This is a genomic window from Leifsonia psychrotolerans (assembly GCF_013410665.1).
Taxonomy (GTDB): Bacteria; Actinomycetota; Actinomycetes; order Actinomycetales; family Microbacteriaceae; genus Cryobacterium; species Cryobacterium psychrotolerans_A.
Genome location: NZ_JACCFM010000001.1, coordinates 2,645,446 through 2,755,566, shown reverse-complemented (window position 1 = coordinate 2,755,566; position 110,121 = coordinate 2,645,446). Strand labels below are relative to the sequence as shown.

Genomic DNA, 110,121 nt, shown 5'->3' with positions numbered 1-110,121 from the left:
GTACTGCAGCAACTCGAACTCCTTGTACGTGAGCGCGGCGGCCTCGCTGTCGAGAATCACGCGCTTGCGAGAAATGTCGATTACCACGCCGCCCGGCGCGCGATCGGGGTCGTCGGTCTCGGAGCGGTGCTTGGCCAGCGCCGACGGGTCCTGGAGAGCGAGTCGAACGACGTCGACGTCGCGCCCGCCGGCGCCGGCCGGAGCCAGTGCCACGGCGGCATAGGTTTCGGACGATGGCGCGAGGTCGGCCGTGAGCAGCTTGATTGCCTCAACGATGCGGTGCAGGCTCGTTCCGGCCGCGGCGGCCTTCGCCTCGTCGATGCCGACGTAGAACACGAAGCCGCGGGCCTCGGTGCCCTCGGGCACTGCACGGATGCGCGGGGCCGGGGCTGGCTTCGGTGCCGGCGCAAGGCTGAGCTCGGGGCGGTGGGCGTGTGCGGAGCGGGCGGTGTCGATGAGTGCAAGTGACATGAGTGATCCTTCTGGCGTGATGATGCGGTGAACCCGACGCTCAGGAGGCGTCTGAAGGGTTCGACAAAATGTGGCCCGTTGGGGCCCGGTACGGCGATATGAATCCGCCGGGGAATTCAGCAGGCTTGGAAAGCGACAGTGAATGCGGCGATCAGTGCGTCAGATGCACATTCGACAACACGCGACAGCGCCCGTGCCGGGCATCATCATGCCGGCAGTCCCAGAAGCCTCGACGGAGGTCAGGGGGTGTGCGTTCGTCGTCATAACTGCGAGTAAAGCGGAGTGTGACGAGATGTGTCAATTCGGGTGTGTCGCGTGACGCGCTGTGACGCGAATCAGGTGCGCGTAGAGCCTGCGCGATCGGAGCATCCGTCGTGAATCGCGCTTCTGTCAAATAATCCGTGAGAGAAAGGGGGTCTATCAAAGTTTCGTGAAGTTTGGAGGGAAGTGGGTGGCATCCCTCGAAGTTCCTGCGTGCCGCGGCTGGCGGCATCCGTTTTCAGGGGAGCCCGCTGTCCCGCGATTCGGATAACCAGCCGAAGCGCCGCGTGTCGTTCGACGGGGACGCGGCGTGTCGCGCCATTCTCCGAATCGCGGGACAGAGAAGGGGCAGCGAGAGAAGGGGCAGCGACAGAAGGGGCGAATGTGAAAGCGCGAAAGCCGGCCCTGACCAGAAGGTCAGCGGCCGGCTTTCGCAGAAACAGTGTGGAGTTAGACCAGGCCGTAGAGGCGGTCGCCCGCGTCACCCAGCCCGGGAACGATGTAGCCGAGTTCGTTGAGCTTCTCGTCGACGGCACCCAGCACGATGTTCACATCGCGGCCGGCCAGGGCCTTCTCGACGGCGGCGAGGCCCTCCGGGGCGGCCAGAATGCAGATGGCTGTCACGTCAACCGCACCGCGGTCGAACAGGAACTCAATGGCGGCAATCAGCGAACCACCGGTAGCCAGCATGGGGTCAAGCACGAAGCACTGACGGTCGGACAGGTCGTCGGGCAGGCGCTCGGCGTAGGTGGTGGGCTCGAGCGTCTCTTCGTTGCGAGCCATGCCGAGAAAACCGACCTCGGCCGACGGCAGCAACTTGACCATGCCCTCGAGCATGCCGAGACCCGCCCGCAGAATCGGCACAATGAGCGGCTTAGGATCGCTGATCTTCACACCCTTCGCGAGGGCGACAGGGGTCTGCACCGTGACGTCTTCAACCCGCACGCCGCGCGTTCCCTCATAGGCGAGAAGCGTCATCAGCTCTTCGACGAGGGCGCGGAACATGGGGGAGGAGGTGTTCTTGTCGCGGAGCACCGTGAGCTTGTGAGTGATGAGCGGGTGGTCGGCAACGTGGACTCGCATAGGGTCAATACTACGAGTTGAGAGGGCATCAGGTGAGCGCGTTGGAAAAACCGCAGGGGAGTCGCCATGGCGACTGGATGCGACTGGCCCTTGTCGAGGCCGAGGCCGCACTGCGCAGCGACGATGTGCCGGTCGGCGCCGTCATCCTCGACACGGACGGACAGGTGATCGGCCGCGGCCGTAATGAGCGCGAATTACACCAGGACCCCACCGCTCACGCCGAGATCGTCGCGATTCGTGAGGCCGCAGCGGCCACGGGCGACTGGCATTTGACCGGATGCACCCTCGTCGTCACCCTGGAACCCTGCGTCATGTGCGCGGGGGCGATACTTGCCGCTCGGCTGCCGACGGTCGTGTTCGGGGCGTGGGACGAGAAGGCAGGGGCATCCGGTTCGGTCTATGACGTCTTGCGCGATCGCCGATTGAACCATCGGGTCGAGGTCTTCGCGGGGGTCGAGGAAGAGATCTGCGGGGCACTGCTCAGGGTTTTCTTTGAAAACCCAGCCCGTCGAGCCATTCGCTGAAGAGAGCGCGTGAGGCGATCTGCATCGCCGCCGAGAATCTCTCCCGCTCGGCACGCAACACGGCGGGTTCGAGAGCGTCGCCCTCGGCCAGCGCCAGGTTCAGCCACTCCTCGTGCATTGTCGCAGTCAGCTCGGGATGGAACTGCACGGCCAGGGCCCAGTTATCGATCCCGAACGCTTCATTCGCGTACGCCGGCGAACTGGCCAATCGGGTTACGCCGGCCGGCAACTCGAAGGTGTCGCCGTGCCACTGCATCACAGGCACGCCCACAATATGGCGCAGCGGTCCGTCGGCGCCGGCCGCCGTCGGCGTGACAGCACGAAAGCCGACCTCGATGGTGGGCCCTCGAAAGACGGCTGCGCCAAGCGCGCTGGCCAGAAGTTGCGCGCCCAGGCAGATGCCCACGACGGGCCGCTCTGCGGCGAGGCGGCGCTGCAGCAGCGTGACCTCATGCACAAGCGACGGATGCTTCTCGGTTTCGTAGACGCCCATATCGCCGCCGAGCACGACCAGCAGGTCGGCTGCGGTGGCATTGAGGGCGTCCAGATCGGCCGCCGGGCTCTCGACGTAGTCCACGTCGAATCCGTAGTCGCGCAGTACCGGCTCGAGGTTACCGAGGTGCACCTGCGGCTCATGCCGCAGAACCACCGCGGTGCGGGTCATTCGAGGCCCTTGATCACGATCGCGTCGGTGGGCGGGGCCGCGGCCGCCGGGTCCACGTAGATGTCGGGTTCGATGTAGATCACACGCGCCAACGGCACGGCCGAGCGAATCCGCGCTTCGACCTGGTTGATGCTCAGGGCCACGTCCGCGAAGCGGCTGCTGCCGTCGAAGGCGAGTTTCGCGGCGACCATGAGCTCGTCGGGGCCGAGGTAGAGAGTCTTCAGATGAATGATCCGCTTGGTCTCAGGGCCGGCGAGGATCGCAGCTTCGATGGCATCGAGGTCCGCTGTGCTGGCCCCTTCACCGACGAGCAGGCTCTTCGTCTCGATGCCGAGAATGACGGCGACCAGAACGAGAAGCGCTCCGATGGCAATGGTGCCGAGGGCATCCCACAGCGGGTTGCCGGTGATGACCGTGAGGCTGACGCCGAGCAGCGCGAAGACGAGGCCGATGAGCGCCGCGACGTCTTCAAGCAGCACGACAGGGAGCTCGGGGGCCTTTGCGCGGCGCACGAACTGCACCCAGGTCTGGCCGTTGCGCAAGGGGTTCGACTCCTTGATCGCGGTGCGCAGCGAGAATGACTCGAGCCCGATCGCAATGACCAAGACGAGAAGCGGCAACCAGGCGTTCGTAAGCTCGTGCGGGTGCTGCAGCTTCGCGAAGCCTTCGTAGAGCGAAAACACCCCGCCGATCGAGAAGAGAATGATCGAGACGACGAACGCGTAGACGTAGCGTTCACGGCCGTAGCCGAACGGATGCTCGAGATCGGCACGCTTCTTGGCCTTCCTTCCGCCGAGCAACAGCAGCAGCTGATTGCCGGAGTCGGCAGTCGAGTGAACGGCCTCGGCCAGCATCGAGGACGATCCCGATAGGGCCCAGGCCACGAACTTTGTCAGGGCGATGCCGAGATTGGCCGCGAATGCCGCCAGAATTGCTTTGTTCCCACCCGATGCGCTCATGCTGCAATCCTAGATTGTGCGCCCGGTGCACAATGCCTGCCTGTGGGGCGTGCCTGGCCATCGCACCAGGTTGCCCCTGGTGTGTTGCGGTGCTGAAAGTACACTGGGAGCATGACTTCTGCCCCCGTGACACTGCCCACAATCGCCTTTCTGGGGGCCGGTTCGATGGCGCGAGCGATTCTGGCCGGGCTGCTGGCACCGGGCGTGAGCGTGGAGGGTGGCATCCGGGTCACCAATCGCAGCGCCGAGAAGGCCGGCGATTTTGACGACTCTGATCGGGTCACCGCCTGGGCGACCGAGATCGAACCCGAGGCGAACCGGCTGGCCGTGGCCGGTGCCCGCATAGTGGTCGTCGCAGTGAAGCCGGCCATGGTTCCGGCGCTGCTGACCGAGATCGCCGACGCCCTCGCACCCGGAACGCTCGTCGTGAGCGTGGCGGCGGGCGTCACCATCGCCACGTTCGAAGCGTTACTGCCCGAGTCGGTGTCGGTGATCCGCTCGATGCCAAACACTCCGGCCGTCGTCGGCAAGGCCGTCACCGGAGTGAGCGCCGGCACCCGCTCGACGGACACCGATCTCGCTCTGGCCGTGGAGCTCTTCGAAACGGTCGGAACGGTACTCGTGGTGCCCGAGAACAAGCTTGACGCTCTCAGCACGATCTCCGGCTCCGGCCCGGCCTATGTGTTCTACCTAATCGAACAATTCACGCGCACTGCCATCGACAAGGGTTTCACCGCCGCCGAGGCCGCGACCCTGGTCGAAGGCACGTTCCTGGGCGCGAGCACTCTGCTGGAGGCATCCGATCAGGGTCCGGCCGAGTTACGCCGTCAGGTGACCAGCCCGAACGGCACCACCGAGCGCGCGATCGAGGAGTTCGAGAAGATCGACCTGAAGGGCATCTTCGACACAGCCACGGATGCCGCACTCGCGCGGGCTCGCGAGTTGGCCGCTGCCGGGTAACGATGCGTCGCCCAGCGGGAACAATAGCGGTCGGGATCGCCCTGGCCGTCTTCGCGCTGCTCCTGGCCAGCTGCACGGTCGGCGGCAGCGACGTGCCCTCCGCGTCGGCGTCGCCGCCTGCGACGGGGGTCCCCTCGCCACAGGCGCAGGAACCTGCCGAATCACTCGGCACCCCCGGCGCGGCCGGATGTGCGCCGGCCTCACCGCAGCGCACCGACACGGTCAGCGGATTCCCCGAGGTGCAGGGCACTGCGAATCCGGGCAACACGCTTTATGGGCTGATCATGGGCGACACTCCGTTGCGCGCGAGTAACACCACGACCAAATTTGTCTGGCGAATCACCGGAACCGGCGATGTGACGGTGAGCGTGAAACGTCCGGACGGGTCCGCCGGACAGCTCGTCTGGGGACCGGAATCGCACGATGACAGCACCTATCTTCGCCCGGGCGACGAGTGGGGCACCGGCGTGATTCTGAATGTTGCCGGATGCTGGGAGTTCGTCGTGCGGCACGGTGCAGCCCAGGCATCCGTCTATCTGCTGGTCACGCCGCCCGCGGCACCAGCGCCGAAAGCGACGCCGGCACCGGTTCCTACTTCAAGCGGTTAGGAGCCGAGCGACGCAAACCGTTCGATGTCGCCCTCGGTGCCCGAGACGATGATCAGGTCGTGGTTCGAGACCACGGTCTCGGCCGTCGCGTAGGTGAACGGCTTGCCGGGGCTTTTCACGCCCACGACCGTCACACGGTGCTTGGTGCGCACGCCGGATTCGGTGAGGTTCATGCCACGGATTGCCTTCGGCGGGTACATCTTTACCAGGGCGAAGTCGTCATCGAACTCGATGAAGTCGAGCATGCGCCCGGATACCAGGTGGGCGACGCGCTCGCCGGCCTCGGCCTCGGGATAGATCACGTGGTTGGCGCCGATGCGCTCGAGGATCTTGCCATGCGACTGCGAGATCGCCTTCGCCCAGATCTGCGGCACCTTGAGGTCGACCAGGTTCGCGACGATCAGCACGCTGGCCTCGACCGACGAGCCGACAGCGCAGACGGCGATGGAGAAGTCTTGGGCGCCGATCTGACGCAGTGCGTCGATCGACTTGGCGTCGGCTTGAACGGCGTGAGTGACCCTCTCAGACCACTTCTGGACGAGAGCGTCGCTGGAGTCGACCACGAGAACCTCGCGGCCGAGGCGGTCGAGCTTGCCGGCCGTTGCCGCGCCGAATCGGCCGAGGCCGATCACGAGAACGGGGGCATCATGCTTGATTCGATCAACCAACGATGGGCCTCTCTTCCGGACGTTTGAAAAGCTGCCTGCTCTGGCTGGCTGCCAAAGCGGCGGCGAGTGTCACTGTACCAACTCGACCCATGAACATTGTGGCGGCGAGCACATAGACGCCCTCCGGCGGCAAATCTTGGGTGAGACCGGTTGAGAGCCCGCAGGTGGCAAAGGCAGAGATCACGTCGAAAAGCACCATGTCGAGCGAGGCCTTGGAGACCTGCAGAAGCACGATCGACGAGACGGCCACGGTCGTGGCCCCCCAGAGCACCACGCTCACCGCCAGACGCAGAATGTCGCGGGGGATGCGGCGGCCAAATGCCTCCATGCTCTCGCGGCCACGGGCCTCGGCGAAAGCGGCGAAAAACAGTACGGCCAGGGTGGTCACCTTGATTCCGCCGGCCGTCGAGGCCGATCCGCCCCCGATGAACATGAGCATGCCGCTGACGAGCAGGCTGGAGCCATGCAGATCGCCGATATTGATCGTGGCGAAGCCGCCCGACCGTGTCATCACCGACATGAAGAGCGATTGGAAGACGGTGTCGCCCACATTGAGCGAGCCGAAAGTCTTCGGATTGTCGAATTCGAGAAGAATGTAGAGCATCATTCCGGCGAACATCAGAATGATCGTCGTGACCAGCGTGATCTTCACGTGTACTGACCAGCGGCGAGGCTTGCGCCAGCCGCGGGCGAAGGCGTAGATCACCGGAAAGCCCAGACTGCCGAGGAAGACACCGACCATGAGGGCGCCGAGAAACCAATAGTCATTCGCGAACGCGCTCAGCCCGGCTTCGTTGGGGTTGAATCCGGTGTTGGTGAACGCCATTGCCGAGTAATAGAGGCTGTGCCACAGTGCTTCTCCGGCGGGTACACCGTCGATCAGCATCCGGGGGAAGAGCAGTGCGGCCACGGCCGCCTCGATCACAAAAGCGCTGATTGCGACGGTGAGCAACAGGTTGCCGACCTCGCCGAGGCGCACAGCTTGGCCCTCGTTGACAGGCCCGACGTGGATGCGCGAGGGGTTGGTGTCGCTGGCAGCCATCAGTTTCGCGCGTAACCCCAGGCGGCGTGAAATGGCCATGCCCATGATTGACGCCAGGGTCAACACGCCCACGCCGCCGATATTCACGCCCACGTACACCAGAACGTTTCCGAACGGGGACCACTGGGTGGCCATGTCAACGGTGCTCAAGCCGGTGACACAGATCACCGACACCGCGGTAAAGAGGGCGTCGTGCAGCGCCGTCACCGTTCCGGTGGACGAGGCGATCGGCAGTGAAAACAGAAGGGTGAAGACCAAGATCAACGCGGTGAAGACCAAAATCGCGAAGCGCGAGGGTGAGTTACGCGCGATGCCGTCGATGAAATCGCGAATGCGTACGTACCAATTCACATGCGGCTTCGGGAATCTAGAGGCGGCGGCAGTGCTGTGCATTCAGCCCCCTTCTCTCGGCTCCGACACGACTTGTCATGGTACTCCTGATCGGGAATGAGTAGCCTGGTGCAATGGCAGACATTTTTGACGTTGTGGCGGACTCGACCCGACGAGACATTCTGCATATTCTCCTGCAGCGATATAACCAGTCGAGTGATGCCGCAGAATTGAGTGTTTCTGACATTGTCAGTTCACTCGGACTCAGCCAGCCGACGGTCTCGAAGCACCTCAAGGTGCTGCGCGAGGCGGGCTTGGTTGGTGTGCGCGAGGAGGGGCAGCACCGCTATTACCACCTGGACTATTCACCGCTTGAGGTGATTGAAGACTGGCTGATCCCATTCCTCAGCGTCGATTTCGACCCGACCATCGATCAGGCCCTCGCCGCGGACGAGGCGGGCCTGAAAGTCGAGCAGCGGGCATTTGCCGCCGCGCTCGGCAAGGCGTTCGCCGACACCTCGTTCCAGATGACGCATGTCGTGAAAGACGCGACATCCAAAAAAAGGCGCAAGAACGACGAGAGAGCCTGACCGGGTCGCAAATTATGCTGCGATTACGTGCCTGTCAGACGGTGTGCGTAGGCGCCACCCCATTCTTCGGTTAGAATAAGGTTTTCGTGCCAGTCGTGATTTCAGCGATTCAACCAAATCTTGTGAGGTCTTGTGGGTTCTGTAATTAAGAAGCGACGCAAGCGCATGGCGAAGAAGAAGCACCGTAAGTTGCTTCGTAAGACTCGCCACCAGCGTCGCAACAAGAAGTAGACGGTTTAGATCGTTTGCTGGCGTGAGCGCTAGACCCCTGGGTCTAGCGCTTTTTGCTTGCCCAATGGTCTCAGCGGGCGGTGCGTGCGGCGCGTGCCGCGGCCTTGATGCTGGCCGTCTTCAACCGCATCACGGGCCAATCGCGAGCCTCCGCGTAACGGCCGAGCGTGGCATCCGGGTTCACGACCACCGGGTTCCCGACCAGATTCAGCAACGGAATGTCGTTGTGCGAATCGGAGTAGGCCCAACAATCCGCGAGATCGACACCGCTCGCTTCGGCTCGAACCTGCGCCGCGTGAGCCTTCTGCTCGCCGTGCATCACCGAGCCGATCAAAGCGCCGGTGAACACGCCCTCGACCGACTCGAGAACCGTGCCGAGCGCACCGGTGAAGCCGAGCCGCTCGGCGATGACGTCGGCGACTTCTTGCGCGGTGGCCGAGATCAGCCAGACTTCGCGGCCGGTCGCCAGATGCTTCTGGGCGACCTCGACGGTCTCGGGCCAGAGCCGTTGGGTGAGTCGGGTGTCGAAAATCTCATGGCTGAGCCGAATCAATTCGTCCCGGCGATGGCCGACGACGATCTCCAGCGCGCGCTCGCGCACACTGTCGAGGTGCGCCCGGTTCTCGCCCACAGCGACGAACCGCGCTTGCTTCCAGCCGAACGAGAGAATGTCGCGCAGAGTGATGAATTGGCGCCGCCACGCGCCGACGCCCACGTAATACAAGCTCGCACCGCGCATCAACGTGTTGTCGACGTCGAAGAACGCGATGGCGGGAGGGCGAGCAGCAGCAGACATGTGGAAATGAGTCTATTGGCAGAGGGGCCTTTAGAGTTGGAGGATGTCTACAGCACTTCTCACCTTGATCGGCAAGCCCGGTTGCCACCTCTGCGACGACGCCCGCGACGTGATTGTCAGCGTCATGGAAAAGGTCGCGGCAGAACCGCAGGCGCCTGAGATGGTGCTTGAAGAACGTTCGATTCTCGATGACGACGAGCTGATGGAGCGCTACGTTGAAGAGATCCCGGTCTTGCTGATCAACGGCAAGGTCCACAACTATTGGCGCATCGACCCCCTGCGGTTGCGTGCGGCCCTGATGGAGATTCGATGACCATTCGCCACATCGTGTCGTGGCAGCTCGCCGCGACCGACCCCGTCGAGCAGGCCGAGCATGCCGCGGGCATCCGTGCGCGTCTGCACGCTCTCGTCGGCGTCATCGACGGTATTCGCGCGTTGTCCGTGGGAACGGATGTCGCCGGTGGCGGCAACTGGCATGTCGTGCTGGTCGCGGATTTTGACGACCTCGATGCGGTGAACCGTTACCAGGTGCACCCGGCGCACACGGCGGCCGGCGCCTACATTCGGTCGGTCGTCGCGGCCCGGTCGTGCGTCGACGTCGAGCTCTAACCCGCGTCCGTTCGAGTCCCGAGTCCCCCGGGTCCCGTGTCTGGTGTGTCCCGCGGCCCTAAGTTCCCTGGGTCCCGTGTCCGGCGTGCCCGGTGGCCCCGTGTTTCGTGTCGGGCGTGCCCCGAGCCCTGCGTGTCCCGCCTTTTCCCGCGAGTGAGCAGTTGTTGTTGCTTCGCGACGCGTGAGTACCCAACAACTGCTCACTCGCGGAAGGAGATCGGGCGGGGGCGTGGGAGCTCAGTCGACCTTCGTCAGCCCGGTGATCGACATCGATGACGACTGACCGTTCTGGCAGGTCTGGTAAAGCAAGTCGTAGCCGCGCGGCAGATCCGCCGTCGTCGCCGTCGACTGGTTGAGCATCGCGAGGATGCCGTCGACCCGATACGTCCCGGAGTGCAAGCCGGTCAGTTCGATGAGGGTTCCGGCCTTGGAGGGAAAGTCGCGGCCGCCGCAACTCCAGTGCTCGGCGATCGTGGGGATACCGTAGCGTTCGGTCAGGTCGACCGAGCCGATGCAGGCATCCAATTCGGGATACCAGCCGGCGGCGGCGACATTGTTCGTGTAGCGAAGGCGCTTCTGCTCGGCCTCCCACGCGGCAACGGCCTCGGTCAGTGCACGCATCGGCACAGCCAGCGTCGACGTGACGGCGGGCAGCGTCGCGGCATCGTCGAGCATGAAGGTCGCGAGCACTGACGCGCTGTGGCGCATCGGGAACCCCGCAAGCAGAACGCCGGATTGCGGCCGGTTCTTCGCAGCCGCCGCGGATGCCGCAATATCGTCCTCGACGGCACCGACACGTCGATCTGCTGTCACGATCGCGTCGGCGAGTCGGGTGCGTGGCATTTCATCGAGAACCCGCCCAGCGCTCGTCTGGAGCAGGGTCTGCGCGTCGGCCAGCGTCGACCGTGCGGCGTCGACCAAGGGAGCAGCCGTGGACTGCTTGACGGCGAGGGATTCCCGTGCGGCGTCGTAGTCGCCCTGCGCCGTGAAGTGGAGCGCGGGAACCATCACCGCCACTGCGGCGATGAGCACAGCGCCGAGGGTCAGCCCGAGGCGAACTCGCCGTCTGGTGACCGGAATGGGGGTGTGTGGTGTCGCGAGGTCCGAGGGTGGTGTCGCAGACATCTCGCTCCCCTCATCAGTCCGAGCCTGGCCGACGCGGCGAAAACTCTCCTTGCCATCTGCGGATGGCGGAGGCCAACTGGCGCCTGCGCCGTTGACGCGCTCACCACTCTACTGGCCGGGTTGCGTCCCCCTGAGGATGTATGTAGATGTCCCCTATACCTCGGCCGGACGCAGCACACGGCCCGGGCCGTTGGTGGCCGGGCCGTGAGCGTCGTCTGTGTCCGTGCGGTGATCTAGGAGGTGGCGCCTCGACGACGAAGGAGGAGAAGGCCGGCGCCGCATCCCAGAAGCAGCAGCAGGGCTGTGGCGGGTGTGCTGATGTCGATTCCCGTCGAGGCGAGCCCGGCTACCGCGGTGCCGGAACCCGGAGTGCTGATGCCAGGGCCCGACGGGCCGTTACCGGAACCCGGAGTGCCCGCAGGAGTACTGATGGCAACGATCGTGATGTCGGCCCAGCCGATCAGGGTTCCGTCGGCGGCGACCACGGCGAGGCGGTGGGCGCCAGCAGCAGCGGATGCCGGAATCGTCACGTTCACGGTTCCGGCCCCACTTACGATGCGCCGGGCCAGGTGCACGGGCTCGGAGTGCAACCACACGTCGACGCTCCCGCCGGCGGATGCCGCACCAACTGCCACGATGATCGGGGCTCCCGGGTGCGCGGTTGCCGGCGCGGTGATGAACCCGCGCGTCGCATCCGTGAGCGACGCCGTCGGTACGGGCTTGGCCGGACCCGCGGGCGGGTCCACGGGCGTGGGCGGATCAGTCGGGTCGGTCGTCGTCGGGGAGCACGCGATTGTTCCTTCACGCAGCGCGTGGCTCGCGGTGTTGTTGTCGTCAGACCAGAAGACGGGCTTCAGGCCATCGACACAGAGCTTCTGGGGGGCGAGAGCGAACCCTTCGTTGTTGATATTCGGCATGCCGGACGGGCGCTCATAGACCGTCGTCACGGCGAAATGACCGGCCCGCTCGCCCGTTTGCGCCACCTGGAGCAGAGAGCTGCGGCCGTCGCAGGTGTCGTCACAGGCCGCCCAGAGTGCCGAGCGCTCTGCATCGAATTCAAGGTCCATCACGCCACTGAAGCCGCTGGAGATGGTTGCAACGCGGTGGTAGTCGCCCGATACCTGGTCAAGGGCATAGGCGTAGACGGTGCCATTCGCTTCGAGACCGACGACGAAGAGCCCGGTGCCGTGATTTGGGTAGTCAGCCGGCCTGTAGACCGTGGCGGAGCTTTCATCGACGAACCCCTGAGCGACGAGAAAACTGTCGGGGACCCAGGCGATGGCCTCGAGTCCGCTGTTGGGGGCCACGGGCGGTAGATCGGCGACGAGGTTCCATTCGATCGTCGCCGAGAGGGTGGCGGCTGAGCCTGTGACGTCGTAGCGCAGCACCGAGGGCCGGCTCACTTTGCTTACATCATTGTTGCGCTCTGACGAGATGAAGACTCCTCCGGCCGGTCCGGCATCCGTCAGTGCGATGCCCTCGGCATCGACATCACCGGTGCCGTCGGCATAGTGAAGTGGCTTGCCGGATGCCCACCCATCAGTTGAGACGGCGGCCCAGGTCGCGCCGTTCCAGGCGAGCTGGTACATCGTTCCGACGCCGTTCTTAGAAGCCCAGATCGTGCCAGGCGCTGCAGTGCCGGATGGCTGGTAGGCAAGCCCGCTGAGGTTGGTACCGAAGAATCCTGCCGCGTCGACGGCGCTGATCGCGGTGCCGCCCGGCCAGGGTAAGGCAGAGGGGCCGCCGGTGCCCGGTTCCGTGCTGCCGTCCGGCACGACGCAGTCGTTGGCGGCACCCTTGGTAGGTGTTTTTGTAGTCACGAACTCGCCAGTGCCGTCGGGGCAGCGGCCGTAGGTGGTCGTCGCGTGGGCGGTCCAGCTGTAGGTGTCGATCAGAGTGACGCCGTCGGCGGTGAAGAGTCGGGCCGAGTCGGCGGCGCCGAGTCCGTACGCGACGTCGACGTCGAGTGCGAGAAAGCCACCTGCCGGGATCGTGGTAGCCGCAGGAACGACGAAGCTGTGCGTGTCATCGTTGTCTTTGAGAACCAGGCCCGAGACATCCGCTGGAGCCGAAGCGGTGTTGACCAACTCGATCCAGTCGCCGGGTGCACCGCCGCTTGACTCGACCTCGTTGATGCGCACGCCGCTCGGGGCGTCGGCCATGGCCATGGCCGGGCTGAGGGTGGCGGCTACTGGCACGAGAACGGCCAGAGATGTGAGAAGGGCGGTGGCGGGACCGCGCCAGGTCTTTCGCATTCGGATGCCTTTCGAAGCAGGTCGATCGCCCGCGGTGGGCACGGTTCAACACTGGAGGCCGCGCTGAAACCTGCGGTGAACGGGAGCGAAACGTTCGAAACTTCTCGCGAGTGAGCAGTTGTTGTTGCTTCACGACGCGTGAGACCCCAACAACTGCTCACTCGCGGGAACGGGAACGGGAACGGGAACGGGAACGGGAAAGAGTGGGGTCGTTGATTCAGGGCAGCGACGGGCGCTGGGCCAACACGCGGCGCACCCTGCGCAGAAAATCGGCCGTGTCGGTGAAGACATCGTCAGCGACCACCCGCATGTACTTCCAATTTGCAGCCTCGAAGCGCTCTCGACGACGGATGTCGCGGCGAAACTGTTCCTCGCTGACGCGGTGGCCGTCACCCTCGTAATCGAACGCCATGCGCCGCTCGAGATAGGCCAGATCCGGCTTCCCCAGCCGCTCACCGGCATCGTAAATCGGCACGTTCACGACGGGTTCGGGGAGGCCGGCATCGACAAGAAGCAGCCGCAACCAGGTTTCGGGTCGCGAGTCCACGCCCATCCGCACGCGGGGAAGGGCCTCTCGGAGCTTCTTTGCTCCACGTTTGCCGGCGTAGCGACGCACTCCCTCGTGCAGTTGTTCGAGAGTCGCGAGCGGCGGATTTCGTCCATTGTCCACGACTTCGCCCGACACCAGATAGTCGGCAGCAGCGACCAGATCATAGAGTCCGAGTTGAGGCGCGAGCTGGCACCAGGTCGAAACCGGGTCTGTGAGGGTGAAGGCGTCGACGAGCCGAAACGAAGACTCGACGGCGGCGTGGCGATGCCCGACAACGCCGATAACGCGCGGTGATTGAGCGGCCTCACTCACCGTGACATGCACTGTGGTTTCGTAGAGGAAGCGCGGCGGAAGCGGCATTCGGTAGAGGCGGGCGGCCGTCGAATGGCTAAATGCCTGACCACGCATCATTCGCGCCCGGTAGGCGAAGCAGCGACCGGTCAGTGTCGCAAGATCGAGACCAACCGTGCGCACTCCGCGTGAGGGTTTCTGGAAGTCTGCGCCGCGCATCCGCTCAGGCGTGAGGATGCCGGTCGGCACATCGGCGGTGCAAAACGCCGTGCCCACCAGCGCCTCGGGAATCCTACTTCGTCGTCGCACGCCGATAGTGTGGCGCGGTCCGGCGTCGTGGCGTCGACCTTATCCACAACCCGGTACTCGCGGGAAAAACTAGGTGCGGGGGGAAGGCGCGCGGGAAAAGGCGCGGGCGCGGGCCGGACGGCGGTTCGCGGGAAAAGGCGCGAGCGGGGGAAGGCGAGCGAGCGCGGGGAAGCTCGCGGGCCGAAGTCTACGGAAGCAGGCGCGTCGGGCCGCGGAACAGGTAGGTGACCTCGCGGATCGACGTCTGGTGCAGCATGAGCATCAGCACGCGGGCCAGGCCCATGCCGAAACCACCGTGCGACGGGGCGCCGTAACGGAAGAAGTCGAGGTAGAACTCGAGCTCCTCCTGCTCCATCCCCTTGTCTTTCATCTGCTCGATCAGCACGTCGACACGGTGCTCGCGCTGCGCGCCGGTCGAGATCTCGGTGCCGTTGAAGATGAGGTCGTAGCTGTTCGTGAGGCTTGAATCACCCTCGTGGCGCATGTGGTAAAACGGGCGGATGCTGGAGGCGTAGTCGGTGAGGAAGACGAACTCGTGTCCGTAGGTCTCTTTGACGTAGGCCGCGATCTGGCGTTCGCCCTCGGGATCCATGTCGTCGTCGTCGCGCGGCACCTCGTAGCCGCGCTCCTTGACGATCTGCTTGGCCTCGGCCAGCGGGATGCGGGGGAACGGCGTGGTGGGAACGGCGATCTCGACGTCGAACAGGGCCTTGATCTCATCGCCATGCTTGGCTTTGACCGCGGTGAAACCGGCGACCATGAGGTCTTCGTGCAGTTTCATGACGTCTTCGTGGCTGTCGATCCAGCTGATCTCGGAGTCGATGCTGGTGAACTCGGTGGCGTGGCGGCTCGTGAACGAGGGGTCAGCGCGGAATGCCGGGCCCACCTCGAAGATCTTGCCGAAACCGGCCGACTGGGCCATCTGCTTGAAGAACTGAGGGCTCTGCGCGAGGTACGCCTTGGTGTCGAAGTACTCGACCTCGAACAATTCGGCACGCGACTCGCTGGCCGAGGCCATGAGCTTCGGGGTGTGCAGTTCGATGAAGTCGTTGTCGATCCAGTACGTGCGCAGGGCGTGCTCAAACGTGGTCTGGATGCGGAAGATCAAGTTCTGCTTCGGGTTGCGCAGGTCGAGGAAGCGCCAGTCCATGCGCTTGTCGAGGCTGGAATCCGGCGCGATGGGCGTCTCGGGGATCGCGTGCGAGAGCACCTCGATGCTCGCGAGCTTGACCTCGATACCGCCGAGCTTCACGCGCTCGTCATGCTTGAGTTCACCGGTGATGGTGATGAAGCTGCCCTGCGAGAGGCCGGAGATCGTGGTGGCCGGTTCATCGGCGACGACGACGCCATCGGCATCCGTCGTGCGAGGGTTCACCAGCTGCACAGCGCCGGATTCGTCGCGAAGCACGACGAACTGCACCTTCTTCTGGTCACGCACGGTGTCGACCCATCCGGACACGGTTACGGGCCCGTCTTCCAGGGCGGCCAGGTTCTTAATCAATACGCGCTCAGTCACAGAGTCAGTTTAGCTGCACCGCTCTCGGCAAACTCGCGGCTCTACGCTACGTAGACTGGGGGCGTGGTAGCTAGCAAGGTGCATCTCGTGCGTCACGGAGAGGTATTTAATCCCGAACGCGTGCTTTATGGACGGTTGCCGAACTTCCGTCTCTCCGACCTCGGCGTGCAGATGGCCCAGGCCGCGGCCGCCGAGGTACTCGCCAGCGGGCGCCCCGTGAGCCGGCTGATCGCCTCCCCGTTGCAGCGCGCCCAAGAATCGGCTCAGCCGTTCGCCGATGCATTTCAAATGTCGATCGACACCGACGAGCGCATCATCGAGCCCACGAATCATTTTGAAGGTACGCGGATGCGCGGCCCGGGTGGCGCGCTTCGCCAGCCGCGCAACTGGCCCTACCTCATCAATCCGTTCCGTCCCAGCTGGGGTGAGCCGTTCAAGGATGTGGTCGACCGCATGCTGGCCGCCATCGACGATGCCTGGGTATCAGTCGAAGACGGCGACGTCGTGTTGGTAAGCCACCAACTGCCGATTTGGATGGTGCACCGCGCGCTTGCCGGCGAAAGCCTGGCCCACGATCCGCGCCAGCGTCGCTGCGACCTGTCGAGCATCACCACGTTCGAGCGGCACGATGGCCGTTTCGTCGAGACGTCGTATTCGAACCCGGCCGCACCGCTGCAGACCGGCGCAACGGATGTGGGAGCGGTATGACAACCCGTCGTCGACTCGGCCCAGCCGTCTTCGCCTCGGGGCTGGTCGCGCTCGCTCTGATTCTGACCGGCTGCGCGTCGGACCCGCTGGCCGAGCAATATCGAGAAGGCAGTAACAAGGGATACATCGCCGGAGACGGCAGCGTCACCGAAATTGCAGAAGCAAACCGTTCCAACCCGGTCAGCTTCGAGGGTGTCACCGAACACGGCAAGACCGTGACGAGCGCCGACTACGCGGGCCAGGTCATCGTCGTGAATTTCTGGTACGCCGGATGCGCCCCCTGCCGGGCCGAGGCGCCCGATCTGCAGAAATTGAACGACGAGTTCGAGGGAGCCGGTGCGAGCTTCCTGGGCGTCAACGTGCGCGACCAGGCGGCCAACGCGATCGCTTTCAATGAGACCTACTCGGTGACCTACCCCTCGGTGATGGATGTCGACGGTGGCAGCATGCAGCTCGCCTTCAGCGGCAGCATCCCGCCCAATGCCGTGCCGACCACCCTTGTGGTCGACGGCCAGGGACGCGTCGCCGCACGTATTCTGGGCCAGGTCTCCTCGCCGTCGATCCTTGAGACCCTCATTCGCGACACGATCGCAGAGGGCAAGTAGGCGTGGGTAATCCGTTCGGTGAAATCGTCTTCAGCGGACAGTTGTACCTGGCGATCCCCGTCGCGATTCTGGCCGGACTCGTTTCGTTCGCGTCACCCTGCATCCTGCCGCTAGTCCCCGGCTATCTGGCCTACATCGGTGGATTCACCGATGGTAGCTCCCGTGCCAAGCCCGGTGATCGCACCGGGCAGCGCCGCCTGCTGCTCGGAGTCGCCCTGTTCATTGCGGGGTTTGCACTGGTCTTCGTGCTCACCGGCGTGGTCTTCGGCTTCGCAGGATTCTGGCTCAATCAGTACCGCGAGTTGATCACTCGCATCGCCGGGGCCGTCGTGATTCTGATGGGCCTCGTCTTTGTAGGCCAGTTCGGCTTCGCCCAGCGCACCATGAAATCGACCTGGCGGCCGAAGATGGGCCTGGCCGGTGCACCGGTTCTCGGCGCGGTTTTCGCCATCGGTTGGACGCCATGCACAGGCCCGACGCTCACCGCCATCAACTCGCTCAGCCTGACCAGTGGTTCGCCCTGGCAGGGCGGACTGCTCGCCCTGTTCTACGCGCTCGGCCTCGGCATTCCATTCCTCTTGATTGCGCTCGGCCTCGGTTGGATGACCGGAGCGGTCGCATTCCTGAAGCGGCATATTCGCGCGGTTAACCTCGTCGGCGGTATTTTTCTCATTGTCATTGGTGTGCTCATGGTGAGCGGCGTGTGGAATGCCTGGCTCCTCGACCTGCAAGGGGTGATTGGCGGCTATGTCCCGGCCATCTGACCATTTCGATTCGAAGCCGGCTGACGTCGGCGACAACATCACTCAGCCCAAACTCGGCTTCGTGGGCTGGCTGCGCTGGTTCTGGCGCCAGCTGACAAGCATGCGCACGGCACTGTTCCTGCTGCTCCTGCTCGCAATTGCGGCCGTGCCCGGCTCGCTCGTGCCGCAGCGGAGTTCCGACCCGAACGGCGTGACGCAGTACTTTCGCGACAACCCCGACCTGGCACCGGCACTCGACAAGATTCAGGCATTCGACGTCTATTCGTCCGCCTGGTTCTCGGCTATCTACCTGCTGCTGTTCATCTCGCTGATCGGCTGTGTCATCCCGCGCACGAAGCACCATCTGCTGGCGCTGCGGGCCAAGCCGCCGAAGACTCCGGTGCGGCTGAATCGTTTGGCCGGCTTCACCACGCGTCGGGCACCGGTGGGAACGGATGCCTCGGCCGCCATCGACTCCGCCAGCGCGCTCCTGAAATCCAGCGGTTACCGCGTCGCCCGATTCGAGAGTGTCGGCGAGAAGTCGGTGTCGGCCGAACGCGGCTACCTGCGGGAGACCGGCAACCTGGTCTTCCACTCGGCTCTCGTCGGCATCCTGATTACCGTCGGCTTCGGCAGCGGGTTCGGCTTCAGCGGGCAGCGCGTGCTCGTCGAGGGTCAAACCTTCGTGAACACCGTGAGTTCCTTCGACTCGTTCAACCCGGGGCGGTTCTTCGACGACACCAGCCTCGAGCCGTTCAAGCTCACGCTTGACGACTTCCAGGTGAAGTACGAACAGAAGGTCGACACGAAGTCGTTCGGTATGCCGCTCGACTTCACCGCGAATGTCTCGGTCACCGACCGTGGGCAGGAGCCTCGACCGGGCGAAGTCAAGGTCAATCACCCCTTGCGCACGGGCGGCACCGACATCTACCTGCTCGGCAACGGCTACGCGCCAACGATCACCGTGAAGGATCCCGCTGGCGCCGTCGTCTTCACCGACTCGATCCCGTTCCTTCCGCAGGATGCCAACCTCACATCGGTGGGTGTGGTCAAGGTTCCCGACGGGCTGGCCGAGCAGCTTGGCATGATCGGTTTCTTCTACCCGACGCAGGATACGACGGCCTCCGGCGCGTACTACTCGTCCTTCCCCGACCTTCAATACCCGATGCTCACCCTCAACGTGTACAAGGGCGACCTCGGTATCAACGACGGCGTGCCGACATCCGTCTACGCCCTCGACACCGACAAGCTCACGCAGCTCACCGGCGGTAAGACGGGCGTCGACTCGATCGAGCTGAAGCCGGGCGAGTCGCAGGAGCTGCCGAACGGTTTGGGTTCGGTCACGTTCGACAATCAGAGCCCGGATGCCGCCGTGGGCGACTTCTCCGGCACCGTGCTGCGGTTTGCGTCATTCGACATTCACCGTGACCCGACCCAGGGTTGGGTGCTGCTCTTCGCCGTGCTCGTGTTGCTCGGCCTGTTGACCTCGCTCTTCGTGCCGCGTCGTCGGGTGTGGGTCAAGGCGATCACGAACGATGACGGATCGGTGCGCCTCGAGTACGCCGGACTGGCCCGCGGCGAGGATCCGACGTTGGAGAGCGCGGTTTCGAGCATCGCCGATAAGCACGCAGCTCAGCTTCCCGTCACAGAAGACCTCGCCCCCAACCCCAATCAGACTTAGGCTTACAACCGTGAATCTCAACGATCTCTCAATTCTCAGTCTCTACTCGGCCATGGCCGTGTACGCGTTGGCCTTCATCGCCTTCGCGGTCGACCTGGCACGGCGCTCGTCCGCGGTGGGTGCAGCCGAAGTAGCCGCAGCCTCGACGGCGGATGCCAGGGCATCCGCTCAAGGGTCGGCGGGCGGCACAGCGACGCTCACCAAGCTCAGCGCCCGCATGTCGAACGACGCGGCGACGCCGTACGGCCGGTCGAAGAGCCTGCGCATCGGCGTCTCGCTCACCGTTTTGGCCTGGGTATTGCACCTGGTGGCCGACGTGTTGCGTGGAATCGCCGCCGGACGGGTGCCGTGGGCGAACATGTACGAGTTCGCGATGACGGGCACGCTCGTGATCATGACGGTGTTCCTCATCGTGATCACCCGGGTCGACCTTCGGTTCCTCGGAACGTTCGTCACCGGACTCGTGTTGGTGCTTCTCGGGGTCGCCGCACTGAACTTCTACGTTGAGGTCGCGCCGCTGCCACCGGCATTGCAGTCGTTCTGGCTGGTCATCCACGTGTTCGTCGCCACACTCGGCACGGGCTTCTTCGCGCTCGGCTTCGCGCTGTCGGCGGTGCAGTTGCTGCAGTTCCGCCGTGAGGGTCTCTTAGCTGAGGGCAAGGCGATGCGGCTCAAGTTCCTCGCCACGCTGCCGTCGGCAGTTACGCTCGAGAACCTGGCCTACCGCATCAACATCATCGGCTTCATTCTGTGGACCTTCACCCTGATGGCCGGTTCGGTCTGGGCGGAAGCCGCCTGGGGCCGGTACTGGGGCTGGGACACCAAGGAAGTCTGGACCTTCATCATCTGGGTCATCTATGCCGGGTACATTCACGCTCGAGCGACCCGCGGATGGCGTGGTTCACGCTCCGCCTGGCTGGCCATTATCGGCTTCTCGGCCGTGATGTTCAACTTCGGCATCGTGAACGTGTTCTTTAAGGGCTTGCACGCGTACTCGGGTCTTTAGACGGCGGCTTGCGGGGTCTCGACAGGCTCGACCAGCGGGCATCCGTGGGTCACCCGTTGGTCGAGCGTCCCACTCGTTGATCGAGCGTCCCACTCGTTGATCGAGCGTCCCACTCGTTGATCGAGCGTCCCACCCGTTGATCGAGCGTGTCGAGATCTCGTGCTGAGTCTCGAGTACGGCTTGCGGGGTCTCGACAGGCTCGACCAGCGGGCATCCGTGGGTCACCCGTTGGTCGAGCGTCCCACTCGTTGATCGAGCGTGTCGAGATCTCGTGCTGAGTCTCGAGTACGGCTTGCGGGGTCTCGACAGGCTCGACCAGCGGGCATCCGTGGGTCAGTCGGCGACGACCTCATAGACGCGCGCCAGGCGCTCCAGCCACCAGTCGCGGCGCTGTGGTGAGGCCGCATACCGGTCGAGCAACGCGGCATCCGGCTCCACGCGGCGCACCGGGATCGATCCACCGGCTGGTCGAAGCGGCTCGGATGTGACATCCGCTGCGAGCAGAGACGCCGTGCCGAGCCCGCAATCAAACTCCAGCTCCGGCAGCGCGGCCGCGAGATAGGCGCCCATCGCAATGCCAACCGACGTGTCGAGGGCGCTCGAGACAACGACGGGCAGCCCGGTCTGCGCGCTGACCGACAGCGCCGCACGGATGCCGCCCTGCGGTTGCGCTTTCAGCACCAGGATGTCGGCGGCGCCGGCCCGGGCGACGGCCAGCGGGTCGTCGCTGCGGCGCACACTCTCGTCGGCGGCAATCGGCACTCCGAGGTAGTGGGTGCGGCGCCGAATCTCGGCGAGTTCGTCGATGCTCATGCAGGGCTGCTCGACATACTCGAGATCGAACTCGGCCAGGGCGTGGATGGCATGTTCGGCCTCGTCGAGGTTCCAGAGCCCATTGGCATCGACGCGCACCCGGCCGGCTGGCCCGAGGGCTGCGCGTACGGCCCGCACGCGTGCCACGTCATCCGCCAGCGTGTCGCCGGGACCGGCCACCTTGACCTTGGCGGTGCGGCAGCCGGGGAAGCGGGCCAGCACGCTGGCGACGGCGTCGGGCGTGACAGCCGGCACAGTGGCGTTGACCGGGATGCGCTCACGCACGGTCGGCGGCGTCGGGGACCAGCCGAATTCGAGTGCAGCCCACAGCCAGGTGGCGGCCTCAGCGTCGTCGTATTCCACGAACGGCGAGAACTCGCTCCAGCCTTCCGGGCCACGCAGAAGCAGTGCTTCACGCGAATCAATTCCACGGAAGCGGGTTACCAGTGGCAACGACACCACGCGTGCGGTGCCCAACAGTTCATCGAGGTGCGGCAGCATGCGTCCAGTCTGGCACCCAGCCGCCCGATCGGTCGGAGGTCGAGCAAACGGCGGCCGAGCAAACGGCGGCCGAGCAAACGGCGGCCGATCAGGCGACGTCGGTCAGTCGGAGTCGATGAAGACGGCATCGTCGTCGGCCGCGTCGTCGTCGACGTCGGAACTTACGCGCGTGCTGACGACGGCAATCGGAATGCCGGTGCTGATCAAGAGAAAGGCGCCCTCGAACCGTCCACCACCACGATTGACCGGCAACCAGTAGGGGGTGTGCGCCGACATGGCGGCGGTGATCTCCTGCTGAATCGATTCCGCAGTTCGGCCGCCGAGGGAGTATTCGCTGCCGCCGTAGACGATGTCGACCCTGTTCATGTCATTCCTCATCCCTTGGGATCATTGGTGAGGTTGGGTGGCTCCGGAACGATCTGCAGGCCGGCCGATGAATTAGCGGTCGTCATCAGAGCGTCGATCCAGCCCCGGTTCAGTGAGGGCGCGCGACCGCCGAAATATTTGAACGTCAGCGCGATGCCGGGGTGAATCCAAATCGCGCTTCGCCCGTCGCCGGACTTGGGATCGTCACGCCAGCTGAAATAGAACGCTTCCCCGCGCCGGAGCTTGGCTCCGATGACGACCTGAATATGGGCTAACACGCGGTCGTCAAAGTCTGCCGTCAGCATCGAGTTATAGGTCAGTTTTCCCACAGCGCCACTCCAGACAGTCGGGTAGCTGAGACCATACGCCGTTGAGCGGATGCCTGGGAAGAGCTGCGCGGGGTACAGAGGGGTGACCGTGTTCATAATGTGACATAGTTTCATTAGTCGCGAAGGTAGCGCTCCAGGCGTGGAACGTGAAGCATGGCCAAGGCGCGCTTTTCGATCTGACGTACTCGTTCGCGGGTGACGCCCTCGACGAGTGCGATTTGGTCGAGCGTGTGGGGTTCGTCGCCGTCAAGTCCGAACCTGGCGCGCAGGATCGATCGCTCGCGGGGCGGAAGCGCCTCAAGGTAGAACAAGATGTCGGCTGCCCGCAGGGTGATTGTGGCGTATTCATCGGGTTGGGGCAGGTCATCATCAATGATCAACTCGGCGATGTCGCCGACGCCGTCGCCAACCGGCGAATGCAGTGAGATCGGCTCGTTGTCGTAGAGCAGCAGGCGGGCAACGTCGCTGGCCGACATCTGAGCCACGTCGGCAATCTCGCGTTCGGTGGGTTCCCGGTCGAGTGAGCCGGTGAGGTCGCGACGGATGCGTTTGATCTTGTTAAGCTTTTCGGCCGTGTGCACCGGGATGCGGATCATGCGCGACTTGTCTGCCATGCCGCGGTGGATGGCCTGGCGGATCCACCACGTGGCATACGTCGAGAACTTGTAGCCGGTCATGAAGTCGTATTTCTCGACGGCGCGCACCAGGCCGATGTTTCCGTCTTGCACCAGATCCATGATCGGTACGCCGCGGCCCGAATAGTGTTTCGCGATGCTCACCACGAGCCGCAGATTGGACTCGATGAAGTCATTCTTTGCTCGGTGCCCGTCATGGGCGAGTGTGGCGAGCTCCCTCGCTTCTTCGGGGGTCGCCTCACCTTTACTCAGCCGTTCATCGGCGAAGAGGCCCACTTCGATGCGCCGGGCCAGGTCGACCTCTTCCTCGGCGTTCAACAGATGCCCCTTGCCAATCAGACGCAGATAGTCGCCAAAAGCGTCGGTTGACGCTCGGGAGTAATGCGAACTGGCGGGGTAGGCGGCGCGCGTCGCCGCGGGCGACGCCGGCACCGTGGTCGTTGTCACTGACGAGGCCAAGGTGCGGCGTGGGGAGTGCGCGTTGGGAATATCAACGGTTGTCCCCGAATGCTGATCCGACTTCACGATATCGCGCAAGGCTGCCTCCCGAAATTGACCGGATACTAAGTACAGTCCCGCCTCGTTAGTGCGGCAAGGGGCTTGACGCGGCCCCCAAAAGGGTGCGTTATATCGTCGATTGAGCGCGCGAGCGGTTCATAGCCGCGAACGACGCGGGGGGAGACGCGTAGGCTGGCGGAATGACCGAACAGGTTTCTGAGCTCTTTGACCCGACCAGCTGGCAGAACGTTGCAGGCTTCGACGCCCTCACCGATGTCACGTACCATCACGACCTCTCGGGGCGGGTGGCACGCATCGCCTTCAACCGGCCGGAGGTGCGCAACGCTTTTCGCCCGCGCACGGTCGACGAACTGCATGCGGCGCTCGAACATGCTCGAACTAACCCGCGCATCGGGGTGGTTCTGCTGACCGGAAACGGGCCGAGTCCGAAAGATGGCGGCTGGGCGTTCTGCTCGGGCGGTGACCAGCGCATCCGGGGCCGTGACGGGTACAAATATGAGGGCGACGATGCTCACGGGGCTCCGGCACCGACGGCCTTGGGCCGCCTGCATATTCTGGAGGTTCAACGCCTGATTCGGTTCATGCCCAAGGTCGTGATCGCCGTGATTCCCGGCTGGGCAGCCGGAGGCGGCCATTCGCTCCACGTGGTCTGCGACCTCAGCATCGCCAGCGCCGAACACGCAAAATTCAAGCAGACGGATGCCGACGTTGGCTCATTCGACGCAGGCTACGGCAGCGCATACTTCGCGCGTCAGATCGGGCAGAAGTTCGCCCGTGAGGTGTTTTTCCTCGCTCGTGAGTACTCGGCGCAGCGCGCCTATGAGATGGGTGCAGTGAATGCGGTTGTGCCACATGCCCAGCTGGAAGAGAAGGCCCTCGAGTGGGCCTACGACATCCTGACCAAGTCGCCCACGGCCATCCGTATGCTCAAGTTTGCGTTCAACGCGGTCGACGACGGGCTGGTCGGCCAGCAAGTGTTCGCCGGTGAGGCGACCCGGTTGGCCTACGGCACCGACGAGGCCGTCGAAGGTCGCGACTCCTTCCTTGAAAAACGGGATCCCGACTGGGGCCCGTATCCCTGGCAGTACTGACCCGTTGGCGAACCCGCCGATGGCTTATTCCGGACCTCGACCCCTCGCGAACGAGCAGTTGTTGTTGCTTCCGCCGGCCCGAGGCAACAACAACTGCTCGTTCGCGGGACTGGTGGGCGGCTCGGGGCGAGCGTCATGAGCCGTGCTCTCGTGACAGTGTCGGCCACGCAACCGGTCGACGTTCTCGCGGCTCTCCGGGCGGCGCTCTCCGGCGATGGTCCTGCGGTGCTCCCGGTACCGGGCACGTCGGGTACGCCGGGCACGTCGGGTACGCCGGGCACGTCGGGTACGCCGGGCACGTCGGGCTCGTTGGGAACGCCAGATGCGTCGGGCACGCCGGATGCGCCGGGCGAGAGCGGCCGCGTTCCGCAGTCGGTGGCGGTCGTGATCGAGACGTCGGGGTCGACGGCCGAACCCAAGCGCGTCATGCTCAGCACCGACGCCCTGCTGTCGGGGGCTGCGGCCACGAGTGCGGCGCTCGGCGGCGACGGGCAGTGGCTGTTGGCGGTTCCGGCTCACTATGTGGCTGGAGTGCAGGTTCTCGTGCGCTCGATCGCCGCCCATACCACGCCGATCATTCTGCCCAGCGGGCACTTCGACCCCGAGGTGTTCGCCGACTACGCCGAATTGCTCACCGAGCCCCGGCTCTACACCTCTCTGGTTCCCGTGCAATTCGCTCGCCTTCTCGAGGCGGCCGACGTCAGCCCACGGGTGCTGGCCGTCGTTCGCCGCTTCAGCGCGATCCTCGTCGGCGGCCAGGCCATCCGGCCCGAGCTCGTCGCGCGCGCGGCCGAGCTCGATCTGAATCTGGTGCGCACCTACGGTTCGTCCGAAACCGCCGGCGGCTGCGTCTACAACGGAGTGCCGATCGGTGACACGCGCGTGCGCATCGTCGGCGGCGAACTCGAACTGTCGGGCTCGGTGCTCGCACAGGGCTATTGGAACGACGTCAAGCGCACCCGGGAGCGGTTCGTCGATGAGCACGGCGTGCGCTGGTATCGCACAGGGGACCTCGGCGAGGTGGATGCCGCAGGTGCGGTGCGCGTGCTCGGCCGCGCCGACAACGTGATCATCTCCGGCGGCGAGAAAGTCTCGCTCGATGCCGTCGAACGGGTGCTGCGCGCACTGCCCGGATGCGGTGACGCCGTCGTGCTCGCCGCATCCGATTCCGAATGGGGGCAGGTGCCGGTGGTCGTCGCGGCGGGAGGGAACGGCGAGCAGGCCGACATCCGTCGCACCCAGATTCGGTTGGAGCAGATTCGGCAGGCTGTGGGCACGGCGCTCGGCAAGGCTGCGCGGCCGGCTCGGCTGGTGATCGTACCGGTGATCCCGCTGCTGGCATCGGGCAAACCCGACAGGCAGTCGCTCATCGAGCTGGTGCGCGGAGAGTCCCACGCATCCGGCCGCTAACATAAGTGCGTGGCACACGGATCACGGCCGAAACGGCCGAACACTCAGCAGAACATGTCGAACAAGCGCACCGGCACGTCGGGCAACCCGGCACGTCGGCACACGGGAGTGAGTAAGAACCCGGCGCACGTGAAGCCGGCGACGCTGGGCGACTGGGTCAGCGGGGCGCGCCTGCGCACGCTGCCCCTGGCCATCGCGCCCGTCGCGATCGGTACCGGAGCCGCCGTTGTGGCCAGCGGGCCCGGAATCTTCCACCCGGTGCGGGCCGTGCTCGCCCTGCTGGTGGCACTGTTTCTGCAGATCGCCGTGAACTACGCGAACGACTACTCGGACGGCATCCGGGGCACCGACGCATTCCGCGTGGGCCCGGCTCGGCTCACCGGCTCGGGGGCGGCAAAACCGGCAACCGTGCTGAAGGTTGCCCTGGTCTTCTTCGGCCTCGCCGCCGTCGCCGGCCTCACCCTCGTGATTCTGAGCCAGCACTGGTGGCTGCTCGCGGTCGGCGCCGTTGCCATCCTTGCCGCCTGGTTCTACACCGGCGGCAAGAAGCCCTACGGCTATTCCGGGCTCGGCGAACTGTTCGTCTTCGTCTTCTTCGGACTGGTGGCCACCCTCGGAACCACCTATGTGCAGGTGGGCACGATCAACACCGAGAGCTGGCTCGGCGCCGTCGGAATCGGCCTCATCTCGTGTGCCGTGCTGATGGTGAACAACATCCGCGACATCGCAACCGACGCGGCCGCGGGCAAACGCACCCTCGCCGTGCGACTGGGCAACCGAGCCGCGCGCGTGGCCTACTGCGTGTTCCTGCTGGTGCCGTTCGTGATCGTCGGGTTCTTCACACTCTTCTACCCGTTGGCATTCTTCACGTTCTTTATGCTGCTGTTGGCACTGCCCGCCGTGTTGATCACGGTGACCGCGAAGACCTCACGCGAGCTGATTCTGGCGCTGAAGCTCACGAGCTTCGCCGGTCTCGGCTACGGGCTGCTACTCGGGCTTGCGTTCGCCCTCTGACGCCTGTGAGATGGTCGCGGTCGTTGAAACGGATGCCGCGTCCTCAGCCGCAGCGAGGTCGATTGCGGCGTCCTCGCTTGCAGCGTCGTCACTGATCGGCTCTTTCTCGGGGTGTCGGGCAGCGTAGAGGTCGCTCGACATGGCATTGCGGGACCTGCGCAGGAAGATGTACGACAGGCACAGCCCGATCAGCGCGGCGAGAAGGGCGGACAGCCACCACTCGACCCGCAGCGCGAGCAGGATGGCGAGCGGTACGGCAAACAGCACGATGCGCAGCACGGAGTAGTAAACCCAAACGGGGACAGCCTTCATGCCTCCAGTTTAGGTTGCCCGGCTGAACAAGCGGTCACCGTACTCCCACCCGACCGGCCTAGACTCGGGGTATGGCACGCGTCTGGTTCCTTCTCGGTTTGATGGTCGTCGTATTGACCGTCTATACGCTCGTGGATGCCGCGATGCTGCAGCGCGAGAGAATTCGCGGCCTGCCGCGGTGGGCATGGATTCTCGTGATCCTCATCATCCCGGTGATCGGCCCGTTCTTGTGGCTTAGCGTCGGGCGCGGTCGCCGTTCGGCCTCGGCCGGGCGGGGAACGCGTTCACTCGCCCCCGACGACGATCCCGACTTTCTCAAGGGCCTCGACGTGAAGGCCACGCAGGAGCAACGCATCCGCCAGCTGGAGCAAGAGCTCGCTGACCTCGACAAGCCCGACCCGCACGGTAACGGCGGAAAGCCCACGCGACCCGGAACCGCCGGCACAAGCGGAGCCGCCGGATCGGCCACCGCCGACGGATCGGCCGGTGTGCCACCCAAGAACAACGACACGGGCGACGGCGAGACGCCCGGCCGCCGCGACGCCTGAGCGTTGCGGTGAGCGAACCGACACCAGGCACGAGCCCGGCCACGACGTTCAGCGTCGCGCTGCTCGGCGAGTTCGTGCGCGCGGGGGTACGCGATCTCGTCCTCAGCCCGGGCTCTCGTTCGCAAGCGTTGGCGCTGGCTGCGGCTGAGTTGGAGCGCATCGGCCTGCTTCGTCTGCACGTGCGCATCGACGAACGCGGGGCCGGGTTTCTCGCGCTCGGCCTGGCGGTCGAGTCAGGCCGTGCGGTTCTGCTCGTCACGACATCGGGAACCGCCGTGGCCAATCTGCACCCCGCTGTGTTGGAGGCGCACCACTCGGGCGTGCCACTGATTGTGCTGGCGGCCGACCGACCCGAAGAGATGCGTGGCATTGGCTCCAACCAGACCACCGACCAGCCCGGACTGTTCGGCAGTTCGACACGTCTGATGCGTGACGTGCCGGCACCGGTCGCGGCTGAGCTGACGGATGCCGGCGCGCACGCTGAGTCGGTCGCGGCGCTGGTGCAGAGTGCGTGTGACGCGGCAACCGGGCGGGTCAGCCTGAACCCGGGGCCGGTGCACCTGAATCTGGCCTTCCGAGAGCCGCTGTCATCGGCCCTCGTGCTTGAGGAGGCGGCCGTCGCCCCCTCGGCCGTCGCCCCCGCCCCCGTCGGCCCCGCCACCGTTGCGATCGATTCGGCTGCGGCGTCCGCATCCTCGCCACCACTCCTCCTTGGTCCCGGCCTGCGCACCGTCGTTGTCGCCGGCCACGGGGCAGGGGCCGCTGCCGAGGAATTCGCCCGTTCGGTCGGCTGGCCGCTCCTAGCGGAGGTGTCGAGTGGCGCGCGATTCGGCCCGAATCTGGTCGTGGCCTATCGTGAGCTGCTGCAGAGCGATGACTTCGGAGCGCTCGTCGAGCGCGTCGTCGTCTTCGGCCACCCCACGCTCAGCCGTGAGGTTCCGGCGCTGATCCAGCGCGAGGGCGTCGAGACGATCGTCGTGTCGCCGGCCGGCACGGAGTGGTACAACCCGGGCCATCGCGTGACTCAGTTCGCGCGTGCGATCGCGGCGGACGAGGCATCCGTCGCCGTCGTGGGCACCCCGGCGGCGCGCGAATGGCTCGGACGCTGGGTGATGACCAGCCGGAGTTTCGTGCGGGAACAGGCCGCGCAGAACGACACCCCCCTGAGTGAGCGCGGAATCACGCGCGCCGAACTTGCTGCCCTGCGGGCGCCGGTGACCCGCGAGATGCTGGTGGATGCCGTGTGGCGCGCGTCCTGGCCGCATGACCGTCTGGTCTTCGGAGCCTCACGCCTGATCAGGGAGGCCGACCGCCGGGTGACGGGCAAGAAGATTCAGGTGCACGCCAACCGGGGGCTTGCGGGCATCGACGGCACGATCGCAACGGCGCTCGGTATTGCGCTCGCCAGCCAGGGCGGGACCGAGGAGCCTCGCTCGACCGGAACGACTCGGTTGCTGCTGGGCGATCTGGCGTTTCTGCACGACGTCGGGTCGCTGCTCATCCCACCCGGTGAGCATCAGCCGCGAATTCAGATTGTGGTCGGCAATGATGGCGGCGGCAGCATCTTCGACGGCCTCGAAGTGGCCGACACCGCGCCGGCATCGAGCCTGGACCGGGTGCTGTTCACCCCGCAGCAGGTGGATTTGTCCGCGCTCGCCGCTGCTTACGGCTGGGCCTATTCCCGCGCGGCCACCCGCAGCGACCTCGAGCGTGAGCTCACGACGCCGCCGGCGAACCCCAGCATCCTCGAGGTACCGCTCGCGCGCTAAATCGCGAGTGCGAACGCGCGCGCGATGAGCACCATCGTCACGACGAAGCCGCAGGCGTAGTTCAGCCAGAGGAATCGCCGCCAGCCGGCGTTGGCCTCCGCGGAGCGCTCGTCGCTGACCCGGCGCCAGGGGAAGGCCGTCAGAATGTACGGCACCGCCAGCACGGCGAAAATCGGCCCCGGCCACGGAGTGACAAGCATCAGGGCGCCGGCGGCGGCCCAGAGCGACAGTGACAGACGCACGGTCGGTGAGGCGCCGAGTACCGTGGCGATCGAGCCGATTCCGGCCTCACGATCGGGTCCGACATCCTGCACGGCGCCAAACGCATGGCTTGCCGTGCCCCAGAAGAAAAAGGCGACAAGCACGGCGATCAGGGCCGGGGTGAACGTCGCGCCGGTGAGCACGAGACCGAACACGGCCGGGCTGACGAAGTGGATGCTCGAGGTAATTGAATCGAGAAAGGGCACCTCTTTGAAGCGCAGGCCGGGCGCGGAATAGGCGACAACGGCAAACAGGCTGAGTGCCAACACGAGCCATGCCCACGGCGATGAGTCACGGCCCAGCACGATCAGTGCGACGAGGAACGGTGCGGATGTGACCACCCCCGCGATCACGACGGTGCGATGCACGCGGGGGTCGAGCAGGGCGCCCTCCACTCCGCCCTTTCGAGGATTGCGCAGATCTGATTCGTAATCAAAGACATCGTTGATGCCGTACATCAGCAGGTTGTAGGGGATCAGAAAGAACAGGGTGCCGACGATGAGCAGGGCATCGACGCGGCCCGTCGTCAAGAGGCACGCCGCGGCGAACGGATATGCCGTGTTGATCCAGCTGAGCGGCCGTGACGAGAGCAACACCTGGCGGGTCGTCGCCCAGGGTCCGGAAGCCGGGCCGGCCTTGATCTCACTCATCACGGCCTCCAAACAATCCCCAGAGTGCGGGCAGCAGCAGTGCGGCTCCGAGCGGATAAGCGAAGTCTTCGATCGGAGCCAGGCCAATCAGGATGCCGAGATGATGGGCCGGGTCATAGCTGAACAACCCGACGGCGATCATGACCGTGTCGAAGACGGCAGTCAGCACGAAGACGACGATGAGAGCGATCCCGGAGGCGATCACAACGCGCCGGTCCAGGCGACGCAGGCCCACCGCGATCAGCCAGGCGGCGAGAGCGACGGTGAGGAACACCAGGTTCACGAGCAGATAGGTCATTGGCGTGGCCTGCTCCCGATGAGACGCACGAGCCCGATCAGGTTCATGGTGAGGTAGCAGAGGAAGGTGAGAAAGAAGAGTTCTTCGACCGGGAGCTCGGGTGCGAGCAGCAACCCGGTCAGCAGCTGCGTCTCACCGCGGTAGAAGATGCCCAGCCGAATTCCGAACAGATCCCAGACGAGAAAGAAGACAACGCCGAGACCGAGCACGAGGGTGGCCCGCACCGGCTGCCGCCAGAAGAAGAGCCGAAACCGCCAATCGAGAAGCACCATCGCGCCGAGCGACACGACGAGGATGAGCAGGTAGAGGAATCCCATCAGCGCTCCGGCAACGGGGTGGTACTCACGTCTCCGCGAATGCGCTTGAGGAGGATCTCGGCGCTGATCAGGCACATGGGTAGTCCGATGCCGGGGATGGTGCTTCCGCCCGCATAGTAGAGGCCGGTGATCCGCTTGGACATGTTCGAGCCGCGAAAGAATGCGCTCTGACGCAGCGTGTGAGCCGGTCCCAGCGCGCCACCCTTCCACGAGTTGAGGTCGTCGGCGAAGTTGGCCGGACCGACGGTGCGACGAACCAGAATGCGCTCGGTGAGATCCGGAATTCCGGACCAGTCGGCGAGTTGTGCAATGGCGCGGTCGGCGATTGCCTCGACAGCAGGCGAACCGCCGCCGTCAATTCCGCCATGACCCAAACCGGGGTCGGCCGGCACCGGCACAAGCAGAAACAGGTTCGAACAGCCTTCGGGAGCGACTGTCGAGTCGGTCGCGCTGGGCATGCAGACATAGAACGAGGCAGGGTCGGGCACCGAGGGGTGTGCGCCGAAGATGCGGCCGAAATTGTCATCCCAGTCGGTGGTGAAGAACAGGGTGTGGTGGGCCAGGGGAGGGAGTTCGCCCTGCACACCGAGCATCACGAGCACGGCGCCGGGGCCGGAGATGCGGCCCTTCCACCAGCGTTCTGGATAGGTGCGCAGGGGTTCGTCGACAAGTTCGGTCTCGGTGTGGTGCAGGTCAGCACCGGAGACAACGATGTCGGCGGGCAGCTCAACCGTCGCGCCCTGTGCGTTCTGGTAACGCACTCCCGAGATCGCGGGTTTCTTGCGTGACGTCGGCCGAGTGAGGATCTTGGTCACCCGGGCATCAGAAATGACAGTGACGCCTTCGGCAGCGGCCAGCGCCGCAATGCGCTCGATCACCGTGCCGAAACCACCCTGCGGGTAGAGAACGCCGTCGGCGAGGTCAAGGTGGCTCATCAGGTGGTACAGCGCCGGTGTTTGCGCCGGAGATGAACCGAGAAAGACCGCGGGGTAGCCGAGCACTTGGCGCAACCGCGGGTCTCGCACATACCCTGCCGCGAACCGGTCTAGCGGTTGCAGAAGCAGTCGACCCAGCCGGGCGGCCCGGCCGAGGATTTCCCGCACCAGAAAAGGGCGCACGGCAGTGAAGCTCGAATAGAGGAAGCGGTCGACCGAGGTGCGGTAGGTGTCTTCGGCGGAGTCGAGATAGCGGCCGAGGGCGGCTCCGGCTCCGGGCTCGACGGCTTCGAATACGGCTTCGTTGCGCTTTCTATCGCTCGCGATGTCGAGTGGTTCGCCGCCGGCTTCAAAGTAGACCCGGTAGCCCGGATCGAGCCGAGTCAGAGTGAGCTCCGTGGCGGCACTGCGCCCGAAGAGCCGAAAGAAGTGCTCGAAGACCTCGGGCATCAGATACCACGACGGTCCGGTGTCGAAACGGAAACCGTCGGCCTCCCACACGCCAACTCGTCCGCCCAGCGTGCTTCTGGCTTCGAGGAGGGTGACCTCGTGTCCTTCGCGTGCGAGAAGTGCGGCGCTGGCCAGACCTGCAATCCCCCCGCCGATCACAACGGTGCGGGGGTGGAGTGGTGCAGCGCTCATCGGCTTCGTACCCCGCGGTCAAGCAGCACTCCGACGGCGAGCATCAGCTTCTCCCGATCTGGCACGCGTACCCGCGTCGAGACAAGAAGGTCGGCCGGTGTGGCGCGGAGTTTGTGAGAGAGCCGAGCGAAGAGGTCGCGAGCGGCACGCACCGCCGCGCGGCAGCCGCGGGGCAGCAGGGGCAACGCGAGGGAGGCGGCGGCCAGGTCATCGTCGATGTCGTCGAGCAGTCGGATTTTGTCAGCCTCGCTGATCGTCTTCGGGTCGATGCCGGGAAAGTAACTACGGCCGAGGGAGTCGTAATCGTTGGCGAGGTCGCGCAGAAAGTTGATCTTCTGGAAGGCAGCGCCAAGGCGACGTGCTCCGTTCTCGAGGTCGTGGGCTTCGGCCGGATCAGGGGTCAGTCCGGTCAAGAAGGAACGGAGGCACATCAGCCCGATGACTTCCGCCGAACCGTAGATGTAGGTCTCCAATTCGCCGGGACTGAGTGGAGTGGGATCAAGGTCGCGGCGCATTGACGCGAAGAACGCGGTGATCAGAGCCACCTCGATTCCGGTTGACCGCGCGGTCAGGGCGAAGGCGTGAACGATAAGATTGGTGCTGTAACCGCGTTGCATCGCTCGCACGGTCTCGACTTCGAGCTCGTCGAGCAGTTCGCGTTGGCCCGCGAGGCTGACGCCGGCGCCGGCAGCTGCGCCATCGACGAGTTCGTCAGCGACGCGCACAAGCGCGTAGATCGAGCGCACATCGGTACGCATGCGGGGTTCGAGCAGACGCGCCGCCAGGCCGAACGAGGTCGAATAGTGCTGGATGATCGTGGCGGCGCTGGCCAGTGCCGTTGCGTCGTAGTCGGCGGCCGAGCTGCTCACCGGTTCCAGCGCGCTCATCGGCGGCGCTCCGTTGCGAGGGCGACCAAGTCGGTGAGGATGGTGCGCACCGCTTCGGGCAACGCGGGGGTGTCGAGAGCGCCAACGGCTCGGGACACGTGGTCGCGGATGAGGTCTTCTGTCGCGTGCAGTGCCCCGCAATCGCGCAAATGTTCGCGCACGAGGTCGGCTTGGGCGTCAGTCAGAGCGGGTGAGCCGAGAAGTGGGTCAATCTCCGGCCACGCCGCGGTCGTGCGCGCGAAAGCGATCAACGTGGTCTGCTTGCCCTCGCGCAGGTCGGAGGCTGTGCTCTTTCCGGTGACTGCTGCATCACCGAATACGCCGAGAAGATCATCCGTGAGCTGGAAGGCGATACCGATCAGCCGCCCAAACTGACCGAGCGCGTCGAGTGCCTCCGGCGAGGCTCCGGCGACGATCGCCCCGGCCTGCAGGGGCGCTTCGAACGAGTAGACGGCGGTCTTCAGCTCGAGAGTGGAAAGAACCTGCTCGATCGTGGCTGCTTGACCCACCGTGTTCGTCACATCTGCCAGCTCGCCCGCCGCCGAAACGAAGACCGAACGATCGATGAGGTCGAGGAGTTGCGTGCGAGCGCCGACGTCGACGGGCAACGTGGCGATCGCTCGGTGCGCTTCGCTGAGCGCCAGATCGCCGGCCAGGATTGCAGCCGTCGTCGCCCACACGCTCGATTGGTCCTCGCTGGCTCCCAACTCGCGGGCTCGGCGCTGGAATGTTCCGGCGATGTTCGGCAGGCCGCGCCGAGTGAGATCGCGATCGATCACGTCGTCATGGATTGTGAATGCGGTGTGCAGCAGTTCGAAACTGACGGCGACCGGCATCGCCAGCGCGAGATCTTGCCCTCCGAAGCCGGCGTAGGCGGCAAGGACAAGTGCCGGGCGCACGCGTTTTCCGCCGGAGCTCGCCTGTGCCAGTGCGTCCCAGAGTGCGACGTAGTGCTCGCCGTAGTCGCTGGCGCGCAGGCGGGAAGCCGCGAAGTAGCGCTGGAGTTCGGTCTCGACGCCGGTTGAGATGAGCTCAGGCACGGAATTCCTCCAACTCGGGGAGCTGCAGCGCCATCCAGGGGCTGAACGCCCACGGTGTGGCGCCGACTGCGGTGCGCAGATCGGACGGGTCGACCCAGGTGAAATCCGCCACCTCGCTGGGGTTGGCTGCCGGTTCGAGCGTCGTCGTCGCCCGATAGACCGGGCAGAACTCGTTCTCGACGATTCCTGAACTATCGACGGCCCGGTAGCGGAACTCGGGGAGAGCGACGTCGAGGGTGTCGAGGCTGAGACCGAGTTCGAAGTCGGCCCGACGGTGCACGGCTGTGGCGAGCGGTTCGTCGGGGAGCGGGTGGCCGCAGAACGAATTGGTCCAAACGCCTGGCCAGGTGAGCTTGGTGAGCGCTCGTCGCGTGATCAGAACCTGCCCCTGACGGTTGAAAACGTAGCACGAGAAGGCGAGGTGCAGGGGCGTGTCTGCGCCATGAACGGTTCGCTTGGGGGCCGTGCCGATTGAGCGGCCGTGCTCGTCGAGGAGCACGACGCTTTCCTCCTCGATAGTGCTCAACTGCATCTCCGACCTCCCTGGTTCGCTTCCCGCGAGAAAATAGCTAACCTGGCTAGCTACTTCCACGTTAGCATGGTCAAATGGCCGAGCGGAAAAACCATGAAGCGACGTCGTCGTACTGGTACGACGATGATGCTGATGACGTTACGCGAGCCATTCTGGTGCTGCAAGCCCTGCGTCGCTTCAAGGCAGCCGATTCAGCCATGCGGCACCGCACCCAGGCTGAGATGGACATGAACGAGACTGACCTGCTCGCGCTGCGGCACCTGATCGCGGCGGAAGCCCGCGGCCACGAGGTTGGGCCGAAGGAATTGAGCGAGGTCCTGCGAATCACAACGGCGGCGACGGCGAAGCTGCTCGCACGGCTCGTGCACTCCGGTCATATCCGACGTGAGGTGCACCCCACCGACCGTCGCGCCCAACGGCTCTATGCCACCCGCAACGCTCACCAGGAGGTGCGCAAGACGCTGGGGGATATGCATGAACGTATGATCGCTGTCGCGCAGGACTTCTCGGCCGAGCAGCAGCGCGCCATCATCGACTTTCTCGACGCCATGAGCACGTCCATGCACACACCCGCCGAGGAATCGAAAGCGGCCAGGCACTCGCTGGCCACCCGACATCCGGCAGCGCACTGAGAGTCCGCTCTGGTGCAGCGTTACCGCTGCGCGGCAGAATGACGTGCAACGAAAGGTGCACCGTGGCGAAAAGTAGCGAGACATTCTGGACCGAGGACCCCGCCGAGGGGCTGCGCGTCATGCCCGGATTTCAACTGTCCGACCGCGCGACGGATGCCACACCCGGCTTCCAGGGGCGCAAAGCTGAGGCCACGGCGGCGCTCGCCGAGGGGGCCACGATCCTCTCCGGGTTACAGGAGAAGCTCTTCGCGAACAGTCGCAGCGGCGACAACCGCAAGATTCTGCTGGTGCTGCAGGCCATGGACACTGCGGGAAAAGGTGGCATTGTGCGCCACGTTGTCAGCGCGGTCGATCCGCAGGGCGTGGACCACTACGCGTTCAAGGCACCGACCGACGAGGAACGCGCCCACGACTTTCTGTGGCGGGTGCGTCGCCACGTTCCCGGTGCCGGCATGATCGGCGTGTTCGACCGTTCACACTACGAAGACGTGCTGATCGCGCGGGTGCGCCACCTCGCTCCGCCCGACGAGATCGAGGCCCGCTATGGCGCGATCAACGCGTTCGAGCAGGAATTGATTGACGACGACACGACCGTGATCAAGGTCATGCTGCACCTGAGCTTTGACGTGCAGAAGGACCGGCTGGCCGAACGGCTCGACCGGCCCGAGAAGTACTGGAAGTACAACCCCGGGGACGTCGACGAGCGCATGCTCTGGCCCGCCTATCAGGACGCCTACCAGGTGGTCTTCGACCGCACCCAAACGGAGGCAGCGCCCTGGTATGTCGTGCCCGCCGACAAGAAATGGTACGCGCGCATCGCCGTGCAGCACCTTTTGATCGACGCCCTGTCGCGCATGAATCTGGACTGGCCGGCGGCCACCTTCGACGTTGCAGTCGAGAAGGCGCGCCTGGCGGCGACCTGAGGGGAGGACGCCGCGCGCCGGCCAGGCGTCTCGTTCCAACTAATCGGCGAGGAGAACCTCGGCGAGGAGACGATCCAACTTGCGAATGTCGACACCCTTTCCGATTTTGATCTTGATGTGGCCGGCGCGGGTCCACAGCTCAAGCTCGGCATTGAAGTCGAGCGTGCCGGCGTTCTCAGACGACCACATGTTCACGCTTGAGTAGGGCAGGGAATACAGCTCGACCTTTTTGCCCGTGATGCCCTGGGCGTCGCGCACGATCAGCCGCTTGTTGGTGAAGACCGCGCTGTCGCGGAATGTCTTGTAGGCGGCAACGGGCTGCTCACCCGGAACGAGCATCGGGGCGATGTCGGCCGGGATCGGAGTCTCCGAAACGAATGTCCAAGCGGTGATGGCGGCGGTTTCCATGGGACTCCAAATTTTTCGAATAGCTGCACCGTCAGTGGTGCAATCGGCTCACTCTATTGAGTGGCGGGAGAAAGCGACGTCGACACTCCGCTCAGGATTCAGGCATCGTGGCCGGCGCAGGCGAACCGCTCCCGCCGGCCGAACGGCTCTAGTCCAGCTCGGGTGCCTCGCCCGGAGTGTCGGCGCGACTGGGTTTCTGCCAGGGCCAGGAACCGGTGATTTCCAGCTCGAGTGAAAAGCTGAGGAACGTGCGGATCAGCACGATCCCGGCCAGTACGGCGAGGCTCTCCAGGGTGGGCGTGATCGCCACGGTGCGGATGATGTCGGCCGCGACCAAGAGCTCCAGACCCAACAGGATCGAGCGGCCCAACTGCCTGCGGTAGAGCCGATAGACGTTCGGGTCACGGTTTTTCAGGCGCAGACCGGCGATCACCGTTGCGACGAGGGCGCCGATGACGATCGCCGCGACACCGGCCGCATCGATGACCTTGCCGACGGTTTCGATGACCTCCGCGAATATCACGGCGCGACCGTCTCGGTCGATTCGACCTGCGCTGAATCAGGCTGACGCGGCCGCTGACGCGGCCGCTGACGCGGCCGCTGACGCGGCCGCTGACGCGGCCGCTGACGCGGCCGCTGACGCGGCCGCTGACGCGGCCGCATGAGTCGCGCAGGGCTCGGATTTTGCAGCTCGAAGCTCATGCGCACAGGGTAGCGAGCGTCGTCGCCGCGCGCCAGGCTTCGGCTGGTGAGGTCGCGCAGATGACCCTTCGATTGCCTCGATAAGGGTCATCTGCGCTACCTCACCGGCTGCGGATGTTGGAAGCTGCGGTCTCGACCAGCGGAGCAGGTCAGCCGAAGGCCTCCACCACCGGGCGGAACTTCATGCGCGTCTCGGCCAGCTCGCGGTCGGGCTCCGAGTCGAGCACGATGCCGCAACCGGCATAGGCGGTGACATCGCCGGTGGGACTGATCTGGGCGCAGCGCAACGCGATTGCCCACTCGCCGTCGCCGTCGGCGCCCACCCAGCCGACCGGGCCGGCGTAGCGCCCGCGGTCGAAGGGTTCGAGCTCGCGAATCACGGCCAGGGCGGTGTCGGTGGGGGTTCCCGCGACCGCGGCAGTGGGGTGCAGCGCCGCGATGAGGTCGAGCGAGGTTGACCCGTCGCTCAGCGTGCCCTCAAGGTCGGTGGCCAGGTGCCACAGGTTCGGAAGCTTCAATGTGAACGGCACCTCGCTCGCCGTGAGGTGCGAGGTGTGCGGGCGCAGCGACGCCACGACGCTCTGCACCGCGAACTCGTGCTCGTCACCGTCCTTGCTCGACGTGGCCAGCGTGAGAGCCGCCTCGGCGTCTGACTCGGCATCCGCTCCCCGCGACATGGTGCCGGCGAGCACACGCGCATTGACCTCACCCTGCGAGGCGCGAATCAGCGTCTCGGGGCTCGAACCAATGAGTCCGTCAACGGCGAAGGTCCAACAGTCCGGGTAGCCGAGTGCGAGCTGCGTGAGGGCCCGCCGCGCATCGGACTCGGCCGGCAGATGCCCCACGAGGTCTCGTGCCAGCACGATCTTGCTCACGTCGCGCGCGGCGATGCGGCGCACTGCCTCGGCCACGGCGTCGCGGTAGGCCTCGGCTGTCATGGCGCCGGGCAGCAGCGAGAGGCGGTATTCGGCGCCGAGCGGATGCAACGTCAGCGGAATTTCGGGCGGCTCGGTCCCCGTCTCCCAAATGCGGGTAACCCAGCACTGGCCGTCTTCGCGACCCACAATGAGCCGCGGCACGATCAAGACGCTCTTCTGTGCCGACGACGCGTCGAACGCGAAGGCGCCGAACGCGAGCAGGCCGGTTCCGGTGCGCGCGAGGGGGTCGGTGATGGTTGCGGCGGCGACGACCTCCCGCCAGGCGAGCGCGGCATCCGTCATGCGGGTTTCCCCGCCGAACTCCAGTCGTAACGCCGTGCCGATGCCGGCTAATCCCTGCGTGCGCCGCATCCAGAGCAGAGGCTCCTGGCGGTCAAGCAAGAGAATGAGTTGACGGATGTCGCTGATCGCGGTGGTCTCCACCGTCAAAGCCTGCACATTCACCTGTTCAGCCTACGCCTGCGCCCCGGTTTCGATCGTGCGGTGAGCTCTCGGCCACTCAATCTAGACTAGGGGGGTGAACAGAGCAGACCTGGGCAAACAGCCGGCGCAAGTTGCCGCCATGTTCGATGAGGTGGCCGCCAACTATGACCGTACGAACACCGTGCTGTCGATGGGAAACGCCGCCCTCTGGCGCATCGCGACGACCAAGGCCGTCGCGCCGAAGCCGGGCGAACGCATCCTCGACATCGCGGCCGGAACCGGCACCTCGAGCGCTTCGTTGGCGAAGTCCGGCGCCCACATCGTTGCCGCCGACTTCTCGGCGGGCATGATTCGGGTCGGGCGTGAGCGCAATGCCGGCAACCCCAACATTGAGTTCGTGCAGGCGGATGCCACAGCCCTGCCGTTCGCAGACGGCGAATTCGACGCCGTCACCATCTCGTTCGGTCTGCGTAACGTCGTGGAGCCGAAGAAAGCGCTCGCCGAGTTCTACCGCGTGACCAAGCCCGGCGGCCGTGTCGTGATTTGCGAATTCTCCACGCCGCAGATTGCCCCGGTTCGGGCGGGCTACTACGCCTATCTGCGCTACGTGATGCCGACGCTCGTGAAGTTCGCATCGTCGAATGACCCCGCCTATGACTATTTGGGTGAGTCGATCGAGGCGTGGCCGAATCAGCGCACCCTCAGCGGCTGGCTGCGCGAGGCGGGCTACCGCTCCGTGGCGTACCGTAACCTCACGCTCGGCGTCGTCGCGCTGCACCGCGGCATCAAGCCGGAGCGTTCCGCCGCCCCCGCGGCATCCTGATCCCCTTCTCCTCAATCGTTAGGCACATAGAGTGAAACCGAGCGCCCCTGTCGTCCGCCGTAGCTCGTCGGTGACGTCGCAACTGGGCTTGAGCGACCGTATCTTTTCGACCGCCGCCGATCGCGGTTTGGCGGCCGACATCGATGCCGGGCTCGAGCAGGTCGAGGCTGGGCTGTTGGCGGAGGTCGTCTTCGCCGACGAAATCGCGAACGTCACCAGTCGCTACCTGCTCAACGCCGGCGGCAAACGGGTGCGACCCATGCTGGCCCTGCTCACCGCTCACCTCGGTAGCGGGTCGGTGCCCAACGTCGTGACGGCCGCGGCGGCGATCGAAATCACCCACCTGGCCTCGCTCTATCACGACGATGTGATGGATGACGCCGACAAGCGTCGCGGCGTGCCGAGTGCCCAGACGGTGTGGGGCAACTCGATTGCGATTCTCACCGGTGACCTGTTGTTCGCTCGGGCGAGCCAACTGATGGCCCGTCTCGGGGAGCGCGCCATCCGTTTGCAGGCCGACACCTTCGAGCGCCTCGTGCTCGGCCAACTGCATGAGACCGTCGGTCCGCGCGACGGCGAAGACCCGGTTCAGCACTACATTCAGGTGCTCGCCGACAAGACCGGGTCGCTCATCGCCGCCGCCGCCCAGGCCGGAATCGTCTTCTCTGACGCTCCCGACGAGTTCGAAGGCCCCGTGGTTGAGTTCGGCGAGAAGATCGGTGTCGCCTTCCAACTCATCGACGACGTCATTGACCTCTCGCCGCAGCCCGACGAGACCGGCAAGGTGCCCGGCACCGACTTGCGCGCCGGGGTCGCCACGCTGCCGCTGCTGCGGTTGCGGGAACGTCAGACGACGGATGCCGCCGCGGCCGCGCTGCTCGAACGCCTCGAACGTGACGTGATGAGCGGACCGGCCAGCGATGCTGCCGGTGCCGTCGCTGCCGACGCGGCGATCGCGGAGCTGCGCGACCACGACGTCACCCACCAGACCCTCGCAGAAGCCCACCAGTGGGCCAGAGATGCCGTCGCGGCGCTCGAACCGCTGCCCAAGGGCTCGGTTAAGAAGGCGCTCACCAAGTTCGCTGAAACGATTGTGGAACGCTCGAGCTAACGAGCCGCCCGCCCAAGAACGACTGAGACTGCGAGCGCAGGCCTCAACCCTAAGGAAGGTTTTCATGACCAAGTTGCGATTGGCCATTGTCGGAGCAGGCCCCGCCGGCATCTACGCCGCCGACATCCTGTTGAAGGCAGAGCGCAACTTCGACGTTTCGATTGACCTGTTCGACCACCTGCCCGCGCCGTATGGGCTCGTGCGCTATGGCGTCGCCCCCGACCACCCGCGCATCAAGGGCATCATCAACGCCCTGCGCGATGTGCTCGACCGTGGCGACATTCGTCTCTTTGGCAACGTGCGCTACGGCACCGACATCACGCTCGATGACCTCAAACAGCACTACAACGCGGTGATCTTCGCCACGGGAGCCGTGCGTGACGCCGACCTGAACATTCCGGGCATCGAGCTCGAGGGCTCGTACGGCGCCGCCGAGTTCGTTAGCTGGTTCGACGGGCACCCCGACTTTCCGCGCACCTGGCCGCTCGAGGCGAAGCAGGTGGCGGTGATCGGCAATGGCAATGTGGCCCTCGACGTCTCCCGCATCCTGGCCAAGCATGCCGACGACCTGTTGGTGACCGAGATTCCAGATAACGTCTACGGCGGACTCAAGGAGTCGCCGGTGACCGATGTTCACGTGTTCGGCCGCCGCGGTCCGACCTCGGTGAAGTTCACCCCGCTCGAACTGCGGGAACTCGGCGAGCTGCGCGACGTCGACATCATGGTCTACGACGAAGACTTCGACTACGACGATGCTGCCCGCGCGGCCGTCGCCGGAAACAAGCAGGTGTTCGTGATCGATAAGGTGCTGAACCAGTGGCGCCAGCGCGAGGTCGGCGAGGCCAGCCGTCGCCTGCACCTGCACTTCTTCGCCAAGCCCATCGAGATCGTTGACGACGGCGCCGGTCGGGTAGGTGGCATCCGTTACGAGCGCACGGTGCCCGACGGTGAGGGCGGAGTCGTCGGTACCGGCGAAATGCGCGAACTGCCGATTCAGGCCGTGTACCGCGCCGTCGGCTACTTCGGTTCGCCGCTGCCAGGCATCCCGTTCGACAAGAAGCGCGGTGTGATTCCGAACCGCGAGGGCCAGGTGCTGCGCAAGGACCCGTCGTCGGGTTCGGGCGGTGCCAATGAGCAGATGTACGGCGTCTACGCGACGGGGTGGATCAAGCGTGGGCCGGTGGGGCTGATTGGTCACACCAAGTCGGATGCGATGGAGACCGTGCGTCACCTCATCAACGATTCGGGCAATTGGTGGCACCCCGAGCACCCCGCCGAAGAGAGCGTGACCGAGTTGCTCGATTCGCGCGGCATCCACTACACCGACCTGAACGGCTGGCATAACCTCGACCAACACGAGCTATCGCTCGGGGAGTCGGCCGGCCGCACCCGAATCAAGGTTGTGCCGCGTGACGAGATGGTGACGGTGTCGCGCTCGAAATAGTCTCGTGCGCGGCGGCATCCGTCGCGGTCAGCCTGTGGAGCAACGCGCATCATTCGGGGAACACTGGGCGGCGTGCGATACCCTCCAGGCATGCGCATTCCGGAGAATGGCTGGCAACCCGACATCCTTGGCGCGGGTTTCGAAGCGCTCACTCTGTCGCTGAAGCCGGATGCCGAAGGGCCAGTCGTCGCCACACTCGTGCGCGCGGTCGGTCGGTTCAGGCTCGAACTGGTGCGTCCGATCGCCGCGGGCGTCGATGTGCTCTATCTGCACGGCTGGTCCGACTACTTTTTTCAGACCGAGCTGGCCGATTTTTGGCAGGATGCCGGGGCTCATTTTCATGCGCTTGACCTGCGTAAGTATGGGCGCAGCCTGCGTGAGGGGCAAACGCCCGGCTACATCACCGACCTGGCCGCCTATGACGAAGACATCGAAGCCGCGCTGTCGGCGATGGGGCACGGTGAGGGTTCGCGGAGTAAGCGGCAGCTTCTGCTGCTGGGGCACTCGACCGGTGGGCTCATCCTCAGCCTCTGGGCGAACCGGCATCGTGGTCGTGCCTCGGCGCTCGTGCTCAACAGCCCGTGGCTGGAGTTCCAGGCCTCCGGTGTTGGTCGAGCCGCTATTCAGCCGATCATCGACTTACAAGCGCGGGTCGATCCGCGGGCGCCGCTGCCGCGGGTCGACTTGGGTTTCTATACGCGCTCGGTGTCGGCCGACTACGAGGGGAGCTGGACCTATAAGAAGGAGTGGCGGCCGGAGCGCGGGTTCATGGCGCACCCCGCGTGGTTGCGTGCGATCCTGGCCGGGCATGCGCGCGTGGCATCCGGTCTGGCGATTGACGCCCCGGTGCTCTCGATGATTTCGGCGCGGTCGATGCTGGTGCCGAAATGGGAACCCGCAATGATGACGAGCGACGTGGTGCTGCGCGTCGACGACATCGCCGTGCGCTCGACTCGGCTGGGTGCACTCGTGACGATTCTGCGGCTGGACGGGGCCCTGCACGACGTTTTCTTGTCGGCAGAGCCCGTGCGGCGGCAGGCGTACCGGGAGTTGACCCGGTGGTTGCGCAGCTACCTGCAGCCCGAAAATGAGCGGATGAGTTAGCGGAAGTTCACGAACTGAAGCGCGACGTTGAGGTCTGAGCCCTTGAGCAGTGCCATGGTCTCCTGCAGGTCGTCGCGGCTCTTGGAGCTGACCCGCAGTTCGTCGCCCTGAATCTGGCTCTTGACGCTCTTCGGCGCTTCGTCGCGAATGATCTTGTTGATCTTCTTCGCGTTCTCCTGGTCGATTCCGGCCTTCAGCGACACTTCGATGCGGTATTCCTTGCCCGAGGGGTAGGGGTCGCCGGCATCCAGGCTGCGCAGCGAGATGCCGCGCTTGATGAGCTTGGCTTCATAGACTTCGAGGATCGCCTTCACGCGCTCCTCGCTCGAGGCCTTCATGAGCACCTTGTCGCCGCTCTGTTCGATCGACGCACCCACATTTTTGAAGTCGTAGCGCTGCGCGACCTCCTTCTGTGCCTGATGGAGTGCGTTGTCCGCCTCCATCTGGTCGACCTTGCTGACGATGTCGAACGTTGAATCTGCCATGCTCCCATGGTACCGAGAAGCGTTAGGAAGATGGAGTCGCCGCAGCCGGCAGCTTTTTCAGCAGGATGAGGAGCCTCGACACGGAGGCTTCGACGCACGCGGGATCAGGCGATTTCCTGAATGGCACTCCGCCTTGTATTCTTGTCAACGCGTCTTCGGTCACGTGTTTTCATATGGTCGGGTGCGCATTGGCGAGTTACCCAAGCGGCCAAAGGGATCTGACTGTAAATCAGACTGCTCAGCATTCGGGGGTTCGAATCCCTCACTCGCCACATCGCAGTAATGCAAGGAAGTAAGCCCCGTCAGCACTCCCGCGAGTTGCTGGGCGGGGCTTATTCGTTTCACGCGCCACCACCCTGCGTGGGCTTGCGCGGGGTAGCGCGGTTCGCGCACGTTCTAGCGTGCGCCGACGGCCTGAGCCTGCGCATCCGAACAGGCGGCGGTGAATTCCCGGACGCACCGAGATGTGATTCAGCGAACGCCCGAGAGTCGGCTGGTAGGTTCGGTCGCGGGGAAACCGTGGCAGGAAGGCGCCCATGAACGCAGCGAGTGCCAAGTCGGCCGAGACGCGCGAGCGGATCTTGGGCGTCGCCTCCGTGGAATTCGCAGAGCGCGGCTATGCCGGCACCTCCATCGGCACGATCGCCGAGAAATCCGGCGCCGGAAAAGGATTGGTTCAGTACCACTTCAAGGCAAAATCTGACATCGCCGTGGCGATCGTGCGGGGAGCCTTCTCGAAAGCTCCATTCGCCAATCCGCTCGATGGCGGAGCAGAGGCCCGCGGTGTCGCGGCCATCGTCGCGTCGATTCGAGGTGTCTCCGGTGCCTTTCGAGACGACGTACGGGTGCGGGCAGCCGTGCGGCTCGTGCGCGAATATGACGTGATTCCGGTGACCTTTCCGACTCCGTACGTGGGCTGGATGGCACGGATGGCAGAGTTGCTGCGCGAGGCTGTTGACGACGGAGAAATCCCGCCGCTGAGCGACTACGACGTCGAAGGGTGGCACCTGGTCGCAACCTTCACCGGCGTGCAGGAGACCTCGCAACGCCTGACCGGCCGGCACGATCTGCCCGAGCGCATCGAACAGATGATGGCCCTGCAGCTGCCCCGCCTGGGTGTGCGTGACCTGGAGCGCTACCTGGGTGCCTGACCCAGCTGCGGCGGCCTCGAGGCTTCCCGAGTCAGGGTCTCAGGGGGCGTTTCGCGACGACACCGTTGTTATAGTACGATCGTACGAGGGGACCAACTCTCGGGGGAGCGAATTGGCGAACGGTGCAGCGCGGGGGTCTCGTGCTCCGTTCACCCCGCACTCTTAGTTTTGTCGGAGCTGCTTCGCGGTAGCGTGGGAATATGACGCCTACCGCTGCTGCTGACCTCCTCGCCATCGCCCGTGACATCACCCTCACCGCCGGGGATCTCGCCCGTGCCCGCCGCGCCGAAGGGGTCAACATCGCGGCGTCGAAGTCGTCGCCCGAAGACGTCGTGACCCTGGCCGATCAAGAGACCGAGGCGCTCATTCGGCGCATGCTGGCTGCAGCCAGGCCGAACGACGGCTTCTATGGAGAAGAATCGGAGGCCACGGCCGGCACGAGCGGACTGACCTGGGTCGTCGACCCGATCGATGGCACCGTCAACTATCTCTATGGAATTCCTACCTATGCCGTCAGCATCGCCGTCGTCGAGGGGGACGGCGACCCGGCCACATCCACCCCTCTGGCCGGAGCCGTGCTCAACCCGGCTACCGGTGAGCTGTTCACCGCCTCCCTCGGTGGTGGCGCATTCCTCGGCACACGGCAGTTGCACGTGAATACCGGGGTGAGCATGCCGCTTGCGCTGATCGGAACCGGATTCTCCTACACCGCCGCCCGCCGAGTGAAGCAGGCGCGGGTGGTGGCCGGCTTGATCAGTGAGGTGCGCGACATCCGTCGCTTCGGTGCGGCCGCACTCGACCTGTGCTTGGTGGCGGCCGGCCGCATCGATGCCTACTACGAACGCGGTTTGAAGCCGTGGGACCACGCTGCCGGCGAGCTCATCGCGACCGAGGCCGGGGCGAAGGTCGGTGGATTCGGCGAGGACCGTGCGACCGAGACGTTGCTCATCGCCGCCGCGCCCGACGTCTACGGCACGCTCGAGCCGATTCTGGCGGGTCTCTTTGCCGATCATATGGGCGACGACCCGATCTAACCTGCGGAGCGCGGCACGGTCGATGATCAGGGAAATTATCGACGGGCGGCAGCTGGAGGAGGCACTCGAAACCGCACAATTTACCCCTTTTCGGGGGTGATTCACCAGCGTTGTGTTGGAATTCTCAGGTTCGGGGCGATAGCCTCTGGAGGTTCCGTTATTTACCCGTTACATGTGGCGCAGGCCACGATGCGCGTCTCATAGCGTCAGCCCAACACCGAAAGATTCTCTGCCTTGACACGTCACTCCACTGCGCTGGGCGCTCCGGCGCCCGCCCTGGACGACCTGACCTCTGGCGCATCGCAGCCGCTCACACGTCGTGAGTTGCGTGAGCGCGAGCGGAGGGTGCAGGAATCGGCCGCAGCCTGGACCGTGACCGAGACGGCTGCTCTTCCGCAGGTTGCGTTGATTGAGGCTGAGACTGGTGCTGCACCTGCTGACACTCCTGCTGCGGCCCCTGACGCGGAGGCTCCCGCACTCGTAACTCCTGCACTCGTCGTTTCCGCGCTAGTTGCGGCCGCGCAGAATGGCCCAGTTTTCCTGCCGCCCGTTGTGGACGCGCCGCAGGAATTGAGCATTGCCACGACGGTTTCCCCCACTACTTCGTCGATTCCGGTTGCACCCGTGCCGGTCGGTGCTACTGTCGCGCCCGTGCTGGATATTCCGTCGCGACGCTCACAGCGCACCGTGCAGCGCCCTTCGAGTGGCGCCCCGCGGGTGGACCTGACCCGTCCGCCCGCACCGGCGTGGACGCCGAGCCGCGTTCTTGCGGCATCCGCCCCGCGCCGTAACGGTCGTGTCGGCATTCTGGCCGCCAAGGGCGCCAGCGTCGTGGCCATGGCCTTCGTCGCGCTGATGGCGGTCTCTACCTCACTCCCGGCTGAAGCCCTGCTCTCAAGCGCCGACGTTCGGGCTGCGGTCGTTGCCCCAGGCGCTCCGGCCAAGCAGGATGCGCAAAAACTCAACGTCGCCAGCGGGATTGACACGTTGTCGGTCGAGCGCGACGGCTTCGACTCCAAGTCCGTCGCTGAAGTCGCAGTGGCCAGCGGCATCCGTTTGGAAAACTCGTTCGTGAACAATCCGAACGGCACGATTCAGTGGCCGTTCGCGGTCGGTGTGCACGTGGGCGATGAGTTTGGCCACCGCGATTGTGCCGGATGCTCCGCGAATCATGGCGGACAGGACTTCAACCCCGGTCTGGGCGCTCCCATTCAGGCGATCGCGGACGGCGTTGTGAGCCTGGCCGAAGACGGCGAAGGCAGCCTCGGCGTGCACATGATGATTGACCACGTGATCGACGGCAAGACCGTGACCAGCGTGTATGCGCATATGGTCCACGGTTCGATGCTGTTCAACCAAGGCGATGTTGTGAAGGTCGGCGATATCATCGGCAAGACCGGTACGACCGGCATGTCGACGGGCCCGCACCTGCACTTCGAGATTCGTCTGGGCGGCATCGACGGTACCAAGGTCGACCCGCTCGTCTGGCTGCGCGAAAACACGAACTAGGTCGCGTTTCGGCCGGCTGCTGCGCCGCGGGCTGCTGCGGGGCGTTCTCCGCTCAGCTTCGTAACCAGACCGTCGTGTCGCCGGGCAGTTCCCTCCCCGTGAGGGCCTCGCTCGCGAGAAGAACGTCACCGGCGGGGAGGGCGACGGTCGTCGACCCGGTGTTCGCGATCACCGTCACCGGGCCATTGGTAAACGCCACGACCTCTCGCGGATAGCCCGGCAGCCAGCGCACTGACCCCCAGCCGAGTTCGTTCGCGCGGCGCAGGCGCAGGGCGCGCGTGTAGAGCTCCAGCGTTGAGTCGGCCTCGCCCAGCTGGGTATCACGGGCGAGCGTCGCCCATTCGGCCGGCTGAGGCAGCCAGCTGGCGGGCGTCGGGCCGAATCCGTAGGACGGGCCGGCGGCGGTCCAGGGCAGCGGCACGCGGCATCCGTCTCGACCGTAACGCTCGCCGTTGGTGCGAAACCAGGTGGGGTCTTGGCGTGCAGAATCGGGCAGGTCGATGACCTCGGGCAGGCCGAGCTCTTCGCCCTGGTAGAGGTAGCTGGAGCCAGGCAGGGCCAGCATGAGGGCGGATGCAGCGCGCGCGCGACGCAGGCCGACCGCCGGGTTGCCAAGTCCGACGGTTGTGGGGCCGACGCCATGCCCCTGCGGATTCTCGACGGTGAGCGCGAGGCGCGTTGCATGCCGCACGACGTCGTGGTTGGAAAGCACCCAGGTGCTCGGCGCGCCGACGGCGGTGAAGGCGTCGAGCGAGGCATCGATGACGGTGCGAAGAGCCGGGGCGCTCCAGGGGGTCTCGAGGTAGGCGAAGTTGAACGCCTGATGCATTTCATCGGGGCGTACCCATTTGGCGACCTCGCTGAGTGGATCGACCCAGGCCTCGGCTGCGAGTACGCGCTCACCCGGGTAACCGGCCAGCACCGTGCGCCAGTCGCGGTAGATTTCGTGGACGCCGTCTTGGGCCCAGAACGGCGCTGTTGGTGCGGGTTCCGGTTCGAGGGAGGGCGTTCCGCCGCCGCCCATGCTTCCCCCGTCGGCGGGCGGGATGTAGTCGGGGAGTCCGGCCGCCTTGATCATGCCGTGCGCGACGTCGACCCGGAAGCCGTCCACGCCACGGTCGAGCCAGAAGCGCAGCACACCGCGAAACTGTTCGCGCACCCACTCGTTCTCCCAATCGAAGTCGGGTTGGCTGGTGTCGAAGAGGTGCAGATACCACTGGCCGGGTGTGCCGTCGGAATCCAGGACGCGGGTCCAGGCGCGGCCACCAAACACGGATTCCCAGTTGTTCGGAGGGAGCTCACCGTGTGTGCCGCGGCCGTCACGGAACAGATAACGCGCGCGCTCGGCGCTGCCCGGTGCGGCGGCGAGAGCAGCCTGGAACCAGGGGTGATCGCTCGAGGAATGGTTGGGAACGATGTCGACGATGACCCGCAGCCCGAGTTCGTGCGCGGTGCGAAGCATCTCGTCAAAGTCGGCGAGCGTGCCGAACAGTGGATCGACGTCGCAGTAGTCCGAGACGTCATAGCCGCCATCGCGCTGGGGCGACATGTAAAACGGCGAGAGCCAGATGGCGTCGACCCCGAGATCCCGCAGAGCTCCCAGCCTGCTGCTGATGCCCGGGAGGTCTCCCACGCCGTCGCCATTCGCGTCGGCGAACGAGCGGGGGTAGATCTGATAAATAACTGCGGTGCGCCACCACTCCGAGCCTGTCATGAAAGACACCCTACGGGAGTGGTGCGGGTGGGAGCGGCGGGAGGCTCTGCGTCAGGTCCCTCAAGTAGGGTGTGGGCATGCTGCAGCCACACCATGACGGATCGCCGCTGTACGTCTCGACCCAGGAGCCCTCGCTCGGCGACGTAGTGCAGGTGCGGCTGCGCATCCCGCACGAGTGGGGCACGGTCGCCTGGGTGCGCACTCGCTCGAACCCCAATCGGGAGCCGCGCTACTCGGAGGCATCCGTCATTGCTTCGAGCGATGGCTGGGACTGGTGGGAGGCCGCGGTCACGGTCGAGAACCCGGTGCACGGCTACCGGTTCGCGATCGAACGCACCGACGGCACCCGCTGGTGGCTGAACGCCGCGGGCCTGCACGAGATCGAGACGCTCGACGCGGCGGACTTCACACTTTTGGCAACGCCCGCAGCCCCCGCCTGGGCTGCCTCGAGCGTGCTCTACCAAATCTTTCCCGACCGGTTCGGGCGTTCGCCCGCCGCCGAGACGCGCGAACAGCCGGGTTGGGCCATCGCGGCAGACTGGGACGACCCCGTCGAGCTTGAGCCGCCGGGCCGATCTCAGCAGTTCTATGGGGGAGACCTCGACGGTATTGCGGCGCACTTCGATCACCTGCAGCGCCTCGGCGTCACCCTGATCTACCTCACCCCGGTGTTCCCCGGTGGTTCGAACCACCGCTACGACGCCTCAAGCTTCGACGAAGTCGACCCGCTGCTCGGCGGTAACGCGGCCTTCGCGCGCCTGATCGACGCCGCGCACGCCCGCGGATTCAAGGTGATCGGAGACCTGACCAGTAACCATTCCGGAGACCGGCATGAGTGGTTTCAGGCTGCGCACCGGCATCCGGATGCACCGGAAAGCGACTTTTACTATTGGCGCGACACCGAAAACGAGGGTTACGAGTCGTGGCTGGGAGTGCCGAGCCTACCCAAGTTTAACTGGAACTCGACCGAGCTGCGTCGCCGCTTCATCGACGGGCCGGATTCGGTCGTCGCACGCTGGTTGAAGGCACCCTACGGCCTCGACGGCTGGCGAATTGACGTGGCGAATATGACGGGACGGCTCGGCGCCGAAGACCTCAACGCCCAGGTGCGGCAGACGATTCTTACGACCATGCGAGATGTCAACCCCGACACGATTCTGCTTGGCGAATCAACCAACGATGCGGCGAGTGACTTTCAGGGCGACGCCTGGCACGGTGCAATGACATATGCCCCATTCACCCGGCCGCTCTGGAGCTGGCTGAGCGAGCCGGGCAGTCCAGCGGGCGGGGGAATCGGCTTCGCCGACAATTCAGTGCCGGAGTACACCGGGCGGCAGTTCTTCGACGCGCATCAGCGGTTCGTGGCCGGGTTTCCCTGGCGCATCCGGTTGGCCACGATGAACGCGCTCGACACGCACGACACTCCGCGCTTTCGCACGAGTGCCCGGCCGGGCACTGTGCCCGTGGCGCTGGGGCTTTCGGTCACGCTGCCGGGCATCCCCGTGATCTTCGCGGGCGACGAGTTCGGGCTGGTCGGCATCGACGGCGAACAGTCACGTACGCCCATTCCGTGGGAGACCGCCGCCGAGCCGGCCGTGTCCGAGACCATCGAGCTGTATGCCCGGGTGATCGGTTTGCGCACCGGGGAAACGGATTCGCACGCCGCCCTCAACGGGGGCGGCCTGCGTTGGCTGCATGTCGGCGAGGAGATTCTCGTCTTTGTGCGGGAATCGTCCGAGGGTTCTGTGCTCGTGCTCGCGGCGCGTTCGGCGGCGGAGGTCACGCTCCCGGCCAGGGCTCTTGCGGGCGCAGCCGAAGCAAATCTGCTGATCGGGGAGGGTTCTTTACGTGTCGCGGCCGACGGCATCCGTCTGGCGGCGCGTGGTGCGTGCTTCACGGCATGGTCACTTCGGGGGCTTCAGTTGCCCCAGTTTGGCGCTGGGTCTGCGTAACGGTCATGAGAGGGTGCGAAGTGATGATAATCTCTATGGGTTGCCAAAATTAGGTGCAGCTTCGGTTTCGAAGCTTCGCCCCCTTAGCTCATTGGTAGAGCACTTCCTTGGTAAGGAAGAGGTAGTGGGTCCGATTCCCACAGGGGGCTCAGGCTGGATTTTAGCTTAGGCTGGGGTCATAGTCGCGGCGGGGTAGCTCAGTTGGTTAGAGCACACGGCTCATAATCGTGGTGTCGCGGGTTCAATTCCCGCTCCCGCTACACATAAAGGCCCTTTGACCAGGAATATCCTCGGTCATAGGGTCTTTCTTTTTGCCCTCGATTCGGCTGAAAGGGCCGGGACTGGCGGACGTGTTGTCCTCACACAGCGAGCGCCGCCTCGAAGGCTTCAAGCAGCCACGTGTACACGGCGTAGGTCGGCACGGTCTCGAGGGCAAGCATCGGTTCGGCGGCGGCATCGATATCGGCGGCGGCATCGGCGGCGGACAGACTGAGCACGCCCGCTCCTCCTGCCGAAATGAAGCGCCCTGCTCGGCGTGCCGTGCGCACGCGCAGCTCGGTCCACGGCTGTGCCCAGAAATGTGAAAACGCGTCGTTCGCGCAGTCGGGTGCGGGCTGGCCGGCAGACGCATCACCGTGAGACAGCCGCTGCTCATAATCGGCGACCGAGAGGAGGGCCGGATTGATTGCGAAACTCCAGGCCGGACCGATCTGAAGAAAACGTAGAACGGTATCGACGGTGTGTGCGATGGGAATCACTCCGTAGGCACGCCGGGCGCCCCGCGTGGAGCCGGCAGACGCGGCATCCGCAGTAACGACATCAACCGCATCGGCATCGACCACATCGACGGCGAAGGCGGTGGATTCGCCCAGCGTCCAGGTGGTCATTGTCTGGGTGACCCCGGCGTTGCTGCGACTCACCTCCAGCACCGTGGCTGTGGGCTGCCAGTGGCTGGCGAGCAGGCTCGCAAACGGGCTTAACCGGCGCCGATTGCCGTGCAGCAGACCGGCCGCACGCAACTCGTCGGCGGCGGAGCGTCGCGGTAGTGACCGCCCGGATGCCGCGAGAAGTTCGCGCTCGGCCCACTCGGAAAGCACAACAGAGGGCAGGATGAACGTCTGCGGGGGAGCGATGCGGTCGAGCAGCTCCAGCGGGAGTTGGGCGTGAGCACTCGCCCACCCGTCGAGTACCGGGTCGACTGCTGCGTCTCGGCGGGTGTCGCCCGGTTCAGCGGTGAGCACAAGGTGCGTGGCCCAATACAGGAAGGCGGGCTCACAGGCGAGGAACTGATGCGTGGCCGCGGACGCCGTCAACTGCACGTGGCGGGCACCATCGGCCCACACCCACCGCGCGATGACGATCTGCGCGTTGCCATTCGGGTAGCTGGCCGTGATGCGTCGGCCCGAGGCCGGCTGCGCGCTCCACACATCGACGGCGATGATCTGCGCACCCGGATGCGTGGCCAGGATTGCGGCGATCGAGGCGCTCGATGCCGATTCAATGGGTGCCGTTGAGGCTGAGGAGGTCAGAGCGACGTGGGGGCGAAAGTCACCGGCTCCCCAGTTCTCACGTGCGCGCACATACTCGCAGCCCTCTCCATTGATGTCGACGTTGATGTCGACGTCAACCTCCACCCAGTTGTCGATTTCGGGCAGCGTCGCACTGGCCTGCGGCTGGCCACCGGCCATCACAGGCCCTTCACGGTGTGGAACCAGCGCGGCAGGAGCACCCGCGGCATCCAAAACAACGACACCACGAAGATCCCCAGTGCGATGACGCTCAGGGCGCCTGCGACAAACGCCGCCTCACGCCAGCCCGCGTCGAGCAGAGCGCGTGCGGTGCCGAGCGCGAGCCCTGCAAGACCGAAAAAGAGAAGCCCGAACCCGACGCTATACCCGTAGTGCCCGGGGGGCACGGGCCGCACCCAGCCGCGCCAGCGCTGCGTGTAAGCGAGGATGCCGAGAAGTAGAGCAAGAATGCTGACGCCGAAGAGAATCCAGTTCATCCGAACAATCCGTTCATCTGCCTTCGCAGGCCGTGGGTGTGGAGGGTTAGCGCTTCGAGCGGCGGCGGCGGCCCACGAAGAACGTTGCGGCTCCGCCGACGAGCAGCACAACTGCTGCCGGAACGGCCCAGCCGAGTACGGTGGAACCGGTCTCAGCCAGGCTTCCGACCGTACCGGCGGGCACGGATGCCGGGGGAGTGCCCGTCTCGGGAACGGTCACGACCGGTGGTACGACAACCGCGGCGGCTGTGACGACAATTTCAGTCGACCAGGCCACAGTGGTTCCACTGAGAACGAGCTGCACCGGGTACGTACCGGGGGCCCGACCGGTTGGAATGGTAAAGGACAGCGAGGCGTTGCCGGCGGCATCCGTCACCCCTGATCCCACCACCGTGCCGTCAAACTCCACGGTGAACGGTGTCAGCGGTGGCAGCCCGTGTGCGGTGACCGGAACTGTCCCGCCGGGGTGAACATCGGCGGTCGGGATGGTGACGCTTGGCGTGTACGACCACGTGAAGGTCACGAATCCGGCGCCGGTGTGGGGTGCCCCGGCCGTCGCCGTGAGCGTGGGGGCCAGGTAGCCAGAACCGCCACCACCGGGGGCGACGAGGTCAATCGCGACATCACCGTTGTCCACGCCGGTTTGCACAGCGCCGCTGCCGCCGCCCGTGTAGCCGCTGCCGCCGTGACCAGACCAATAACGGTTAAGCAGGGGAGACGTGAATGGGCTGTGGTCGCCGCCGGCGGCGAGGAGCGCGGTGGGCGCGGTGAGCGACATCTCGGGGGCTCCGGGGTGGCCGTTGGCGGTGCCTACTCCGCCGAGGCCGCCGCCGGACGTGGCGCCTCGACCATTGGCCGCATGCGTGCCGAATGCCGTGGCATCCGTGCCCGGAGCGATGCCGGGGGCGGAGGGGGAGCCGCCCGAGCCGCCGGGGTATGTCGCGAGAATCTGGTCGGGGAAGCTGAAGTAGGTGGCGAAACCGCCGCCACCGCCGCCACCGGCGACCGCGAGGAGGGTGTCGTCGCTGGCCTGCAGGTAGCTGCCCTCGCTGGGAAGTGAGCCGGCACTGAAACGGACGGTTTGGCCGGCGTAGGCGGGACCCAGGTCAATCGTGGTCTGTCCACCCGGGCCGCCGACGGAGGTCGGGTCGTCCCACTGGTCGATCGAGGCCGGGGCGCCAGCGTAACCAGCGATGGTGGCGGTGAGGCTGGAAACTCCGTCGGGCAGCGTGAACGCTGCCTCGCCGAAGGTCGACGTGAATGTTGCCGTGCAGTCGGTGACGCAGGATGAGGCGGGCAGAGCGCCGGCCGCGGCGGACTCGGCGACCATCCCGCACGACGCGGCTATGCCGATCGCGGTGAGTGAGAGAGCCCCTAAAATCTTTGAGGCGCGGTCGTGACCCATGAATGCTCAACTTCCAGCTCAGTGCCCAGCCATCATCGGCTCAGCCGCGATGCGTGCGCACGCAGCACGGGGCTGGAGGGCGAGAATAAGCATAACCTCAGGGAGGGTCCGAGTCGTGCGCAGTCGTGCGCAGGCGTGGGTCTGCGTGTCGCCCCGACCCGGATGCTGAGTCAGGGCTGTGGGGGACGGTCAACCACGAAGTCGGAGCCGGGGAACACCACCGTTTCGTGCCCGTTTTCAAAGCGCACCAGATAGGGCGGGCCACCCTCGGCCCCACGCACTTCGATAATCTCGCCGTGGCGATCCGGGGTCTCGACGGTCTTGCCTCGGATCAGAATTCGGTCGCCAACTGCAGCCTGCATGGCATCCACCTCCGTAGCGCCAGGCTACGCCGCGGGGGATCATCTGCCCAGAGCTGGTGTGGGGGCGCTCAAGGCCTCGTGCCGGCTCGACGCAGTGCAGACTCCAAGAGTTCGACATCGATGCGGGCGTGCTCGCGGGCGATTGCGCTCGCGTCGTTTGCGCGCCGGTCGCAGATCGCGGCAACGAGCTGCTCGTGTTCGGCCAGAGCCCGCCGCTCCATCGCGGCCATCCCCTCCGGCTCGCCCCAGAGGTGCGATGGAGCCGAGATGCTGATGCGTGAATCGAGGTCGAGAACCACGCCCTGGAGCGTGGCGTTATGGGAGGCCTCGCCGATGGCGAGGTGAAGCCGCTCGTCGGCTTTTTGCGAGTGCAAGCCAGAGTCGGCGGCGCGGAAAGCCTCGAGCCGTTGCCGGAGTATCACGACGTCCTCGGCAGTGCGGTTCTCTGCTGCGGCTCGGGCGAGGGTTCCCTGCAGGCGGCTGACGGCTTCGGAGGTGTCGAGCATGTCCGCCCACCGCGTCGTGAGGGATCGGTGCACCGAAGCGCCGGATGGAGCAGCCCACGCTTCCCGCACGAACGACCCGCCGCCGCGACCCCGCTGGGTCTCGAGGAGGCCATGCTCGACGAGCCGTGCGAGGGCAGCCCGCACGGTCATGCGTCCGACTCGAAGAGCGGCGGCAAGCTCACGTTCAGGCGGCAGCTTCGAGCCGGGCAAATACTCGCCGATGGCGATGGCCGTGATGAGTCGGTCGGTGATCTCATCGATCCGCGAGGGTCCAGAAAACGGAACGCTGAGCGAACCCGTGGGTTCCTGGTCGAGCGGAGGTGTGCCCCCGAGTCGGCCTACGTTTTCGGTGATAGAAGCCCCCACTCCTCATTTGGTCGAGCCGAATTCGGGTCGAAATCCGTGTCTCGCCCATGGTAAGACATTCAAATGGTCTTGAACTGAGACCTTTTATAGTCCATGATATTGCTCACCGGTTCGGCGTCGCAGTGTGGGTGCTTGCTCCGGATGCGCACACTGCGCCCCGCCGCCGACGAAGGAGTGCCGTGCACCACGTCTCCACCAGCACCACCATCCCTTTCCGCGAATGGAAGACCTGGGTTCGCCTGACCGAGCCCGAACAGCCGCTCGAGGGTGCGCTTCCGCTCATCGTGCTGCACGGCGGCCCCGGTATGGCGCACAACTATGTGCGCAACATCGGCGAACTCGCCTCCACCGGCCGAACTGTCATTCACTATGACCAGTTGGGGTGCGGCAACAGCACCCACCTGCCCGATGCACCAGCCGAGTTCTGGAATCCCCAGCTCTTCGTCGATGAGTTTCTCAACCTGGTCGAACAGCTCGGACTCACCGAGTACCACCTCCTCGGCCAGTCGTGGGGCGGAATGCTCGCCGCTGAGATCGCCACTCGGCGCCCAGCGGGCCTGGCCAGTGTCATGATCTGCAATTCCCCGGCATCCATGCAGCTCTGGGCGGACGGTGCGCGTGCGCTCCGCGCCCAGCTGCCGGCCGATGTGCAGGATGCGCTGACCCGGCATGAAGAAGCCGGCAGCATCCTCGACCCCGAATACCTCCGCGCCGCAGACGTTTTCTACCAACGTCACGTCTGCATGATCACCCCCAATCCGGTCGACTTTCAGGAGAGCGTCGACCAGATGGAGGCCGAGCCCACGGTGTACCACACCATGAACGGCCCCAATGAGTTCCATGTAATCGGGAGCATGCGCTCCTGGAGCATCATCGACCGACTCGGCGCGATCAGTGCGCCGACGTTGGTCGTCGCCGGTGAACACGATGAAGCCACGCCAGAGACCTGGCAGCCCTTCGTCGACGGCATCACGGGGGCGACGAGTCACATCTTCCCCAACGCGAGCCACTGCGTGCACCTCGAACACCCCGCTGAGTTCCGCGCAGTCATCGCCGAATTCATCGCGTCTCACGACGGCCATCCGGCCACGTGATCGAACTTTTCCGCCCTCGAAAGGACACCACCGTGTCGAAAGTGACGACAAGCTCGGCAGAGCTCACCCCGCAACAGCAGCTCGAAGCGTATGGCTATAAGCAGCAGCTCAAACGTTCGGTCTCGACCATGGACCTGCTCATTTATGGGCTGATCTTCATGGTGCCGATCGCACCCTGGGCCATCTTCGGCGTCGTCTACAACGCCGCGGGTGGCATGGTGCCGCTGGTCTACCTGATCGGCCTGATCGCGATGATCTTCACCGCCTTGGCCTACCAGCAGATGGCGAAGTCGATTCCGCTGGCCGGGTCGGTGTTCTCCTACGTCGGCCGCGGCATCCATCCCACGGCCGGCTTCTTCGCCGGTTGGGCGATCCTCCTCGACTACCTGCTCGTGCCGACGCTCCTCTACGTCTTCGCGGCAGAATCCATGATCGGAATCTTCCCCGGCACGGAACGCTGGATGTGGGCGCTCATCTTCGTGGCGATCAACACGACGATCAACCTGCTCGGCATCAGCTCGATCAAGCTGATCAACCGTGTCTTCCTCGCCGTCGAGATCGTCTTCATCGTGATCTTCGTGATCATCGCCTTCAACGCGCTGAACAGCGGCACCATCCCGGGAGCCGAACTCACCACCGCACCCATTTGGGACGCCAGCAAGGTGACCGGGCCGCTGATCGCATCCGCTCTGTCGATCGCCGTGCTCAGCTTCCTCGGCTTCGATGGCATCTCAACTATGGCCGAAGAGTCAACCGGTGGCCGTAACTCGGCCGGCAAGGCCATGATCATTGCCCTGGTGATCGTCGCATTCTGCTTTATTCTGCAGACCTGGCTCGCCAGCGCCCTGGCCGGTGGCCGTGAGTCGTTCGCCGACAACGAGGTGGGCAACGCCTTCTTCCTCATCGTTCAGGCCGCCTCAAACACCGGCTGGATGAACGCATTCTTCGTGGTCAACGTGCTCGCCGTGGGTATCGCCAATGCCATGGCTGCGCAGGCTGCAACCTCGCGTCTGCTGTTCTCGATGAGCCGCGACCGCCAGCTGCCGAAGTTCCTCAGCGAAATCAGCGGACGCCAGATTCCGCGCAATGCCGTGCTGTTCGTCTCTGCGCTCTCCGCGATTCTCGTGCTGTTCTTCGTCGGTCAGATCGACCTGATTTCGTCGCTGGTGAACTTCGGTGCGCTGTTCGGCTTCATGATGCTGCACATCGCCGTGATCGTGCACTACCTGGTGCGCAAGAAGTCGCGCAACTACCTGCTGCACCTGGTTGCGCCCGTGGTCGGCTTCCTGATCATCGGCTATGTGCTGCTGAACGCCGCAGTCGAAGCCAAGGTCGGCGGTCTCGTCTGGCTCATCCTCGGCGCCGGCGTGTTTCTCTACTACCGGGCAACGGGTCGCAAGACCGATCTATCGGGCGAGGCCGATGGCCGTGAGGCGCCGGCATTGGGCGAACGGAGCGCTGTCTAAGTGGATCATTTTCTCGACAAGTCACACGGCAAGTTCGGCTTCGCGGCCGACGTCGAACCCGCCCTGCGCATCACGCCGGGCACGGGGGAGCGCATCGGCTTTGAAACCAGCGACGCCGTGTATGCCCAGCTGCATGACGTCAAAGATCTCGCGAAGGTCACCGTCGGCATCAATCCGGTGACCGGCCCGGTCTACGTCGAAGGTGCCATGCCCGGCGATGCCCTTGCCGTGACCATCCACGAGATCCGTCTCAAGGAACACGGCTGGTCGGTGAGCCTGCCCGGCTCAGGCGCGTTGCAGCACCTGATGGGCGACGAGGTGTTCACCCGCCGCGTACCCATCGATGAGGCGGGGGTGCACGTCACCGATCGGCATACCTTCGACGCGCGCCCCATGATCGGCTGTATCGGCACGGCTCCCGCAGAGGGAGCGAACTCGACGATCATGCCTTCCACGCCGCAGGGCGGCAACATGGATGTCACCGAGTGCAAGCCCGGCTCGACCGTCTACCTTCCTGTCATGGTCGAAGGTGCCTACCTCTCGATCGGCGATATCCACGCGATCATGGCCGAGGGCGAATCGTCATTCGTTGCGATCGAGGCCGAGGGTATTGCCGTTGTCAGCATCGACGTCGTGCCCGGGCTGACCTTGCGCGCCCCACGGGTCGAGACGGCCGACGAGTGGATCTTCGTCGGCCTGGGCGACCCGGTGCAAGAGAGCATTCAGCGTGGCTATGAGGACATGTTCAACTTCCTCGTCGAGGACAACGGTTGGACGAAGGGTGACGCCTACGCCGTGATGAGCGCGGTCGGCCACTCGCGCCTGGGCGGTCCGACAGGTTCGGGCGAACCCGACCCGCTGCATCCGTTCGAAGCCATCGGCGCCGTGACGATTCACCGCCTGGCGAAGAGCGTTCTCTAACCGGTCGTGCAGTCTGGCGGGGCGTCCCTTTTCGAAAGGGGGCGCCCCGCTTTCGCTCTGTCGGCGCCCCGCTTTCGCCGACTTCGCCTCGTGCGGTCGAGTTTCGCCGGCGTGCGACGGAAACTCGACCGTAAAGGGTGACTTCGCGGATCCGGCCGTGGCACCGGGCGGTTGGCGCCGATGGCGACCTCGTCGGGTACGCCAGCCGGCTCGACCGCACACGGTTCCTGCTCGCCCTCGAAGAACCGAGCGCCGCGGCCCTGGGGCGCCTCGTGTGACCGGCGATCTCACGTTTACCTGTCGGCGGACGTCTGCATAATGTGACTATGAAGCCGTTCGAACAGATCGTCGCCGTGCACGGGGCTACTGTGCTGCGCGTCTGTCGCGCCGTGGTCGGCCCCAGTGATGCCGACGACGCCTGGTCCGAGACGTTTCTTGCGGCCTTACGCGCCTACCCGGCGCTCGACGTCGAGGCGAACGTCGAGGCCTGGCTTGTGACCATCGCCCATCGCAAAGCCATCGACCTGATTCGAGCCCGAGGCCGCGCACCGATCCCGCTCGAGACGCTGCCGGAGTCGATCTCCACGATCGGCCTGCCCGAAAAAAGCGACCCGGATCTGTGGCCCGCGCTCGCCGCGCTCCCTCCCAAGCAGCGCCAGGCCGTCGCCTATCACTATCTGACGGGACTGCCGCACCGGGATATCGCCGATATTCTCGGCGGCACGACGGATGCGGCCCGACGCGCTGCCGCCGACGGCATCAAGGCCCTCAGGCTGCGGCTCGCCGCCGCACCCCCGCCCGAGCGACCAACCCCCGAACTCACACTTAGACCCGCACCCGTAGCGGAGGGAACCTCCCCATGACCACCGCACCTACTCCGCACCTCGGTGGCACGCACGATCTCACCGATCTGCTCGCCCCCACCCGCGACGTGGATCCCGCAGACCTCGACCGACTGCATGCCGCGCTCGAGGCGGCTGCGGCATCCGGCGGCGACCTCGACGTCGCCTATCGCACCCTCGATACCCCGATCGGACTGCTTCTGCTGGCTGCGACCGAGCAGGGCCTCGTGCGGATCGCCTTCGAGCGAGAGAACCATGATGCGGTGCTCGACCGGCTGGCCGCGCTGGTGAGCCCGCGCATCCTGCACGCACCGCGACGCCTGGATGCCGCAGCCCGCGAACTCGACGAGTACTTCGCCGGAGCCCGGCACGCCTTCGACCTGGAGCTCGACCACCGACTCTCGACGGGGTTTCGGCTCAGCGTGCTCGCCCACCTGCCTCATATCGCGTACGGCCGCACCGAGAGTTATGCCCAAGTCGCGCTCGCTGCGGGAAGCCCGCGGGCGATGCGGGCGGTCGGTACCGCGTGCGCAACAAACCCTCTGCCGCTCGTTGTGCCCTGCCACCGGGTCGTGCGCTCCGATGGCTCGTACGGTGGCTACCTCGGGGGGACCGAGGCTAAGCACCTGCTGCTCAGCCTGGAGGCGGCGGGGGTTGCCCGTGTGAGGGCTGCGCCGAACGCCGTTCTCGAGGTCGCCGACGCTGCGTCCGCCGCCTCCGACCCTGCTTCCGCTGCCTCCGCCGCTGCCTCCGCCGCTGCCGCCGCCGCTGCGTCCGGCACCTCCGACTTCGCCGACGCCGTTCGACCGGAGCCACGATGACCGACGCCCTGTTCCCGGCGGAGCGTCGCGAAGTGGCGCCCGGTGCCGTGCACGTTCCGGGCTGGCTCGACCTCCATGAGCAGAAAGATATCGTCGCCCAGTTCATGTGCTGGGCGCGCGGACCGGTGCCGATCCGGGCTGCCCGACTCCCGGGCGGTCACGATATGTCGGTGCGCACGGTGTGCCTGGGCTGGCATTGGCAGCCCTACCGTTACACCCGCGAGGCCGGCGACGTCAACGGCGTGCGCGTGCTCGACTTTCCCGACTGGTTGGTCACGCTCGGTCAGCGTGCGGTGGCCGCGGCCTTCGACGATCAGACGTCCGCTGCGGCCTATCGACCGGATGCCGCCCTCGTGAACTACTACGGCGACACCGCGAAGATGGGCATGCACCAAGACAAAGACGAGAAGTCCGACGCGCCGGTCGTCTCACTGAGCATCGGCGACACCGCCAAATTCAGGTTCGGCAATACGGCCGATCGTGGCCAGCCGTACACCGACCTCGATCTCGTCTCCGGTGACCTCTTCGTGTTCGGCGGGCCGAGCCGCTTCGCCTTCCACGGTGTGCCCAAGATCTACCCCGGCACCGGCAGTCGCGCCACGGGGCTCGCTTCGGGCAGAATCAATATCACCATGCGCGTGACAGGGCTCTCCGAGTGATGACCATCCCGAAAACGGATGCCGCGGCATCCGCGGCGAGTGCGGTATCCGTTGTCCCCGCTGGAACGGTGCGCGGCGACGACGGCCTCGCCCGGCCGACCTGGGCGGCGACCGACCCGCTGATGCGCGACTACTACGACACCGAGTGGGGAGTGCCGGTGCGTGACGAGCACGGGCTGTTCGAACGCATCAGCCTCGAGGCTTTTCAGGCCGGACTGTCGTGGGCGACGATCTTGAAGAAGCGGCCGGCATTTCGATCGGCGTTCGACGGCTTCGATCCCGACGTTGTGGCTGGCTACACCGAACGCGATGTCGAGCGGCTGCTGGGCGATGCGAGAATCGTGCGCAATCGGCTCAAGGTGAATGCAACAATCACCAACGCGCGGGCCACGATCGCCTTGCGGGCCGACGGCGGTCTGGTCGACTTCGTCTGGTCATTCCAACCGGCCGAAACCCCGCACCCGCACACGTCTGCGGAGGTACCCACGCAATCCGTGGAATCCGTCGCCCTGTCGAAAGCGCTCCGCGCACGCGGCTTCGCCTTCGTCGGTCCCACCACGATGTTTGCGCTGATGGAGGCCATTGGCATCGTCGACACGCATCTGCTCGGCAGCCACCGGCGAGGCAGTTCGGGTGTCTGGTCGGCAACGACCGCACCGTGAGCCGCCTCGTGCTCGATCTCGCCGCCCCTGAGTCGCTCGAGGTGCGCGCCATGCTGGCCTCGTTTGCGCTGCATGCCATTCCGGGCGCCGAAGTCGCCGACGCGGCGGCCCAGACCCATCAGCGCGTGCTGCCCACCTCGGTTGGGCCGGTCGCGGTGACGCTCACACTGGCCACGGATGCCGTCCGCGTGCGCGTCGACGCCGGTGCGCCGGTTCAGGCCGACGAGCTCACCGTGATCGCGCGCCGTTGGCTCGACTTCGACACCGATCTCAGCGCAGTGCGGGATGTGCTCGGCGGCGATGCCGTCATCGGCCCGCTCATCGGCGCCCGGCCCGGATTGCGCATCATCGGCTACCCGAACGGCTTCGAGGCCGCGGTGATGACGGTGCTGGGCCAGCAGGTCTCGCTTGCAGCCTGCCGCACGTTCGGTGGTCGGCTTGCCGCTGAATGGGGAACACCCGGGCCGGGCGGGCTGCTCCTGTTTCCTACGCCACAGCAACTGGCCGAGGTCGATGCCGAGGACCTGCAACGCCGCATCCGTATCACGGGCGCCCGTGCGCGAACGGTGCACGCACTCGCGGTGGCGTGTGCCGAGGGTCTTGAGATTTCTGCGGATGGCGACCGTGACGACATCCGTCGCAGGCTGCTCGATGTGCCCGGGATTGGGCCGTGGACAGCCGATTATCTGGCGGTTCGTGTGCTGGCCGACCACGATGCGTTCACTCCGACAGACCTGGTGCTGCGCCGAGCACTCGGCGGTGTCAGCGCGAAAGAGGCGACGGCAGTGTCGGGGCGGTGGGCGCCGTATCGCGCCTACGCGCTGATGCACCTCTGGGCGTCAGATCCGATGAACGAAGACACTCCTCCGGCTGCCCCGTGACGGTTTTCTGCTCTCATCTGCAGCTCGCTGAAAAGTGAGAGTTCACTCACTCGCCATTTGCCACCCCCCGCTTTGGGGGTCTAAGCTCGGCGAACGAGGAATTTTCCTCGACTGGAAGAGGGGTACTCCGTGAATCTGCTACTTATTATCATCGTTGTTGTCGCCGTTGTGCTGCTGATCACCGGTGGTTTCGTTCAATCCCTGCAATTTCTGCTCTGGGTCGGAATTGTATTGGCGGTAATCGCCGTGATCATGTTCCTGCTGCGAGCGATTTCAGGACGTCGCGGCGCCTGACCCACTCTGCCGTGATCGGGGCTCCTCAACTGAGGGGCCCCGATCGTCGGTTTAAAGCCGTGATATTCCACTTCCGATAATCACGACACCAATCACGATCATGATCACGATGGTCACCGGTCGGCTGTGGGTAGCAACCCACTCGCGGCCAGAGTGCAGTCGCTTCTCCATCTTCGTCGGAGAGGCCAGTGTCATGATGATCGGCACCGCGATCGTGCTGAGCGATACGGTCACATAGATCGCGACGACGATCAGCGTGCCACTGACCGGCAGGCCATTACCGCGCAGGATCAGGCCAGTCGCCGTGCCCAGAAGCAACGCCTTGGGCCGAAGGTTCAGGCTCAACGCGAGCCCGAACGACGACAACGCACCCAGCGAACCGACGGTCCGCAACCACTTCGGCGTTTTGCCGGTGGGCGCCTTCACCGCTCGGCGCAAGCGGATGACAGCGAACACGATGACGGCGATGCCGATCAGGATCAGTGCGACGGCCAAGCCGGGTTGCGGGCGCCGGGTCGGCGGCATGGGAATAGCTCGTGCAAAGAGCACGAAGAGGCCGGTCACAAGAACGAGTCCCACCACTGAGCCGAGCAGGAATGGAACGGCGGCGCGCTCGCGGTTCGGTGAAAGCAGAATGGCAATCGTGGCCATGATGGTAACCGAGCTCAGAGCGAGGGCGACCGCGATCGGAAGCAGCTGGCCGAGTGCCAGAAACACCAAGAGCACCCTTCTGCAGCGTCGACATGTGCGTTGGCGGGATTGTGGCAACCAACCCCTGCCCAATAGCGTAGGCGCAGCGCAATCGATCAGCGAAGGACGGCCATGACCAACTCGCTTTCATCAGATGCCGTGCAGCCTCGATTCCAGCCGCCGTTTCGCTGGGGTTATGCCGTCACTCTCGGCGGACTCGGTGCGATCGTCACGGGCATGGCGATATACAACCTGCGCGGTATCGTCTTCTCGGTCTTTCTCGCCGCGTTCGCGACCGTGGGCCTCGACCCTTTGGTGCGGTGGTTTCAACGTCGCGGGATGACCCGCACCTGGGGGATCGTCACCGTCATCCTGCTCATCGTTGCGCTTCTCGTCTCGATCGTCTGGGTGGTGCTGCCACTCGTGATCTCACAGATCAACGCGCTGGCGACATCCATCCCGGCAGAAATTCAGATGATGAGGGAACAGGGGTGGTTTGACCAGGCCAACGCAGCGAGCAACGGGGTGATCGGCACCTTTGCGACCTGGCTGACGAAAGAGATCAGCGATCCCAAATTCATCGCCGCAGCCGGCGCCGGTGTCGTCGGGCTTGGGTTTACGATCGCCAACGCGATCGCCTCGGGATTCTTCATCGCCATCCTGACGATCTATTTCATCGGTGCCTACGATGCCACGAAGCGCGCGGCGTTCAGATTGGTCGCAGCCTCACGGCGGGCCGCGTTCACCGGGTATACCGAACGCATTCTCGGCAATGTGGGCAAGTACCTCAGCGGCATGGTGATCTTGGCGTTCATCAATGCCGTCTACAGCCTGATTCTGCTGCTTCTGGTGGGAGTTCCCGGCGCGTTCTTGATCGCACTCCTCGCCTTCTTCATCACCCTCATCCCGCTGGTCGGCACGATTCTGACGACCATCGCGATGACCGTACTCGCCCTCTTTCACTCGCCGACGTCGGCACTCATCGTGCTCATCTTCATGCTCATCTACATGCAGGTCGAGGCGTACGTGCTCACGCCCAAGGTGATGAGTAAGGCGGTGAAGATCCCGGGCTCGGTCGTGCTGATCTCGGCGCTGGCCGGTGGCACACTCTTCGGTCTGGCCGGGGCACTCATGGCAATTCCGATTTCGGCCGGGGTGATACTCATCATCACCGAGGTCGTCATGCCGCGCAAAGATACGCTCTGAAGCTCTGCGGATGCGGGCACAGAGTGGGTTGGGTTCGCCAGGCGACGCCTCAGCGCGGCGAGACGACGTGCACGATCTCGAGGCTGCCGCGCTTGGGTGCACGGCCGTCGCCCGACGAGCGGCCGGTGAGGCGTCGTCCGATCCAGGGCAAGACGAACTCGCGATAGTAGGCCGCGGTGCCCTGGGCGCGTTCGGTTGACGCAGCGTCGGCATCCGCTCGGGCCTCCCACTCGACAGGCACCGGAACGCCCAGCGAACGGAGCACGTTACTGGCGACACGGGCGTGACCGCGCGCATTCATGTGCAACTTGTCGACCGACCAGTACTTCTTGAGCTCGAGCTCGTCGTCGGCCCAATTATCGACGAGAATCACGCCGGGTCGCACGAACGCAGCCCGTGCCGCCTGCGCGAGGGCATCGCCGCGCTTTTGCATGAGGGAGCCGAGTGGCAGGTGCCGTGACGGGTTCGCACCGCTCAGCATGACCACCTGGGCGCCGGTTGCCGAGGCGGTATCGACGACCTGCTCCAGCAGATCGATGACCGATGAGATCTCGACCTTGGGTCGCATTATGTCGTTGCCGCCGCCGACGATGGTCAGCAGATCGGGCTTCAGCGCGAGTGCCGGCTGCAACTGCTCGGCCACGATTGGCCCCAGCAGCTTGCCACGGATCGCCAGGTTGGCGTAGCCGACGGGCTCGGACTGGGCGGTCGCGAGCCCGAGCGCAACGAGATCAGCCCAGCCACGCACATCACCGTTCGGGAGTTCGTCGCCGACTCCCTCGGTAAAGCTGTCGCCCATGGCCACGTAACGCTGAAACATGCGTCTCCCTCATGAAACCTACTCAAGCGGTGTCGGCTCAGCGGTGAGTCGGCCCAGATCTGGGATGTTACTCGCTTGGCGTGGCCGATTCTGCATGTGTGGTGTCGGCGGACGCGGTCTCGGATGCTGCCGCGGTGCCGGCGGGATCGTTCTTCGCCAGGCGTTCCCGCAGCACGTCGCGCGCGGCCCGGGCCGAGCGGCGCACGTCCTTATCGGGATCGCGCAAGCGCTGCTCAATGGCCGGAAGGTGCTCGGCGGTGCCCTGCGCGGCCAGCGCGTTCAGGGCGGCCGAGCGAACGCGGGGAACCTCATCCGTCGTCATACGCACCAGCTTGGGCGAAACGCTCAGCTCGCGCAGCGTGATGACGCGGGCACACATTTCGCGCACGCGCCAGGCCTGGTTGGTGAGACCGACGACGACGTAGGGAGCCGCAGAATCGGTCCAGACGTGGAGCAGGGTGCGGGCGCCCCAGAGTTCGGGCCAGTAGAGGGCCGGAGCGCCTTCGAGGATTCCGAGAGCGTGGCGTCCGCCCACGTACAGCAGAAAGTCCTTTCCGGCGTTCTTCGCACGCAGCAGCGTGACGGCGTTGGCGCTGACGACGTCTTCGCCGTAATGGGCGATCGCCGCCTGAATACGCTCGTTCGTCGGAAGGTCGAGGGGAATGTCGGGGTGCATCTCAAGTTTGTTTGCCATGGCAATTCCCACTGTAGCCGCAGCACCTTGGCGACTGTCAGGCTGGCGGTGCGCCGCTATCGGCGGCTGAGGCTGTTCGGGCACGAGCCCACGCCCGCAAAGTACACTGGGCGGGTGCCAGTAAATCCCGAACTTCAGGGCCGGGTCTTCCCGCCCGCGCCGCCCTACCTGGTCGGTCGCGAAAAGGTGCGCGAGTTCTCCCGCGCCGTTTTCGCCACGAACCCGATCAACCTCGATCCTGAGGCCGCCCGCGCCGCCGGTCACGCCGATGTCGTCGCGCCGCCGACGTTCGCCGTGGTCGTGCAAGAGCTCACCCTCGCGCAGCTTCTGGCCGAACCGGACTCCGGAATCGACTTCACCCGGGTCGTGCACGGCGACCAGCGCTTCAGCTACAGCCGTCCGATCGTCGCCGGTGACCTGCTGACCGCGACCCTGCGCGTGGCCAGCGTGAAGAGCCTCGGCGGCCACTCGATGGTCACGGCCGAATCCGACATCGTCGACGCCGACGGCGCGCACGTCGTGACCGCGACATCCACTCTGGTCGTCAGGGGAGACGAATGAACGCCGCACCCACACTGCACTCTCTCTCTGTCGGCGACGTGGTCGCGGGCGGAAGCTTCCCCCTGACGCGTGACTCCCTCGTGCGCTACGCCGGGGCATCCGGAGATTTCAATCCCATTCATTACCGCGACGACGTGGCCGTCTCGGTGGGCCTGCCGGGCGTGCTCGCCCACGGCATGCTCACCATGGGCCTGGCCGTGCAGTCGGTCGTCGATTGGGCCGGCGACCCCGCGCGGATCGTCGACTACCAGGTGCGCTTCACGCGTCCGGTGCCGGTCGATGCCGAGACGGGTGCGCTCGTCACGGTCGTCGCGAAGGTCGGCGCCATCGACACGGATGCCGCTATCGCGCGCATCGACCTCACCGTCACGTTCAACGAACAGACCGTTCTCGGCAAGGCGCAGGCGCGCGTCAGCCTGGCCTAGCCGATGATGCAGCACCGCCCCGAGACCCCGATCGCGCTCAGCGAGCTGACGACCCTGCAGGTCGGCGGCGTGCCGACCGCCATGATCGCCCCGGCCACCGAGGGGGAGCTCGTCGACGCGGCGCTCGCCGTCTGGGCCGACGGCGACGACTGGATGCTGCTCGGCGGCGGCTCGAACACCGTTGCCGCCGACGACGGTTTCGAGGGCACGGTCATTCGCATCGTCACCCGCGGCATTGAGGTGCTGCCGGCTGCGGTCGGAGCGTGGACAGTGGGCGACGACCGCGTGACGGATGCCGATTCTGTCGCCTCGCCAACCGCCTCGCCAACCGCCTCGACGACCGATCGAGTGCGGTTGCGCGTGCAGGCCGGCGAGCCGTGGGACGAGTTGGTCGCCACCTGTGTGGCCAACGGTTGGGCGGGTATCGAAGCACTGTCGGGCATTCCAGGTTCGGCCGGGGCCGCGCCGGTGCAGAACATCGGAGCCTACGGCCAGGAGCTCGATACGAGCCTCGTTGCGATCGACTTCCTGGACTACGAGCTCGGCGAGGTGCGTCACATCGAGGCGGCCGAGCTGCGCCTCGGCTATCGCACGTCCGCTCTCAAACAGGGGCTGCAGGGAATCGTGCTGGCGATCGAGCTGGAGCTGTCGGACACGCGAGCGGAGGCAGTCGTTCTGGGTAGCTCCCTCGGCCGGCCCATCGCCTACGCTCAGTTGGCCGGTGCGCTCGACGTGCAGGTGGGCGATCGGGTGGCGCTTGACGCAATTCGCGCGTCGGTGCTGGCATTGCGTGCGTCGAAGGGCATGGTGCTCGACCCGAGCGACCCCGACACCGCCAGCGCCGGTTCGTTCTTCACGAACCCAATCGTGACCGAGAGCTTCGCACGTAGCCTGCCGGATGCCGCGCCCCGCTGGTCGCAGGTGCCCGATGTCGCCGATCGCATCATTCCATTGGAGGAATATGCCGGAGTTGGCCCGATTCCCGGGGAGCCGACCGTGGCGCTGACGAAGCTGAGTGCGGCCTGGCTGATCGAAAATTCAGGCATCTCAAAGGGGTTTCAACTGCCGGGTTCGCGGGCTGCGATTTCGAGTAAGCACACACTCGCGCTGACTAACACAGGTGGGGCGACGGCTGAGGAAATCGCGCAGCTCGCTCGCTATGTGCAGGGCCGCGTGGCGGCGGAGTTCGGTGTGATTCTGCGGCCGGAGCCGGTTCTCGTCGGGGTTGAGCTCTAGCTCTCAGCCCAGCCCCTGCCCCTGCCCAGCCCCCGGCTCCAGCCGGCCCCCTGATCCAGCAGGCCCCCTGCTCCAGCCGACCCCCGGCTCCAGCCGGGCACGCGGCCTGTGCATAACTCCTGCACTTCGCGTGACGTCGTGTGGGATGCCGCTTGAACACGGGGTTCTCTCGGCCGGGCGGCGCTTCGTGCAGGAGTTAGCCGGGCGGACCGCTGGGCGGTGCTGCCTAACCCGCCCGCCGGGAGGCCGCCGCGATGCCAGCGACGACGAGCGCCAGGCCGATCACGATCACCGTGCTCAGCAGCCACAACGTGGGATCTGGGGCCGCCGGTAGCACTGTACGCACGACCATGAAGCCGGCGAAAGCAAGAAGTAGAACGCCCCAGAAGATTGTCGCAAAGAGTGGGCGGTGCCGAGAGTCCGCCGTCGGAGCTGGAGCCGGGGGAGCGTGGGATTCGGCGGCAGCTGCGTCAGCATCGGTGCGGAGAGTAGTCAACGGAACCGTCGGTTGCTCGTTCGGCAGGGGAGTCGTGGGGGTGTCGGACATGCTCGCTCCTAGTTGCGGGGGTCTTCGACGGTGACCTGGCCGGCGAGGGTCCAGACCCGGATAGTGGGAACCGACGTCGACGCGGTGCCGTTGAAGGTGCGTACGTCGTGCACAAAGATGCCGCCTCGTGCCACGTCGGCGCGATTGCTACCGGGTTCCTCATAGTCCACGGCGCCCGCGAGCACATTCACCTCGATGGTCACCGGGCTGTTGTTCGGCAGAACGAGTTCGGTCTGACCAAAACCAAGCCAGACATCGATGACGCGCGGCTCTCCCGTCGGCACGGTGAGGGCCGCACGGTCGAGGGCTCTCAGATCGACGGTTGGATTTCCGGCGAGCATGGCGTAGCCGGCCGGGGCGCCCTCTGCGCTCGCCGAAACCGTCCAGGTCGGCGACCCGAAAATCGAGTACTGGGTGCCCGGGGGCAGCACGCCGAGCACGACCAGGGCAGCAGCGGCCAGAAAGGCGAAGCCGCCCAATGCGCCGCTTGAGCGACCACGGATGCCCGACACGATAACGCCGAGCGCCAGAATTCCGAGGGTGAATGACAACCCGATCAGGAGGGCGGAATTCGACCAGATGCCGCCGGCGAAGGCTCCGGAGTATACGGCGGCTGCGCTGGACCCAAGTGCTAATGCGAGGCCGAGCGCGATGGCTGTGAAACCGGCGCCGGGGTGCGGGCGGTGGTCGTGGCGGTCATGCGTGCGGGCGGCTTCGCCGACAGCATTCTTCTGCTCAAGCAGGGCGTCCCAAGCGCTGCGCTGGGCTGCCGGAGGAACGGGGGAAAGGGGCGGCACCGGTGGAACGGTTCCGGTCGGGGCAGCGGGTATCGCCGCACCTACGGCCGGGCCGGGCGCCGTCGCGGTGCCGGCCGCTGTGGATTCCCAGACCACTGAGTGTGACGCGGCTGCGGCTGCGGCTGGGGCGGCCGGTGCGGCGGCATCCGTCTGAGCGGAAGGTGTCGTGACGAAGGACGTACGCGGACCAGTCGGAGGCATGCCTGTTGACGCTGATCCAGCGGCCGGCGCCCCTGCGGAAGCCCCGCGGAAGGCGGAATCCGATGCGGGAATGCGCCGCAGCAAGAAGATCACCACCCAGACGATGAAAACCGTCACGGCGATCGACCAACCGATGGTGAAGGTCACGGCGAGCCAGTCGGGCATTCCCCAGGCGAGTGGGGCGCCCTGCCACCAGAGGCCGCGGGCGAACGGAAACACGGTGAACAAGATCAGCGCGCCGATGGCGATCATGGCTGGTTCGAAGACGCCACGAAAGGCCTGCTCGACGTGAATGCGGCCGCTGGCGTTCGGCAGCAGCGCCCAGCCCAGAGCGTAGGCGAAGAGTGCGGGACCGCCGAGCACAGCGAGCACGAGTGCGATGCCGCGGATGATCAGCGGGTCAAGACCGGTGCGATGGGCGATGCCGCCGCAGACTCCGGCAAACCAGCGGTCGTGGCCACGGTCGATGCCGGTCGAGCGGATCCAGTCGAAGAATCGCGTGACCTGCGGCGCAGGCGGATGCGTGGGCGGGTGGTGCGGTGCGTCGTTCATGCTTCGAGTCTGGCGGCCCGGGCCCGACGCTGCCATGGGGGATCACCCTGATCGAACCCTGAGTTCGTGCCGAACGCACATTCGGGGTGTCGCGACATGCTTTGATTTTGACTGTGAACACTCTCGTGATGACTCGACCCCGGCTGCGCCTGGTCGGTGGAGTCTGCGCGGGTTTCTCCGACCACACCGGCGTGCCGGTGCGCACCGTGCGCACCGTCACTCTCCTCCTCTCGCTGTGCGGCGGCGCGGGCGTGCTGCTCTATGTCTGGCTCTGGGTGACGACGCCCACGACTGTGGCCGCTGACCACGGGGCAGGTCCGCGACTCGGACTGGCCGGGTCGACGGCTGCCGCTGCCGCCGTCGGCTCGTTCCCGGGTAGGACCGCTGCCCTGTCCGCCGGCCCGTCCGTTGGTCGGTTCGGCGTTGGTTCCTCTGCCGCATCGGATGCCCCACCCGCGCGCTCGGCGCCCGTCACCGAGATCTTGCTCGGTGTCGCGCTGCTCGCGGCAGGCGTCGCTCTGGTCGCCAGCCGACTCGGGGCCGGTATCCCGCTGGCCGTCATCATCCCGGGCATTGTCGTGCTCGCGGGAACTGCCCTGGCCTGGCGCCAATTCGCCGACATTCGCAGCGGCGCGGCCCAGCGATCCTCCGCCTTGCTGGTGCGGGCACTCGGCGCCCTCGTGCTCGTGGCGGTCGGGATTCTCTTGTTCTTCGTCACCGGCGACAGTCCAAACGTCTGGACGGTGGTCATCGCCGCGGTGTCGGTGCTGCTGGGCGTCGCCGTCGTGATCGCGCCCTGGCTCATCCGTCTCTCGCATGATCTCGCGGATGAGCGTGCCGCGCGGGTGCGGGAGTTGGAGCGCGCCGAAATTGCCGCGCACCTGCACGATTCGGTGCTTCAAACCCTGGCGCTCATTCAGCAGAAGGCCGGCCCGCAGAGCGAGGCGGCTCGGCTCGCCCGCGCGCAGGAGCGGGAGCTGCGCGAGTGGCTGTTCACCGGGTCGGAGGCGACGACCATCGACCTCGCTGCCGAATTGCGGCGCCTCGCCGGGGTGATCGAGCAGGACTTCGCAGTTCAATTCGACGTCGTCACGGCCGGGGCGAGCCCCGAGGACGTGCCGGATGCCCTCGTCGCCGCGGCCCGTGAGGCGATGTTGAACGCGGCTCGGCATGCAGGCGGCCTGGTCTCGATCTACCTGGAATCCGGCCCGTCGCGCATCGAACTCAGCGTCACCGATCGCGGCCCCGGCTTCAGCCTCGATGACATCCCCGACGACCGCCTCGGCGTCAAGGAATCGATCGTCGGACGGATGCGCCGGGTCGGCGGCACCGCAACCGTGCGCCGCGGTCCGGGCGGAACGGGCACCGAGATCGTGCTGGTCATGCCGGTCAGCGCGGCGATGGGCGAGACCGCAGCGGGCGAACAGCCACCGTCAGAGACGGGAGAGGGCGGGGCAATATGACCGGAGTCAGACGGATGCCGCGTTCATTGCGGCCGGCAGGCGCAGCGTGTGGCGCCCGGCGTATGTTCTACCCTGCGCGAAGTGTCACAACCTGCGCCGGGCGGGGCGCACACACCGCTCACACAACAGCGAACCCTGAAACGAGGCAGCAATGAGTGACCCCGAGCACGAGGCAGCCAACGCGCCGACCCTGCCCGTCGTGATCGTCGACGACCACTCGATCTTCCGCTCGGGGCTGCGCACAGAACTTGAGCCCGACCTGCACGTGCTCGGCGAGGCGGCAACGGTCGAGGAGGCGATCGCGCTGGTGGTCTCCACGCAGCCGCGCGTCGTGTTGCTGGACGTGCACCTGCCCGGAGGGCGCGGCGGCGGTGGCGCCGAGGTGATCCGCGAGGCGGCACCCCACTCGCCGCAGACCTTGTTCCTGGCGCTGAGCGTCTCAGATGCCGCGGATGACGTCGTCACCGTCATCCGTGCAGGCGCGCGCGGGTACATCACCAAGAGCGCATCGGGGGCCGAGGTTTCGGATGCCGCGCGCCGCGTCTCCGACGGCGACGCCGTGTTCTCGCCCAAGCTCGCAGGCTTCGTGCTCGATGCGTTCGGAGCCGTTGCCGGCGAGATCGCCGAAACCACCGAGGAACTCGACCGGTTGTCGGCCCGCGAACAGGAAGTCATGCGCCTGATCGCGCGCGGCTACACCTACAAAGAGGTCGCCGGCACGCTGTTCATCTCGGTGAAGACGGTCGAAACACATGTGTCGGCCGTGCTGCGCAAGCTTCAGCTCTCGTCGCGGCACGAACTGACGGCCTGGGCGCTGGAGCGCAAGCTGCTCTAACGAAACCCTGTGGTGCCTGCGTGAGGTGACGCACAGCGACCGTCCGGAGCCAGTGGAGGGCCGGTGCGGAACCCCTCACAGAGTCGGCGGATGGTCTCGCGTCGACCCCACCGACAGCAAGCCGAGCTCCATTGCACGGGTGACCGCGCGCGTGCGGTCGTTCACATCAAGCTTCTCGAACGCATGCAGCAGATGTGTTTTCACCGTCGCTTCGCCGATGAACAGCGACCGCCCGATTGCCGCGTTGCTTTGGCCTGTAGCGACCAGTCGGAGCACGTCGAGCTCGCGGGCAGAGAGGCGTGGTGCGGCGGGTGCATCCGCCCGCACACGCTGCACCAGTTTCGCGGCGATCGACGGCGAGAGCACACTCTGGCCACGCGCCACCTGGCGGACGCCCTCGATGATCTCGGCCTGCGGGGCAGCCTTGAGCAGGTACCCGCTCGCTCCCGCCTCGATGGCACCGAGAATCTGATCGTCGCTCTCGTAGGTCGTCACGATGAGCACCCGGACGGTCGGGCCGGTGCCGCCGGAGCTGGCGCCGCCCACGCTCCCCGCAGCCGCGAGAATCTGTGCCGTGGCGGCAACCCCGTCGAGTTGCGGCATCCGGAGGTCCATCAGCACGACGTCGGGGGAGAGATCCGCCGCCAGCTCGACAGCATGGTGGCCGTCGCCGGCCTCGCCGACGACCTGGATATCGTCGGCGGCACCGAGTAACCCGACGATTCCAGCGCGCACGATCGGGTGGTCGTCGACGACCAACACGCGGATCATCGCGCACTCCCTACCGGCACGCTCACGCGCAGCACTGTGCCGCCCGCAGCGCCGTCGGCGACGTTGAGTCGGCCGCCCACCAGATCCACGCGATCGCGCATGCCGGCCAGCCCGTATCCAGTCGTCGACTCGGCCGAATAGACCCCGAGCCCCCGTCCGTTGTCGCGCACCTCCACGGCCAGCTCCCCGTTCGCGCTCGTCAGGCTGACGGATGCCACACTCGCCCGCGAGTGTTTCCTCACGTTCGCGAGACCCTCCTGAATGCAGCGCAGCATGACCACCTCGAGTTCGCGATCGAGGTCACCGGGCTGCACTGCGACATCCACCCGGATGCCGGTCTCCTGCATGAATCGCGCCGATAACCGGCCGACGGTCTCAGCCAGCGTCGAGTCACCCACACGCACCGGCGACATCGCGGTGACCAGCGCACGCGCTTCGGTGAGCGCGTCGCATGCGGTCTCCTCGATCAGGCCGACGCTCAATTGGGCTGCGACGAGGCCGTGCACGACGCCGCCCGTGGCACGGCCCTCGGCACCGCCTGCGGCACGGCCCTCGGGGCCGTCGCCCGCGACGACCTCCGCCGCCGGAATCGACGCGAGCTCGGTGTCGGCGCGCTGGGCGAGCATCACCAGGCTGGTCAGGCTCTGTGCGATCGTGTCGTGAATCTCCCGGGCCAAGCGTTCGCGCTCGGTGGAACTGCCGGCATCCCGATGCAGCGCCGCCAATTCGTCCTGCGCTGCGGTGAGTTCCTGCAACAGTTGTTTGTGCCTCTGTCCGTCCTGGTCGATGCGGGTGATCCACAGGCCGAGCACGATGGCGAACAGAAGAGAGACGCCCTCGATGGCGACGGCCTGCAGCAGGATCTCCGGCCCGCCGCCGAGACCGAGGTAGAAGCCGATGCCCACCGTGAGGGCGAGCAGCCCGCTCTGCACGATCGCGAGCAGCGTCGACCCACTCAGCACCCAGAGCAGCGGAAAGATCAGCGCCTGCAGGGTGGCCATATTCGGCAAGAAATAGACGGCGACGCCGGTGCCGACGATGACGAGAATGCGAAACGCGACGGATGCCACGGGGCTGGCGAACGCACGGTGCCCGAAGGCCGCGTAACCAGCTCCGATCACGGCGAGCGTGATGAGCGCGCCGGCCGCAGAACTCGCGCTCGGCGCATCGGCGAGAAGTGCCACGGCGGCCAGGAGCAGCAGAGTGCCAGCGAAGGCGAGGCTCCACCAGTGTTTCGTCGTCATCCGTCTATCTTCCCATTCGGACGATGGCTCAGCTGTCCTTGCGGATCCACCGGAACGTCACGAGGCTCAGCACGACCCCGACGACGAGCCAGATTCCGAGATTGAGGGCCACGAGCGGCAGATCCCAGGCTCCCGAGGGTTCCAGCGTCTGAAAGTTTTCGGGGAGAAACACCGAGCGCATGCCCTGCGCCATCCACTTGAGGGGGAAGAGGCTGGCGAAGTTCTGCATCCAGGATGGCAGCATATAAAATTGCAGGTAGACGCCAGAAATGAACTGTAAGAGGAGCACGGTGGGAATGATGACGGCCGTCGCGCTCTTGCCGGAACGAGGCACCGAGGAGAGGGCGATGCCGAGCAGTGCCGAGGTGATCACGCCGAAGACGAAGACCCAGGCGAAGGTGAACCACGCGCTCGGCTCGGTTGGCAGGGAGACGCCGAAGGCGAAACGCGCCACAACCAACAGCAGAGCGGCCTGCAGAATGCCGGTGACGAACACCTGGCCGATCTTGCCGACGAAGTAACTGAGGGGCGAGAGCGGGGTGCCGCCCAGCCGTTTCAGGGTGCCGTCGCCCTTCTCGGTGGCGATGTCGACCGCGAGATTCTGCAGGCCGGAGAGCAGCATGCCGGCTGCGATCATGCCGGGCAGATAGTACGCGCCGACGCTGATGCCGCCCGTGCCGTCGGGCTGGGTGCCGACGTTGCCGGCCGAGCCGAACGCCGTCGTGAAGATGCCGAGCATGACGACGGGAAAAAGGAAGGTGAAGAACAGGGTGTCCGGCGAACGGAAGTAGATGCGGGTCTCATAGCCGATTCGGGCGGCGCCGAGTGCGAGTGTGCTCATGCTGACAGGTCCTTGATGAATGTCGCTGTGGGAGTAGTGAGGCTGGAGGAGACAGAGTTCGCCTCGGAGGAGGGCTCGGATGAAGCCTCGGAGGAGGCCACGGCTGGGGGCTCGATCGAGGTCGGATGCCGCTTCGGAGCGGGCGCGTCAGGCGCCGTGTCGACGGCGACAGTCTCTGCCGAGCGCACCAGATCGAGGTAGACATCTTCGAGGCTTGGCCGGATGATCTCGAGCTCGTTCGGCTCCCCGCCGAGCTCCGCCACGAGGGCGGCGACAACGGCTGCCGGCTGCTCGGTGCGGGTCTCCCGTTTGACCCCGGAAGCATCGCGCCAGCGCACGAATGGCACCCGGGCCGCGGCCCCGCCGATCGCGTCGATGGCGCCGATGTCGATCAGGCGTCCGCCCGCGATGACCCCGGCCCGGTCGCCAAGCTGGGCGGCCTCGTCGAGATAATGCGTGGTGAGCAGGATGGTCGTGCCCTCGGCTTTGAGCGAGCGGATCAGATCCCAGAACTGATGCCGAGCCTCGGGGTCGAAGCCGGTCGTGGGCTCGTCGAGAAACAGCAGCTCGGGGCGGCCAATGATGCCAAGCGCGACATCCACTCGTCGTCGTTGCCCTCCAGAGAGCTTGCCGATGCGAGTCTTTGCCTTGTCGGCCAGGCCAACGGCGTCCATGACCTCACCGACGCTGCGCGGACGCGGGTAGAAGCCCGCGAAGTGGGTGAGCTGTTCGAGCACCGTGACGTTTCCGCTCTCGCCCGTGGACTGCAGCACAATGCCGAGACGTTCCTTCCACCGCCTGGTCGCGTGCCGGGGGTCGATGCCGAGCACGCTCGCCTCGCCGCTCGTGCGGTCGCGGTAGCCCTCGAGGATCTCGATTGTGGTGCTCTTGCCGGCGCCGTTCGGGCCGAGCAGCGCGAAGGTTTCGCCGGCCTGGATGTCGAAGCTGATACCGCCTACGGCCTCAAAGGTGCCATAGCTCTTGCGCAGGTCGCGCACCTGCACGATGGGCGTTGTCTCTGTCATACGTCAACACTCGCAGCGGATGCCCGTGACCGAAACCCCTACCTGTCTGACCCGGGCATCCACCGTTCGGTGGACCAACGCTCGATGTGGAGCTGCCGTGGCGTGAAGTCGCGAAAATGACCCTTCATCTCGCTCATGAAAGGTCATTCGCGCGACCTCACGGCCGACGGATGCGACGGGTGTGACGGCTGCGACGGATGCTGCGTTACGCGAAGAGGCGCTGCAGGCGCTGCACGCCCTCCAGCAGGGCCTCGTCGCCGAGTGCGTAACTCAGGCGCAGGAAGCCGCTGGGGCCGAAGGCCTCGCCGGGAACAACGGCGACCTCGGCCTGGTCGAGGATCAGATCGGCCAGTTCGAGCGATGTCGTCGGGGTGATGCCGCCCCAGGTCTTCCCAAGCAAGCCCGTGACATCCGGGTAGACGTAGAACGCTCCCTGCGGGGTGGGCGTGTGCATGCCGGGGATCTTGTTGAGTTCCGAGACGATCAGCTTGCGGCGACGGTCAAACGCCTCGCGCATCGCGATCGCGGCGTCTTGCGGACCGTTCAGCGCGGCGATCGCCGCACGCTGGGAGATGTTTGACACGTTCGACGTGAGGTGCGACTGCAGGTTGCTCGCGGCCTTGATGGCGTCGGCGGGGCCGACCATCCAGCCGAGGCGCCATCCGGTCATCGCATACGTCTTGGCCACACCATTGACGAGGATGGTGCGGTCGGCCAGTGCCGGCACGGCCTCCACGATCGACACGGCGCGTACTCCGTCGTAGGTGAGATTCTGGTAGATCTCGTCGGAGATCACCCAGAGGCCGTGGGAGTCGGCCCATTCGCCGATCTCCTTGGTCTGCTCGGGGGAGTAGACCGAGCCGGTCGGGTTCGACGGTGAGACGAAGAGCAACACCTTGGTGCGCGGGGTGCGGGCGGCCTCGAGCTGCTCGACGGTGACGAGATAGTTCTGCTCACTGCCGGCGAAAACGTCAACCTGCACGCCACCGGCCAGTTTGATGGCCTCGGGGTACGTGGTCCAGTAGGGAGTGGGGACGAGTACCTCGTCGCCCGGGTCGAGCAGGGTGGCGAACGACTGATACACGGCCTGCTTGCCACCGTTGGTGATGATCACCTGGCTGGGCGACACCGCAAGCCCACTGTCGCGCAGTGTCTTCGCGGCAACGGCTTCGCGCAGCTCAGGCAGTCCTGCTGCGGGCGTGTAGCGGTGGTTCTTGGGATCGACGACGGCGGCGAGGGCGGCTTCGATGATGTGCTGGGGAGTGGGGAAGTCAGGTTCCCCAGCCGCAAAGCTGATCACCGGCCGGCCGGCAGCTTGAAGCGCCTTGGCCTTTCCGTCGACTTTGAGAGTTGCCGACTCTGCAATGGAGCCGACCCGGGTTGAGATGCGCTTGAGTTCGTGGTTCACGCTCCGAGCTTACGGGGGCATGCGCGTCGGGAACAGAGAGGTTACGATAGTGAGTGCAGCCCAGTCGAACACGTTCCGCATATTTTGCGGGAATCACGTGATTCGTGGGGCTACGGGTGTGCTGACAGGCGCGGATGCGTCGGTCGGAGCGTCATCGGAAGGGCTCAGCTTTACACGGCCGGTTCGGTGACCTACACTTGATCGAAGTAGTTGAAATCAGCGATGCTTTTTTGCGCCCATTTTTGAGCACGGCCTTGTGCCGAGCATGACGATGTTCGTGAGGTAAGCCTTGAGGATTTTGCTCAAAGGGTGGTGGCTCAATTGGTAGAGCAGCGGTCTCCAAAACCGCAGGTTGCAGGTTCGAGTCCTGTCCGCCCTGCAAGTCGATGGTCACTCCATCGGCCCAGGAAAGGTGTACTAGGTGGCCCGGAAAGTTATCGACGAACCCAGTGAGGAAATCGTCGCCAACGCGAAGACGGCCCGCGAATCCAAACGCGGTCCCTTCGGACGGTTGTCCCTGTTCATCAAGCAGGTCATGGCTGAACTCCGCAAGGTGGTTACGCCGACTCGCAAAGAACTCGTGAGCTACACGGGCGTCGTTTTGGTCTTCGTGGTCATCATGATGCTCATTGTTTCCGCGTTTGACTGGGTGTTTGCCCTCGCTGTGACCTGGGTGTTCGGAACTCCAGGCGGCTAACTCCGTCACGATGCCCGGACAGCGTGAACACGTGACAACTGGGAATCCTGGCAACGCGGCTCGACAGGCTTTCGTGCCCAATGCAATAGAGAAGAATTGAGATTTTGTGTCTGAGACGAATCACGACGACGTTGACTGGGCGACCGCAGCCGAGCAGTCCGCTGACGACGATGAGGCGCAGGAGGGCAACACCCTCGCCGCTGAAGAGAACTCGGTCGTCGCAGCCGAGCACGTCGCCGTTCACATCATCGACGAGGACGCCGACAGCCTGACCGACCTCGATGCTGCGCTCGACGCTCTCGCCGAGGCGACAGACCCCGAGGCAGACGCCGTCGTCAACGACGCGCTCGACATCGACTCCGCCGACGAAGCAGAGGCAGCCGTTGAGGCCGTCGAAGACGAAGCATCCGACGACCCGTACGAAGAGTTCCGTAAGGAACTGCGCTTCGCACCGGGCAAGTGGTTTGTTATTCACTCCTACGCCGGTTTCGAACGCCGCGTGAAGTCGAACATCGAGAACCGCAAGCAGTCGATGGCCATGGAAGATTACATCTACCAGGTCGAGGTTCCGATGGAAGATGTTGTCGAGATCAAGAACGGCCAGCGCAAGATGGTCACCCGCGTGCGCATCCCTGGATACGTGCTCGTTCGCATGGATCTGAACGAAGACAGCTGGTCTGTTGTTCGTCACACCCCCGGTGTCACGGGCTTCGTGGGCAATGCCCACAACCCGACGCCGCTGCGTTTCGAAGAGGCCTTCGGCATGCTGAAGAGCCTGGTCGAGATCAAGGATGTTCCGGCAGCCAAGGGTGGAAGCGGGCAGGGCGGCAAGGCTCCGGTTCGCGTCATCGCCGCCGAGATCGACTTCGAAATCGGCGAGACGATCACCATCAAGGAAGGCTCGTTCGCTGGCCTCCCCGGTTCGATCAACGAGATCAAGCCCGAGAGCGGCAAGCTCATCGTGCTCGTTTCGCTCTTCGAGCGTGAGACCCCGGTCGAGCTCAGCTTCGACCAGGTCACCAAGCTTTGACGCGAGTCGGATCAATGTCGCGAAGCGGCGTTGATGCGACTCGGGTCAGGTCGAGCAAGGCGCCCTGGCGCCGCACCCCGACCTCACACTAAACCACCGGGGCCCATCCGGGTACCGGGAGAGCAGCCCTAGCGGCCACTCGAACATCAAAAGAAGGAAGAACAATGGCACCGAAGAAGAAGGTTACTGGTCTGATCAAGCTTCAGATCAAGGCCGGCGCCGCCAACCCCGCTCCGCCCATTGGTCCGGCGCTCGGTCAGCACGGCGTCAACATCATGGAGTTCTGCAAGGCGTACAACGCAGCAACCGAGTCGCAGCGCGGCAACGTCGTTCCCGTTGAGATCACCGTGTACGAAGACCGCTCGTTCACGTTCATCCTGAAGACCCCGCCGGCTGCAGAGCTCATCAAGAAGGCTGCTGGAGTTGCCAAGGGCTCAGGAACCCCGCACACCGTCAAGGTTGCCAAGCTCACGCAGGCTCAGGTTCGCGAGATCGCTCAGGCCAAGATGGTTGACCTGAACGCCAACGACCTCGACGCAGCGTCGAAGATCATCGCCGGCACCGCCCGTTCCATGGGCGTCACGGTCGAGGGCTAACCCTCCCCACCCCCCCAGCATTGCGCCGAGCGGTATTTCGCCGACAGGCATGTGGAAGAGCCAGCCAGGCTCGCACCACCACACTCTCAAGTTCTCATTACAGGAGATTCAAATGGCACAGAAGTCAAAGGCCTACCGGGCCGCGGCCGAGAAGATCGAAGCCGACAAGCTCTACACCCCGACCGACGCAGTTACTCTTGCAAAAGAGACCGGTTCTGCCAAGTTCAACTCCACCGTTGAGGTTGCCCTCAAGCTCGGTGTCGACCCGCGCAAGGCAGACCAGATGGTTCGCGGCACCGTGATTCTTCCTCACGGCACCGGTAAGACCGCCCGCGTCATTGTGTTCGCAACGGGCCCCGCGGCCGAAGCTGCAATTGCAGCCGGCGCCGACGAGGTTGGTGGCGACGAGCTCATCGAGAAGGTTGCCGCTGGTTACACCTCGTTCGACTCCGCCGTCTCGACCCCCGAGCTTATGGGTAAGGTCGGTCGTCTCGGTAAGGTCCTCGGCCCGCGCGGTCTGATGCCGAACCCGAAGACCGGCACCGTGACGCCCGACGTCGCCAAGGCTGTCTCTGACATCAAGGGTGGAAAGATCGAATTCCGCGTCGACAAGCACTCCAACGTGCACTTCGTCGTCGGCAAGGTTTCCTTCACCGCCGAGCAGCTGGATGAGAACATCAAGGCCGCCCTCGAAGAGGTCGTCCGTTTGAAGCCGAGCTCCTCCAAGGGCCGCTACATCACCAAGGGCGCCGTCTCGACCACCTTCGGTCCGGGCATCCCCCTCGATGTGAACAGCATTTAAGTTCTCTCAAACACCGTGCGTTAGTCAGCACAAAAACGGCCCGTCCACTGGACGGGCCGTTTTTTGCGTGTGGGCGTGTGGGCGGATGCCGTTAGCGGGCGAGGGTGCGCAACTTCTCAGCGACTGCGATGGCGTCGCCCTCCGGGGCATCCGATCGGCGGTCTGGGCGGGCAATGAACAGGTAAAGCAGACCCGAGCCGGCCACAACGCCGAAGCCGATGAGCACGATCCAGTCGTTCACGAAGACGCCGCTGCTGCCCGGCCAGGCCAGCAGTACCATCGCGAAGATTCCATAGGCCAGCGCGACGGCGTTGACGAGGAAACCCCATCGGCCGAGGCTGAACGGGCCGGCCGGGCGCCAGCCCATGATGCGTTGCCGCAGCGCGGCGAGCACGACAGATTGGAAGGCGACGTAGATGCCGAGCACCGCGAAGGCCGTGATCTGCGTGAGCAACTCGTCGGGGCCGACGAAGATGATGAAACAGAGCAGCAGCGGGATGGTGCAGGCCACGATGAGGGCGTTGCGGGGAACCTTGCTGCGCGGAGACACCTTCGCCAGCCAGCGGTGACCCGGCATCATGCCGTCGCGCGCAAACGAGAACAGGAGCCGGCTCGCGGCGGCCTGCAGGCTGAGCACGCAGGAGAGGAACGCCGTGAGCGCGACGACCAAGAAGATCTTCGCGCCGACAGTGCCGAGTGATGCCTCGAGAATGGCGGGAATCGGGTCGGCATCCTTGCCGTCGACAATGGCCTGCAGGTCGGGTGCGGCCAACACATAACCGCCGAACGCGAGAAGTGCCGAGACACCGCCGACGGCGATTGTCATGATCATGGCAACCGGGATGCGGCGGGCCGGGTCAGTGACTTCCTCCGCGACATCCCCGCAGGCTTCGAAACCGTAGAACAAGAACAGGCCGGCGAGTGCGGCGCCCAGGAATGCGAAGAAGTATGAGCCGTCACCCTGCACGCCGAGGGTGTTGACGAAAACATCGAAGCCCTGGTGGCGTTGGAAGATCAGCAGGTAGAGGCCGACGGCGATCACGCCGATGAGTTCGGCGGCGAGGCCGATGCGCGCGACACGGCCCAGTGTCCTCGTGCCCGAGAAATTGAAAGCCAACGCCACGATCAGGAACAGGGCGGAGAGGCCGAGTGTGGCGCCCTTCGTGATGGGAATGTCGAGAAGACTGGCCAGGAAGCCGCTGCCGAACTCGGCGACGGCGGTAATCGTGACGATCATCGCCCAGATATACACCCAGGCCGCCAGCCAGGCGTAGCGCTTACCCCAGAGGCGCCGCGTCCACGGGTAGATGCCGCCATGGATCGGATACTGCGAGACGACCTCGCCGAAGACCAGGGCGACGAGCATCTGGCCGGAGCCAACGATGAGCATCCAGAAGATTGACGGCGGGCCGCCCGTCGACACGGCAAGGGCGAACAGCGAATAGACGCCGACCAGGGGCGAGAGATAGGTGAAACCGAGGGCGAAGTTGGCCCAGAGTGACATCGAGCGGTTGAAGGAATCCTCGTAGCCGAGAGCCTTCAGATGCTCGCTGTCTCCGAGCCGATCCTGTGCGGGTACCTCTGCTGACATGATGACCTTTCGGTTCAAGCCGGAGGTGCACCGGGCCGAACTGGCCGTCGACACCTCATTGTGTGTGCCAACCATACAGCTGAGAGATTGCTGAGCGATAGCAGCGGATGCGTAGACTCAAGCTCAACTGTGATGAACGCGAAGGAGCGATATGCGCATCGGAATGGCGATCAATTATGCGAGCGGTTTCCGCGAGGCTGTGGCCGAGGTCGCGGAGCTGGAGCGCGCCGGTCTTGACCTGATCTCAGTGCCGGAGGCGTACTCCTTCGATGCCGTCAGCCAACTGGGGTTCATCGCAGCGAAGACGTCGACGATCACGCTCGCCTCCGGCATCCTGCAAATCTTCACGCGCACGCCGACGCTCACCGCCATGACTGCGGCCGGCCTTGACTATGTCTCTGACGGTCGTTTTCTGCTCGGCATCGGAGCCTCAGGGCCGCAGGTCGTCGAAGGGTTTCACGGGGTCAGGTATGACGCACCCGTGGCACGCACGCGAGAGATCGTCGAGATCTGTCGGTTGGTCTGGCAACGCGAGAAGGTCGAGTATTCGGGTCGGCACTATACGATCCCGCTGCCGGCCGACCAAGGAACAGGACTCGGCAAGCCGCTCAAGCTGATCAACCAGCCGGTGCGCTCGCGCATCCCGATCTCGATTGCGGCGCTTGGGCCGAAGAGCGTCGAGCAGGCGGCCGAGATCGCCGAGGCATGGCAGCCGATTTTCTTCCATCCCGAGCGGGCCGACCGCGTCTGGGGCGCAGCGCTCGCCGCCGGGCAGGCCAAACGTGACGGGGCAATGCCGCCTCTTGAGATTCATGCGAGCCCGGTGCTGTGCATCGGGGAGAAGGCCGAGGCGCTGCTGCCGCAGCTCAAGCCGCAGCTGGCACTTTACATCGGCGGCATGGGGGCGCGCGGCACAAACTTCTACAACGATCTTGTGCGTTCGTACGGGTATGAGGCCGAAGCGGAGCTGATTCAGGATCTCTATCTGGCCGGCCGCAAGGATGAAGCCGCGGCCGCCGTGCCCGACGAGCTCGTGCGGGCGATCTCGCTGGTTGGTCCGAAGAGCTACGTGGCCGAGCGCCTCGCCGCATTCGCCGAGGCCGGGGTGACGTCATTGAATGTCGTGCCGCTGGCTGAGGATGCCGTTGGTCGCCTCGCCCAGATCGCCGCTCTGAAGGAGCTGGTCGGGGACCTGCCCGCCGGCTGAGGCGCGGCGGGCCTCGGCCGTCTACCCGCCGCCCGCCAGTGAGGTCGCGCACATGACCCTTCCCGGAGCAGGGGAAGGGTCATTTGCGCGACCTCACGGTGAGTGTCGCTGAAATGTTCAGGCGGGCGGCTCGTGAGCAGTCGGTCCGCGGCACCGCACTGGACAGAACGGCCGGCGATCTACGGGTCGTGCCTCGGCTCGTGACTGATCAGGCCTACTGTGTTGCCCTCACTGTCGCGAATGAGGGCCAACCACTCGTCGTTGCCGGCGGGGCCGAGGGTGTCGTCGGTGTGCGTGAAGACGACGTGCGGTTCGTCGACGACCTCGACGCCGAGGGTGTGCATCCGTTCGATGCTCTGACGCACGTCGTCGACGAGAAAAGAGAAGGTGCACGAGGGTGCTGCAGCGTCAAGCAGCAGTCGTGACCTGCCGACGTTGAAGTAGAGCACGCCGGCCGTCGTGTTACAGGCGGCGGGCGGACCGCCGAGCAACATTTCGTAGAACGCGCTCGCGCGGTCAAGATCGTCGGCGTGCTGGGCGACCTGCAGAATCTCCATGGTGACCTCCACCTTGATCATGCGTTGGCGGGCTCGCCCTGTCTAGCGTGTCGTTTCTGTCCCCGGATTCGGAGACTCATGCGACACGCCGAGGTTCGGGGCGCCGACACGCCACAGAAGCGACGGTTATCCGAATCCGGGGACATACGCAGGGCGGGTGGCGTGCCGGAAGAAGATGCGGGACGCCAGGAAACAGGCGAGGCGGGGAGCATGCACAGGGGAGAGACGAGGGCGCACACAGACGCGCGGGTTGGGCCGCGTGCAAACGAGGAGGGGGTTGAGGCAGCCGTGCGGGCCACCTCAACCCCCGAAGGGTGGTTCTTTGGTGGTTAGCCGATGCGGATCATCTTCTTGTTGACGAACTCGTCGGCACCGAAGCGGCCAAGTTCGCGGCCCGAACCCGAGCGCTTGATGCCACCGAAGGGCAGCTCGGCGCCGTCGGCACCGACCAGGTTGATGAAGACCATGCCGGCCTCAATCTGGTTGGCGACCCGGATGGCCTGCTCGGCATCCGTCGTGAAGACGTAGGAACCGAGGCCGAACGGGGTGTCGTTCGCGAGACGGATGGCGTCGTCTTCCGAGGTCGCACGGAAGATGGAGGCCACGGGGCCGAAGAACTCCTCGTGGTAGGCGTCGTTGTCGGGGGTCAGGTTGGTGAGCACGGTTGATGGGAAGTACGTGCCGTTGCGCTCGCCGCCGAGCGCGATGGTCGCGCCCTGGGCCACGGCCCGGTCGAGCTGGTTCTGCAAGTTGTCGGCGGCGGCCGCCGAGGAGAGCGGGCCGAGCACGGTGTCGGCGTGCATCGGGTCGCCCGGCACGGCTGAAGCGATCGCGGCGTTGAACTTTTCGAGGAACGAATCGTAGAGGTCGTCGGCGACGATGAATCGCTTGGCCGCATTGCAGGCCTGGCCGTTGTTGTCGAGACGGGCGGCGACGGCGGCCTCGACCGTGGCATCCAGGTCGTCGGTGCTGAGCAGAATGAACGGATCGGAGCCGCCGAGCTCGAGCACGACCTTCTTGAGGTGGCGACCAGCGGTCTCAGCGACGGCTGCGCCGGCCCGCTCGGAACCGGTCAGCGAGATGCCGTGTACGCGCGGGTCGGCGATGACGCCGGCGATCTGCTCGTTGTCGGCGTAGATGTTGACGTATGCGCCCTCCGGGAAACCGGCGTCAAGGAAGATCTGCTCAATGGCCGCGGCGGACTCGGGGCACTGCGACGCGTGCTTGAGCAGGATGGTGTTGCCCACGATGAGGTTGGGGCCGGCGAAGCGGGCAACCTGATAGTAGGGGAAGTTCCACGGCATGATGCCGAGCAAGACGCCGAGCGAGCTGCGGCGGATGAGTGCGGACCCCTCGCCGGCGAGAAGCGTGATCGGCTCGTCCTTCATCAAATCGACCGCGTTGTCGGCGTAGTAGGCGTAGATGTCAGCGCTGAAGTCAACCTCGCCAAGTGCCTGTTCGAGCGGCTTGCCCATCTCGCGCACGATGATCTCGGCGAGTTGCTGACGGCGCTCGGTGTGCAGCTCGGCAACACGACGGATGAGGGCGGCCCGCTGCTCGACGGTGCTGGCGCGCGACCAACCGCGGTGTGCTTCGTCGGCGGATGCGATCGCCGCATCGAGCTGCTCGTCGGTGATGCGGGGGTAGGTCTTGACCGTTTCACCGGTCGCGGGGTTGATGACGGCGTAATCGCTCATGAGGTCTCCTTGTCAGGGCGCCGTCGACGAGCATTGGCAGGACGGCAACGGCGCACACGTGAAACCAGCATACGGCGAGCGATGCCACCGAAGGAATGGACGGACCGTCTGAATCATGTGTCGAATTCGACAGTGCGTACAGCGTGGGGCGGGAGCAGTTCGACCCGCGCGGGCGGCTCGAAGGATCCGTTGATCGAGCGGGTCAAGATCGGGCGGTTGGGTGTGGGGGTTGGCTCGCGGGGTCTCGACAAGCTCGACCAGCGGGGGTGGCTTGACCAGCGGGGTGGGTCGACCGGCGGGGGTGGGGCCGACCGGGAAAGGATCCGTTGATCGAGCGTGTCGCGATCGGGTGGTTGGGTGTGGGGGTTGGCTCGCGGGGTCTCGACAAGCTCGACCAGCGGGGGTGGCTCGACCGGCGGCGGGGGTGGCTCGACCGGCGGGGGTGGCTCGGCCGGCGGGGGCGGGTCGGCCGGCGGGGGATCCGTTGATCGAGCGTGTCGAGATCGGGTGGTTGGGTGTGGGGGTTGGCTCGCGGGGTCTCGACAAGCTCGACCAACGGGGGTGGCTCGACCAACGGGGGTGGTTCGACCGGCGGGGTGGCTCGACCGGCGGGGTGGCTCGACCCGCGGGGCCGTTCGACCGACGGGGGCGCGAGCAACGAAAAACGCCGGGAACGAGGAGTGTGTGGCTCCCGTCCCCGGCGTTGTGCGTGGTGACCGTTAGACGACGTAGCCGTCCGCCACCGTGAGTGCCTCGTCGATGATGGCGAGACCGCGCACCAGGTCCTCTTCGGAGATGATCAGCGGGGGAGCGATGTGCAGACGGTTGAAGTGCACGAACGGCCAGAGGCCGGCCGCCTTGCACGCCGCGGCGACAGCGTTCATCGGCGCAGCATCCGCGCCGGCTGCGTTGAACGGAACCAGAGGTTCGCCCGTGGCCTTGTCGAGCACGAGTTCGATCGCCCAGAACAGTCCGGTGCCACGGACGTCGCCGACCGACGGGTGGCTCGCAAGCCACGCCTGCACGGTCGGGGCGACGACACGCTCGCCCAGATCCTTCACACGCTCCAGGATGCCGTCACGTTCGAACACGTCGAACGTCGCGACTCCGGGGGCGCAGGCCAGCGGGTGGCCCGAGTAAGTGAGACCGCCGGGGAAGGGCACATTGTCGAAGAACGAAGCGATCTCATCCGAAATCACCACGCCGCCGAGCGGCACATAACCCGAGTTGACGCCCTTCGCGAAGGTGATCAGATCGGGGGTGACGTCGAACGCGTTGACCGCGAACCACTCGCCGATGCGACCGAAGCCCACCATGACCTCGTCGGCGATGTACATGATGCCGTACTTGTCGCACAGGGCGCGCACGCCCGGCAGGTAGCCGGCCGGCGGCACGAGCACGCCGTTGGTGCCGACGATGGTCTCGAGGATGATCGCGCCGATGGTCGAGGCGCCTTCGAGCACGATGACCTGCTCGAGGTGCTCGAGGGCGCGGGCGCTCTCTTCGGCCTCGGTCGTGGCGTGGAACGCGGACCGATAGAGGTAGGGGCCGAAGAAGTGCGCGACCGAACCATCGCCCGGCTCGTTCGACCAGCGACGCGGGTCGCCGGTCAGCGAGATCGCCGTGGCGGTCGAGCCGTGGTAGCTGCGGTACATCGAGAGCACCTTGCGCTTGCCAGTGACCCGGCGAGCCAGACGCACGGCGTACTCATTGGCATCCGCTCCACCGTTGGTGAAGAGAACCTTATTGAGGCTGCCGGGAGCGACCTCACTGATACGGCGGGCGAGTTCGCCGCGCACGTCGCTGGCCATAGCCGGCTGAATGGTGGCCTGACGGCCAGCCTGCTCCTGGATGGACGCAACCAGGTCGGGGTGCTGGTGGCCGAGGTTCAGGTTCACCAGCTGTGAGCTGAAATCGAGGTAGGCGTTGCCCTCGTAATCCCAGAAGGTGGCGCCGGCACCGGATGCGACGGGCATCGGGTTGATCTGCGCCTGCGAGCTCCAGGAGTGGAAGACGTGGGCACGGTCGTTCGCGCGCACCTCGGCTTCGCTCTGCTCGGACGGCTGCACTGCTTTCGTGCGGCCGGGGGCACTCTCGTGCGTCATTTCGATGGTCATCGACAGCCCCTTAGTGGTTGCTCGGGAAGCCGAGGTTGATCTGCGATTCGCTGGGCTTGGGCCAGCGGCTCGTGATGACCTTGTTGCGGGTGTAGAACTTGACACTGTCGGGGCCGTAGATGTGGGCGTCGCCGAAGAGCGAGTCCTTCCAGCCACCGAACGAGTAGACGCCGGCCGGAACGGGGATCGGCACGTTGACGCCGACCATGCCGACCTCGATGTCGAACTCAAACTGGCGCGCGGTCGCACCGTCGCGGGTGAAGATGGCGACGCCGTTGCCGAACTGGTTCGAGTTGATCAGGGCGACGGCCTCGTCGTAGTTCTCGACGCGCACGACGGCCAGAACCGGTCCGAAGATCTCGTCGGTGTAGACCTTCATGTCGGTGGTGACGTTGTCGATCAGGCTGACGCCCACGAAGAATCCGTCATTGTCGAAGGTCTGCAGGGTGCCGTCGACGACGACCGTTCCGCCTTCAGCCGCGGCGCCGGTCACGTAGGAGGCGACCTTGTCGCGGTGCTCGCGGGTGATCAGCGGGCCCATCTCGCTCGCGGAGTCGGTTCCATCGCCAATGACGAGGCCGCCCATGCGTGAACGCACGGCCTCGACGAGCTCGTCGGCGACATCGCCAACGGCCACGAGAACGCTGACGGCCATGCAACGCTCGCCGGCCGAACCGTAGGCTGCGCTGATTGCGGCGTCGGCGGCGCCCGGGATGTCGGCATCCGGCATGACGACCATGTGGTTCTTAGCGCCACCGAGAGCCTGCACGCGCTTGCCGTTTTCGGCTGCGCGCTTGTAGATCGCCTTGGCGATCGGGGTGGATCCGACGAAGCTGACGGCCGCGACATCGGGCGAGTCGATGATGGTGTCGACGGCGACCTTGTCACCATGAACGACGTTGAGCACGCCGTCGGGCAGGCCGGCCTCCTGGAACAGCTTGGCCAGGAAGATCGCCGCGGACGGGTCCTTCTCGCTGGGCTTCAGCACAACGGTGTTGCCGCAGGCGATCGCCGAGGCGATCATCCACAGCGGCACCATGACGGGGAAGTTGAACGGGGTGATGCAGCCGACGACGCCGACGGGCTGCTTGACCGAGTGCACGTCGACACCGGTTGAGACCTGCTCGGAGTGCTCACCCTTGAGCAGGTGGGTGAGGCCGGACGCGAATTCGACGTTTTCGAGGCCGCGCGAGATTTCGCCGGCGGCATCCGAGAGCACCTTGCCGTGCTCGCTCGTGACGATGGCGGCGAGTTCGGGGGTGCGCTCCTTGAGCAGGTGGCGCAGGCGGAAGAAGACGTCACTGCGCTTGACCAGGCTTGTACGGCGCCAGGCCGGCAGAGCAGCCTTGGCTGCGGCGATGGCCTGCTCGACATCGGCGACCGAACCGAGGATGAGGTCGTGCTGGGCGGCTCCGGTGGCCGGGTTGTAGATGATGCCGGTGCGGGTGGGCTCGCCGGCATCCTGGCCGTTGATGAAGTGGCGCACGAGTGCCATGGAGTCTCCTTAGGTTAGGGGAAATGTACTGAATCGGACACTCTGCCTGATTGGGCGCGTATCCTTAGATAGCAATGCTTGCAGACGAGGCAGGGAGAATTCGATGCCAGACCGTCCCGTTTTTGGCGGCGATCAGACAGAACGTCCGGAGGCGGTGGTTGCCCCCTGGGCCGCACTGCCGACGGTGGGCGACGTGCTGCGGATGCCCGTGCTCGCCGCGGCCCTGCCGGAGCTGCTGGCCGGGCACGATTCCCTCGGAACGCCCGTGCGCTGGGTGCACGTGAGCGACAGTCTTGGGGTGGCAACGCTGCTCGACGGCGGCGAACTTCTGCTCGCTACCGGGGTGGGGTTTTTGGCGGATGCGGCGGCACTGACGGTCTACATCGAGGAGCTCGTGGGCGCCGGAGTTGCCGGTCTGGTGCTGGAGCTGGTGCCCGGGCTGGAGCAGGTGCCGCCCGCGATTCTTGAGGCCTGCCTTCGGTTGAACTTTCCGCTCGTCGTGCTGCACAAGGTGGTCAAATTCGTTGCTGTGACCGAGGCGGTGCATAGTCGCATCATCTCGGGGCAGACCGAGGCTCTGCGGGCCCGGGCCGAACTGCACGATTTGTTCGTGGGACTCAGCCTGCGCGGCAGCCCCGCCGACTACATCGTGGCGCAGCTGGCCCGGGTGCTGAATGCCCCGGTCGTGCTTGAGAACCTCAACCACCAGGTGGTCGCGGTCGAGAGCCTCACAGTGGGGGATACGATTCTGGCCGACTGGGAGCAGCGCTCGCGAGCCGCCCGGCGGGATTCGGTCGGGGGCGCGGCGGAGCCGGATGAGCCCGCGTCCGGCTGGGACATCGTTCCGGTCGAGGCGCGCGGCATCCGCTGGGGGTATCTCGTAGCGTTGCCCGGACCGCTGCATCCGGCCGGACGGTCTTCGGTGATGCAGCAGGCCGCCGTGGCGCTGGCCCTCGGCCGGTTGGCCGATCGTGACGCCGACGAGTGGACCCGTCAGGGCCACGAACAGCTTCTCGCCGGCCTGCTCGGCGGCCGCTATGTCACCGAGCTGGGGGTTTCGGTGCGGCTTGAGGCGGCCGGGCTGCGCGTGCGTGATCGGCTGCTGCTTGGCGTGGTTGTGGCCGTGCCGCCGACGGCCGCCGCAGTGGCCGCGGCGCTCACCGCGGCCGCCGCTCTCGGGGCCGACGCGATTGCCGCGGCGCATCCGGGCGGTCGCCCCGCCCAGCTCATGGTGGCGTTGTCGCTGCCGGCCGACGCCCGATTCACGGATGCCGCGGCGACGGCTTTCGCCCGGGATGTCCAGCAGGCCCTCGGTCCGGCCGCTCCGGACATCGCGGTCGGAATCGGCGGCGAGGCGCATGATGCGGCATCGCTGTTGGCCTCGCTCGAAGAAGCGTCCGAGTTGTTACGACGCAGCGCGTCGGCGCCCCGGCGTGGAGTGAGCCTGCACCGGGTCGAGAACCGACCGCTGCTGCGGCTGGTCACGGCGCTCGGCAGCGACCCGCGGTTGCAGGCGCACAGCGAGCAGATGTTGCGCCCGCTGATCGAGCATGACCTGGAGAACGGCGGCGGTCTGCTGCCGGTGTTGGCGGCGTTCGCGGCGCATCCGGGCAACCGCACGAAGGCAGCCAGCGCCAGTCACCTGTCGCGCTCGGTGTTCTATCAGCGCATTGCTCTGATCGAGGACCTGCTCGACGTCGACCTCGACGATGGCGAAACGGTCAGTGCACTGCACACGGCATTGTTGGCGCGGGGCACCCTCCGCTGATCACCCCGCTGGTCGAGCGTGATCGGCGCGCCGTTGGTCGAGTTCGATAGCCGTGCCGTCGGTCGAGCGTGTCGAGACCCTGGCGCGCGGGTGTGGGGGTTAGCTCGCGGGATCTCGACGAGCTCGATCAGCGGGGTGGAGCTCGATCAGCGGTTTGTTGCTCGATCGCCGTGCCGTCGGTCGAGCGTGTCGAGACCCTGGTGTTGGGGTGTCGAGATCCTGGCGCGCGGGTGTCGGGGTTGGCTCGCGGGATCTCGACGAGCTCGATCAGCGGGGTGGAGCTCGATCAGCGGTTTGTTGCTCGATCGCCGTGCCGTCGGTCGAGCGTGTCGAGACCCTGGTGCGCGGGTGTGGGGGTTGGCTCGCGGGATCTCGACACGCTCGATCAGCGGTTTGTTGCTCGATCAGCGGGGTGGAGCTCGATCAACGGGTTGTTGCTCGATCACCGACAGCGGTTAGGCGATGTAGACCTTGCGGAGGGTCTGCGTGACCGTCCAGATCGTACGCTGGCCCTCGCGCAGCAGCACGACATCACCGGCACCGAGCAGCATTGTCTCGCCAGTCTCCTCGAATTCGACCGTACCCGCGCCCGAGAGCACCACGAAGACCTCGTCGGCCTCCACGTCACTCATCGCCCCGGGGGTCATCTCCCAGACGCCGATCTCGCTGCCAGCGAAGTCACCGAGCGCCACGGTGCCCGTGCGGGGTTCGCCCGACAGCCGCTGCGAGGCGGGGACCGGCTCGAGTTCCAGCTCGATTGAGGCGGCAGCAGTTTTGAGAGCGAGGTCGAGCATGAGGCATCCGTTTCAGAGAGGGTGAGCGCGGAGAACGTCACGAGAGGGAAGAGGGGAGACCCTGCAGCCCGGCCGATCGAGCGAATGAACCGCGCCGACACGACCGAGCTGCAGAGCAGGGGCTAACCGGCGATTGTCTTCGCGATGTCCTCGGCGGAGGAGTCGCCGCGGCGCAGCACGAGGGCCACGACGCCGAGCGCCACAAGCGTGAGCACGAGCATGACGGTCGACACGGCCGCAATCTCCGGGCGCAGGCCCACCCGCAGTGCGCTGAAGATGTAGACCGGGAACGGAGTCGACCCGGGCACCTGCACGAAGCTGGACACGATCGTGTTGTCGAGGCTGAGCGTGAACGACATCAGAGCACCGGCCATGATCGCGGGAGCCGCGACCGGCAGCGTGATCTGCGTGAACCGACGGTACGGCGTGGCGTACAAGTCGGCGGCTGCCTCTTCGAGGGAGGCATCGAGGCCCTGCATCCGTGCCCGAACAATGAACGTGACCACGGCCACCGACAGTACCGCGTGGGCGATCACCAGACGCACCATACCGATGTTGAAGAAGCCGATGCCGGCATCCGTGCCCAGGCTCACAAACCAGGGCAGCATCGCGACGGCGTCGACGATCTCGGGCGTGAACAGGGTGAGCGAGAGCAACCCGGTGGCCAGAATCACCGTGAGCGAGCTCACGTGTGAGCGGGCCAGGGCGATGCCGCCGAGGGTGCCGAGAATGGTCGAGACAACCGCGGCACCGAGAGCGGCGAGGATCGAGGTGACGACCGAGCCACGGATGATGGGGTTGTTCAGCGCCGACTGATAGGCGTCAAAACCGAAACCGTCCCACGAGGCCAACAGGCGCCCCGAGTTGAACGAGTAGACGACCATCACGATGATCGGCAGGAACAGGAACGCAAAAACCAGCACGCCCCAGATCGTGAGCATCACCCGGGAGGCGTCCCGACGGCGGCGCTTGGGTGCCGCCGGATGCGCGGGTGCGGTCGGCACAGAGTCTGCGCTGCGCACCGTGTTTACTTCTTGCACTGCACTCATGCTGCACCTCCCGAAAGATCAACCTTGCGATTCGCGCGAATAGCCCCGCGCACGATCAAGCCGATGACGGCGACAACGGCGACCGCGGCCGCGATGAAAAGCATCAGCAGCACGGCCATGGCTGAGCCCAGCGCCCAGTTCTGAGCGGTGTTGAACTGGCCGGCCACAAGCTGGCCGATCATGTTGCCCTGTGCGCCACCCAATACGGATGCGGTGATGTAGTCACCCATCAGCGGGATGAACACGAGCAGCGAGCCCGAGATGATTCCTGGCATGGCCAGCGGCAAGGTGATCTGCATGAGCGTGCGCCAGCGGTTCGCGCCGAGGTCCTTGCTGGCCTCCCGGAGGGCCGGTCCGGAGGCATTGATCGCGACGAACAACGGCAGAATCATCAGCGGCAAGTAGTTGTAGACCACACCCAGCTGCACCGCGCCCTGGGTGTACAGCACGTCGAGACGGCCGTCGATCAAGCCCAGGTTCTGCAGCGTGTCCGAGAGAAAGCCGCGCGGGGAGAGCACGATCTGCCAGCCGAGGGTGCGCACCAGGAAGTTGGTCCAAAACGGCACCAACACCAGGGCGAGCGCCAGCGGGCGCCACTTCGGGTTGAGCCGGATGGCCATCCAGTAGGCGAACGGAATCGAGATCAGCAGGCAGAGAGCGGTGCCGACCAGTCCAATCTGGAGCGTGTTCCAAAATGTGCCGAAGAACGTTGCGTCGAGCGCCTCGGCATACCGATCGAACGAGAGCACATCGTTGGAGTGCGCCGTGAACAGGTCGGGCTTGTAGCCAAAGCTGTACCAGAGGATGAGAGCGAGCGGCACGACGAAGAAGAACGCGACGAACGCCCAGGTGGGGAAGCCCAAGAACGACGCACCCCCGAAACGACGTCGCTTCTTCGTGGTCGCCGGGCGCGGGCCCATCGGGTCGGTGCCGATCGGGCGCGTGGCGAGCGAAACCTGGTTGCGGCGGCTCATGAGGCAGCCTGCGCCATCATGCGGTTCAGGATCTTCACGATGCGCTCCGTGCCGGAGTTGATCTCGGATGCGGTCAGACGCGCCACGACCTCGTCGGGCGGAAAGACGAGTTCGGGCAGCTCGAAGTCGTTTGCTGCCGCCAAATCGGCCATTCCGACGACGCCGGTGTTGTAACCCATGTAGTCGACCTCCCGGAACGAAACCTCGGGTTCGAGCATGTAATCGATGAAGGCGTACGCGGCATCCAGGTTTTGCGCCCCTTTGGCGATCGCCCAGGTGTCCATCCAGATGTTGGCGGTCGGCGTGGGGTAGACGAATTTCCAGGATTCGGGGCTGTCGCTCTCCTGCATCCCGAGACGAACGTCACCGTTGAACGCCTGCATCAGCACAAACGTCTCTTCGGGAATCCCCGAGGTGACCGCTGTGGAGTTGAAGGCCTTGATGTGCGTGGCGAGGGTCTTCACCATGTACTCTTCGCAGGCGTCGAGGTCAGCCTTGTTCGTCGTATTCAGGTCGATGCCGTGGGCGCCGAAGTAGATGCTGCACACCTCCCACGAGTCTTCGAGCAGTGCGGTCTTCTTGCTGGCGACGCCGGTGGCGGCCTCGAGGAAGTCGGCCCAGGATTCCATCGGGGTGGTGATCACGCGAGCGTCGTAGGCGTACCCGGTGGTGCCCCAGTTCTTGCACACGGAGTATTTGTTGCCCGGGTCCCAGCTCTGATTGCGGTAGAGCGGTTCGATGTTCTCGAAGTTCTTCAGCTGATCCAACTGGAGCTCTTCGAGCAGTCCGTTCTGGCTCATCATCGGAATGTACGAGCCGGTGGGCACGATGATGTCGTAGCCGCTGGTGCCGCGCGTGGCACCGAGCTTCGCGATGAGCTCCTCGTTCGAGCCGTAGCTGTCGAACTGCACTGTCGTGCCGTTCTTCATGAACGTCGTAATGTTGCCCGGATCGTCGTAGTCACCCCAGCTGTAGATGTTGAGCTTGTTCTCCATCACTCCGTCGAGTTTCGCGGAGGCGGCAAAAGTCTTATTCGGGCTGCAGGCGCTCAATGCGCCAGCCGCGCCCAGTACGACAAAGCCGGAGAGCAGGGCGCGACGGGTGATGCGCGCCGTGCTGCCGGTAGGGATCAGAGCCCGAAAATCGGGCGTCGTCGCCATCTCAGTGCACCAACGCGGGCTCGGCGGCGGGGGCGTCGAAGACGAGCAGATCGGATGCCTCCCAGGAGCACCACACGGTGTCACCCGTCTGCAGCGGTTCGGTCTGGGTCGGGTGCATGCGCGCAATGAGCTCGAGGCCGCTCGCGGTCATGACGACATACTGCATGACATCACCGAGGAACGAGATGCCCACCAAGGTTCCACGAACTGCAGTGCGGCCGAGTGGCTCCGCCGCGTTGACCTGAATCGACTCGGCACGGATGGCCGCGTGAACCGGCGAGCCAATGCGAGCGGCAGCCTCGACGCGGTCGGTGGCGAGCACGCCATCCGCGCTGGTGAGCATGCCGGGCCCGGCGATGGTGGCCTCGATGAAGTTCTGCTTGCCGATAAAGCCGGCGACGAAGGCATTGGCCGGTGCGGAGTAGACCTCTTCGGTGCTGCCGAGCTGCTGAATAACGCCGCCCTGCATGACGACGATGCGGTCGCTCATGGAGAGCGCCTCCTGCTGATCATGCGTGACGAAGATGAAGGTGATGCCGAGCTGACGCTGCAGTAGCTTCAACTCGATCTGCATCTCTTCGCGCAGTTTGCGGTCGAGGGCCGACATCGGCTCATCGAGCAGGAGCACCTTCGGGCGGTTGACGAGAGCACGTGACAGAGCGACGCGCTGCTGCTGACCACCCGACAGCTTCTGCGGGGTGCGGTCGGCGAACGTGAGCATCTGGGTGAGTTCGAGCGACTCTTTGACGCGCACTGCGATCTCGGCTTTGGGAACGCGCTTCTGGCGCAGCCCGTAGGCCACATTCTCGGCGACGGTCATGTGCGGGAAGAGCGCATACGACTGAAAAACGGTGTTCACCGGGCGTTTGTGGGGCGGGACGTCGAGCATTGAACGACCGGCGACGACGATGTCTCCACTGTCGGGGTGCTCGAAGCCGGCAATCATGCGCAGCAGGGTGGTCTTGCCGCAGCCCGACGGGCCGAGCAACGAAATGAACTCACCGGAGAGCACATCGAGTGAGATGCCGTTCACGGCCACGGCGTCGCCGTAGCTTTTGACAACTGAGGTCAGTTGCACTGATCCGGCTTCGGCGGGGGAAAGATTGGTCACAGGTGTATCACTCCTTGCAGAGATGTTAAGTGGCGCGAGGGGGCGTCGCCCGGTCGTGGTTAGGAATCGAAGCCGAGGCCGAGGGCATCGAGCGTCTTCAGGATGAGGTTGCGGCGGCCACGGTTGTGGTCGGCGCGGTCCATTGACCAGCGGGTGGCCTGAACGCCCATGAAAGCGATGGGCTCGGGCGGGAACGGCAGGGGGCGCTCGCGCACCATCTGCAGCTGCGTGCGCTCGGTTTTCAGACCCTCGAGCTTGTCAAGCATGACCTCGGCCGCGAAACGGGTGGCGGCAACGCCGAGTCCGGTGAATCCGGTGGCGTAGGCGATCCGGTCGCCGCGGGCCAGTCCGAAGAAGGCACAGAAGCGGGTGGAGGAGTCGATCGGGCCGGCCCAGCGGTGGCTGAACTGAAGACCTTCGAGCTGAGGGAACGTGGTGAAGAAGTGGCCCGCCAGTGTCTCGTAGGTCTCAGTGCGGTTTTCATACTCCTCACGTACGCGAGCGCCGTAGTGGTAGATCGCGTCATAGCCGCCGAAGAGAATGCGGTTGTCGTGGCTCAAGCGGTAGTAGTGGAACTGGTTCGCCATGTCGCCCAGGCCCTGGCGGTTCTGCCAGCCGATGGCATCCATTTGCTCAGCACTCAGCGGATTCGTCATCAGCGCGTAGTCGTAAACGGGCACGGTCTGCAGCTTGTTGCGTTTGAGCAGCGATGGGAAGACGTTGGTCGCCAGTGCGGTCTTCGTGGCGAGCACGCGGTGGGTGGCGGTGCGCACGGCCGTGCCCTGCGCAACCGTGAGATTGGCGGTGTCGAGCTCGACCACGGGCGAGTGCTCGAAGATCTCAACGCCGAGCTCGGTGGCCGCGCGGGCCAATTCGGCGGCGAGCTTGGCGGGGTGCACGAGTGCCGAGGTGCGCTTGTTCCACATCGCGGCCAGGTACGTGGGGGAGTTGACCTGGGCCCGAGTGGCCTCGGTGTCGAGGAACTCGACCGTGGTGTCGCCCGCAGCCGTCGCTTCGGCGGCGCCTTCGCGCAACCACTCGACCTGGTGCTCTTCGACGGCGAGGTCGAGCGAACCGTTGCGCTCGAAGTCGATGTCGAGGCCGAGATCGGCGACCGTCTGCTCGATGGCATCGAGGTTCTCGAGGCCCATCTCGTTCATGCGGTCGAATTCCTTCGGCCAGCGGCTCTTGCCGTTCTCGTCACCGTGGGTGAGGCTGGCCTCACAGAAACCGCCGTTGCGGCCGGACGCTGCCCAGCCGATGGTCTTCGCCTCGAGCAATACCACCCGGGAACCGGGGTTGCGCTGCTTGGCAAGAATCGCCGTCCACAGGCCGCAGTAACCGCCGCCGACAACGACGAGGTCGGCTTCGAGATCAGCCGTGAGCGTGGGGTACCCCTGAGCCGGCGCGATGTCGTCGAGCCAGAATGCTCCGAGTTTGGTGCCCTGCAAGGCATGGCTGACCACGGACGCCTTCGGTCGGACTCTTTCGAAAACAGTGCTTTCCACGATGGAAGTCTCAGTCTTTCTGTCTCAGCATCGAAACGGTTAGCGGTGACCCGCGCGGGGCATCCATTCATTCTGTCAAGAGACGGGGTGCGTCGCCGACACAAAGCGTCGGGAAGAACCGAGCAATGCACGCATTTCGTACGAAATCGTTAGCGACAGCACTGATGGACGACGAAAACCGTTGAGATCTCTGAGTTTGCGCTGAACGGATGCTGAGCCTCGGCTGCGTCACGCCTCGACGGCTCCTGACAGTTCGACCCCGGCGGGCGCGTGCGCCTCAAGAAATTGGTAGACCTCGGTTTGATCTACGCCGGGAAACGTGCCGGTGGGCAGCGCCGCGAGCAGGCTGGTGGGGGTGCGCGCGGCCGGCCAGGATTGCTCGGCCCAGCGTTCGGCCAGCGCGGAGGGGGCGCGGCAGCACGACTCGTCGGGGCAGCGCGACACCGCGCGGTGCGTCGTTTCCCGGCCGCGAAACCACTTCACGTGGGCGAAGGGCACCCCCACACTCACCGAATAGTCGCCCTCCTTGGCCTTTTCGATGCGGGACGTGCACCAGAACGTGCCGCTGGGCGTGTCGGTGTATTGGTACCAGGGACTGAATCTGTCGGTCACATCGAACACCGTGCGTGCCGTCCAACTGCGGCAGACAGTCGTGCCCTCCACTGCGCCCAGCGCGTCGCTCGGGAACCTCACTGAATCATTCTCGTAGGCCTTGATGATGGTGCCCGACTCATGCACCTTCATGAAGTGCACCGGGATGTCGAGGCGGGCCGTGGCTAGATTCGTAAACCGATGGGCCGCCGTCTCATACGAGACGGCGAAGGCGTCGCGCAGATCCTCCATCGAGATGCGGCGCAGGTTCTTCGCTTCGGCGAGCAGCTTCACCGTGCCCTTCTCCGGCAGCAGGATGGCGGCGGTCAGATAGTTGGTCTCGACGCGTTGACGCAGAAAATCCGCATAATTTCTGGGCTCCGCGTGGCCGCACAGGTGGCTGGCGAATGCTTGCAGAATGGGCGAACGGGAATCGCGCGAGGCCGATTGCTCGGTGGGCAGATAGATACGCCCGTTGTGTTTGTCGGTCACTGACCGAGTCGATTTGGGCAGGTCGCTGACGTAGTGCAGCGAGAAGCCGAGATGGGAGGCCATGTCTGAGACCATTTGCTGCGAGACCGGCCCATCCGTGTGGCCGACGGCGTGCAGTAGTTCGACGGCCACGGTTTCCAGCTCGGGAAAGTAGTTGTCTCGTGCCCGCATGGTGGCCCGCAGCTCGGCGTTCGCGCGTCGTGCCTCCTCGGGCGTTGCAGCGCGCTCGCGATGCAGCCGCTCGATCTCGTTGTGCAGGGTGAGGAGGGTCTGCAAAATGGCGTCGTTCTGGCTCTTGCCCACACGGATGCGCGCCAGCCCCAGCGCCGCGAAGACGGGCCCGCGCTGCGCCTTTTCGACGGCGATCTCCAACGCGGCACGCTCGGATGGCGCCTCGGTGCGCAGCAGTTCGTCCACGCTTGTGCCGAGCGCCAGCGCGATGGTCCGCAGCATCGACAGGCTCGGCTCCCGATTGCCGTTCTCGATCATCGACACTTGGGAGGGTGCCCGGTCGACCGCCGACGCGAGGTCGTCGAGGGTCATCTTCGCGCCTGTGCGCAGCTCACGGATGCGCCGCCCCAGCGTGAGCGTGTCGACCCCCTCATCGCCGGGGTCAGGTTCGCCGGCTCGGTCGAGTGCGGTGCTGCGTGGGGAGAGATCCGCGGTGATCATGCCCCCATCGTCACACGACACCACGCGCGACACAAACAGAAGAATCGTGCTTATTCTGCGCGTCTGTGCGTTGATCGAGCGTGTCGAGTCGGTCCTGTGCGTTGATCGAGCGTGTCGAGATCTCGTGACTGGGTCTCGAGACGGGGTGCTGGGTCTCGACAGGCTCGACCAGCGGGGTGTGCTCGACCAGCGGGGTGCGCTCGACCAGCGGGGTGTGCTCGACCAGCGGGGTGGCTCGACCCGGGTGGTTCCGATCAGCTCGGCCGGGCCGTCGAACGGGTTGCGATCGAGCACAGCAAAGTCCGCGAGCTGGCCCACCTCGATTGTGCCGGTCTCGTCACGGTGGTTGACCCAGGCCGAGCCGGCCGTATACGCGGTGGGGGAACTGGCCAGATCGATGCGCTGCTCGGGCACGAAGACGGCGTGTGGTCGAGCTCCTTGCTGAACGAATGCGGGTGATCGGTGACGACTGGGCTGGGCCGGATCAATCAGCCGCCGCCCATGGTCTTGGCGATCTGCGTGGCCGAGTCGCCTGAACGCTTCAGCACCCACGCGACGAGTGCCAGTGCTCCGAGCGTGAGCAGCAGCATGACCGTCGAGACCGCGGCGATCTCGGGGCGCAGACCGCTTCGCACTGCACTCAGCACATAGACCGGCCAGGGCGTCGAGCCCGAGACCTGGATGAAGGCCGACACCACGGTGTTGTCGAGGCTGAGCGTGAACGCGAGCAGCCCGCCGGCAAGCACGGCGGGCATCACCAGCGGCAACGTCACTTTGCGGAACGTCGGCAGCGGAGGGGCGTAGAGATCGGCGGATGCCTCCTCCAGATTCTCGTCGAGGCCGACGAGCCGAGAGCGCACGATGTACGACACGACTGCGATCGAGAACAGTGAATGCCCGATGACCAGGCGCACGATCCCATCATTGAAAACGGCGAGGCCGGCATCCTGCCCGAGAAAGACCAGCCACGGCAGCAACGCGACGGCGTCGACGATCTCGGGCGTCACCGTCACCAGAATGAGTAGAAACGCGAACCAGGCGACCCATTTACCGGGGCGCCTGGCCATAGCAACGCCGGCAAGGGTGCCGATGAACGTCGCGAAGATCGCCGAGATCAAGCCCGTGCGGATGGACACCCAGACGGCATCGCGGATGGCGGGCTTACTCAACATGGTCTGGAAGGCATCGAAGCCGAAGCCGTCCCACGCCACGAGCAGCCGACCGGTGTTGAACGAGTAGACGATGATCACAAGAATTGGAGCGAACAGAAAGAGGAAGACGAGGGCGCTCCACACCGCCATCGACCGGTCGAGCAGGGTGCGTTGCGGGCGAGCGGCGATGACCGTTGTTGCCGTAGTCGGTGTCGCAGCAGCCCGTGTGTCCGGCAGATTCTGAGTCGTCATGCGTCACTCCCAATGTGCAGGTGTCGGCGGCGGCGGAACGGAAGCGCGATCAGCCAGATCAGCAGGCCAACGGCGGCGGCGCTCGCCAGGATCACGAGGATCAACACGACCGCCATGGCCGAGCCGAGCGCCCAGTTCTGTGCGGTTTGGAATTGGCTGGCGACGAGTTGGCCGATCATATTGCCCTTGGCCCCGCCGAGCACGGTCGCGGTGATGTAGTCGCCCATCAGCGGAATGTAGACGAGCAAGGCTCCGGCGATGATGCCGGGGCGGGCCAGCGGCAACGTGACCTGCATGAAGGTCGCGAAGCGGGCAGCGCCGAGGTCTTTGCTCGCCTCACGCAGTCCCGGGCCGACCCGGTCGAACGCCACGAACAGCGGCAGAATCATGAGCGGCAGGTAGTTGTAGACGACACCGATCAGCACGGCTTGACGGGTGTAGAGAATCTCGAGAGCGCCGTCGAGCAGCCCGACCGACTGCAGCAGCGTCGAGAGCCAGCCCTCCGGAGCGAGGATCACCTGCCAGCCGATCGTGCGCACCAGAAAGTTCGTCCAGAACGGCACCATGATCGCGGCCAGCAACAGGCCGCGCCGGCTGACCGGCGCCTTGACCGCCATCCAATAGGCGACTGGGAACGAGATGAGCAGGCACAGAGTGGTTCCGGTCACGCCCACCCAGAAGGTGTTGAGAAACGTGGCGAAGAACGTCGGGGAGAGTGCTTCGGCATAGCGGTCAAGGCTCAGGATGTCGTTGGCATGAGTTCCGAAGATGCCCGGCTTGTAGCCGAAGCTGAACCAGATCACCATGCCGACGGGCGCGACGAAGAAGAGTAGCAGCCAGGCCCAGGCCGGCAGGGCTAACGTGGCCCCGGGCATCCGGAATGGGCGTCGGGGCGGCCGGGAGTCGTGTGCAGGAGGCGCGGCCTCAGATTCCTGCTCGCGGATCAGCGTCGTCACGAATCAACCTGCCCGGCGTTAGGCGCCGGCCGCAGCCCGTGCCTTGTTCCAGATTTCGACGATACGCTCTTGAGCCTCGGTCACTTCGCCCGTGCTCATCGTTGCGATCTGCTCGGGGCCGAAGAAGACCAGGTCGAGCATGGGGAGGTCATTCTCTGCGGCGAGGTCTTCGATGTTCGAGGCGCCGGTGTGATAACCGATGTAGTCAAGCTGACGCACCTGTACCTCGGGCTCAAGCACGTAGTTGATGAACGCGTGGGCGGCCTCGGGATTGGGGGCGCCGGCGGCGATTGCCCAGTTGTCCATCCAGAGCTCGGTCGCTGGGGTACCAAGCCGCCAGACCCAGCGGTCGGGATCCGGGCTCTCCAGAATGCCGATACGGGCGTCGCCATTCCACGCCTGCATGAGCATGTGTGTCGCCTGAGGGATGGCGGAACCCCCGGGGTAGCTGTCGAACGCCGCAACGTGTGGGGCGAGGTCGTTGACGACGAAGTTCTCGGCCGCGTCGAGGTGCTCCGGGTCTGTTGTGTTCCAATCGATGCCGTGCGTCCAGAAGTACAACCCGGTGAGCTCGGCCGGGTCGTCGAGCACAGACGTCTTGCCGCTGGCCTCGTTCTGGGCCGCGTCGATGAAGTCGTCCCAGCTGGTGAGTTCGCGCGTGATCTTGGTTTTGTCGTAGACAAAGCCGGTCGTGCCCCACGCCTTGCAGATCGAGTAGTCGTTGGCCGGATCCCAGGCCTGACCGAGGAAGGCCGGGTCCATGTGCGTGAGGTTCGGGATGAGGTCGAGGTTGAGCTTCGTGAGCAGTTTGTTCTCAACCATCTGAGGAATGAACGGGCCGGTCGGAACGACAATGTCGTATCCGCTCGTTCCCTTTGCCGCCACGAGCTTCGAGATCATCTCTTCGTTTGAGGCGAACGAATCGAGCACGATCTTCGGGCCTTTGTCGGCCGTGAAGTCGCTGAGTACCGTCGGGTTGTCGTAGTCGCCCCAGGTGTAGATCGACAGTTTCGCTTCGAGAGGCCCGCCGGTGGCCACCGCTGAAGGATCCGCGCCGGGGCTGCTGCAGGCGGCGAGCAGGCCGGTGCCGGCTGCGGCGGCCGCGAAGCCGAGGAAGCGGCGTCGGGAGAGCTCGCTGGCGATGATCCGGGAGGCTGATGTGCTTGCGAGGATGCGAACGGTCTGGTCTGCGCGAGACATGGCGATTCCTTAGAACTGTGTGTCGGGCTGGGTGGGGGCAAGGGCGGTGACGTTGGGTGAGATCGGCTCGAGGTCGGAGGGGGAGTCGGCGTCCGGATAGAGCAGCACGCATTCGGCCGGCCAGCTGCACCAGACCGCTTCGCCCAGCTCAAGCCGAGCCGCACCATGCCGTGGGCGGCGGGTGAGCAGTGTCTGCCCGGTCGGCAGCTCGACGACGTATTGCAGGGTTTCGCCGAGGTGCGAGACGCTGAGCAGTGTGCCGGCGACCGTGTTGTCGGTGGACGAATCTCGGGCCGGCGCATCCGCTTCGATCGAGACAAACTCGGGTCGGATCGCCGCCTGTGCGGCTTGGCCGACGGGGCCGGTCAAGAGTTCGGTGCCGGATCCCGCGGGGTGCGTTGCCCGGATGCGGCCGACCGGGGTGTCGAGCACTCCGGGCACGCCCGTGAGCACCCCGGCCAGAAAGTTCTGCTGGCCGACGAACCCGGCCACGTAGGCCGTGCTCGGTGAGCCGTAGATGGTGTCTGCGTCGGCGAGTTGTTCGATGCGACCGTCACGCAGGATAGCAATCCGGTCGCTCATTGACAGTGCCTCACCCTGGTCGTGGGTGACAAAAATGAAGGTGATTCCGAGCCGCGATTGCAGCAGTTTCAGTTCGAGCTGCATCTCCTCACGCAGCTGCCGGTCGAGAGCGCCGAGCGGTTCGTCGAGCAGCAGCACCGCCGGACGGTTGATGAGCGCACGGGCCAGGGCGACGCGTTGCTGCTGACCGCCCGAGAGCTGGGTTGGTTTGCGGTCCGCAAAGCGCAGCATCCGCACGGTGTCGAGCGCCGAGATGACGCGTTCGCGGATCTCAGATTTCGGCAGGCGCTTCTGCACGAGCCCATACGCCACATTGTCGGCGACAGTGAGGTGGGGAAACAGGGCGTAGGCCTGGAAAACAGTGTTGACGTTGCGTTTATAGGGCGGGATGCCGATCACGTTGCGCCCCGAGATGCGGATGTTGCCGGCATCGGGGTGTTCGAAGCCGGCCAGCATGCGCAGTGTCGTCGTTTTTCCACAGCCGGATGGGCCGAGCAACGAGAGGAATTCGCCCGGCTCCACGCGGAGGTCGATGGCATCGACGGCGGTTTGGGCGCCGAAGAGTTTGCTCACCTTCTCGAGTACGACGGTGCCGACCGGCTCTCCGTCTGGTCCGGACGCCGAGGCGGGTCGGGACGGAGTGAGCTCAGGGGCCAGGGGAACAATCACGTCGTGCGTACCTCCACAGTGAAGCCGTACCTCGTGCCTCGTATTCAATCGTGTAGACGATCAGAAAGCAACGGAATGCGCAGGAACTGACTCTTTTGATGCTGATTTCGTCGTCGTCGTGTGCCTGCTTCGCGGCCTGCTTCGCTGCCTCTCCCGCTGCCTCTCCCGCTGCCTGTCTCATGCCGCCACCACTATTTCCGTGAGGTCGCGCAGATGACCCTTCGGTCGGCTCCGGAAGGGTCATTTGCGCTCCCTCACCAGGCAGAGGCGGGGGCTGCCCCGGCGTCGGGAGGCTGCTGCGGGCCACACTGTTGGCTCCTCCACAGCGAGACGGATGCCGAGTCTCTGCACGATCTGGCCGCCCCCTTCCGCACGGGGCGGGCTCCCCTCGCAGGCTGTTCGGATGGAACCTCGACACCCTTTACCACCAAGCCTCGCGTCGGGACCGTTTACAACGAGCGCCGCGACTGCGCAAGGAATCAGCAGAAGTCGGCTTCGCGGACGTGACCTTGAGCGGCCGTTCCACGGAGTTCGTGTTCCCCGGTCGAAGAGGACGTCGGCCATTGTGTACACCGCGACCTACACCGGCGACGGTACCCGCGCCCTCGTTGCCGAACGCATCCGAGATGCTCGGTCCTTGCATGTTCGACTTCCGGAGGCCGCATTCTTCTGCGGCACGACCGCCGCGTTGATCCTTGGAATTCCTGTGCCGATCGAACTCGCGGCCAGGCCCGCGCTGCATGTCGGGATGCCTTCGCCGGAGTGCGCCAGCCGCGCCAGTGGGGTGATTGGCCATAAGTTGCAGATTGATCCGCGAGACGTCGGCACCTGCAGCGGACTGCGAGTGACATCGGTACCCCGCACCTGGTGCGATCTCGCTGCCGTGCTCGATCTGGAAGACCTCGTGGCCGCCGGCGACCGCATCATTCATTACAAGAACCCGTTGGCAAGCCGGGCAAATCTGGCCGCCGCGATTGACGCCCACCCAGCCCGACGCGGTCGGGCGCTCCTCCGCGAGGCCCTCGAGTTGCTTGACGAGCGCGCCGACTCGCCGCCAGAATCCGTCATTCGGGTGACGGTTGTGTGCGCTGGAATCCGGGGCTTTCACGCAAACTATCCGGTGAGGAACATTCGCGGCGAGATTATTGCGTGGGGTGACCTCAGCTTTCCTGCCCACCGTGTTGCCTTCGAATATCAGGGTGACTATCACCGCACCGAACCGGGCCGTTGGCGCAAAGACCTCACGCGAAAGGCCCGGATGGCATCCGCCGGATGGCAGGTAATCGAGATCGCTGGCACTGAGCTGGCCGACCGACAGGCGCTGCTCGAACTGATCCGAGACACACTCGCCTTCTATCCCGCCGTTCATCCCGTTGATCTGAACCCGCCGACCCGGTGAGTCTCACTGCATCCGGTGCCTCACACCCCGTCGCGGCAGGTGAGGTCGCGCAGATGACCCTTCCGGAGGCAACTGGAGGGTCAGTTGCGCGACCTCACGGGCTATATGTGCCCGAGGCACGACCGGCAGGGGCACGAGAGTTTCGCAGCACGGAAGAAGCGGGGAATTTCTGCTCGGAAAGTTGGGTCGCGGGCGGTGCGGGGATCGCAGAGTTGATGCAACCACCCGCACAGACCGCGATGCCCCACGGAGGCCACCATGACCCGCACAAACGCTCCCCGCCCCGGCGACCAGACCCAGACCGCAGCAGAGCTCGCCCTCGAGTGGGCCGCCGACCCGCGCTGGGACGGCATCCGTCGCGATTACACCGCCGATGATGTCATCGCCCTGCGCGGCACCGTGCGGGAAGATCGCACACTGGCCCGCCGTGGCGCCGAAAAGCTGTGGGAGCTCGTCAACCAGAACGGAACCCCCGAGAAACCGGAATGGGTCGCGGCGCTCGGCGCTCTCACCGGCAACCAGGCCGTGCAGCAAGTGCGCGCCGGGCTCAAAGCCATCTACCTCTCGGGCTGGCAGGTTGCCGCAGACGCGAACCTGTCCGGTCAGACCTACCCAGACCAGTCGCTCTACCCCGCCAACTCGGTGCCGGCCGTCGTGCGCCGCATCAACAACGCTCTGCTGCGCGCCGACCAGATCGAGGCTGCGGAGGCCGCTTCGGGGGTCTCGACAAGCTCGACCAGCGGTGTGGGCTCGACCAGCGGTGTGGGCTCGACCAGCGGTGTGGGCTCGACCAGCGGTGTGGGCTCGCCGGGCGGTTCGGAGGCCGCGGCATCCACGGAGCCGGCGGAACCCCGCGACTGGATGGCACCCATCGTCGCCGACGCCGAAGCCGGATTCGGTGGCCCGCTCAACGCCTATGAGCTCATGCACTCGATGATCGAGGCCGGCGCAGCCGGAGTGCACTGGGAAGACCAGCTCGCCAGCGAGAAGAAGTGCGGCCACATGGGCGGTAAAGTACTCGTTCCCACGAGCCAGCACGTGCGCACGCTGAATGCCGCACGACTGGCCGCGGATGTCGCGGGCGTACCCTCGCTCATCATCGCGCGCACCGACGCGCTCGCCGCGACCCTGCTCACCAGCGACATCGACCCGCGCGACGAACCGTTCCTCACGGGAACGCGCACCGCGGAGGGGTTCTATGAGGTCACCAACGGCATTGACACGGTCATCTCCCGTGGTCTGGCCTACGCGCCGTACGCCGACCTGCTCTGGGTCGAAAGTGCCGAGCCCGACCTCGAACTCGCTCAGCGCTTCGCCGCACGCATCCACCAGGACTTCCCTGGCAAGAAGCTGGCCTACAACTGCTCGCCGTCGTTCAACTGGAAATCCCACCTCACCGACGAGCAGATCGCCGCTTTCCAACGGGAACTTGCTGCCTGCGGCTATACGTTCCAGTTCATCACGCTGGCTGGTTTTCATGCGCTCAACCACTCGATGTTCACGCTCGCGGCCGACTACGCCGAGCGAGCGATGAGTGCTTATGTCGATCTGCAGGAGGCCGAGTTCGCTTCAGAGAGCGCCGGCTACACCGCAACCCGCCACCAGCGGGAGGTCGGCACAGGCTACTTCGATCGGGTCGCCACCGCGCTGAATCCCACCAGCGCCACCCTCGCCCTCGTCGGTTCGACCGAGGCCGAGCAGTTCTAAACCCGTCACTTTAGAAGGATAGACAGATGAACACCACACAAACGGAGACCCTGGATCGGGTCTCGACAAGCTCGACCAACGGGGTGGGCTCGACCAACGGGGTGGAGTTGGCGGGATCGGTTCGTGAGGTCTCGACAAGCTCGACCAACGGGGTGGGCTCGACCAACGGGGTGGGCCCGACCAACGGGGTGGAGTTGGCGGGATCGGTTCGTGAGGTCTCGACAAGCTCGACCAACGGGTTGGGCTCGACCAACGGGGTGGGCTCGACCAACGGGGTGGGCTCGACCAACGGGGTGGAGTTGGCGGGATCGGTTCGTGAGGTCTCGACAAGCTCGACCAACGGGTTGGGCTCGACCAGCGGGGTGGGCTGGCACACCGAGACGGCCCTGGCCGGCCACCTCGAGGTCACCGGCGAGCGGGGAGAGCGTTACGACGAGATCCTCACCCCCGCAGCGCTCGACTTTCTCGCCGAGCTGCACGACCGGTTCGCCGGCAGCCGCCACGACCTCTTGGCCGCGCGGCTTCAGACGGGGGCGGATGCCGCGAGGGGCCGCGATCCTCGCTTTCTCAGCGAGACCGAGCACATCCGGTGCGACCGCACCTGGTTCGTGGCCGGTGCTGGACCGGGCCTCGAAGATCGCCGCGTCGAGATCACCGGACCGACCGACCGCAAGATGGCGATCAACGCCTTGAATTCCGGCGCAAAGGTGTGGCTGGCCGACCAGGAAGACGCGACAAGCCCGACTTGGGCGAACGTGATCGAGGGACAGATCACCCTGTTCGATGCGGTGCGTGGTCAGCTGCGTTACGACAGCCCCGAGGGCAAAAGCTACCGGGTGACGGGAGACGCGACGGGTACGACTCCGACCATCGTGATGCGGCCGCGTGGC

111 protein-coding genes, 4 tRNA genes and 2 pseudogenes (2 of these 117 cut by a window edge) are annotated in these 110,121 nt (G+C 65.4%); 57 read left to right on the top strand and 60 right to left on the bottom strand.

Features of this window, described 5'->3' with window-relative positions:
* Both HNR05_RS12610 and upp read right to left on the bottom strand, forming a co-directional pair.
* A protein-coding gene (locus tag HNR05_RS12610; protein WP_179579446.1) for a winged helix-turn-helix domain-containing protein crosses the window boundary here: on the bottom strand, positions 1-471 show its 5' portion. 243 nt of this gene lie to the left of the window's left edge; the window shows 471 of its 714 coding nt (coding positions 1-471); it begins with the start codon at positions 469-471; its stop codon lies off the left edge, out of view.
* Between the two features lie 711 nt (positions 472-1,182).
* On the bottom strand, positions 1,183-1,815 hold the full coding sequence (gene upp / locus HNR05_RS12605; RefSeq protein ID WP_179579445.1) for a uracil phosphoribosyltransferase: 633 nt from the start codon (positions 1,813-1,815) through the stop codon (positions 1,183-1,185).
* A 77-nt stretch (positions 1,816-1,892) separates the two neighbouring features.
* Between upp and HNR05_RS12600 the strand changes: the two genes are divergently transcribed.
* Positions 1,893-2,339: a nucleoside deaminase gene (locus HNR05_RS12600; RefSeq protein ID WP_179580947.1), complete on the top strand. Its 447-nt coding sequence runs from the start codon at positions 1,893-1,895 to the stop codon at positions 2,337-2,339.
* Here the strand turns inward: HNR05_RS12600 and HNR05_RS12595 are convergent.
* Together HNR05_RS12595 and HNR05_RS12590 are read right to left on the bottom strand one after the other, a co-directional pair.
* Entirely contained in the window at positions 2,296-3,003 is a 708-nt protein-coding gene (locus HNR05_RS12595; protein ID WP_179579443.1) for a glutamine amidotransferase-related protein, read from the bottom strand. The two genes, HNR05_RS12600 and HNR05_RS12595, sit on opposite strands and share 44 nt — an antisense overlap.
* Positions 3,000-3,962, bottom strand: coding sequence for a cation diffusion facilitator family transporter (locus HNR05_RS12590; RefSeq protein ID WP_179579441.1), 963 nt, complete (start codon positions 3,960-3,962; stop codon positions 3,000-3,002). The genes HNR05_RS12595 and HNR05_RS12590 overlap by 4 nt, the downstream gene beginning before the upstream one ends.
* Positions 3,963-4,073: 111 nt before the next feature.
* Here HNR05_RS12590 and proC point away from each other — a divergent pair, with 111 nt between their 5' ends.
* Together proC and HNR05_RS12580 are read left to right on the top strand one after the other, a co-directional pair.
* Positions 4,074-4,922: a pyrroline-5-carboxylate reductase gene (gene proC / locus HNR05_RS12585; protein ID WP_179579439.1), complete on the top strand. Its 849-nt coding sequence runs from the start codon at positions 4,074-4,076 to the stop codon at positions 4,920-4,922.
* A 2-nt stretch (positions 4,923-4,924) separates the two neighbouring features.
* The gene (locus HNR05_RS12580) at positions 4,925-5,530 is read left to right on the top strand and encodes a hypothetical protein (RefSeq protein ID WP_179579437.1); all 606 of its coding nucleotides are present in this window, start codon (positions 4,925-4,927) and stop codon (positions 5,528-5,530) included.
* Here HNR05_RS12580 and HNR05_RS12575 read toward each other — a convergent pair.
* Positions 5,527-6,198, bottom strand: coding sequence for a potassium channel family protein (locus HNR05_RS12575; RefSeq protein ID WP_179579436.1), 672 nt, complete (start codon positions 6,196-6,198; stop codon positions 5,527-5,529). The two genes, HNR05_RS12580 and HNR05_RS12575, sit on opposite strands and share 4 nt — an antisense overlap.
* Positions 6,191-7,633, bottom strand: a complete 1,443-nt coding sequence (locus HNR05_RS12570; protein WP_179579434.1) for a TrkH family potassium uptake protein — start codon at positions 7,631-7,633, stop codon at positions 6,191-6,193. Before HNR05_RS12570 ends, HNR05_RS12575 begins: the two co-directional genes overlap by 8 nt.
* 71 nt (positions 7,634-7,704) lie before the next feature.
* Here HNR05_RS12570 and HNR05_RS12565 point away from each other — a divergent pair, with 71 nt between their 5' ends.
* Together HNR05_RS12565 and HNR05_RS12560 are read left to right on the top strand one after the other, a co-directional pair.
* A complete protein-coding gene (locus tag HNR05_RS12565; RefSeq protein ID WP_179579432.1) occupies positions 7,705-8,160 on the top strand; it encodes an ArsR/SmtB family transcription factor in 456 nt (151 codons plus the stop codon).
* 132 nt (positions 8,161-8,292) lie between these two features.
* Complete coding sequence (locus tag HNR05_RS12560; protein WP_003792170.1) at positions 8,293-8,391, top strand: 30S ribosomal protein bS22; 99 nt, start codon at positions 8,293-8,295, stop codon at positions 8,389-8,391.
* A 70-nt stretch (positions 8,392-8,461) separates the two neighbouring features.
* Here the strand turns inward: HNR05_RS12560 and HNR05_RS12555 are convergent, their stop codons facing one another.
* Positions 8,462-9,187 (bottom strand): HAD family hydrolase, encoded by a 726-nt coding sequence (locus HNR05_RS12555; RefSeq protein WP_179579430.1) that lies wholly within the window; start codon positions 9,185-9,187, stop codon positions 8,462-8,464.
* 43 nt (positions 9,188-9,230) lie between these two features.
* Here HNR05_RS12555 and HNR05_RS12550 point away from each other — a divergent pair, with 43 nt between their 5' ends.
* Together HNR05_RS12550 and HNR05_RS12545 are read left to right on the top strand one after the other, a co-directional pair.
* On the top strand, positions 9,231-9,500 hold the full coding sequence (locus HNR05_RS12550) for a glutaredoxin family protein (RefSeq protein ID WP_179579428.1): 270 nt from the start codon (positions 9,231-9,233) through the stop codon (positions 9,498-9,500).
* Entirely contained in the window at positions 9,497-9,796 is a 300-nt protein-coding gene (locus HNR05_RS12545) for a Dabb family protein (RefSeq protein ID WP_179579426.1), read from the top strand. Before HNR05_RS12550 ends, HNR05_RS12545 begins: the two co-directional genes overlap by 4 nt.
* A gap of 237 nt (positions 9,797-10,033) precedes the next feature.
* Here the strand turns inward: HNR05_RS12545 and HNR05_RS12540 are convergent, their stop codons facing one another.
* The 4 genes from HNR05_RS12540 to aspS all read right to left on the bottom strand — a co-directional run bounded on the left by HNR05_RS12540 (position 10,034) and on the right by aspS (position 15,842).
* Positions 10,034-10,921: a hypothetical protein gene (locus HNR05_RS12540; RefSeq protein WP_179579424.1), complete on the bottom strand. Its 888-nt coding sequence runs from the start codon at positions 10,919-10,921 to the stop codon at positions 10,034-10,036.
* Positions 10,922-11,154: 233 nt separating this feature from the next.
* Positions 11,155-13,176, bottom strand: a complete 2,022-nt coding sequence (locus HNR05_RS12535) for a lamin tail domain-containing protein (protein WP_179579422.1) — start codon at positions 13,174-13,176, stop codon at positions 11,155-11,157.
* Positions 13,177-13,393: 217 nt separating this feature from the next.
* The gene (locus HNR05_RS12530; protein WP_179579421.1) at positions 13,394-14,326 is read right to left on the bottom strand and encodes a hypothetical protein; all 933 of its coding nucleotides are present in this window, start codon (positions 14,324-14,326) and stop codon (positions 13,394-13,396) included.
* 187 nt (positions 14,327-14,513) lie between these two features.
* Positions 14,514-15,842, bottom strand: coding sequence for an aspartate--tRNA(Asn) ligase (gene aspS, locus HNR05_RS12525; RefSeq protein ID WP_179579419.1), 1,329 nt, complete (start codon positions 15,840-15,842; stop codon positions 14,514-14,516).
* A 63-nt stretch (positions 15,843-15,905) separates the two neighbouring features.
* Here aspS and HNR05_RS12520 point away from each other — a divergent pair, with 63 nt between their 5' ends.
* Genes HNR05_RS12520 through ccsB form a run of 5 tightly spaced genes read left to right on the top strand, consistent with a single transcriptional unit; the run spans position 15,906 to position 20,585 of the window.
* Complete coding sequence (locus HNR05_RS12520) at positions 15,906-16,550, top strand: histidine phosphatase family protein (protein WP_179579417.1); 645 nt, start codon at positions 15,906-15,908, stop codon at positions 16,548-16,550.
* Positions 16,547-17,155, top strand: coding sequence for a TlpA family protein disulfide reductase (locus tag HNR05_RS12515; protein ID WP_179579415.1), 609 nt, complete (start codon positions 16,547-16,549; stop codon positions 17,153-17,155). The genes HNR05_RS12520 and HNR05_RS12515 overlap by 4 nt, the downstream gene beginning before the upstream one ends.
* A gap of 2 nt (positions 17,156-17,157) precedes the next feature.
* Positions 17,158-17,919: a cytochrome c biogenesis protein CcdA gene (locus HNR05_RS12510; protein ID WP_179579413.1), complete on the top strand. Its 762-nt coding sequence runs from the start codon at positions 17,158-17,160 to the stop codon at positions 17,917-17,919.
* A complete protein-coding gene (gene resB / locus HNR05_RS12505; RefSeq protein WP_179579411.1) occupies positions 17,903-19,579 on the top strand; it encodes a cytochrome c biogenesis protein ResB in 1,677 nt (558 codons plus the stop codon). The genes HNR05_RS12510 and resB overlap by 17 nt, the downstream gene beginning before the upstream one ends.
* A gap of 52 nt (positions 19,580-19,631) precedes the next feature.
* On the top strand, positions 19,632-20,585 hold the full coding sequence (ccsB, locus tag HNR05_RS12500; RefSeq protein ID WP_179580945.1) for a c-type cytochrome biogenesis protein CcsB: 954 nt from the start codon (positions 19,632-19,634) through the stop codon (positions 20,583-20,585).
* Positions 20,586-20,918: 333 nt separating this feature from the next.
* On the opposite strand, the gene HNR05_RS12495 is transcribed toward ccsB, so the two are convergent.
* The 4 genes from HNR05_RS12495 to HNR05_RS12480 all read right to left on the bottom strand — a co-directional run bounded on the left by HNR05_RS12495 (position 20,919) and on the right by HNR05_RS12480 (position 23,676).
* On the bottom strand, positions 20,919-21,899 hold the full coding sequence (locus HNR05_RS12495; protein ID WP_179579409.1) for an o-succinylbenzoate synthase: 981 nt from the start codon (positions 21,897-21,899) through the stop codon (positions 20,919-20,921).
* A 102-nt stretch (positions 21,900-22,001) separates the two neighbouring features.
* A complete protein-coding gene (locus tag HNR05_RS12490; protein WP_179579408.1) occupies positions 22,002-22,265 on the bottom strand; it encodes a hypothetical protein in 264 nt (87 codons plus the stop codon).
* Between the two features lie 8 nt (positions 22,266-22,273).
* Positions 22,274-22,690 (bottom strand): DUF7882 family protein, encoded by a 417-nt coding sequence (locus tag HNR05_RS12485; RefSeq protein WP_343062585.1) that lies wholly within the window; start codon positions 22,688-22,690, stop codon positions 22,274-22,276.
* A 17-nt stretch (positions 22,691-22,707) separates the two neighbouring features.
* Positions 22,708-23,676 (bottom strand): sigma-70 family RNA polymerase sigma factor, encoded by a 969-nt coding sequence (locus HNR05_RS12480; RefSeq protein WP_343062584.1) that lies wholly within the window; start codon positions 23,674-23,676, stop codon positions 22,708-22,710.
* A 251-nt stretch (positions 23,677-23,927) separates the two neighbouring features.
* On the opposite strand from HNR05_RS12480, the gene HNR05_RS12475 reads away from it, so the two are divergent.
* From HNR05_RS12475 to HNR05_RS12465, 3 genes are all read left to right on the top strand, one after another.
* Entirely contained in the window at positions 23,928-24,839 is a 912-nt protein-coding gene (locus HNR05_RS12475) for a 1,4-dihydroxy-2-naphthoyl-CoA synthase (RefSeq protein ID WP_179579406.1), read from the top strand.
* Between the two features lie 135 nt (positions 24,840-24,974).
* Complete coding sequence (locus HNR05_RS12470; protein WP_179579404.1) at positions 24,975-26,249, top strand: AMP-binding protein; 1,275 nt, start codon at positions 24,975-24,977, stop codon at positions 26,247-26,249.
* A 54-nt stretch (positions 26,250-26,303) separates the two neighbouring features.
* Positions 26,304-27,263, top strand: coding sequence for a 1,4-dihydroxy-2-naphthoate polyprenyltransferase (locus HNR05_RS12465; RefSeq protein WP_179580939.1), 960 nt, complete (start codon positions 26,304-26,306; stop codon positions 27,261-27,263).
* Here HNR05_RS12465 and HNR05_RS12460 read toward each other — a convergent pair.
* Complete coding sequence (locus HNR05_RS12460; protein WP_179579402.1) at positions 27,237-27,575, bottom strand: DUF4229 domain-containing protein; 339 nt, start codon at positions 27,573-27,575, stop codon at positions 27,237-27,239. The genes HNR05_RS12465 and HNR05_RS12460 overlap by 27 nt on opposite strands.
* A 71-nt stretch (positions 27,576-27,646) precedes the next feature.
* Between HNR05_RS12460 and HNR05_RS12455 the strand changes: the two genes are divergently transcribed.
* Together HNR05_RS12455 and menD are read left to right on the top strand one after the other, a co-directional pair.
* Positions 27,647-28,123 carry a PLDc N-terminal domain-containing protein gene (locus tag HNR05_RS12455; protein ID WP_179579400.1) on the top strand — a complete coding sequence of 159 codons (477 nt, stop codon included), beginning with the start codon at positions 27,647-27,649 and terminating at the stop codon, positions 28,121-28,123.
* An 8-nt stretch (positions 28,124-28,131) separates the two neighbouring features.
* Positions 28,132-29,892: a 2-succinyl-5-enolpyruvyl-6-hydroxy-3-cyclohexene-1-carboxylic-acid synthase gene (menD, locus tag HNR05_RS12450; RefSeq protein ID WP_179579398.1), complete on the top strand. Its 1,761-nt coding sequence runs from the start codon at positions 28,132-28,134 to the stop codon at positions 29,890-29,892.
* Here the strand turns inward: menD and HNR05_RS12445 are convergent.
* The 7 genes from HNR05_RS12445 to idi are packed head-to-tail and all read right to left on the bottom strand — an operon-like array spanning position 29,889 to position 35,454.
* The gene (locus HNR05_RS12445) at positions 29,889-30,803 is read right to left on the bottom strand and encodes a prenyltransferase (RefSeq protein ID WP_179579396.1); all 915 of its coding nucleotides are present in this window, start codon (positions 30,801-30,803) and stop codon (positions 29,889-29,891) included. The genes menD and HNR05_RS12445 overlap by 4 nt on opposite strands.
* On the bottom strand, positions 30,796-31,101 hold the full coding sequence (locus HNR05_RS12440) for a lycopene cyclase domain-containing protein (protein ID WP_179579394.1): 306 nt from the start codon (positions 31,099-31,101) through the stop codon (positions 30,796-30,798). Before HNR05_RS12440 ends, HNR05_RS12445 begins: the two co-directional genes overlap by 8 nt.
* Positions 31,098-31,418, bottom strand: a complete 321-nt coding sequence (locus HNR05_RS12435; protein ID WP_179579392.1) for a lycopene cyclase domain-containing protein — start codon at positions 31,416-31,418, stop codon at positions 31,098-31,100. The genes HNR05_RS12440 and HNR05_RS12435 overlap by 4 nt, the downstream gene beginning before the upstream one ends.
* Positions 31,418-32,995 carry a phytoene desaturase family protein gene (gene crtI / locus HNR05_RS12430; RefSeq protein ID WP_179579390.1) on the bottom strand — a complete coding sequence of 526 codons (1,578 nt, stop codon included), beginning with the start codon at positions 32,993-32,995 and terminating at the stop codon, positions 31,418-31,420. The genes HNR05_RS12435 and crtI overlap by 1 nt, the downstream gene beginning before the upstream one ends.
* Positions 32,992-33,882 carry a phytoene/squalene synthase family protein gene (locus HNR05_RS12425; protein ID WP_179579388.1) on the bottom strand — a complete coding sequence of 297 codons (891 nt, stop codon included), beginning with the start codon at positions 33,880-33,882 and terminating at the stop codon, positions 32,992-32,994. Before HNR05_RS12425 ends, crtI begins: the two co-directional genes overlap by 4 nt.
* Positions 33,879-34,922, bottom strand: coding sequence for a polyprenyl synthetase family protein (locus tag HNR05_RS12420; protein ID WP_179579386.1), 1,044 nt, complete (start codon positions 34,920-34,922; stop codon positions 33,879-33,881). The genes HNR05_RS12425 and HNR05_RS12420 overlap by 4 nt, the downstream gene beginning before the upstream one ends.
* Complete coding sequence (idi, locus tag HNR05_RS12415; RefSeq protein WP_179579384.1) at positions 34,915-35,454, bottom strand: isopentenyl-diphosphate Delta-isomerase; 540 nt, start codon at positions 35,452-35,454, stop codon at positions 34,915-34,917. Before idi ends, HNR05_RS12420 begins: the two co-directional genes overlap by 8 nt.
* Before the next feature lie 74 nt (positions 35,455-35,528).
* Here idi and HNR05_RS12410 point away from each other — a divergent pair, with 74 nt between their 5' ends.
* Positions 35,529-36,086 (top strand): MarR family winged helix-turn-helix transcriptional regulator, encoded by a 558-nt coding sequence (locus HNR05_RS12410; RefSeq protein WP_179579382.1) that lies wholly within the window; start codon positions 35,529-35,531, stop codon positions 36,084-36,086.
* Between the two features lie 119 nt (positions 36,087-36,205).
* Positions 36,206-37,009, top strand: coding sequence for a PPK2 family polyphosphate kinase (locus tag HNR05_RS12405; protein WP_246318644.1), 804 nt, complete (start codon positions 36,206-36,208; stop codon positions 37,007-37,009).
* 39 nt (positions 37,010-37,048) lie between these two features.
* Here the strand turns inward: HNR05_RS12405 and HNR05_RS12400 are convergent, their stop codons facing one another.
* A complete protein-coding gene (locus HNR05_RS12400; RefSeq protein WP_179579378.1) occupies positions 37,049-37,417 on the bottom strand; it encodes a PH domain-containing protein in 369 nt (122 codons plus the stop codon).
* Positions 37,418-37,565: 148 nt separating this feature from the next.
* Complete coding sequence (locus HNR05_RS12395; protein ID WP_179579376.1) at positions 37,566-37,940, bottom strand: DUF1622 domain-containing protein; 375 nt, start codon at positions 37,938-37,940, stop codon at positions 37,566-37,568.
* On the opposite strand from HNR05_RS12395, the gene HNR05_RS12390 reads away from it, so the two are divergent.
* Complete coding sequence (locus HNR05_RS12390) at positions 37,921-38,082, top strand: hypothetical protein (RefSeq protein WP_179579374.1); 162 nt, start codon at positions 37,921-37,923, stop codon at positions 38,080-38,082. The genes HNR05_RS12395 and HNR05_RS12390 overlap by 20 nt on opposite strands.
* A 186-nt stretch (positions 38,083-38,268) precedes the next feature.
* Here HNR05_RS12390 and HNR05_RS12385 read toward each other — a convergent pair whose 3' ends face one another.
* Complete coding sequence (locus HNR05_RS12385) at positions 38,269-39,501, bottom strand: isochorismate synthase (RefSeq protein ID WP_343062583.1); 1,233 nt, start codon at positions 39,499-39,501, stop codon at positions 38,269-38,271.
* Positions 39,502-39,619: 118 nt separating this feature from the next.
* Between HNR05_RS12385 and HNR05_RS12380 the strand changes: the two genes are divergently transcribed.
* The 4 genes from HNR05_RS12380 to HNR05_RS12365 all read left to right on the top strand — a co-directional run bounded on the left by HNR05_RS12380 (position 39,620) and on the right by HNR05_RS12365 (position 43,962).
* Positions 39,620-40,303, top strand: coding sequence for a class I SAM-dependent methyltransferase (locus HNR05_RS12380; RefSeq protein ID WP_218869164.1), 684 nt, complete (start codon positions 39,620-39,622; stop codon positions 40,301-40,303).
* 31 nt (positions 40,304-40,334) lie between these two features.
* Entirely contained in the window at positions 40,335-41,414 is a 1,080-nt protein-coding gene (locus HNR05_RS12375; RefSeq protein WP_179579370.1) for a polyprenyl synthetase family protein, read from the top strand.
* 64 nt (positions 41,415-41,478) lie between these two features.
* Complete coding sequence (locus HNR05_RS12370) at positions 41,479-42,858, top strand: FAD-dependent oxidoreductase (protein WP_179579368.1); 1,380 nt, start codon at positions 41,479-41,481, stop codon at positions 42,856-42,858.
* Between the two features lie 90 nt (positions 42,859-42,948).
* Positions 42,949-43,962, top strand: coding sequence for an alpha/beta hydrolase (locus HNR05_RS12365; RefSeq protein ID WP_179579366.1), 1,014 nt, complete (start codon positions 42,949-42,951; stop codon positions 43,960-43,962).
* Here HNR05_RS12365 and HNR05_RS12360 read toward each other — a convergent pair.
* Positions 43,959-44,447 carry a YajQ family cyclic di-GMP-binding protein gene (locus HNR05_RS12360; RefSeq protein ID WP_179579364.1) on the bottom strand — a complete coding sequence of 163 codons (489 nt, stop codon included), beginning with the start codon at positions 44,445-44,447 and terminating at the stop codon, positions 43,959-43,961. The genes HNR05_RS12365 and HNR05_RS12360 overlap by 4 nt on opposite strands.
* A gap of 190 nt (positions 44,448-44,637) precedes the next feature.
* On the opposite strand from HNR05_RS12360, the gene HNR05_RS12355 reads away from it, so the two are divergent.
* From HNR05_RS12355 to HNR05_RS12340, 4 genes are all read left to right on the top strand, one after another.
* A tRNA-Tyr gene (locus tag HNR05_RS12355) sits at positions 44,638-44,719 on the top strand.
* A gap of 264 nt (positions 44,720-44,983) precedes the next feature.
* Complete coding sequence (locus HNR05_RS12350) at positions 44,984-45,598, top strand: TetR/AcrR family transcriptional regulator (protein ID WP_179579362.1); 615 nt, start codon at positions 44,984-44,986, stop codon at positions 45,596-45,598.
* 200 nt (positions 45,599-45,798) lie between these two features.
* On the top strand, positions 45,799-46,632 hold the full coding sequence (locus HNR05_RS12345; RefSeq protein ID WP_179579360.1) for an inositol monophosphatase family protein: 834 nt from the start codon (positions 45,799-45,801) through the stop codon (positions 46,630-46,632).
* A gap of 234 nt (positions 46,633-46,866) precedes the next feature.
* Positions 46,867-48,141: a M23 family metallopeptidase gene (locus HNR05_RS12340; RefSeq protein ID WP_179579358.1), complete on the top strand. Its 1,275-nt coding sequence runs from the start codon at positions 46,867-46,869 to the stop codon at positions 48,139-48,141.
* Between the two features lie 52 nt (positions 48,142-48,193).
* Here HNR05_RS12340 and HNR05_RS12335 read toward each other — a convergent pair whose 3' ends face one another.
* Positions 48,194-49,855 (bottom strand): glycoside hydrolase family 13 protein, encoded by a 1,662-nt coding sequence (locus tag HNR05_RS12335; protein ID WP_179579356.1) that lies wholly within the window; start codon positions 49,853-49,855, stop codon positions 48,194-48,196.
* Between the two features lie 77 nt (positions 49,856-49,932).
* Between HNR05_RS12335 and HNR05_RS12330 the strand changes: the two genes are divergently transcribed.
* The 3 genes from HNR05_RS12330 to HNR05_RS12320 all read left to right on the top strand — a co-directional run bounded on the left by HNR05_RS12330 (position 49,933) and on the right by HNR05_RS12320 (position 52,067).
* Entirely contained in the window at positions 49,933-51,807 is a 1,875-nt protein-coding gene (locus HNR05_RS12330) for a glycoside hydrolase family 13 protein (RefSeq protein ID WP_218868888.1), read from the top strand.
* 77 nt (positions 51,808-51,884) lie between these two features.
* Positions 51,885-51,956 (top strand) — tRNA-Thr (locus HNR05_RS12325).
* A 37-nt stretch (positions 51,957-51,993) separates the two neighbouring features.
* Positions 51,994-52,067, top strand: a tRNA-Met gene (locus HNR05_RS12320).
* Positions 52,068-52,166: 99 nt separating this feature from the next.
* On the opposite strand, the gene HNR05_RS12315 is transcribed toward HNR05_RS12320, so the two are convergent.
* The 5 genes from HNR05_RS12315 to HNR05_RS17990 all read right to left on the bottom strand — a co-directional run bounded on the left by HNR05_RS12315 (position 52,167) and on the right by HNR05_RS17990 (position 56,451).
* Positions 52,167-53,495: a hypothetical protein gene (locus HNR05_RS12315; RefSeq protein ID WP_179579352.1), complete on the bottom strand. Its 1,329-nt coding sequence runs from the start codon at positions 53,493-53,495 to the stop codon at positions 52,167-52,169.
* The gene (locus tag HNR05_RS12310) at positions 53,495-53,812 is read right to left on the bottom strand and encodes a hypothetical protein (protein ID WP_179579351.1); all 318 of its coding nucleotides are present in this window, start codon (positions 53,810-53,812) and stop codon (positions 53,495-53,497) included. Before HNR05_RS12310 ends, HNR05_RS12315 begins: the two co-directional genes overlap by 1 nt.
* A 46-nt stretch (positions 53,813-53,858) precedes the next feature.
* A complete protein-coding gene (locus tag HNR05_RS12305; protein ID WP_179579349.1) occupies positions 53,859-55,217 on the bottom strand; it encodes an LAVTG motif-containing sortase-dependent surface protein in 1,359 nt (452 codons plus the stop codon).
* Positions 55,218-55,387: 170 nt separating this feature from the next.
* Positions 55,388-55,579, bottom strand: a complete 192-nt coding sequence (locus HNR05_RS12300) for a DUF1918 domain-containing protein (RefSeq protein WP_179579347.1) — start codon at positions 55,577-55,579, stop codon at positions 55,388-55,390.
* Between the two features lie 68 nt (positions 55,580-55,647).
* Positions 55,648-56,451 (bottom strand): FadR/GntR family transcriptional regulator, encoded by an 804-nt coding sequence (locus HNR05_RS17990; protein WP_343062582.1) that lies wholly within the window; start codon positions 56,449-56,451, stop codon positions 55,648-55,650.
* Positions 56,452-56,630: 179 nt separating this feature from the next.
* Here HNR05_RS17990 and HNR05_RS12290 point away from each other — a divergent pair, with 179 nt between their 5' ends.
* The 10 genes and pseudogenes from HNR05_RS12290 to HNR05_RS12245 all read left to right on the top strand — a co-directional run bounded on the left by HNR05_RS12290 (position 56,631) and on the right by HNR05_RS12245 (position 64,091).
* On the top strand, positions 56,631-57,545 hold the full coding sequence (locus tag HNR05_RS12290; RefSeq protein ID WP_343062581.1) for a proline iminopeptidase-family hydrolase: 915 nt from the start codon (positions 56,631-56,633) through the stop codon (positions 57,543-57,545).
* A gap of 32 nt (positions 57,546-57,577) precedes the next feature.
* Positions 57,578-59,011: an APC family permease gene (locus tag HNR05_RS12285; RefSeq protein WP_343062580.1), complete on the top strand. Its 1,434-nt coding sequence runs from the start codon at positions 57,578-57,580 to the stop codon at positions 59,009-59,011.
* Positions 59,012-59,932: an acetamidase/formamidase family protein gene (locus HNR05_RS12280; RefSeq protein ID WP_179579343.1), complete on the top strand. Its 921-nt coding sequence runs from the start codon at positions 59,012-59,014 to the stop codon at positions 59,930-59,932.
* A 137-nt stretch (positions 59,933-60,069) separates the two neighbouring features.
* Positions 60,070-60,210, top strand: a complete 141-nt coding sequence (locus HNR05_RS12275) for an MGMT family protein (protein WP_179579341.1) — start codon at positions 60,070-60,072, stop codon at positions 60,208-60,210.
* A gap of 48 nt (positions 60,211-60,258) precedes the next feature.
* A complete protein-coding gene (locus tag HNR05_RS12270) occupies positions 60,259-60,795 on the top strand; it encodes an RNA polymerase sigma factor (protein ID WP_218868887.1) in 537 nt (178 codons plus the stop codon).
* Positions 60,792-61,424 (top strand): annotated as a pseudogene (locus HNR05_RS12265) (methylated-DNA--[protein]-cysteine S-methyltransferase); the annotation flags it as partial. The gene HNR05_RS12270 and the pseudogene HNR05_RS12265, both read left to right, overlap by 4 nt.
* A gap of 167 nt (positions 61,425-61,591) precedes the next feature.
* The gene (locus tag HNR05_RS12260; RefSeq protein WP_179579335.1) at positions 61,592-62,254 is read left to right on the top strand and encodes an alpha-ketoglutarate-dependent dioxygenase AlkB family protein; all 663 of its coding nucleotides are present in this window, start codon (positions 61,592-61,594) and stop codon (positions 62,252-62,254) included.
* Positions 62,254-62,916, top strand: a complete 663-nt coding sequence (locus HNR05_RS12255; protein ID WP_179579333.1) for a DNA-3-methyladenine glycosylase I — start codon at positions 62,254-62,256, stop codon at positions 62,914-62,916. Before HNR05_RS12260 ends, HNR05_RS12255 begins: the two co-directional genes overlap by 1 nt.
* Positions 62,913-63,797 carry a DNA-3-methyladenine glycosylase family protein gene (locus tag HNR05_RS12250; RefSeq protein WP_343062579.1) on the top strand — a complete coding sequence of 295 codons (885 nt, stop codon included), beginning with the start codon at positions 62,913-62,915 and terminating at the stop codon, positions 63,795-63,797. The genes HNR05_RS12255 and HNR05_RS12250 overlap by 4 nt, the downstream gene beginning before the upstream one ends.
* 129 nt (positions 63,798-63,926) lie before the next feature.
* Positions 63,927-64,091 (top strand): hypothetical protein, encoded by a 165-nt coding sequence (locus HNR05_RS12245; protein WP_179579331.1) that lies wholly within the window; start codon positions 63,927-63,929, stop codon positions 64,089-64,091.
* Positions 64,092-64,142: 51 nt separating this feature from the next.
* Here HNR05_RS12245 and HNR05_RS12240 read toward each other — a convergent pair whose 3' ends face one another.
* A complete protein-coding gene (locus tag HNR05_RS12240; protein WP_343062689.1) occupies positions 64,143-64,808 on the bottom strand; it encodes a GAP family protein in 666 nt (221 codons plus the stop codon).
* A 105-nt stretch (positions 64,809-64,913) separates the two neighbouring features.
* Here HNR05_RS12240 and HNR05_RS12235 point away from each other — a divergent pair, with 105 nt between their 5' ends.
* Positions 64,914-65,987, top strand: coding sequence for an AI-2E family transporter (locus HNR05_RS12235; protein WP_179579328.1), 1,074 nt, complete (start codon positions 64,914-64,916; stop codon positions 65,985-65,987).
* 49 nt (positions 65,988-66,036) lie between these two features.
* Here HNR05_RS12235 and HNR05_RS12230 read toward each other — a convergent pair whose 3' ends face one another.
* Both HNR05_RS12230 and HNR05_RS12225 read right to left on the bottom strand, forming a co-directional pair.
* The gene (locus HNR05_RS12230) at positions 66,037-66,807 is read right to left on the bottom strand and encodes an SGNH/GDSL hydrolase family protein (protein ID WP_179579326.1); all 771 of its coding nucleotides are present in this window, start codon (positions 66,805-66,807) and stop codon (positions 66,037-66,039) included.
* A 67-nt stretch (positions 66,808-66,874) separates the two neighbouring features.
* Positions 66,875-67,501, bottom strand: coding sequence for a HEAT repeat domain-containing protein (locus tag HNR05_RS12225; protein ID WP_179579324.1), 627 nt, complete (start codon positions 67,499-67,501; stop codon positions 66,875-66,877).
* 114 nt (positions 67,502-67,615) lie between these two features.
* On the opposite strand from HNR05_RS12225, the gene HNR05_RS12220 reads away from it, so the two are divergent.
* The 3 genes from HNR05_RS12220 to HNR05_RS12210 are packed head-to-tail and all read left to right on the top strand — an operon-like array spanning position 67,616 to position 69,723.
* The gene (locus HNR05_RS12220; protein ID WP_179579322.1) at positions 67,616-68,062 is read left to right on the top strand and encodes an FAS1-like dehydratase domain-containing protein; all 447 of its coding nucleotides are present in this window, start codon (positions 67,616-67,618) and stop codon (positions 68,060-68,062) included.
* Positions 68,059-68,487 carry a MaoC family dehydratase gene (locus HNR05_RS12215; RefSeq protein ID WP_179579321.1) on the top strand — a complete coding sequence of 143 codons (429 nt, stop codon included), beginning with the start codon at positions 68,059-68,061 and terminating at the stop codon, positions 68,485-68,487. The genes HNR05_RS12220 and HNR05_RS12215 overlap by 4 nt, the downstream gene beginning before the upstream one ends.
* A gap of 6 nt (positions 68,488-68,493) precedes the next feature.
* A complete protein-coding gene (locus tag HNR05_RS12210; protein ID WP_179580929.1) occupies positions 68,494-69,723 on the top strand; it encodes a UDP-N-acetylmuramate dehydrogenase in 1,230 nt (409 codons plus the stop codon).
* A 226-nt stretch (positions 69,724-69,949) separates the two neighbouring features.
* Here HNR05_RS12210 and HNR05_RS12205 read toward each other — a convergent pair whose 3' ends face one another.
* On the bottom strand, positions 69,950-70,270 hold the full coding sequence (locus tag HNR05_RS12205; RefSeq protein ID WP_179579319.1) for a hypothetical protein: 321 nt from the start codon (positions 70,268-70,270) through the stop codon (positions 69,950-69,952).
* Positions 70,271-70,278: 8 nt separating this feature from the next.
* On the bottom strand, positions 70,279-71,820 hold the full coding sequence (locus HNR05_RS12200) for a PspC domain-containing protein (protein ID WP_179579317.1): 1,542 nt from the start codon (positions 71,818-71,820) through the stop codon (positions 70,279-70,281).
* A gap of 128 nt (positions 71,821-71,948) precedes the next feature.
* On the opposite strand from HNR05_RS12200, the gene HNR05_RS12195 reads away from it, so the two are divergent.
* Together HNR05_RS12195 and HNR05_RS12190 are read left to right on the top strand one after the other, a co-directional pair.
* Positions 71,949-73,283 carry an ATP-binding protein gene (locus HNR05_RS12195; protein ID WP_179579315.1) on the top strand — a complete coding sequence of 445 codons (1,335 nt, stop codon included), beginning with the start codon at positions 71,949-71,951 and terminating at the stop codon, positions 73,281-73,283.
* 151 nt (positions 73,284-73,434) lie between these two features.
* Positions 73,435-74,118 carry a LuxR C-terminal-related transcriptional regulator gene (locus HNR05_RS12190; protein ID WP_179579313.1) on the top strand — a complete coding sequence of 228 codons (684 nt, stop codon included), beginning with the start codon at positions 73,435-73,437 and terminating at the stop codon, positions 74,116-74,118.
* A gap of 75 nt (positions 74,119-74,193) precedes the next feature.
* On the opposite strand, the gene HNR05_RS12185 is transcribed toward HNR05_RS12190, so the two are convergent.
* The 5 genes from HNR05_RS12185 to HNR05_RS12165 all read right to left on the bottom strand — a co-directional run bounded on the left by HNR05_RS12185 (position 74,194) and on the right by HNR05_RS12165 (position 79,407).
* On the bottom strand, positions 74,194-74,889 hold the full coding sequence (locus HNR05_RS12185; protein ID WP_179579311.1) for a response regulator: 696 nt from the start codon (positions 74,887-74,889) through the stop codon (positions 74,194-74,196).
* Positions 74,886-76,133 (bottom strand): sensor histidine kinase, encoded by a 1,248-nt coding sequence (locus HNR05_RS12180; RefSeq protein ID WP_179579309.1) that lies wholly within the window; start codon positions 76,131-76,133, stop codon positions 74,886-74,888. Before HNR05_RS12180 ends, HNR05_RS12185 begins: the two co-directional genes overlap by 4 nt.
* 28 nt (positions 76,134-76,161) lie before the next feature.
* Complete coding sequence (locus HNR05_RS12175) at positions 76,162-76,974, bottom strand: ABC transporter permease (protein WP_179579307.1); 813 nt, start codon at positions 76,972-76,974, stop codon at positions 76,162-76,164.
* Positions 76,971-77,999, bottom strand: a complete 1,029-nt coding sequence (locus HNR05_RS12170) for an ABC transporter ATP-binding protein (RefSeq protein WP_179579305.1) — start codon at positions 77,997-77,999, stop codon at positions 76,971-76,973. The genes HNR05_RS12175 and HNR05_RS12170 overlap by 4 nt, the downstream gene beginning before the upstream one ends.
* Before the next feature lie 205 nt (positions 78,000-78,204).
* On the bottom strand, positions 78,205-79,407 hold the full coding sequence (locus HNR05_RS12165; RefSeq protein ID WP_179579303.1) for an aminotransferase class I/II-fold pyridoxal phosphate-dependent enzyme: 1,203 nt from the start codon (positions 79,405-79,407) through the stop codon (positions 78,205-78,207).
* A gap of 306 nt (positions 79,408-79,713) precedes the next feature.
* Between HNR05_RS12165 and HNR05_RS12160 the strand changes: the two genes are divergently transcribed.
* The 5 genes from HNR05_RS12160 (at position 79,714) to rplA (ending at position 82,532) form a co-directional block, all read left to right on the top strand.
* Positions 79,714-79,786 (top strand) — tRNA-Trp (locus tag HNR05_RS12160).
* A gap of 42 nt (positions 79,787-79,828) precedes the next feature.
* Positions 79,829-80,104 carry a preprotein translocase subunit SecE gene (secE, locus tag HNR05_RS12155; RefSeq protein WP_179579301.1) on the top strand — a complete coding sequence of 92 codons (276 nt, stop codon included), beginning with the start codon at positions 79,829-79,831 and terminating at the stop codon, positions 80,102-80,104.
* Positions 80,105-80,210: 106 nt separating this feature from the next.
* A complete protein-coding gene (gene nusG, locus HNR05_RS12150; RefSeq protein ID WP_179579299.1) occupies positions 80,211-81,134 on the top strand; it encodes a transcription termination/antitermination protein NusG in 924 nt (307 codons plus the stop codon).
* Positions 81,135-81,298: 164 nt separating this feature from the next.
* The gene (rplK, locus tag HNR05_RS12145; RefSeq protein WP_179579297.1) at positions 81,299-81,730 is read left to right on the top strand and encodes a 50S ribosomal protein L11; all 432 of its coding nucleotides are present in this window, start codon (positions 81,299-81,301) and stop codon (positions 81,728-81,730) included.
* 112 nt (positions 81,731-81,842) lie between these two features.
* A complete protein-coding gene (gene rplA / locus HNR05_RS12140; protein WP_179579295.1) occupies positions 81,843-82,532 on the top strand; it encodes a 50S ribosomal protein L1 in 690 nt (229 codons plus the stop codon).
* A 91-nt stretch (positions 82,533-82,623) separates the two neighbouring features.
* On the opposite strand, the gene HNR05_RS12135 is transcribed toward rplA, so the two are convergent.
* The gene (locus HNR05_RS12135) at positions 82,624-84,123 is read right to left on the bottom strand and encodes an APC family permease (protein ID WP_179579293.1); all 1,500 of its coding nucleotides are present in this window, start codon (positions 84,121-84,123) and stop codon (positions 82,624-82,626) included.
* A 151-nt stretch (positions 84,124-84,274) separates the two neighbouring features.
* On the opposite strand from HNR05_RS12135, the gene HNR05_RS12130 reads away from it, so the two are divergent.
* A complete protein-coding gene (locus HNR05_RS12130; RefSeq protein WP_179579291.1) occupies positions 84,275-85,330 on the top strand; it encodes an LLM class F420-dependent oxidoreductase in 1,056 nt (351 codons plus the stop codon).
* Positions 85,331-85,509: 179 nt separating this feature from the next.
* On the opposite strand, the gene HNR05_RS12125 is transcribed toward HNR05_RS12130, so the two are convergent.
* The 4 genes from HNR05_RS12125 to HNR05_RS12110 all read right to left on the bottom strand — a co-directional run bounded on the left by HNR05_RS12125 (position 85,510) and on the right by HNR05_RS12110 (position 91,196).
* Positions 85,510-85,908, bottom strand: a complete 399-nt coding sequence (locus tag HNR05_RS12125; RefSeq protein WP_246318400.1) for a VOC family protein — start codon at positions 85,906-85,908, stop codon at positions 85,510-85,512.
* 308 nt (positions 85,909-86,216) lie between these two features.
* Positions 86,217-87,584 (bottom strand): NAD-dependent succinate-semialdehyde dehydrogenase, encoded by a 1,368-nt coding sequence (locus HNR05_RS12120; RefSeq protein WP_179579287.1) that lies wholly within the window; start codon positions 87,582-87,584, stop codon positions 86,217-86,219.
* Between the two features lie 719 nt (positions 87,585-88,303).
* Positions 88,304-89,689, bottom strand: a complete 1,386-nt coding sequence (locus HNR05_RS12115; protein WP_218869158.1) for an aspartate aminotransferase family protein — start codon at positions 89,687-89,689, stop codon at positions 88,304-88,306.
* A gap of 22 nt (positions 89,690-89,711) precedes the next feature.
* The gene (locus tag HNR05_RS12110) at positions 89,712-91,196 is read right to left on the bottom strand and encodes a CoA-acylating methylmalonate-semialdehyde dehydrogenase (RefSeq protein WP_179579283.1); all 1,485 of its coding nucleotides are present in this window, start codon (positions 91,194-91,196) and stop codon (positions 89,712-89,714) included.
* Positions 91,197-91,299: 103 nt separating this feature from the next.
* On the opposite strand from HNR05_RS12110, the gene HNR05_RS12105 reads away from it, so the two are divergent.
* Complete coding sequence (locus tag HNR05_RS12105) at positions 91,300-92,964, top strand: PucR family transcriptional regulator (RefSeq protein ID WP_218868886.1); 1,665 nt, start codon at positions 91,300-91,302, stop codon at positions 92,962-92,964.
* A gap of 455 nt (positions 92,965-93,419) precedes the next feature.
* Here the strand turns inward: HNR05_RS12105 and HNR05_RS12100 are convergent, their stop codons facing one another.
* The 12 genes and pseudogenes from HNR05_RS12100 to HNR05_RS12050 form a co-directional block, all read right to left on the bottom strand.
* The gene (locus tag HNR05_RS12100; RefSeq protein WP_179579281.1) at positions 93,420-93,758 is read right to left on the bottom strand and encodes a cupin domain-containing protein; all 339 of its coding nucleotides are present in this window, start codon (positions 93,756-93,758) and stop codon (positions 93,420-93,422) included.
* A 122-nt stretch (positions 93,759-93,880) separates the two neighbouring features.
* On the bottom strand, positions 93,881-94,807 hold the full coding sequence (locus tag HNR05_RS12095; protein WP_218868885.1) for an ABC transporter permease: 927 nt from the start codon (positions 94,805-94,807) through the stop codon (positions 93,881-93,883).
* The gene (locus tag HNR05_RS12090) at positions 94,804-95,781 is read right to left on the bottom strand and encodes an ABC transporter permease (RefSeq protein WP_343062578.1); all 978 of its coding nucleotides are present in this window, start codon (positions 95,779-95,781) and stop codon (positions 94,804-94,806) included. The genes HNR05_RS12095 and HNR05_RS12090 overlap by 4 nt, the downstream gene beginning before the upstream one ends.
* Positions 95,778-96,941 (bottom strand): polyamine ABC transporter substrate-binding protein, encoded by a 1,164-nt coding sequence (locus HNR05_RS12085; RefSeq protein WP_179579279.1) that lies wholly within the window; start codon positions 96,939-96,941, stop codon positions 95,778-95,780. The genes HNR05_RS12090 and HNR05_RS12085 overlap by 4 nt, the downstream gene beginning before the upstream one ends.
* 1 nt (position 96,942) lies before the next feature.
* A complete protein-coding gene (locus tag HNR05_RS12080) occupies positions 96,943-98,052 on the bottom strand; it encodes an ABC transporter ATP-binding protein (RefSeq protein WP_343062576.1) in 1,110 nt (369 codons plus the stop codon).
* A gap of 59 nt (positions 98,053-98,111) precedes the next feature.
* Positions 98,112-99,560 (bottom strand): FAD-dependent oxidoreductase, encoded by a 1,449-nt coding sequence (locus HNR05_RS12075; protein ID WP_179579277.1) that lies wholly within the window; start codon positions 99,558-99,560, stop codon positions 98,112-98,114.
* A gap of 228 nt (positions 99,561-99,788) precedes the next feature.
* Entirely contained in the window at positions 99,789-101,315 is a 1,527-nt protein-coding gene (locus HNR05_RS12070; RefSeq protein WP_425485105.1) for a helix-turn-helix domain-containing protein, read from the bottom strand.
* A 261-nt stretch (positions 101,316-101,576) separates the two neighbouring features.
* A pseudogene (locus HNR05_RS17985) lies at positions 101,577-101,729 on the bottom strand (amidohydrolase family protein); the annotation flags it as partial.
* 74 nt (positions 101,730-101,803) lie between these two features.
* A complete protein-coding gene (locus HNR05_RS12065) occupies positions 101,804-102,718 on the bottom strand; it encodes an ABC transporter permease (protein WP_179579273.1) in 915 nt (304 codons plus the stop codon).
* On the bottom strand, positions 102,715-103,593 hold the full coding sequence (locus HNR05_RS12060) for an ABC transporter permease (protein ID WP_179580919.1): 879 nt from the start codon (positions 103,591-103,593) through the stop codon (positions 102,715-102,717). Before HNR05_RS12060 ends, HNR05_RS12065 begins: the two co-directional genes overlap by 4 nt.
* Before the next feature lie 99 nt (positions 103,594-103,692).
* Entirely contained in the window at positions 103,693-104,874 is a 1,182-nt protein-coding gene (locus HNR05_RS12055; protein ID WP_179579271.1) for a polyamine ABC transporter substrate-binding protein, read from the bottom strand.
* Between the two features lie 9 nt (positions 104,875-104,883).
* Complete coding sequence (locus tag HNR05_RS12050; protein ID WP_343062574.1) at positions 104,884-106,125, bottom strand: ABC transporter ATP-binding protein; 1,242 nt, start codon at positions 106,123-106,125, stop codon at positions 104,884-104,886.
* Between the two features lie 565 nt (positions 106,126-106,690).
* On the opposite strand from HNR05_RS12050, the gene HNR05_RS12045 reads away from it, so the two are divergent.
* From HNR05_RS12045 to aceB, 3 genes are all read left to right on the top strand, one after another.
* Positions 106,691-107,524 carry a hypothetical protein gene (locus HNR05_RS12045; protein WP_179579269.1) on the top strand — a complete coding sequence of 278 codons (834 nt, stop codon included), beginning with the start codon at positions 106,691-106,693 and terminating at the stop codon, positions 107,522-107,524.
* Positions 107,525-107,782: 258 nt separating this feature from the next.
* A complete protein-coding gene (locus HNR05_RS12040) occupies positions 107,783-109,231 on the top strand; it encodes an isocitrate lyase (RefSeq protein WP_179579267.1) in 1,449 nt (482 codons plus the stop codon).
* A 26-nt stretch (positions 109,232-109,257) separates the two neighbouring features.
* Positions 109,258-110,121 carry the start of a malate synthase A gene (gene aceB / locus HNR05_RS12035; protein ID WP_246318399.1) on the top strand. Its footprint extends 1,101 nt past the window's final position, so 864 of the gene's 1,965 nt are visible here — the first part of the coding sequence; its start codon is at positions 109,258-109,260; its stop codon lies beyond the right edge, outside the window.

What these genes read in the sequence shown, in the direction of transcription:
- HNR05_RS12110 (WP_179579283.1), bottom strand. Translation starts at nt 91,196, where the DNA reads ATGGCACTCGTGCGCCACTTCATCAACGGCCAGGATGCCGGCGAGCCC.
- HNR05_RS12060 (WP_179580919.1), bottom strand. Translation starts at nt 103,593, where the DNA reads ATGCCCGGGGCCACGTTAGCCCTGCCGGCCTGGGCCTGGCTGCTACTC.
- HNR05_RS12555 (WP_179579430.1), bottom strand. Translation starts at nt 9,187, where the DNA reads ATGTCTGCTGCTGCTCGCCCTCCCGCCATCGCGTTCTTCGACGTCGAC.
- HNR05_RS12365 (WP_179579366.1), top strand. Translation starts at nt 42,949, where the DNA reads ATGCGCATTCCGGAGAATGGCTGGCAACCCGACATCCTTGGCGCGGGT.
- HNR05_RS12515 (WP_179579415.1), top strand. Translation starts at nt 16,547, where the DNA reads ATGACAACCCGTCGTCGACTCGGCCCAGCCGTCTTCGCCTCGGGGCTG.
- HNR05_RS12135 (WP_179579293.1), bottom strand. Translation starts at nt 84,123, where the DNA reads ATGTCAGCAGAGGTACCCGCACAGGATCGGCTCGGAGACAGCGAGCAT.
- ccsB (WP_179580945.1), top strand. Translation starts at nt 19,632, where the DNA reads ATGGCCGTGTACGCGTTGGCCTTCATCGCCTTCGCGGTCGACCTGGCA.
- HNR05_RS12440 (WP_179579394.1), bottom strand. Translation starts at nt 31,101, where the DNA reads ATGACCTATCTGCTCGTGAACCTGGTGTTCCTCACCGTCGCTCTCGCC.
- HNR05_RS12550 (WP_179579428.1), top strand. Translation starts at nt 9,231, where the DNA reads ATGTCTACAGCACTTCTCACCTTGATCGGCAAGCCCGGTTGCCACCTC.
- HNR05_RS12040 (WP_179579267.1), top strand. Translation starts at nt 107,783, where the DNA reads ATGACCCGCACAAACGCTCCCCGCCCCGGCGACCAGACCCAGACCGCA.
- HNR05_RS12070 (WP_425485105.1), bottom strand. Translation starts at nt 101,315, where the DNA reads ATGATCACCGCGGATCTCTCCCCACGCAGCACCGCACTCGACCGAGCC.
- HNR05_RS12125 (WP_246318400.1), bottom strand. Translation starts at nt 85,908, where the DNA reads ATGATCAAGGTGGAGGTCACCATGGAGATTCTGCAGGTCGCCCAGCAC.
- HNR05_RS12535 (WP_179579422.1), bottom strand. Translation starts at nt 13,176, where the DNA reads ATGCGAAAGACCTGGCGCGGTCCCGCCACCGCCCTTCTCACATCTCTG.
- HNR05_RS12495 (WP_179579409.1), bottom strand. Translation starts at nt 21,899, where the DNA reads ATGCTGCCGCACCTCGATGAACTGTTGGGCACCGCACGCGTGGTGTCG.
- HNR05_RS12370 (WP_179579368.1), top strand. Translation starts at nt 41,479, where the DNA reads ATGACCAAGTTGCGATTGGCCATTGTCGGAGCAGGCCCCGCCGGCATC.
- HNR05_RS12270 (WP_218868887.1), top strand. Translation starts at nt 60,259, where the DNA reads ATGAAGCCGTTCGAACAGATCGTCGCCGTGCACGGGGCTACTGTGCTG.
- HNR05_RS12345 (WP_179579360.1), top strand. Translation starts at nt 45,799, where the DNA reads ATGACGCCTACCGCTGCTGCTGACCTCCTCGCCATCGCCCGTGACATC.
- HNR05_RS12595 (WP_179579443.1), bottom strand. Translation starts at nt 3,003, where the DNA reads ATGACCCGCACCGCGGTGGTTCTGCGGCATGAGCCGCAGGTGCACCTC.
- HNR05_RS12255 (WP_179579333.1), top strand. Translation starts at nt 62,254, where the DNA reads ATGACCATCCCGAAAACGGATGCCGCGGCATCCGCGGCGAGTGCGGTA.
- HNR05_RS12475 (WP_179579406.1), top strand. Translation starts at nt 23,928, where the DNA reads ATGACCGAACAGGTTTCTGAGCTCTTTGACCCGACCAGCTGGCAGAAC.
- HNR05_RS12390 (WP_179579374.1), top strand. Translation starts at nt 37,921, where the DNA reads ATGACCTCCGCGAATATCACGGCGCGACCGTCTCGGTCGATTCGACCT.
- HNR05_RS12300 (WP_179579347.1), bottom strand. Translation starts at nt 55,579, where the DNA reads ATGCAGGCTGCAGTTGGCGACCGAATTCTGATCCGAGGCAAGACCGTC.
- HNR05_RS12205 (WP_179579319.1), bottom strand. Translation starts at nt 70,270, where the DNA reads ATGTCCGACACCCCCACGACTCCCCTGCCGAACGAGCAACCGACGGTT.
- HNR05_RS12235 (WP_179579328.1), top strand. Translation starts at nt 64,914, where the DNA reads ATGACCAACTCGCTTTCATCAGATGCCGTGCAGCCTCGATTCCAGCCG.
- HNR05_RS12175 (WP_179579307.1), bottom strand. Translation starts at nt 76,974, where the DNA reads ATGAGCACACTCGCACTCGGCGCCGCCCGAATCGGCTATGAGACCCGC.
- HNR05_RS12570 (WP_179579434.1), bottom strand. Translation starts at nt 7,633, where the DNA reads ATGCACAGCACTGCCGCCGCCTCTAGATTCCCGAAGCCGCATGTGAAT.
- HNR05_RS12190 (WP_179579313.1), top strand. Translation starts at nt 73,435, where the DNA reads ATGAGTGACCCCGAGCACGAGGCAGCCAACGCGCCGACCCTGCCCGTC.
- HNR05_RS12195 (WP_179579315.1), top strand. Translation starts at nt 71,949, where the DNA reads ATGACTCGACCCCGGCTGCGCCTGGTCGGTGGAGTCTGCGCGGGTTTC.
- HNR05_RS12310 (WP_179579351.1), bottom strand. Translation starts at nt 53,812, where the DNA reads ATGAACTGGATTCTCTTCGGCGTCAGCATTCTTGCTCTACTTCTCGGC.
- HNR05_RS12315 (WP_179579352.1), bottom strand. Translation starts at nt 53,495, where the DNA reads ATGGCCGGTGGCCAGCCGCAGGCCAGTGCGACGCTGCCCGAAATCGAC.
- HNR05_RS12410 (WP_179579382.1), top strand. Translation starts at nt 35,529, where the DNA reads ATGGCCGAGCGGAAAAACCATGAAGCGACGTCGTCGTACTGGTACGAC.
- rplA (WP_179579295.1), top strand. Translation starts at nt 81,843, where the DNA reads ATGGCACAGAAGTCAAAGGCCTACCGGGCCGCGGCCGAGAAGATCGAA.
- HNR05_RS12170 (WP_179579305.1), bottom strand. Translation starts at nt 77,999, where the DNA reads ATGACAGAGACAACGCCCATCGTGCAGGTGCGCGACCTGCGCAAGAGC.
- HNR05_RS12180 (WP_179579309.1), bottom strand. Translation starts at nt 76,133, where the DNA reads ATGACGACGAAACACTGGTGGAGCCTCGCCTTCGCTGGCACTCTGCTG.
- HNR05_RS12465 (WP_179580939.1), top strand. Translation starts at nt 26,304, where the DNA reads ATGTCGAACAAGCGCACCGGCACGTCGGGCAACCCGGCACGTCGGCAC.
- HNR05_RS12115 (WP_218869158.1), bottom strand. Translation starts at nt 89,689, where the DNA reads ATGACGCACGAGAGTGCCCCCGGCCGCACGAAAGCAGTGCAGCCGTCC.
- HNR05_RS12215 (WP_179579321.1), top strand. Translation starts at nt 68,059, where the DNA reads ATGAACGCCGCACCCACACTGCACTCTCTCTCTGTCGGCGACGTGGTC.
- HNR05_RS12360 (WP_179579364.1), bottom strand. Translation starts at nt 44,447, where the DNA reads ATGGCAGATTCAACGTTCGACATCGTCAGCAAGGTCGACCAGATGGAG.
- HNR05_RS12305 (WP_179579349.1), bottom strand. Translation starts at nt 55,217, where the DNA reads ATGGGTCACGACCGCGCCTCAAAGATTTTAGGGGCTCTCTCACTCACC.
- HNR05_RS12485 (WP_343062585.1), bottom strand. Translation starts at nt 22,690, where the DNA reads ATGAACACGGTCACCCCTCTGTACCCCGCGCAGCTCTTCCCAGGCATC.
- HNR05_RS12065 (WP_179579273.1), bottom strand. Translation starts at nt 102,718, where the DNA reads ATGACGACTCAGAATCTGCCGGACACACGGGCTGCTGCGACACCGACT.
- crtI (WP_179579390.1), bottom strand. Translation starts at nt 32,995, where the DNA reads ATGAGCGCTGCACCACTCCACCCCCGCACCGTTGTGATCGGCGGGGGG.
- HNR05_RS12425 (WP_179579388.1), bottom strand. Translation starts at nt 33,882, where the DNA reads ATGAGCGCGCTGGAACCGGTGAGCAGCTCGGCCGCCGACTACGACGCA.
- HNR05_RS12055 (WP_179579271.1), bottom strand. Translation starts at nt 104,874, where the DNA reads ATGTCTCGCGCAGACCAGACCGTTCGCATCCTCGCAAGCACATCAGCC.
- HNR05_RS12095 (WP_218868885.1), bottom strand. Translation starts at nt 94,807, where the DNA reads ATGAGTGCAGTGCAAGAAGTAAACACGGTGCGCAGCGCAGACTCTGTG.
- HNR05_RS12545 (WP_179579426.1), top strand. Translation starts at nt 9,497, where the DNA reads ATGACCATTCGCCACATCGTGTCGTGGCAGCTCGCCGCGACCGACCCC.
- HNR05_RS12380 (WP_218869164.1), top strand. Translation starts at nt 39,620, where the DNA reads ATGTTCGATGAGGTGGCCGCCAACTATGACCGTACGAACACCGTGCTG.
- resB (WP_179579411.1), top strand. Translation starts at nt 17,903, where the DNA reads ATGTCCCGGCCATCTGACCATTTCGATTCGAAGCCGGCTGACGTCGGC.
- idi (WP_179579384.1), bottom strand. Translation starts at nt 35,454, where the DNA reads ATGCAGTTGAGCACTATCGAGGAGGAAAGCGTCGTGCTCCTCGACGAG.
- HNR05_RS12435 (WP_179579392.1), bottom strand. Translation starts at nt 31,418, where the DNA reads ATGGGATTCCTCTACCTGCTCATCCTCGTCGTGTCGCTCGGCGCGATG.
- HNR05_RS12120 (WP_179579287.1), bottom strand. Translation starts at nt 87,584, where the DNA reads ATGAGCGATTACGCCGTCATCAACCCCGCGACCGGTGAAACGGTCAAG.
- HNR05_RS12090 (WP_343062578.1), bottom strand. Translation starts at nt 95,781, where the DNA reads ATGAGCCGCCGCAACCAGGTTTCGCTCGCCACGCGCCCGATCGGCACC.
- HNR05_RS12470 (WP_179579404.1), top strand. Translation starts at nt 24,975, where the DNA reads ATGAGCCGTGCTCTCGTGACAGTGTCGGCCACGCAACCGGTCGACGTT.
- HNR05_RS12335 (WP_179579356.1), bottom strand. Translation starts at nt 49,855, where the DNA reads ATGACAGGCTCGGAGTGGTGGCGCACCGCAGTTATTTATCAGATCTAC.
- HNR05_RS12130 (WP_179579291.1), top strand. Translation starts at nt 84,275, where the DNA reads ATGCGCATCGGAATGGCGATCAATTATGCGAGCGGTTTCCGCGAGGCT.
- rplK (WP_179579297.1), top strand. Translation starts at nt 81,299, where the DNA reads ATGGCACCGAAGAAGAAGGTTACTGGTCTGATCAAGCTTCAGATCAAG.
- HNR05_RS12445 (WP_179579396.1), bottom strand. Translation starts at nt 30,803, where the DNA reads ATGAGTGAGATCAAGGCCGGCCCGGCTTCCGGACCCTGGGCGACGACC.
- HNR05_RS12405 (WP_246318644.1), top strand. Translation starts at nt 36,206, where the DNA reads ATGCCCGGATTTCAACTGTCCGACCGCGCGACGGATGCCACACCCGGC.
- HNR05_RS12210 (WP_179580929.1), top strand. Translation starts at nt 68,494, where the DNA reads ATGCAGCACCGCCCCGAGACCCCGATCGCGCTCAGCGAGCTGACGACC.
- HNR05_RS12100 (WP_179579281.1), bottom strand. Translation starts at nt 93,758, where the DNA reads ATGCTCGACCTCGCTCTCAAAACTGCTGCCGCCTCAATCGAGCTGGAA.
- HNR05_RS12580 (WP_179579437.1), top strand. Translation starts at nt 4,925, where the DNA reads ATGCGTCGCCCAGCGGGAACAATAGCGGTCGGGATCGCCCTGGCCGTC.
- HNR05_RS12460 (WP_179579402.1), bottom strand. Translation starts at nt 27,575, where the DNA reads ATGAAGGCTGTCCCCGTTTGGGTTTACTACTCCGTGCTGCGCATCGTG.
- HNR05_RS12200 (WP_179579317.1), bottom strand. Translation starts at nt 71,820, where the DNA reads ATGAACGACGCACCGCACCACCCGCCCACGCATCCGCCTGCGCCGCAG.
- HNR05_RS12455 (WP_179579400.1), top strand. Translation starts at nt 27,647, where the DNA reads ATGGCACGCGTCTGGTTCCTTCTCGGTTTGATGGTCGTCGTATTGACC.
- HNR05_RS12230 (WP_179579326.1), bottom strand. Translation starts at nt 66,807, where the DNA reads ATGTTTCAGCGTTACGTGGCCATGGGCGACAGCTTTACCGAGGGAGTC.
- HNR05_RS12225 (WP_179579324.1), bottom strand. Translation starts at nt 67,501, where the DNA reads ATGGCAAACAAACTTGAGATGCACCCCGACATTCCCCTCGACCTTCCG.
- HNR05_RS12590 (WP_179579441.1), bottom strand. Translation starts at nt 3,962, where the DNA reads ATGAGCGCATCGGGTGGGAACAAAGCAATTCTGGCGGCATTCGCGGCC.
- HNR05_RS12105 (WP_218868886.1), top strand. Translation starts at nt 91,300, where the DNA reads ATGCCAGACCGTCCCGTTTTTGGCGGCGATCAGACAGAACGTCCGGAG.
- HNR05_RS12400 (WP_179579378.1), bottom strand. Translation starts at nt 37,417, where the DNA reads ATGGAAACCGCCGCCATCACCGCTTGGACATTCGTTTCGGAGACTCCG.
- HNR05_RS12330 (WP_218868888.1), top strand. Translation starts at nt 49,933, where the DNA reads ATGCTGCAGCCACACCATGACGGATCGCCGCTGTACGTCTCGACCCAG.
- HNR05_RS12350 (WP_179579362.1), top strand. Translation starts at nt 44,984, where the DNA reads ATGAACGCAGCGAGTGCCAAGTCGGCCGAGACGCGCGAGCGGATCTTG.
- HNR05_RS12565 (WP_179579432.1), top strand. Translation starts at nt 7,705, where the DNA reads ATGGCAGACATTTTTGACGTTGTGGCGGACTCGACCCGACGAGACATT.
- HNR05_RS12540 (WP_179579424.1), bottom strand. Translation starts at nt 10,921, where the DNA reads ATGTCTGCGACACCACCCTCGGACCTCGCGACACCACACACCCCCATT.
- upp (WP_179579445.1), bottom strand. Translation starts at nt 1,815, where the DNA reads ATGCGAGTCCACGTTGCCGACCACCCGCTCATCACTCACAAGCTCACG.
- proC (WP_179579439.1), top strand. Translation starts at nt 4,074, where the DNA reads ATGACTTCTGCCCCCGTGACACTGCCCACAATCGCCTTTCTGGGGGCC.
- HNR05_RS12600 (WP_179580947.1), top strand. Translation starts at nt 1,893, where the DNA reads ATGCGACTGGCCCTTGTCGAGGCCGAGGCCGCACTGCGCAGCGACGAT.
- HNR05_RS12185 (WP_179579311.1), bottom strand. Translation starts at nt 74,889, where the DNA reads ATGATCCGCGTGTTGGTCGTCGACGACCACCCGATCGTGCGCGCTGGA.
- HNR05_RS12490 (WP_179579408.1), bottom strand. Translation starts at nt 22,265, where the DNA reads ATGAACAGGGTCGACATCGTCTACGGCGGCAGCGAATACTCCCTCGGC.
- HNR05_RS12085 (WP_179579279.1), bottom strand. Translation starts at nt 96,941, where the DNA reads ATGGCGACGACGCCCGATTTTCGGGCTCTGATCCCTACCGGCAGCACG.
- HNR05_RS12260 (WP_179579335.1), top strand. Translation starts at nt 61,592, where the DNA reads ATGACCGACGCCCTGTTCCCGGCGGAGCGTCGCGAAGTGGCGCCCGGT.